Here is a 113,916-nt window from a genome sequence, read left to right on the forward strand (position 1 = left end):
GCGTTTGGGCCGCTGTCGGCGGTAGATGTGGCGGAGCTGCGGCGGGTGCTGGATGATGCGGCGAGCCGGCAGCAGCAGGTGATTGTGGAGCTGCACAACTTTGGGGCCTATTATGGGCGGAAGCTGACGGTGGCGGATGGGGCGCAGTTTGCGGATGTGTGGGCGAAGCTGGCGGGGGCGTTGGTGGGGCATCCGGGGCTGTATGGGTATGAGCTGATGAACGAGCCGGGGGACCTGCCGGGGGGAAGCGCGACGTGGAAGGTGCTGGCGCAGGCGGGGGTGGAGGGGGTGCGGCGGGTGGACCGGCAGGCGTGGGTGCTGGTGCCGGGGTATCACTGGCAGAAGGCGAACACGTGGCGGGAGTACAACGAGGAGCTGCTGGTGGAAGACCCGGTGGGGAAGGTGCTGTATGCGGCGCATGTGTATTTTGACGGGGAGGCGCCGGGGTTTCACCGGTATGGGTATGAGGCGGGGGGGGCGTATCCGGAGATAGGGGTGGAGCGGGTGCGGCCGTTTGTGGAGTGGCTGCGGGCGCATGGGGTGCTGGGGATAATCACGGAGTATGGGGTGGTGGACCGGGATGAGCGGTGGCTGACGGTGCTGGACAATTTTCTGCGGGTGGTGGATAGCGAGGAGCGGGTGGTGGGGGCGGTGGCGTGGGCGGCGGGGCCGTTGTGGGGGACGCCGCGGGAGCTGGGGCTGGACCCGCTGAATGGGCGCGACCAGCCCCAAATGCAGGTGATCGCCCGCTATGCCGGCGGCACCGTCCAGCCCGGGGTGCGCCGCTCGGCCATCTCGCCGCGGGAGGAGCCGGCTGCTGCCACGGCGGTCGGGCGAGCGATCGCGGCTGCCTGTCAGGCGATTGGCCAGCCGCATGAGCAGTGCCTAGTCCGGCGAGTGTTGCTGACCGGGTGGAGCTGGCTGAGCGATCGGGTGAAGACCTTCTCGTCCCCTTCGCGTGCGGACGGCTAGGCGGTCGGCTGGGGTGCGCTCCGCGCCTGCGTGACGGCGCGAAGGACAATCGGCGCGGTGAAAATCGCTTCGAGGGTGACCGCACTCAGCCAGCCAAGCGCTACTCCCGGCAGGCCAGCTAGGAGCGCGCCGAGGGCCGCGAGCGCGATCTCGCCGGCCCCGCCGATGACCATCACCCGCGCTGCTTCTCGCACCCGTCCTTCGACCCGGCAAATGGCGACATAGTGGTCTTTGACGATGAGCGGAAAGACCCCAAGAGCGAGAATGCGGAGGCTCGGCAGCGCGCCATCGGCATAGCCCGGACCGAAGAGGGTGAGCAGCGGCTCAGCGGCAACGAGGAGGACGAGGTTCGCTGCTCCTCCGAGCGCGGCGGCGAGGGGGATGGTAAAGCGCGTGCGCTGCCCGATCAGCTGGGGGGTCCGTGCCCCGACGGCAAAAATCCCCATTGTGAGCGCAAACGGCGGCATGCTGACGAAGTTCGCGATCATGATCGCGATGTAGAAGTACGCGGCGGCTTCCGCGGAGATGAGCGCCGTTGCGACTAAGGGAAGCAGGTAATACCACAGCTGCAGCGACAGATTGAGGGTATTGTGGTCGAATGCGCCGCTGCGGGATCGCCAAACCCAGCCGAGCGAGGGCCAGGCGAGGAGCCGCGCGGAGGGGAAGCGGCGGACGAGCACAGCCGCGACATACCCGACCGATACCAGATTGCCTGCCAGCCAGAGGGCGTAGATCGTCATGCCGTTTGCCCCGGGCAGGAGGCTGCCGGCAAGCGGAACGAAGAGCAGTTTGGCAAGGCTGAAAATGGTGTTGCGCCACACCTGCACCGAGCCGAGGAGAAGCCCAAGAAAGGCTTGATCGAGCACCAGCGTCATCGCCGTCACTGCCACGCCCAGGCTGAACAGCAGATTGAGGGGAAGGCTCGTCGCGAGCATCTGCAGGTCTGCGACGAAAACGCCGGCGGCTGCGCCGGCGAGCGACCCGAGCGCGAACGCGACAATGCCGGCAGCAACAGCGGCGCTCGCGATGAGCGCCGGTTCCCGGCCGGGCTGGCGCGGCAGTTCGGCGATCAGCATCGTTCCCAGCCCGACCATGCCGATGTTCGCGAGGAGGGTCATCGCAGAGACGGCCGTTGCGGCAATCCCGACCTCCGCCGGTAGGAACGATCGCGCCGCAACCGTCCAGAAGGCGAAGCCGAGGAGCGAGGTGATGGCGGTCGTGCCGACCATCGAGAAAGCAGTGCGGAGAACCGCGCGATTGGCAGTCGAACTGAAGGCGGCGCGCGTCCGCGCGACGACCGTTCGCGGCGCGCTGCTCATGCCGGCTCCCGGTTCCAGAGCACCGTCTGCCGATATGGCGTGGTCGCGTTGGGCGGCCGGTAGACCTGAGCAGTCACTGCCTGCCAAGCGTCGGGAAGCAGAACGCGGCCGGTCCAGCGTGCGCCGTTTTCGAGGGGTACCGGCGACCACCGTGCTGCTACTCGGCCGTCGATCAGCACGTCAACACGGTAGGTTTCGGCTGCGCCCTCGTGGTTCGCGAGACTAACGACAACCTCGCCCGCAAAAGGAGGGCGGCTCAAGGACAGCTGCGTGAAGGTTGTTTGGGGTGCAGTGAGCGCGCCCGCAACGCCGAGACCGGCTGCCAAGGTTGCCTGGATGAGCGCGATCCCCGCGATCAGCCATATCCGCGAGCTTTTTGGTCGCTGCCGTGCGACGCGAGGACCGGCTGCTGCTTGGGGTCCTGGTGGTGGCGCCTGCACAGTGGTCAGCCATATCAGCATGAGCATGAGCGCTATTAGACCGAGCCACATCAGCCCATCAAGAGGGAACCCTGCTGCCGAGAGGAGAAGCCCGCCGAGGATGAGCGCGACGAAGACGAGGGCGAGCGAGGCAGCGAAGCGCTCCCACCACTCGAACAGGGTCGGCGGGAAGGCAGCGAGACCGAGCAGGGCAGCGAGCGCAGCAAGCGCAGTGAGCGTGGCAAGGGCGGCGACGACGGGGATGCCGCGCCCGATCAGCAGGAGGAGCGCTGCGAGGATGCCGAGCGTACCCCAGAGACTAGCCACCGATCACCGACTGCAGATCGTAGATGGCAATGTTGCCGCTGTCGTAAATCTTGTCGATACCAAACAAGCCGTCGAGCTTTGCCAACGCTGCCCGACTGATCGGCTGGACATAGCCGAAGGCGCCCGGTTCGGTCGGGTCGAAATACATCCCGAGCACGGGAAGGGCGGTGCTCAGCCGGCGGTCCACGAGCAGATAGCGCACACGCCCGCGCCGGAGCAGCTCGATCTCCCGCGGGCCGAACTGCTCCGACTGGAAGACCGGCGCGAGCTCCACGCCGTCGGCAAGGCCGTGCACGATCCGCTGTTCGCCGTAGGCATTCTGGAGCAGCCGATTGATCCGGTCGGCGGCCATTCGGTTGTCCCGGCCGAGCGCCTCGCGCGTCCACTGAGCCGCGGCTCGCCCTTCGGCCTCGATCGAGCGCGTATCTGCCGAAACGAGGTAGGGGCCCGGCAGGCGGGCCCAGTACGGCCAGCCGACCACGAGGCCGCTCGCGAAAATGACCGCCACGACGCCGGTCACTAGCCACGGCCGAGCGCTGCCGGTCCAGCGGAGCCACCGGCTCCAGACCAGCCCAAGCGCGATCACAAACGCAATCCCGACGAAGAGAAAAGCGACTGCCCGGCTGGCAAGCTCCGACCCGACATTCACGAGGCGGAGGACTAACGTTGCGGGGTAGCCGAGCGCAGGTGCGGCGAGGGCGAGGATCAGCGCATCAATCGGCTCTCGGCGCCACAGGACCCACAGCCCGACCGGCAGCGTGAGGAGGACGAGAAGAACCCCGCTGTATCCCAGCGCTTGGTCGAACAGCGGCGCTGTCTCCCCGCTTGCAGCGCGGAACAGCTGGCGCGCCGGCGCTTCGCCGCTTGCGAGCCGGACAACATCCTGAATGCCGCGCGTCACCGGCGCAGCGACATAGTCGACCGTCACGGTGGCGACGAACACGGTCCAGAGGACGATCAAGCAGCCGAGCGTGAGAGTGGGGAAGATCACCAGCCGTTGCGCGCTCAGGCTCGGCAGGAGCCGACCGGCCCATCGGCGAAGCGGGGCGGGGCCTCCCTCTTTTCGGGCTGAGGCGTCGGCAGGAAGGACGATCGCGAGCGTGCTCCAGAAGACCAAGAAAATCAGCAGCACGTAGGAGGTGACGTGATGGGTAACGGTGACTGCGGCGAGCGTCGCCACTAGCACGACCCAATGCCGCCACAGGGGGAGCTGTCGGCGCGTCGCGCGCGCGATGAGGAAAAGCGCGAACACAGCGAGCGGAAGGGCGAGGGTCTCGTAGGCGAACTGCGAGCCGAAGTAGACAAAGTTTGGGTTGCCGGCATAGAGGGCGACGGCAACGCCCGCGACCCGCACTGAGCGCCCGACTGTCTCGAAGAAGAGGAAGAGTGCAAGCGCAAGCAGAACCCGCGCCGCTGCCACGACGAGAAATCCCGCGAGCAGAAGCGGGATCTCGCCGAGCGTTACTAAAGCGCTAACGATGATCTCCAAGCCGGGAAAGAGCGGGCTCGCCGGCAGAAGCGCATTCTCGTGGAACAGTTCCCCCGTCCCGATGATGTCGAGCGCGGTGCGCCAGTGGAGCAGTTCATCGAAGAACGTCAACTCCAACGGGCTATGCAGCGCCTTCACCGCGAACAGCGCAACGTAGAGCAGCCCGACGGTGAGTAGGCGGTCACGGCGGCGAGGATACGATGAGGCTAAGTAGGCGGTCGGAGGAACGATGATGGCGATGATCCCCGCCCAGTAGAGAGGGAGGGCGACCGGCGATCCCCACCGGGCGAGGCTATAGGCGGCGGCGATCAAGCAGAGCGCGCTTCCCGCAATAACAACGAGGGAGGCAACCCCGAGCCCTGCCGGAGCAGCGGGAACAGCGCGCTCTCCTGTCGCCGGCCTGACAAGCGGCGGAATGGCGGTCCAGAGGGCAGGGAAGAGGCGGGGAGACGCATGCCCAGTGCGGGAGTTCGCCGTCACGCCTCGCGGGACTACTCGGACCACTCCTCTTCCCGGCTCGCGGTGGCGCTCGACTGTCCGGTCTCTTGGCAAAGTCGGCGGTAGATTGCCTCGACCCGCGGCACCACTGTCCCCGCTTGAAAGGAACGAACGCGGCGCAATCCCGCGCGTCCGAGCTGCTCGCGCAGCGCTGGGTCGTGAAGCAGGCGGCGCAGCGCGTCGCGCAGCGCGGCAGGGTCGGCAGGAGGAACAAGGAGACCGGTCTCGCCGTCGACGACGATATCAGTCAAGCCGCCCGTTGCCGAAGCGACGACCGCTTGGCCGCAGGCCATCGCTTCAAGGGCGGTGGTGGGACAGGGGTCGGGCCAGATGGAGGGGACGACGGCGAGAAGCGCATTGCGGCGCGCTGCCATCACCGCTCCGTGCGGCCACGACTCCTCAATCACCGCCCCTGGCGGGATCGGCGCGGTCAGTGTCGGCGTCCGGCGGCCGATCAAGACGAGCGGCGGCGGGGATTCAAGCTGAGCATAGGCAGTGAGCAATCCGTTTACCCCTTTGTCGTCGCTCAGGTCGCCAACATACAGCAAATAGGGAGACGATGGTAAGCGGCTGAGATAGTCAGAATGCGGATCATCGACGCGCGCGACGTCGTCTGGGACGAAGTTGGGCACCACCTCGAACGGTAGCCGTTGTTCGGCGAGGCGGCTGCTGGCGGCCACAGCCCTGCTTACGGGCAGGAAGAGATCGACGCAGCGCGCCTCTACTGGCAGCGCGAGCCGGAGCGCGAGTGTCGTCACGGCGCCCTTGAGGGGGCCGTAATGCTCGGCGGCGCAGCCAAGGCATTTCCGCAGCGCGGGGCCGTGGCACGGCTGGCCGCGGTACATCAGCCGCTTCTTGGCGCAGATCAAGCTGTAGTCGTGCAGGCTCAGCACCAGCGGCGGGCCGTCGCGGCGCTTGAGCGGCACGTACGAATGGACCATCCAGTTATGGGCGTGAACGACCTGAGGGCGAAATTCGCCGACGAGCCGGCGCAAGGCGCGCGTCATCTCGGGGTCAGGAGCGGGAGGAGCGTGACGGCGCTCGTCTGAGAAAAGACGCGGAAGCCGATGCACCGTTCCGCGCAGCCGCTCGACCCGAACGGCTCCATCCCGCTCGGAGGCAGCGCCTTCTGTCAGCGCCGTCGTGGCGACGACCACCTCATGGCCGCGCGCCGCAAGCCCCTGCGCCAGCGCGCGGACGTGACGCTCTTCACCACCGATGACCGGAGGGTAGAACTGGGCGAGCATCAGGATACGCATCAGCGCGCTGCCAACGCCTCGAAATAGACCAGCTCAAGCTGCTGAACGCAGCGGTCCCAAGTCGGCAGCTCGTAGGGAGGAGGAGGCTTGCCGACTTGCGCAAGCAGCGTCTCCGCGATCTCCTCCGGCGAGCTGCGCCGGTCGACTGCCCCGGCCAAGCCTTCCTCGGCGATCTCGGCGAGACCCGACGTCCGCATCACCACCACGGGGCGCCGGAGCGCTAAGGCCTCCATCACGGCGACCGGATGCGCTTCATAGTCGCTCAGCAGGGCGACCACGTCGGCTCGAGCATAGACGGCACTCATTGCGGCGCGGTCGGCTGGCGGCACCGCGAAGATACGCACCCGGTCCGCCACGCCCTCCCGCTCGGCGAGCGCGCGCAGCGCCCCTTCGTAGGGTCCGGCGCCGACGACCCAGACCCGCGCATTCGGCTGGCAGCGGAGCATGGCCGGCAGGGCGGCGATTACGCGATGATGCCCCTTGTAGCGCTCAAGCCGGCCGACGGAGGCGATGATGAGCCCATCATCGTCGAAAGGAGGACGGCCTGGCGGCGGCGGCAGGAGACCGCCGTTCGGGATGACGGTGAACTGCGCGGCAGGAAGCCGCAGCAGGCGCTGAAAGAAGGTCGCCTCGAAGCGGGAGACGCCAATCAGCTTGCGCGCACCGGCAAAGAGCGGACGGAGGAGCCACCATTGCAGGGCGCGGATTCGATTGCGCCACGCTTGGGAGTGGCCGCCGGTGTGGAAGGTGACAACATACGGCAGCCCGCCTCGCTGCGCGCCGAGCATCGCGAACGGAGGAACGGCGGTGTGGCAGCCTTGGACATGAACGAGATCCCAGCCGCCAGCGGCGATCCGGCGCGCGATGTCGGGCACCACATAGAAATCGGAGTTGGCGAAAGCGCGGATGGGAAGCCGAACGATCCGCAGCCCTTCGCGCTCCTCCTCAGCCGGACCATTGCCAGGCGGAAGGGAGGTAAGGACGGTCACCTCCCAGCCGCGGCGGGCGAGGCGGGTGCCCACTTCGTGAACGTGGGTCTCGATTCCCCCCATGAGCGGAAGGTAGCGTGCTGCTGCCATCACGACCCGCCGACGGGAGGTCGTGTTAGATGAGGTGCTCAATCCTCCCCTGAAGATATCCGAGCGCCGTGACGACAAGACCGAGGCCGATCGCAGCGGCGCGCTGCACTCCCTCAGCCCGCCCGCTCACAAGCTCGCGCACGATGGCGCGCGGCACGGTGACGAGCGCGTAGCGGCGCTCCTCCGCGAGCGCAGACTGTGCGCCCACGAGCCGGGCGAGGTGCGCTTTCGCCAGTCCTTCGGTATAACAGCGCCGGAGGAAATACTGCATCGTTGTCCGCTCGGGTGGAACAGCGTGGCGAATCAGTGCTGATGGTTCGTAGAGAATCGTCGCGCGAGGAAGACGCTGCGTCAAGCGGATACAGAGCTCGGTGTCGTCGCCACGCTGCATACTGGGGCCAATCTGACCGATAGCGTGGTTGAAGCCGCCGACAGCGAGAATTGCCCAGCGCCGAAACGACATGTTCGCGCCGATGACGTTCCGAACAGGACAGCTTGCGGTTGGCAGCCCGCGGTAGCTGCAGCCGATGGTCCACAGAAATTCCGCCGGCAGCCACGAGGGCGGCTGGCCGAGCCAGCGGGGCGCGACTGCGCCGCCGACGCCGATGATGCGCGCATCGGCAGCGTAGGCAGCTGCCAAGCGCTCAAGCCACGTCGGCTCGGCGACAGCGTCATCGTCGAGAAACGCGACGAGCGGAGCGGTGGTGGCGGCAACTCCGGCGTTGCGGGCGCCAGAGAGGCCGGGAGGACCGGGATTGCGGATCACGCGGGCGCCGTCGACGATCGCTTGAAGACGCGCGAACAGTCGCTCATTGCCGTCGGCAACGACGACGATTTCATCGGGCGGCAGCGTCTGCGCTTGGACGGAGGCGAGAGCGGCGAGGAGCAGATCTCGGCGCTGTTCGGTGTAGGTGCAGATAACGACAGCGAAACCGCTCCCCTCGGCAGGGGTCAGGGCGGTCACGCGGCTGGTCGGGTGACAGGAGCAGCCGGCTTCAGCGGTGAGCTGGCCCTGCTTTCAGCGAGAGTGGTTCCCGGGTCGGCAGCGGCTTCGCACGCCTGCGCGAGCAGAGCGCGTTCCCGCTTCCCGAAGACGCGGTCGACCCGTCGGACATCTACTGTCGGGCAAAACCGCTCGCGAAGGATGGTCTTCAGCACGCGCCAGCCGTCTGGGAACGCGCGCAGCCGCCCTTCGCCATGGATGCGGGGCGCTTCGAAGCTGGGCACTTCGGCGACCTTCAGCCCTGCGCGGAGCGCGCGAATATTCATGAGGGTCTCGATCTCAAAGCCGTCTGCATCGAGGGCGAGCAGCGGCAGGACGCGCCGCCAGAACGCGTTGTAGCCGTAGCAGAGGTCGGTATACTTTCCGCCGAACAGCAGCCGGACGAGCATCGTCAGGCCCCAATTGCCCTGCTGGCGATAGAGCGGCATGTCGGCCGTGCCGCCCCCTTGGAGAAACCGCGACCCTTTGACATAGTCCGCGCCGGCCAGCAGCGCGCCGACGAACACTGGGATTTCACGCGGGTCAGTCGAGCCGTCCGCGTCGATCGCGACGACAATATCGCCAGTTGCGGCTTCGAATCCAGCGCGGAGAGCGTCACCCTTCCCCTTGCCGGGCTGCTCGATCACCCGAATATCTGGCATGATCGCTCGCGCCACCGCGACGGTATCGTCGGTGGAGTGACCGTCAACGAGGATGACTTCGTCGACCTCCTCGGTCGGAATATCGCGGAGGACGTAGGGGAGGTTCTCTGCCTCGTTGAGCGCAGGGATGATGACAGAGACGGTTGGTCGGTTCATGTTATGAACTCTCCTTCTTGCTGCGACGAGCGGCAAGAGAGTATTCCTCACCCTGCCCTCCAGCATCAGCGGCAGTCCAGCCGCACACTGCATCCAAGAACAGGTCGACGCCGGCAGGCTGGCGCTTGCGCACTTCGAGAATGCATAGGTCGTCGCGATTTAAGCTAATAAGTACAACGCGCATGCTCGGCTGCAGGTTCCCCTCGGGGCCGAGCAGGGCGGTGATCAAGTCGGTGGGCATCTGGTCGGCAACGATGACGGTCGGGCGGTGCTCGGTTAGCGCTGTCGGCTGGAATTCTCGAAGATGGCAGGTGTGCACGACCATCGCGCCGTTCGCCGAGCGGAGCAGGTGATAAGCGACGTCGCGAAGGAGCGCGTCCCGATAGACGAGCAGCACCCGCTGCTCGGTCGTTGTTCCGGCAGGAACTTTCATGGTGGCCTGGGCGACTGCTCGGTCCTTCGGCATATTGCCTCGTCACCGCCGACTATAGAGATCTGGGGCGCCGGTTTCATCCTCAGGATCGCCGTTCTTCTGTCATCTCTTACGACGAGAAGACCGTAGAACGAGGTACGACACTTTGCGTATCCTCTCCTCAATCGCTTTGCGGCGCGCTCTGCGGCACGATGCCCCCGCGTGGGGCGTCATAAGCACGCGTCGGTATCGCATCCCCCTCTCGGGAGGTATCTCTCCGGTTGTGCTGGGCCATGCTTTCAGCAAGCGGGCAACGATGGGGGCTCTCGGCGGCGCCGAGGCAAACCAGCGCTCTGCCTTCATCTGGCTTCCCAGCGTCGCGACAGCGCGTCAAAATCGCTGCCCGCTTCTGCCTTTCCACTGGCCAATCATGTCAGGAGAGCGCTGCTTGTCGCGCGAACGACAAATGCAGTAGGCGCTTCTACGAATTGACGCGACGAGAGGGAGCGAAGAAGATCGCGCCGAGGAACTGCGCGGTAACGCGTGGGCACGGCAGACGGGGCCCGCGAGGCGCGTGTTTTTCCCTAGGCCTCGGCGCGGTAGCGACCCTCGCGCGTGGCTTCCTGCGCGCGAAGAGGCTGCGCTCGCCGGCGCGGCGGGAACAGGTAGTCGGCATGATCTGGAGGGTGACAGGCATCTGCTGGCGTCGCCGAAGAACAGTCCATAGCGCTGCCCGACCCCGCGCGCGAGAGAGGCGCCTCCCGCACCGCCGGCAGTCCACGAGCCGGCGGGGGCAGCGAGCGTGGCCGATCCCTAATGGCCGCCTCGGAGCTGGCTGTGCCGTCTCGGCGGAGCGGCTGCGGGCGGCAGTTCGGAGGGAAGGGCGCAAAAAGGCGCCGGCTCGCCGTGCCGCGGTCCGTCGGCGGATCGCGGGGCTGGCCATCGCGGCCTGGCCGCTGGGCGCTCCTCTGCGTGCTCGTCACGAGCCGACGGATCTCCGCGAAGCGGAACGGCAGTCCCCGCGCCGAGGGGAAAGCGGTGCCGAGCCTCCTTCGCGCTGACAGGGCGGCGCGGCGCGCGGGGACTGACAGAGGAGGCGGCGAATCACTCCGCTGCGTGGGGCGCCCCGACGCTCGTGCCCATTCCGGCGTCCGGCCTATGGCGCAGACGATCGTCCGCGAGGAGCGCGCCGCCCTCCTCCAGCCGTCGCTGGAGACGAGAGGCCGGCAGCGGATGGGAGCGTCTCGGTTCGGCCGCACAGTGCGGCGCCGCGTGGCCGCCGTCGCTTGGGGTCTCGGAGGGGGAGGGAAGCGCACGCGGACTCGCAATCCCATGGAGGAATTCGCAATGCCTCGAGATGAGAGCGCTGCTGCTCCGCGCGCGCCGGAGGGCGATCGCGCCCGGGTTCTCATCGTTGATGATCAGCCCCGCACGCGACAGGCGCTCGCTCAGCTCTTGGAAGACCATCCGCGGCTGGCGGTGGTGGGGGGCGCTGCGACTGCAGAAGAAGCGCTCGCGCAGGTCGCTTCCCTCGAACCGGATGTCGTCCTCCTTGAGCTGTATCTCGGGGGAGCCGACGGCGTGGCGATCATCGCCGAGATCCGCCGGCTGCGGCCGACAGCCAAAGTGGTCGTCCTGACAATGTCTGAGGACGACAACGACCTCCTCCGGGCAGTCATGGCGGGTGCCAGCGGCTATGTCATCAAGAGCGCGGACATCTCCTCGCTTGTCACTTCGCTCGAATGGGTCGTTGCCGGCGAAGCAGCGCTGTCGCGGGCGCTGACGGCTCGGCTCGTGAACCGCTTGCGCGATGCGGCGTTCCAGCTGCGCGCCGAGGGAGCGCTTGAACGGAGCGTGCCGCGCGCTCGGCTCGAACGCCTCTCGCCGCGGGAACGGGAGGTGCTGGCGCTGATTACGCGCGGCGCATCCAACCGTCAGATTGCGCGAGCGCTGGGGCTGTCGGAGCATACTGTCCGTACTCACGTCACCAATATCCTTGCCAAGCTCGGGCTTGAGAATCGCGTTCAGGCGGCGGCAGCAGCAATCCGACTCGACTTCCTCAGCAGCGCTGGATCCGCCAGCTCGCCGTCGTCCTCCTCGGAGCCAGCCGCTTCACCCGAGTGACAGCGGAGCGGTGTTGCGGCAATGGCGCGGCGGGTGATCGGGGCGCGTGCGCGTCCTCGCGCCGCAAGAACCGCGGTTGACCCGGCGCGCTTCGACCAGCAGGGCAACGCCGGCGCTGCCGCACGTGCTGCTCCTCGGCGCAGAGAGGAGAGGGACGGCGCGTCGCGCTGACCACGATGAGAGAGCCGGGCGGCACCGCGCTCGTCCCCGCCGTTTAGGTGCCTCGCAGCGTCTCCGGAAGGGTGCAGTCATTTTGGACTGCGAACGCCGCCGCTTGGACCCGGTTCGTGAACCCGAGCTTGCTGAGCAGGTTCGTCACATGCGTGCGGACGGTGTGCTCGGAGATATGGAGGCTGCGGGCGATCTCCTTGTTTGCTGCCCCCTTAGCGAGATAGGCAAGGATGACGCGCTCACGCTCGCTCAGCCGCTCCAACAAGGGGTCGGGCGGGCGCGGCGGCGGGGGCGACCCGGTTTTCACGCTCTGCAGTTGCTGAAGCTTGAGCGTCAGGCGGGTTGTCAATGCCCGCGAGAGCGCGACCTCGCCGGCGGCGACGCCGTGCAGTGACTTCACCAGCGCGGCGAACTCCGTGCTCTTGGGAATGTAGCCGCTGGCGCCCGCGACGAGCACGGCGACGAGCTGATCGTCGTCGATCTCATCGCTGAGAACAACGACCCGGACAGCGGGAAACTCCCGCCGGATTTGGCGGAGCAGGTCGAGACTGTCGCAGTCCGCGAGCCGAAGATCGAGAAGGACGATATCTGGCCGGGCTTGGCGTATCTTGGCGATCGCCTCAGCGCAGTTTGACGCCTCGCCGACGACATCGAACGCCTTCTGCTCGCGGAACAGGCCAGCAAGCCCCGCGCGAACAAGCTGGTGATCGTCGACGAGGACGAGCCTCACGGAACTCCCTCAAGTAGCGTAGCGCATCCTCCCTCGTCTTGCTGAGGGATTGGCGACAAGTATAGGGCTGGCAGGCGCGAAAGGGAGCATCTCCGCCCCAAGTGCAGGCAACGTTGCCTCTGCATCGACGTCTTTCGGCACCAAGCGAGGATCTCTGCAGCCCCATCACGACGCTCGGTGCGCTGCCGAAGGGCGGCGTGTCCCCGCGGAGAGCGAGAGTTGACAGGAGAGATTAATCTTGATTAAGATGCGAGCTAAAGGTGAGCAAAGCGAGGCTGGCAATGGAACTGGCGTTGGCGCCACGCAAGATCCTCGGGTTTGAGCTTCTCGAGCGCTGGATCCGCGCGCTGCTGGCGGCGAAGCCGCTCTACGCCGGAGGCGCATTCTCGTCGCGCCGGACGTAGATCAGCGCCGCCGACCGCTGCTCGAGGCGGATCTCCCTTCCGCTTTCGGTGCGAGCGGTCACCGCGCCAGTTTTCTGGTCGACGGCGATGATATCGAGGGGGGTCCCCGGCTTCACGCCGTTCCGTTCAAGATATTCCAACAGATCGAGGTCCGCCTCGGCTTCCTCTGTGATCCGTGCCAGCCAAACGCGCTCCCCCGGCGACACTTCGCTGAGATAGAGGCCGCTGTAGTCCATCTCCGCGCCGCTGCCCGGGATTGGATTGCCGTGCGGGCAGTGCGTCGGTCGCCCGATCGACTCGAAGAGGCGGTCGAGGAGCTTCTCGTCGAACCCTGCTTCGAAGGCGTGCGCAGCTTCGTGCGCTTCAGTAGAGCTGAGGCGCAGTTCGCCCTGCAGCCAGCGTTCGATCAGCCGATGTTTGCGGGTCGCCGCTTCCCCGATCGCGCGTCCGGCCTCGGTGAGGACAATCTCTTTGCGGTCGCCACGATCGATCAGTTGGACATAGCCCGCCTTTGCGAGCCGCTGTAAGGTCTGAGTGATCGAAGGCGGAGAGACGCGCAAGTGCTCGGCGAGGCGCGCGCCGATCAACGTCTTCCGTTCCGCCGTCAGCGCATAGATGGCCTGCAGGTAGTTCTCCGTTGCCGGCGTCACCTTCACCGTGTTGGGCTTGCCCTTCTCCGCCGATGAACGGTGAGTGTGGGGCATCGTCAGCACTCCTTGCGACGCGCCGGCGGTCTCTCCGACTCGTCGTCTCAGGCGCCGGCGCTTCCCCCAATACTACCAGACTTAGTCGGCCGCTGGGGTCAGTTCGCCAACGTCGACACCGCGCAGCTTCGCAAGGATCGTCGCCCGCTCGTTCCAGACTTGGCGGAGGGTGTCGATGATGACCGGTACTTCAAGGTAGTCGATGGCGATCGCAATCCACGCTACCCAGCCGTTCCAGGTGACAATCGACTGCTCCGCAAACGCTTTCACCACCAACTCATCGGTGATCCAGAAGATGTGGATATATTGAGTATTGAGCAGCAGCAGATAAAGCAGCGGCCGCCAGTGGATCGCCGAACGGAGCTGGTTGAGATAGAGCAGCGAGACCGAGACAAGGGTCGGAATTTCCAGATAATCCGGGATGGCGTAGAACGGGCTGCTTTCCGGGATGAAGAGGATCCGCCAGCCGAACAGGTTGTCGACGATGTATCCCGTCAGCCAGTAGAGGTGGATCAGTTGGAGCAGAAAGATTCCTGTCGAAACGATCAGATTGGCAAGGTAGTGCCGGTTGTACCATTCCCAAAACGCGCGCATTGGATCGCCTCCGTCCGACAAGCGTACCGGACGGGAGCCCCAATTAGTCTAGATCCAACCGATCGTCTTTGGCATGCCTAATGAGGCCGACAGAAGGAGCGCAACCGATGAGCGACACGACGTTCGATTGGCCGGCTCTCGTCGAGGCGTTGACCCGGCTGCTGCGTCTCAAAACCCTGCCTATCGGCATGAAGCTGTTCAGTGACGAGGCCGCGTTGGCCGCGATGCCGGGAGTGCGCCGTCCGAAAGCGCGCCACACGCTCGATCAGATCGTCGGCCAAGCGGCGCGGCTCGGCTGGACAGTCGGCATCACAGCCGACGACCTCGCGCTTCAGCAGTGCGGGGCAGTGGTGGGGCTGCACCCGCAAGATGAGCAGTTTCAGGCGGGCGCGTTCCTGACCGGGGTCTGGTATGCCACTCCCGCCGACTCAGCCGCCCACCAGCGCGCGCTTACCACGGTGCCCTATGGGCGGTATCGGGCGCTCGTCGTTTCGCCTCTTGCGCGTGGGCTGCTCGACCCGCCGGATATCTGTCTCATCTACGCGACGCCCGGCCAGATGATCCTGCTGATCAACGGTCTCCAATATCGGGGCTACCGAAAGTTCGAATGGAGTGCTGTCGGCGAAACGGCCTGCGCCGACTCTTGGGGCCGCGCGCTGGCGACGGGCGAGCCAAGCCTGTCGATCCCGTGCTACGCCGAGCGGCGTTTCGGCGGCGTCGCCGATGACGAGCTCCTGCTTGCGCTGCCGCCGCGGTATCTCCCGCCTTTGATCGACGGGCTCCAGCAGCTTGCCGCAAACGGCGTGCGGTATCCCATCCCCCCGTTTGGGATCCAAGCTGATGTCCGGCCCGGCTTGCCGGCGCACTATCCTGTTCTTGGCCGGGGAGCGCGACCCGGCGAGAAGCCGGCTTAGCGCGTAAGGAGCCGGTCAACCGCCATCGCCGCAAAGAGGAGCGCCAGATAGTTGTTCGAGTAGGTGAAGAGCGCGCGCGCGCGCCGCGTCGTCTTCTCCCGGTAGAGCATGACGGCATACCAGATGAAGACGACCGTCAAGAGCACGGCGGCGGTGAGGTAAAGCCAGCCCATTGTGCCGCCGCCGAACAGCAGCATCGTCACCGGCAGGAGAAGGATCGCGTAGAGCACGATTTGGCGGCGCGTCTCGTCGTCGCCGCGCACGACGGGCAGCATCGGCACGCCCGCGGCAGCATAGTCTCGCTTCGTCATGAGGGCGAGCGCCCAGAAGTGGGGCGGGGTCCAGAAGAAGATGATGGCGAACAGATACCACGCCGGCAGGTCGACCCGTCCGGTTGCGGCCGCCCACCCGACGAGCGGCGGGATAGCGCCTGCCGCTCCGCCGATGACGATGTTATGGATGGTCGCCCGTTTCAGAAGGAGCGTATAGACCACGATGTACAGCAGCGCCCCGCTCAGCCCGAGGAGGGCAGTCAGCCAGTTGACGGCAACGCCAAGCAGGAGGACGGCGAGGGCGATCAAGGCGAGACCAAACCCGAGCGCCCGGTTCGGGGCAACAACGCCGCTGGCAGTCGGCCGGCGTCGCGTCCGCGCCATCAGCGAGTCGATGTCGCGGTCGAAGAAGCAATTGACCGCGTTTGCACCGCCGGCTGCGAACGCCCCGCCGATGATCGTCGCGAGGATGGTCGGCCAGCTCGGAAGCTCGCCGGCGGCGAAGAGCATGGTCATGACGGTCGTGCAGAGCAGGAGCAGAACGACGACCGGCTTCGTCAGCGGAAGATAGCGGCGGATCATGTCGTCGGTTGGAGCCGGGCAGGGGCGGCGCTCGGTGCGGGAGCTCCCGATGTCCGCGGCAGCGCGACGAAAGCGGTCATCAGGACAAATGTCGTCCAGACTGCGGCAGCAAGCGCGAGGTGGAGCCCCGGCCAAGGCCCGTTCAGCCGCTCGATCACCACGAAGGCGCCCACTGCGACCTGAAGAAGGAACAAGACGACGGTGGCCGCCGCGGTCCAGCCCAGCGCCGGCGCGCGGTCGCGATGGCGCCAAACGCGCCAGCAGGTCCAAAAGACGGCGACCCCAACGACGGCCGCAACCAGCCGATGGGAGTAGTTCACCCAGTCGCTCAGCCGGCTGGGAAGAATGCCGCTCTCGCAGAACGGCCAACCGCTGCAGGCAAGCGATGTGCCCGAGCCGAACACGTATGAGCCGCTGACGATCAGCAGAAACATAGCGAGCGCGGTGCCGAGCGTCAGCCGGCGCAGTCCCGCCTCAGTCGAGGGGGGGCGCCACGTCTCGGGCAGGGAGACGACTACTCCGACGAGGATCAGCGCGAGGATCACCATCGCGAAGAGGAGATGCAGGTTGACCGCAAGGCCGGGCAGCTCGGTCAGGACGACGATGGCACCGAGGAGGATCTGAAGGATGAGCAGGAAAGCGGCGGCCGACAGCCACGGCGCGGCGGGACGGCGCCGCGGCCAGTAGGCGCCGACCAGCGCCGCGAGACTGATCAGCGACATTGCGAGGGCGGTGACGCGGTGGGACACTTCGATCCAGGCGTCGACCCGCGCCGGGGGAATGACTTGGCCTTCGCAAAGCGGCCAATCGGGGCATCCCAGCCCGGACCCCGTCACGCGGACGATGCCCCCGACGACGATCAGGAGATACGTTGCGAGAGCAGATGCCACGATCAGCCAGCGGTAGGGTGTCATAGGCGGAACCCTCCTCCGATGCTGGCAGTGCGGTCGGCCAGCGCGATCTCGGCGCCCGCCGCGACGCGAAGCGTCAGGATCACCAGCAGCCCGAGCAGCAGCGGCGGCAGCACCGCCCAGATCAGCTCGAGTGCTGGATGGGACCGACCGGCGATGGCGGAGGGCGCCTGCCGGCCGCGTCGGCGAAGGTACCCAACGAGGAACGCGGTTTCGACCGCAAGAAACAGCGCGGCCGCGATCATGGTCACGACGAGCGGCGGTGTCACGCCACGATTCTAGCGGCTGGGATGGCTGCGTGCCGGGCTATCATACCGGGGGAGGAATGATGCGCGTTGTACTGATCTCCGGGGCAAGCAGCGGGATTGGCCGCGAGACTGCCGACTATCTCGCCAAGCGTGGGTATCGCGTCTTCGCCGGGGCGCGTCGGCCAGAGCGTGCCGCCGTCCTTGCCGAAACCGGCCGCCGGCTCGCGCTGCCGCTCGAAGTCGTGCCGCTCGCGGTCGACGACCCCGACTCGGTTGCCCAGGCGGTCGAACTGGTCGTTTCCCGGGCTGGCCGGCTCGACGCCGTCATCAATAACGCCGGCATCGGCTTTTTCGGGCCTGTCGAGTTGACAACCGATGAGCAGGTCCGACGCGTGCTGGAGACAAACCTGCTTGGAGCGTGGCGGCTCACGCGGGCAGCGCTCCCTCACCTCCGCCGCTCAGCTGGGGTTGTCGTGCAGGTCAGTTCGGTCCAGGGCCGGCTTGTCGCTCCCTTCGGCGGGCTGTATGCCGCAAGCAAGTGGGCGCTGGAAGCGTTCTCGGAGGCGCTCCGCGCCGAGGCGAAGCCGTTCGGCGTCCGCGTTGTCGTCATCGAGCCGGGATTTGTCCTCACCCCGTTCGTGCAGAACCGCGAATCGGCGACGATCCCGCCGGACTCGCCGTACGCCCCGGCGCTTGCTGCGCTCCGCCCCCGCCTCGAGCGCGCCGCCGAGCGGGGCGTCCCCCCCTCTAAAGTCGCGGCGGCGATCTACCGCGCGCTCACCGACCGGCGCGCGCCCTTCCGCATCCCGGTCGGTCCCGATGCGCAGCTCTTCCTGCGGCTGCGGGCGCTCCTGCCAGACGCCGTCGTTTTCGCTGCCATCGACCGGCTGCTTGCCCGCGCGGCCGTCCCCGCGCCGTCGGCGCCGCTTAGCGTCGACGCCGTTGCGCCGGGCGCGTAGAGGCTCACTCGGCCTCCATCGCGCCGGCGAGCCGCTGCCCCAGGGAACAGGCGGCGCAGTTCTTCTCCCGGCACCAGCGCCGATAGAGATAGAGCAGTCCTTGCTGCCGCCGCGCGCCGGTGACAGCGCGGCGGCCTGCCGGGGTGAAGACGAGGTCGCTCATCGCGCGGGTGATGGCGTTCTCGGGGAGCAGCGGCAGCGAGGGAAAGCGCGTGAGCGTTCCGTCAACGACGGCAAGCGGCAGCGCCACATTGACCACGATCGTCCGCGCCCGCTCGGCACCAAGCGCGCCGCCGGCGCCGGCGACGATGGCGGCGGCCGCCCTGCGCGGCGGAAGCGCGGCAAGCCGCCGCAGCCACGACGCCGGTCCCTCACCGTGGCAGGTGACTGCGAGCCGTGCCAGCGCGCGAATGCGGGCTGCCGGCTGGTTTGCCGGGCGGACGGCGGTCGTCGTCCATCGAATCGGGCTTAGGGGCGCGGGTGCGCCAAGCTCCTGCCAGCGCGCACGCTCCTTCCCGTCGCGCGCAAGCCCGGCAGCCCCAAGCAGCAGCGCCGTGACGCGCTCGATCGCCTCCTCGCCGCGTCCGATCATCCCGCTGAGATAGCCCCACGGGAGCGCCTCTGCGAGCGCAAGGAACCCGGGGCCGTTGCCGCCGTAGCCCATCGCCTCGGCGAGCGCTCTCCAGACAGCATCGTCCTCGCCGAGCAGATCGATCTGGCCCGCGAGGCGCAGCGCCCGCTCGGCGAGCCAGGCGTCGCCCGCCGCGTCGACGGCCGCTGCAGCCGCGTCACGATCGCCGCTCGGACAAACAATGCCGGACAGGCCAGCCGCGACCAGCGGGCGGGGGGAGCGCGGGCGGACAATCGCCGACGGAACCTGGGCTCCCGACGCGAGGCGCACGGGCGCTAGGGGACCGAGCGCGACGAGGTGGAGCGCGACGGTGTTGTAGGCGGCATCGCGGTCGTGCCGGTGGCGATACCAATCGGCCGCGCGGAGGTGAAGCTCAATGTCGCCGCGCAGCAGCGTCCCGTCCTCGGCAGCGAGAATGGCGTCGCGGAAGTCGGGGCCCGGCAGTCCCGACCGGCGGCCGGGGTAGACGACCTGGAGGCGCCGCCCGGCAGAGTCGAGGAGCGGCTGCTCGACCTGACTGCTCGCCCAGGCAGCGACCAGTTCCGCCTCCGTCGGCGCTGCGGAACGGTTACGAGGGGCGCTCGTAGGTTGCGGCACGCTTTTCGACGAAGGCGCGCATACCTTCCATCAGGTCGTGGGAGGCGGCGGTGTTCTTGACGCGCTCAAGCGCCTCTTGGCGGCGCTTCTCGAGGTACTCCTCAGTGAAGAGGTTCCCGCTTTCGATCTGGCGGCGGATCGACCCCTCCTTCAGGTGACGCAAGGAGTCTGGACCGCTCGTCAGTACCATCTCGGCCAGTTCAAGCGCGGCCTTCATCAGCTCGGCGCGGGGCACCACGCGGTTGACGTAGCCGAAGTGGAGGCATTCCTGGGCGGTCAGTCGGCCGTTGGCCATCGTGAGGTAGTTTGCAATTGGCCACGGCAGCTCATAGGCGAGGCAGTTCATCCCGAAGACATTCACTTTGGCGTGCAGGTCGGCGATGTAGGTGTCGTCGGCCATCACGCGCAGGTCGCACATCTGGACGATCTCGAGCCCGCCGCCGACGGCGTAGCCGTTGATGGCGGCGATGAGCGGCTTGCGGACAATGTAGTGGTTGCACAGCTTGCCGAACATCGGATGATTCGGGTCGTCGATCGGCCGGAGCTTCTCTGTCTTCCCCTCGCCGTAGAACTCGATAAACTCCTTGATATCCCGCCCGGCGCAGAAGGCGCGATCCCCGGCTCCGGTGACGATAGCGACGCGGATCTCGGGGTTGTTATTGATCTCGTCCCACGCCCAGACGACATCGCGGTGCATCCCGGTATTGAGCGCGTTTCTCGCCTCCGGACGGTTGAGCGTCACGATGGCGATGGGACCGCGCTGCTCGAAAATCGCGCACTCCATGGTGACGATCCGGTCGGTCATGGCTCCTCCGCTCGCGCGGTGATTTCGGAGCTATTGTATCCAGCGTCCTGCGCTGAAGGCGCGGCAGGAAGGCGGGGTGGCCGGCGTCCCCGTTGGGCTAGCGCCCGTCTCGGATCGCGAAGTAGATGGCGTCGGGATGATGGATGACCAGCGCGGCGGTCGACTGTTCCGGGTCGAGTTGATGGGCGGGAGTGAGGGAGACGCCGATCTCGCTGCCGGGGAGGATCCGGAACAAGATCTCCTGCTCAGCCAGGTCTGGGCAGGCGGGGTAGCCCCAGCTGTAGCGGCGGCCAGTTTCCGGACCGAGGCCGAGCTCCGCCTTGATCCGGCGGTGCGTCCACTCGGCGAGGCCTTCGGCAACTTGGACGCTCAGCCCATGGATATAGAGCATGTCGCTGTAGTTGCCCGCCTGCTGGAGGTGATTGATGTAGTCAGACGCCCGCCGGCCGGCGGTGACAATCTGAAGAGGCAGGACGTCGTAGCGGCCGCTCTCGCGCTCGGCGAGATAGTCGGCGAGGCAGAGATGGCGCTCGTCCGGCTGGCGGGGAAAGGTGAAGCGGCCGAGTTCGCGAGACCAGTCTGCGGGGTCGTAGACGATCACCTGCTGGCCGTCGGCTTGACAGGGGTAGTAGCCGTAGATGACCGCCGGCGCGAGCCAGCCCTCCGTTTCGGCGCGCTGTTGGAGGGTCGCCAGCAGCGGCTGGAACTCCTCGGCGATCAGCCGGTCCCACGCTGCGCCCTTGGCTTTCGCGCCGCCCCAGTGCAGCCGAAAGAGGGTGTTCAGGTCGAGGAGCGGCCACACCTCTGCCAGCGGCACGCTGCGCACGACGCGGTAGCCCCAGAATGGCGGTGTCGGCGGCTGGTCGAGCGGGCGCACCGACGAGCGAGGCAGATCAGGACGGAGAACGGCAGGTCCCGCGAGCCCAACTGTGCCGGCACGTCCATCGGCGAGCGCAGCCTCGCGATGGATCTGTTCGAGGAGCGCCGGCCGCCTCTCCGGGTCCATCAGCTGATCCATCACTTCGAGGCCTTCGAAGGCATCCTTGCAGTAGAAGACGCCCGCTTCGTACTTCGTCCCGTCCTCGAGCGTCAGGATCCGGCGTCCGAACGCGCGGTTGATCGACGCGCCGCCGATCAACACCGGAATTTTCAGCCCGCGGCGGTGGAGTTCGTTGACGGTGAGCGGCATCTGCTTCGAGGTGGAGACGAGGAGCGCGGAGAGCCCGATAGCGTCGGCCCCGACCTCGACGGCGCGGTCGATGATCGTGTTGACCGGCACCTGCTTGCCGAGGTTGTAGACGGTGTAGCCGTTGTTGGTCAGGATCGTATCGACGAGGTTCTTGCCGATATCGTGGACATCCCCGTAGACAGTCGCCAGAACGACCTTGCCCTTGCTCACGCCCTCTTTCTTTTCAAGGTACTGTTCGAGATGAGCGACCGCCCGCTTCATCACTTCAGCCGACTGTAGGACAAACGGCAGGATCAGTTCGCCCGCGCCGAATTTATCGCCGACGTCTTTCATTGCGGGGAGGAGAATGTCGTTCAGCACGGCGACGGGCGAGCGCCGGGTGAGGGCCTCGTCGATCAGCGCCTCAATGCCTTCCTTCTTGCGGTGCAGGATCTGCCAGTGGATCCGCTCCTCGGCGCTCATCCCGGCGGTGGGATCGCTCGTCGAGGCGGCAGCAGCGGGGACGGCGTGCTCGAAATGAGCGATAAACCGGGCGAGGGCGTCGGGCCGGCGGTCGAAGATGAGATCATCCGCTAGGTCGCGCTCCTCGGGCGGGATCTCAGCGTAGGGCGTCACCTCGGCGGGGTGAACCATCGCGAGATCGAGCCCATGCTGCACCGCGTGGTAGAGAAAGACGCTGTTCAGCACTGCCCGCGCTGCAGCCTTCAAGCCGAAGGAGACATTGGAAATGCCGAGACTGGTGTACGCCCCGGGCAGGGAGGTCTTGATAGCGCGGATCCCCTCGAGGGTCGCGATCGCGGAGCGGCGGAATTCCTCTTCGCCGGTGGCGAGCGTGAAGGTGAGCGGGTCGAAGATCAGCCACTCCGGCGGGATCTCATACTCCTCGGTCGCGATCTGATAGATGCGCCGGGCGATGGCGAGCTTGCGCTCTGCCGTCTTCGCCATTCCCTCTTCATCGATGGTGAGCGCAACGACAGCCGCGCCATACTCCCGAACGAGGGGCAGAACGGCATCGAGCCGGGCGCGCCCATTTTCGAGGTTGATCGAGTTGACGATCGCGCGCCCGGGGTAGTGCTTGAGCGCCGCTTCGACGACATTCGCTTCGGTCGTGTCGATCATGAGCGGCGCATCGACCCCCATCTGCAGCTTGCGGACGGCAGCAACCATCTGCTGCTCCTCGTCGGAGCGCTCAGTGACGGCGACGCAGAGATCGAGCGCATGGGCGCCGCCTTCGACCTGCTCGCGGGCGATCGTCAGGAGGCCGTCGTAATCCTCGGCGAGAACGAGGCGCTTGACGCGGCGCGACCCCTGGGTGTTGACGCGCTCGCCGATGAGAAGGGGGCGCGGCTCCTGGTCGAGGGGGACGGACTTGATCGCCGAGGCGATGGCCGGCACGGGGCGCGCTCGGCGCGGCTTCGGCCGGATCCCCGCCGCCAGCTCGGCGAGCAGCCGAATATGCTCTGGCGTCGTGCCGCAGCAGCCGCCGATCGCGTTAACGCCGAACTCGCGGGCGAATTCGATCAGGGTCTCTGCGAGCGGGGCCGGCTCCATCGGGTAGCAGGCGCGGCCGTTGACGTTAATCGGCAGCCCCGCATTCGGGATCACCGAGATCGGCCGGCTCGAGAACTCGGCGAGATAGCGCACTGGCTCGCGCATGTAATCCGGCCCGGTCGAGCAGTTCAGCCCGATCACATCGACCGGCAGCGCTTCAAGCGTGGTGAGCGCGGCGCCGATATCGGTGCCGAGCAGCATCCGCCCATTGGTGTCGAGGGTCACCTGCACCTGCAGCGGAACCCAGCGGCCGGAGTCCCGGAAGTAGCGTCCGATCCCGACCACCGCCGCCTTCGCTTCGAGGAGGTCCTGCACGGTCTCGACGAGCAGCAAGTCGCAGCCGCCTTCGATGAGGGCACGGGCCTGCTCGTAAAAGATGTCCGCCAGTTCGTCGAACGTGATGGCCGAGAGGCTCGGGTCGTCGGACGAGGGCAGCATCCCGGTCGGCCCAAGAGAGCCGGCGACGAAGCGGGGCCGCTCCGGCGTTGCGAATTCATCGGCGACGCGCCGCGCCAGCTGCGCCGCCCGGAAATTCACCTCGTACACCCGGTCGCCAAGCCCGTATTCGGCCAGCTTCAGCCGGTTGCCGCCGAAGGTGTTCGTTTCGATGACGTCCGCTCCCGCTGCGAGAAAGGAGCGGTGGATCGTCTCGATCACGTCAGGGCGGGTGATGACGAGGTAGTCATTCGCCCCCTCGAGCCCGCCGAAATCGGCCGCCGATAACTCGAGCGCCTGGATCGAGGTGCCCATCGCTCCGTCGAAGACAACGACCCGTTCCTTGAGCGCGTCGAGATAGGGACTTGATCGCGTAGCCGGTCGAGAGCGTTGGGCGAGCATTCCACCTTCGCGCACGAAGCGGTCTTTTTGCAATGATACCGGCCTGTTTCGGGGGGATCCACGCGCTCCGCAACACCGCCGGGGGGCGGACGCTCCCCCGGCGGCGGGCGGGGAAGCGCGCTTGACAGGGACATTTGCGCGGCGTAAATTTTGCTCTATGAGAGCAGAAATCGCGCCGGTCCTGACGAGTGACCTGACGGCGGCGATCGCAGTCGACGTGGTGGTCTTTATCTACCGCGCCGGGGGGGACGGCACGCCAGCCGAGCGCGTGAACGTCCTTCTGACGGGCGAGCCGGGCGCGTGGGCCTTGCCTGGCGCGCTCGTCCATGTCGATGAGCCGTTTGAAGCGGCCGCCCGCCGTGCGCTTGTGCGGAAAACGGGCTACGACCCGGCGGATTGGTATCTCGACCAGCTGGCGACGTTTGGCGCCGTTCACCGCGACAGCCGCGGGCGTGTCGTCTCGGTGGGGCATCTGGCCTTAGCGCGGCTGGACGACCTGGTGATCGTCAACCCGGAAGCGGCAGCGCGAGCGTGGTGGTGTCCTCTCCCTTCCATCCCGTGGGAGGAACTGCGCTGGGATCATCCCGATATCCTTCGCACCGGGATCACGCGCTTGCGCTCAAAACTGCGCTACTCCTGGGTAGCCTTTGAACTGCTGCCCAATCCGTTTGCCGTCTCCGAGCTCCGCGACCTTTACGCGGCGTTCTACGGTCCGAAGGTTGGCAAGCTGTCGACCAGCAATGTCTTGAAGGCGTTCCGTCCGCTGCTTGAGAGCAAGCAGCTGCTCCCGGTGGGAGAGGTTGCCCGGCTGCGTCGGCGCGGCCGCCCGCCAGCGCGTTACCGCTTTGTGGGCAACCCCGAAGGGGCGCGCGACCGTGAGCTTCCGTGGTAGATCGGTGAGGTTGGCATGGCAGAACGCGTAATCGTGGTCGGTGGTGGCGCTGCGGGGATGACCGCCGCCTTGGCAGTGGCGAATGCGGGCGGCAAGGTGACCTTGATCACAAATGCGATTGGTGGGGGGTCGTCTCCCTGGGCGCAAGGCGGCGTTGCCGCAGCCATCGGCGCGGACGACTCGCCCGAACAGCACCTGCGCGATACGCTCGCGTGCGGGGGCGGGCTGGTTGACGAAGAGGCGGCGCGCCTGATGGCAGAAGAGGCGGCAGCGCGCATCGCCGACCTTATCGCTGCGGGCGTCCCCTTCGACCGAGAGCCAGACGGCTCGCTCGCGCTCGGCCTCGAAGGGGGCCACCATCGCCGGCGCATCATCCATGCCGGCGGCGGCGCCACCGGCTGGCATATTGTCCGCGCCCTCGCCAACGTGGTTCTCGCTACGGCTGAGATCTCGGTGCTTGAAGGACCGACTGTCGCTGCGCTGCAGGTGAAAGCGGGGCGGGTGACCGGCGTCGAGCTCCGCTGGCCGGATGGGATCGACGGCGTGCTGGAGGGGCCGGTCGTCCTCGCGACGGGCGGCTGCGCCGGTCTCTACGGCCGGAGCACGAACCCTGAGACGGTCAACGGCCGCGGCATCGCTCTCGCGTGGCAGGCAGGCGCGGCGCTCGCCGACCTCGAGTTTGTCCAGTTCCACCCCACCGCGCTCGACTTGCCGGTCGCTGCGATGGGCCACAAAGCGCTTTTGCTGACCGAGGCGCTGCGCGGGGAGGGAGCCTATCTTCTCGACGCTCATGGGCGCCGGTTCTTGACTGCGGGGCCGCTCGCGCATCCGCTCGCCGAGCTCGCTCCCCGCGACGTCGTCGCGCGGGCGATCCATTATGCCCGCCAGGATGGTCCGGTCTTCCTCTCCCTCCGTCACCTCGACCCGGACCACGTCCGCGCTCGCTTCCCGAACCTCGTCTCTCTGCTCGCGTCGATCGGGCTGGATCTCGCGACCGACCTGCTGCCTGTCGCGCCGGCAGCGCACTATCTGATGGGAGGGGTGTGGTCGGACCGGAATGGCGCCTCCACCGTGCCGGGGCTGTACGTCGCGGGTGAGGTAGCCTGCACGGGAGTGCACGGGGCGAACCGGCTGGCGTCGAACTCGCTGCTCGAATGCCTCGTCTTCGGCCGGCGCGCCGGGCTTGCGGCCCTCGAGGGGGTTGCGCCAAGCGGGTTCGAAGAGGCGCTCAACCGCGGCTATGAATTGGACGCCCACCCGCCGGCGCCGCCGGAGCAGGGGGTCAGCGGCGAGGCGTTGGGAGCGCTGCTCGACAGCAATCTCGGCGTGATCCGTAACGAAGCGGGTCTCAGCGAAGCGCTCGCCCGGCTTGCGGAAGACGAGGCGGGCGTCGTGGCGCGGCGGATCGCGCTTGGCGCGTGGCTCCGCCGCGAGTCGCGGGGGGCGCATTACCGGAACGATTTTCCGGAGACGGTCGAGAGGTGGCGCGGCCGCATTATTCAGCAGCGCGGGCGTGCCCCCCATTTTGCCCCAGTCCGCGCTCCGGTGGCGGCGGCAGAGCGGCCATGATCGACACCGTCCTGCGCCCCTGCCGGGTGTCGCCCGACCTCCCGGGGCTTGCTGACCAAGTCGCGCGCGCGCTCGCCGAAGACGTGGGCCGAGGCGACCTGACGACGCGCCTGACCGTGCCCGCTGAGATGCGCGCCCGCGCCTCGCTCATCCAGAAATCGCCCGGCGTGCTCGCGGGTGCGCCGGTCTTCGAGGCGGTCTTTGCGCTTGTTCCAGGAGAGGTCTCGATTGCTTGGCTCGTCGAGGAGGGCAGCGTCTCACCCGGGCCGCGTACCGTCGCCGAACTCGAAGGCAGCGCGCGCGCCTTACTGACGGGGGAGCGGACAGCGCTCAACTATCTCCAGCGCTTGTCGGGGATCGCCACGCTCGCCGCCCGCGCGGCGGAGATCATCGCGCCCTATAACGTCACTCTGCTCGACACGCGCAAGACGACGCCAGGATTGCGGCTCCTTGAGAAGTACGCGACGCGGGTCGGCGGGGCGCGCAACCACCGCTTCGGCCTCGATGACGGCATCTTGATCAAGGACAACCATATCGTGGCTGCGGGCGGGATCACCGCGGCGGTGCAGGCGGCCCGCGCAGGTGCCCCGCCGGGAATGCTTATCGAAGTCGAGGTGACCACCTTCGCGGAGCTGGACGAAGCGCTCGCCGCCGGCGCCGACATCATTCTGCTCGACAATTGGGATCCCGCCGACCTCCGCCGCGCGATCGAGATCTGCGACAGCGCAGACGTCTGGACCGAGGTCTCGGGAGGAATCTCGCTGGAGACGATCGCCCGCTACGCCGCCGCACGGCCGGATTTCATCTCGATGGGGGCACTGACCCACTCGGCGACCGCGCTCGATTTTTCGCTCGACTTCGTCATGGAGAGGCCAGCATGGTCAGCTCGCTGATTCAGATCGCTCCACCGCCAGTTCAGGAGTCCGAGGAGGAGCTGATCGCCCAGATCCAGCAGCTCCGCAAAGAGCGCAACGCCGTCATCATGGCGCACAACTATCAAATCCCGCAGATTCAGGACCTCGCCGATTTTGTCGGCGACTCGCTCGCCCTTGCGCGGGAGGCAACCCGCGTCAAGGCGGATGTCATCGTCCTCTGCGGCGTCTATTTCATGGCAGAGACGGCGAAGCTGCTCAATCCGGACCGCATTGTCATCATTCCGGATCCCAACGCTGGCTGCTCGCTCGCCGACTCGATAACGGCAGAGCAGCTTCGGGAATGGAAGGCACAGCATCCCGGGGCGGTTGTTGTAAGTTATGTCAATACAACGGCAGCGGTGAAAGCCGAGACCGATATCTGCTGCACCTCTAGCAACGCCGAGAAGGTGATCCGTTCGATCCCCGAGGAGACGCCGATCCTGTTCTGTCCCGACCTGTTCCTCGGCGACTATCTGAAGCGGATCACCGGCCGCAAGAACATGGAGATTTGGCCGGGCGAGTGCCATGTTCATGCCGGTATCCGCCCCGAAGAAGTGCGGGAATTGCTGGAGAGCACTCCGGATGCCGAGCTGCTCATCCATCCCGAGTGTGGCTGCACCAGTTCGCTGGTGTGGGCCCGCGGACAGGGCATGTTGCCCAACAACACCTATATGCTGTCGACCGACGGCATGATCCGCCACGCGCGCGCCAGCGCTGCCAAGAACTTCATTGTCGCCACGGAGACTGGCCTGCTGCACCGCCTGCAGCATGAGAACCCAGCGAAGCGCTTCTTCCCCGCCGATCGCGCTGCCGTCTGTGTCTACATGAAGATGATCACCTTGCCGAAGCTCCGCAACGCCTTGCGCGACTTGCAGCCGCAGGTGACGATCCCGGAGGAGATCGCTGTCCCGGCGCGGCGCGCGATCGAGCGGATGCTGGCGGTCAGCTGATCACCGTCGGAGCGCGAGCGCGCCGTCGCCGGCGGACCGTGCCGCTCTCTGACGCCGCCGTTCGGTCGCTGGCAGCGGCGAATAGTGCGCCTCGCCGAGCGTCGACCGGATCCGCGCGGGGAGCCGGATAGCTGCTGCGACGCGCAGCGACGGAGCGGCGCGCTAGCGCGTTTCGAAGACGCGGACGGCACTTATTGCGACCGTCAGGTTCTGGCCGACAACGATACCAAAGGTACCCTCGCGCCGCGCTTCGGGCTTCGTCTCGATGACGTCAGCTACCCAGATATCGTTGATGTAGAGGGTGATGTTGTTCCCCCGCGCGACGACTTTCAGCCGGTTTTTGGCATTTCCAAGATTGATCACTCCCGGCGGGGCACGCGTCGGCTCGATCATCAGGTCGTAGCCGGCTTGATTCTGCCGCTGCAGCGCCTCAACGTAACGCCCGAGCGAATAGGTACCGTTGCCGCGTATGAGAAAGTCGTAGCCGTCGACCCCAACGAGGCGGAACCCGATCCCGTAGCCTTTGTCGTCCGGCCCGTCGAGCTTCTCTAGGTCGGCCTCGAGCACGAGCGAAGCGTAGATGGTGCGGTGATTGCGCGGCGTCGTCTGCCAATTTGTGCTTGTCGGGTAGAAGTTCTCAATGATGTATCGGCCGCCTCGGAAGTAGGCCCGCACGTTGTTATTGTCCACGACGTCCCAGCCGTTGGCGTTGGCGGCCATGTTGTCCTGAAAAAGCACGCGCCCGACTGGGATCGTGGTCGGCGTAGGGGGAACGCGGGTTGGCGTGTTCGGCGGACGCGTCGGCGACCCAGCCGCCGGCGTTGGCGTGCGCGGCGTGGCGGTGCCCGGGGGCCGCGTGGCGGTCGCGGTGGCGAGCCCGACAGGCTCCGGCTCCGAAAAAAGCGCGCCGGCCACCACGAGCGCGCCGAAGCCGCCGACGCAGCCGCAGAGGAGCAAGACGACCGCCGCGATCCCGATCAGGAGCCAATTCGGCCCGCCCCGACGCGGAGAAGCGGCGCTGGCGGGCGGCGGCGTGCTCCCCACGGCGGGCGGCGGCATGGCGCCGGGGGGCGCGCCGCCCGGCGGCGCAACGACCGTCGGCGGGGTCACGCTCGCGAGGGGGGCAGTCTGCTCAGGCGGCAGGAGCGCGCTGCTGGCCGCGACCCGGTCCAGAGCGGCTTTCAGCTCGGCGGCGGTTTGGTAGCGCTGCTCAGGGGATTTCTGGGTCGCTTTCTCGGGGATCGCCACGTGCGCGGGCGGCACGAGGGGATTGACACTGCTCGCTTTCGGCAGCGGCGTCTCGACGTGCTGCCGCACGATTGAGAACGAGTCCGGCCCGCTGAACGGCTGGCGGCCGGTGACCATCTCGAACAGCACAACGCCGAGCGAGTAAATATCCGCCCTGCCGTCGACCGGCCGACCGAGCGCCTGCTCGGGGCTCATGTATTCTGGGGTGCCGATCCCGGTGCCGATGCTCGTCAGCCCTTGCGCCTCAACGAGCCGGGCGATCCCGAAGTCGGCGAGCATTGCCCAGTCCTCGCGCGCCATCAGGATGTTGGTCGGCTTGACATCCCGGTGGACAATTCCGCGCGCATGGGCGTAGTCAAGCGCGTCCGCGATCTGGCTGGCGATCCGGCAGGCAAGCGGAAGGGACAGCCGACCGATGCGCTCGCGCAGCGTGCCGCCGAGCACGAGCATCATCGCAATGTAGAATGTCTCCCCATCTTGCCCGAAGTCGTAAATCGGCAGGATATTGGGATGCTGCAAGCTGGCGGCTGCATTCGCCTCGCGGCGGAACCGCTCGACAAAGGTCGGGTCGGCCGCCAGCGAGGGGGGCAGCACTTTCAGCGCGACGTTGCGGTTGAGCGACGCTTGGACCGCTTTGTAGACGGACGCCATGCCGCCGCGACCCAGTCGTTCGACAATCTGATAGGGGCCGATGTTGCGTCCGATAAGGTCCTGCATCTGCTGCCCTCTCGTCGTGCGATTGTAGCTCACCCCCGAGAGGGCGAACTGCAAATCGCTCCTCTCTCAGGAAGGGTGAGCGTAGGCGAGCCGGTCGAGCGTCCGAACTGCGGTGAAGCCGGCCCGGAAGAGCGCCGCTTCTGCCGCGCTTTCGCTCGCGCGGACATCGGCGCGCACTGTGCCGGTCGGCAGGAAGGCGAGCGCGCCGGCGACTAGGTCCTCCTCGACAGTGCCCCGCGCTGCGGGATGAATCGTCAGTTTGAGCCGGTGCGCCGTCCCCCTGCCTCGAATCTCGATCTCGGCGGCGCCGGCCAAGCGGCCGTTGCGCTCAGCGACGAGGATCGTGCTCTGAACGCCGGTCAGCAGGCGTCCGACGATGCCGAGACTGGCGGCAAGGGTGGTTGCCATCACTTGCTGCTCCTGGACCGGAGTAAAGCGTCGAACGAGGTCGGGCGCTGCCGCGTCGAGCAGGGCTGCCAGCGCGCGCCACTCCCGCGCGCGGAGCGGACGGATGCAGGACGGACCGGATTGCGGCGCCCGCAGTTCCGGTCGCCGAAGTTCGAGGGTCTGGTCGATGCGCATGAAGCCGAGCGACCGGTAGAGGGCGTAGGCAGCCGCATTATCAGCCCGCACATCGAGGATGGTGACGCGCCCGCCCCGGCGCTCGATTTCGGCCAGGGCGGCGGTGGTCAGTCGGCGGGCGATACCCGCGCGCCGATAGGCCGGGTCGACGGCGACATTGCCGATCATCCAGCGCGTGGCATCGCCTCCAAGCCGTCCCAGCGTGACATTCCCGACGATCTGCCCGTCCTGCTCCCAGACGAAGCCGGCGAACAGGTCGCGCGCTGCCGGAAGGAGGACCCCTGCCGCCCTGAGGAAGGGAGCCGCAAGCTGCAGGGCAAGCACCTCCTGCGGCAGCAGCCGGTCGTCGGCGTCCTCTCCGGCGAATGCGCGCTCGATCAGCCGGACCACGCCCCGCAGATCGCGCGCAAGCTGAAACGGCCGCAGCACGCCGCCGGGAGGCGTCGCGTCACTCGCTCCAGTAGCGAGCGCGCCGCTCGCCATCGCTATGTCCGCGAGGTCCGACTGATGGCGCTGGGAAGACAGCGCACGCGCGTTTTCGGCGCGATTTCCACTTCGATAATGCCCGCGTCGACCCGGTGGACCTTCCCAAGCACGCCGTTCAGGATGATGACGGGGTCGCCATGACTGAGCTCACGGATCAGCCGGCGCTGCCGCCGCGCCTGCAAATAGGGCAGCCCGACAAACAAAGCGAGCATCCAGACACCCAAGAGGATCAGAAGAACAATCGATGCTGGGTCCATACGTCGTTCCTCGCGTCAGTCGTTCGCACTGCTTGCGCTGAGTGTACTGTCTCGCGCGAGACAGGGGCTGCAACCAGCTCGCCGCCTCGCGCGTGATACTGGTGGGAGAAGGGGCAGGCATGACGGCACAGGGATCGGTACGATGCAACATCGGTCTTCAACTGGCACTGCCGGCGATGGCGGCCTGGGTGAGCGGGGTCGTGGACTATGCAGCGCTCAGCGACGAGACGCTCGCCGCGAACTTTCTCGCGGGAGACCTCGACGCCTTTGAAGCGTTGGTGGTCCGCTACAGCCGGCCGCTCTATAACTTTGCCTTCCGCTTCGTGGGCAATGCCGACGACGCCAAAGATGTCGCTCAGGCCACCTTCCTGCAGCTGTATACGCACCTTGCCAGCGCGCGGCTCGATCAAACGCTCCGGCCGTGGCTGTTTCAGATCGCGCGCAACAAGGCGATCGACCTCCTGCGCGCCCGTCGCCAGCTCCTCTTCTCCGATCTTGAGCATGCGGGGGAGGAGGACGCCCCGCTCGATTTGGTGCCGGATGAGGCGCCGCTCCCCGAGGCGATCGTCGAGCGCGCCGACCTGCAGCGCCTCCTGAGCGACGCGATCACGCGCCTGCCGCAGAAGTACCGCGAGGTCGTTGCCTTGCGCTACACCACCGACCTGACGTTCAAGGAGATGGGAGAGGCGCTGGGGATGCCGGAAAACACCGTGAAGACGCTCTTTCAGCGCGCCAAAGTGCGGCTTCGCCGGCTTCTCGGCGATGTCGCTCGAGGAGAGTGAAACTGAAACGGGAGCGGCAGCGTGACGGTAATGACCAGAGATAAGAGGATGGCAGACGAGCCGATGGACGATCTTGACCGCCTCTATGCCCGGCTCGAGCCGCTTCCTCTCCCGGCCGACTTTGTCGTCCACGTCATGACGCAGGTACGCCGACAGGAAGCGCGGGCACGCCGCCGCCGGTTTGCCGGCTGGCTGGTCGCCGATCTGGTTGCGGCGCTGGTGCTGGGGTGGGCTGCCTTCAGCGTCGGCCGAGTGCTCGCCCTCGGCGCCTTCGACCAAGGGGCGGTGGAGCTGCTTTTCGACCTTGACCTCGCTCTTGCTGCCCCGCTTCCTTGGCTGATTGCGATCGGGGAGCTCGCTCCGGTCGTCGCCTTCGTCTGCCTCATTGCTGCCGGCGCCGTTGTCGCGGTGGCGACGCGCGCGCTTCTGAGCGGCGCAGCCCGCGGCGCGAGGGTGATCTGATGGCGGGCGCTCAGCGGAGAGATATCGCCTTCTGGCTGCGCCGCTGGCTCGTCCCGGCCGTTGCGGCGGGCGGGATCGCCGGCGCCGGCATCTTCGCCGGCTACGCGTCCACCGAGCCGGTCACGACGGCGGTGCCCGCTGTCGCGGAAACGAAGGTCGCAGCGCCGTTGCCGACCCGTCAGCCCGTGCAGCAGGCGCCGCGAGTTAATGCCGTCGAAGGGACGGTGATCCGGCTCGGCCGGACCTCGGAGGCGGGCCGCGTCCTCTTCGTCCAAGACCGCGCCGGTCGTGTCTTTCAGGTGCTTGTCACGCCCGAGACAGTGGTGAAACGAGCCGGCCGCCTTGTCCGCCCGACGCAGGTCCGCCTCGGCGACCAGATTGTTGGCGTCGGGGCGCGGCAGCCAAACGGCCAGTTCAAGGCGAGCGGCGTACGCATCCTTCCTCCGCTCAACGAGCCGACGCAGTAACGCTGGCGGCGGCGTTCTCCTGCGCTTCGGCGGCTGCACCCGCCGTGCAGGAACGCTGTCGGAATGAGCTGGCGCGCTTCCCCGTCAGGCGGCGAGGGGACGTCCCAACAGGAAGTCGCGCACCGTCTTCGCCCAGACACCGTCCTTTTCTAGCGGCCCAGCTCGGTGCTCTTTCGGCACCAGCTTCCCGATCGCGTTCTTCATTCGCTCGACGATCGTCGGGTGCGCGCGCACCAAATCGCCGCCCTCATTGTGGAGAACGAGCGTCGGCGCCTCGATCAGGACGACACGGTCCCAGAAGGGGTAGCGGCACATCACCCACGGCGCTGCTCCGTCCCACCCCATGTGGCCGTATGCTTCGACCGGTTGGGGCCCGAGGTTAACTTTGTAGAGGTTGAGAAAGAAGAGGGAGACGATCTCAATCCCGATCAGGTCGAGCGCGCCGGCGTGCTTGTTCCACAGCTCGAGGAGGTGCGACCCATCGGGGCGAGGCGGAACGATCGCGTGGATTCGTTCGTGCACGGCGCGGCGGCTCTCGGTGTTCCAGTTGAAGGCCTCGGAGAGGACGAGCTTGTCGACCCGCTCAGGGAAGGCGGCGGCGACTTCCGTAGCGATCTCGGCGCCGGTCAGGTGACCGACAACGTGCGCCCGCTCGATGCCGAGCCCGTCGAGCAGCCAGGTCACCCCGCGCGCATACTGGATCATCTCGGTGTAGGGAGGATTGGGCCGGTCGGAGTCGCCGTATCCCATGGTGTCCATGGCGATGACCCGAAAGTGGGGCGCGAGGACCGGAATGGTGTTGATATAGAAATTCCAGGAGTGCGGGCTCGGATGCAGGAGCACGACCGGCGCCCCTTCGCCCGCAGTGACGTAGTGGATCTGGCCGTCGGGCGTATCGACGAAGCCACGGCGCATGAGGCCTCCATGAAAGATGCAAGCTGGGTCTCTGGCAACAGTATACATGTCGGAGGCGAGCCCTCGTGACCGGAACTCGGCGCGTCCGGGTCGATCCGGAGCGCCCGGACGACGCGGTCCTCGCCGACGCCGGGGCGGTGATCCGTCGCGGCGGGCTGGTCGCTTTCCCGACGGAGACAGTCTATGGCCTCGGCGCAAACGCCCTCGACGAAGCGGCCGTTGCGCGCATCTTTGCCGCTAAAGAGCGTGCGCTCTCTGACCCGGTGATCGTCCATCTCGCCGACCCAGCCGAGATCGCCCGGGTCGCGGCGGCAGTGCCGCCGGCAGCGCGTCTCCTCGCCGAGCGTTTCTGGCCCGGGCCGCTCACGCTTGTCCTCCCGAAGCAGAATCATGTTCCTGCGAACGTCACCGCCGGCCGGCCCACGGTTGGGGTCCGGGTGCCGCGGCATCCAGTCGCCCAGGGGCTGATCCGCGCCGCTGGCGTGCCGATTGCTGCCCCGAGCGCTAACCGCTTTACCCGCACCAGCGCAACGCTGGCGGAGCACGTGCTTGACGACCTTGAAGGGCGCGTCGACCTCATCTTAGACGCGGGGCCAGCGCCCATCGGCATCGAGTCGACGGTCGTCGCCGTTGATGCGGCGAGCGTCCGCCTGCTGCGCCCCGGCGCAGTGAGCGCGGAGGAGATCGCGGCCGTCATCGCGCCGCTTGGGGTTGAGCTGCGGCGAGGAGCGCTCGACCCCTCGGAAGCGCCGGGCTTGATGAAGCGCCACTATGCTCCGCGCGCCCGGCTGACCGTCTTTCACGGCCCGCCTGACCGCGCGGTCGCGGCGGCGCTCGCTCAGGCGGCAGCCGCGATCGCGGCGGGGAGGCGGGTCGGCGCGCTTTTCGCCGACGATGATGCGCCGGAAGTGCCGCCAGGCCTTCTTGTCGAGCGGTTGGGGCCGCGCTCCGACCTGCCGGCCATCGCCCGCCACTTGTTCGCGGCGCTGCGCCGGCTCGACCGCGCCGGCGTCGAGCTGATCGTTGCGCCGACGTTCGGCGAGACCGGCCTCGGAGCGGCGATCTTCGACCGTCTCAGTCGCGCCGCGGAAGGCCGGGTCGTCACGGTGTGATCCCCGCCTTGCGCGTCGCTTCTTCTGCCTGGTGCCGGCGCGCCGAGGCGCGCTGCCTAGCCGCGTCGCGGGGCGAAGCTGGGCGGCCGCGTTACGACATCGGTCCAAGCTGAGGCCGCATCGAGCCGCTGGAGCTGCTCCGGCGAGAGACGGACCGCGACGGCGTTGAGCGTATCCCGCACCTGCTCGACGGTGCGGGCGCCGAGGATCGGCGCGGTCACCGCAGGCTGGTGGAGCAGCCACGCGACGGCCGTTGCGGCAGGTGTCGCGCCCGCCTCGCGCGCGACCTCCAGCAATGCGTCGAGAGCGCGCCAGCTGGCCTCGTTGTAGTAGCGGCGTTGGACGCCGGCAGCGCGCTGGCTGTCGGGGAGGGAGTCGCGCTGATATTTGCCGGAGAGGAAGCCGCTGGCGAGAGGGAAGAAGGGGATAACGCCGAGGCCGTAGGTCAGGCAGACGGAGCGCAGCTCCCGCTCAAACTCCTCGCGATGCACAAGGTTGTAGTGGGGCTGCAGGCAGTCGTATCGCGCTGTTCCCAGCTTGTCCGCGGTCCAGAGCGCTTGCATCAGCTCCCAGGCGCGATGGTTCGACGCCCCGAGATAGCGCACCTTGCCCGCGCGGACGGCGTCGTCGAGGGCGCGCAGGGTCTCCTCGACCGGGGTGTCGTAGTCGTAGAAGTGGGTCTGGTAGAGGTCGATGTAGTCGACGCCAAGGCGGCGCAGCGACGCCTCAAGGGCCGCGAGGATATGGCGGCGTGATCCTCCATAGTCGTTCGGTCCCTCGCCGACCTTCATCCCGACCTTCGTCGCGAGGATGATGGCATCGCGGTTGCCGCGGGCTTTCAGCCAGCGGCCGACGATCTCTTCAGACCGCCCGCCGCCGTAGACATTGGCGGTGTCGATGAAGTTGCCTCCCGCCTCGACGTAGGCGTCGAGGATGGCGAACGCTGTCTCCTCGTCTGCCTGCCAGCCGAAGGTCATGGTGCCCATGCAGAGCGGCGCCACCTTCAGCCCCGTGCGGCCGAGCGGGCGGTAGTCCATACTCATGGTTGTGTCTCCTCCTTCGGGTAGCCGTCAGGGTGCCGGCGCGCCCACTCCCAAGCCGAGCCGATGATTGTCTCCAAGTCGGGGAAGCGGGGGCGCCAGCCGAGCTCGGCGGCGATTTTGTCGGAAGCGGCGACCAAGCGCGGCGGGTCGCCCGGCCGCCGCGGTCCCTCAACTGCCGGGATCGGATGACCGGTGACGCGCCGCGCGGCCGCAAGCACTTCGCGCACGGAAAAGCCGGCGCCGTTGCCGAGGTTGTAGATGCGGCTTCCCCGCTCCAGCGCTTCAAGCGCCAGCACATGCGCCGCCGCGAGGTCGGCGACGTGAATATAGTCGCGAATGCAGGTACCGTCCGGCGTCGGGTAGTCGGTGCCGAAGATCTCGGCGTGCTCACGCTTGCCGAGCGCCACCTGCAGCAGCAGCGGGATCAGGTGGGTTTCGGGGTCGTGGTCCTCGCCGAGCCGGGCAGTTGCCCCAGCCGCGTTGAAATAGCGGAGGGAGATGAAGCGGATGCCGAAGGCGGCTTCATACCACGGGAGTGCCTGTTCGATCGCCAGTTTGGTCGCTCCATAGGGATTGGTCGGCGTCGTCGGCTCTTCTTCCGTGATCGGGAGGCGGTCCGGGTCGCCGTAGACCGCCGCTGTCGAAGAGAAGACGAAGCGCCGGATCCCATGGCGCCGCATGACGTCAAGCAGCCCGAGGGTGACAGTCACATTGTTGTGGTAGTAGCGGTCCGGGCGTTGGACCGATTCGCCGACTAGGCTGTAGGCGGCGAAGTGGAGCACGCCGTCCGGTTCGGCGCGGCCGAAGACGCTGTCGAGTGCGGCGACATCCGCGAGGTCGACCCGTTCCAGCGTTGCCCCCTCGGGCACGGCTGCGGCGTGGCCTTTCCGCAGGTCGTCGACGACGATCACCTGATGCCCGCGCTCAACGAGGAGTTCGGCGACGACGCTCCCGATGTACCCAGCGCCGCCGGTGACAATCAGGCGCATTCCTTAGGGCGGCGGGCTAGGCGCTCGCGAGCGAGAGGTCGTCTCCCCGCAGCACGGTCGACTGGCCGATGCCGACGAGAGAGTCGCCCCGAACTTCGATCGGCCGCAGTTTCAAAGCGACATAGGCAGTGCGAGACTCCGGCGTCAAGCTGGCCTTCGTGCGCGGGTATTTGTCGCCGTAGCGCTCGCGGATCGCCCAGACGGTGTCGGGGTCGTCGATAACCTCAACGTCAGCCTTAATCTGGAGATATTTGTTCGTCGCCGGGTCGAATGCCGTGAGCAGCGCTTTGCCCGTGCGGGCGATCTGCTTCAGCTTCGTCGACCCCTTCGGCGTCGGCACCCAGCAGGTGAACCCCTCGTTGATAAACCCGACGCGCCGGCCGGTCGGGTAGCCGTGGCGGTCGATGGTGATGAGGGTGACCACGCCGCGTTCGCTCAGGTAGTCATGCACGAGCTGCCGGTCGTTCACGCTCCGCTCCTTCCGAGAGTCCGGCGCGGATGATACCTCAGTCGTGGCGGAGGGCGGCGACGGGGTCGAGGCTCGCCGCGCGGTAGGCAGGATACAGGCCGGCGGCCACGCCGACGATCACCGCAAAAACGAGCGCTCCCGCCGCCAGCCACCACGGCACATAGGAGAGGCTGCCGACGAACGTGATCTGCTGGCTTTCGAGGTAGCGGTGGGCGATCCAATCGACCAAGAGGGAGAGCAGCCAGCCGGCGACCAGGCCGGTCACCCCGGCGATCGCGCCCATCATTCCGGATTCGACAAGAAAGAGCCGCAGCACGTCGCCCCGCGAGGCCCCCGTGGCCTTCATGATCCCGATCTCGCGCGTCCGCTCGTAGACCGACATTAGCATCGTGTTGACCACTCCAAGGCTCGCGACGAATAGCGCCAACCCGCCGACCCCCGCCAGCAGCGCCTGCAGAATCGCGAACACCCGATTGACGACGTCGAGGATCGCTTGGACCGAGGTGACCGAGAAGCCGCGCGCGGTCACGGCTTCGCTGATTGCCGGCACTGCCCCGAGCGAGGCGGCGCGCAAGGTGACCGCGTCATACCCTTGCGTTGTCAGCACATCCGGCTCGTCGTTCCACCAGCTGACCACAGCGGCAGCATCGCGAAAGCCGAGCGTGATTTCCGGACGGTCGCCATCGTCAACGCCTCGGACGATGACGCGGAACGTCTCCTGGTCGCCGCGGGAAGTGCGGGCAAGAAGGGTGATCGGTTCGCCGATGAGACGCGCCCACTCGGCCCGCTCCGTAATCCCGAGCCGCTCGAGAGCGTTTCGGGAGAGAACGGCGCCTCGCTCTTCCCCATCGACCGGCGTGCCGGCGAGCAGTTTCGGCTGCAGCTGGGCGAAAGGTGGGCGGGTCGCGGTTGTCGGCGCGACGCGCGTCTCGCGGCCATCGATCTGCACGCGCAGGTCGACGGCGGTCGGGATCGCCACGACCGGGATCGCAGCGACCACCCCCGGCAGGGCCCGCAGTTCCTCGACGACGGCAGGAGTGAGCGGGGTCGTCCGCGGCGCCTGGAACAGCCCGCGCGGCAGCCCCGTCTCTTGGGTCCGCGGCGTCACCCGCACCAAGTCCAGCCCAAGCTCCTCGATATTCCGCGCAATCTCGCGCTGCACGCCCGCTGCAAGCGCCACCATCGTCACGATTGTCACGATCCCGACGAAAATGCCGAAGGTGGTCAGCGCAGTTCGGAGCTTGCGCCGCGTCAGATTGCGCACCGCGTGCCGCACGAGTTCGCCGATCATGCTGCCCGCTCTTCGATCGCCTCGATCCGGCCGTCGCGCAGGCGCACCTGGCGCTGCGCGATCGCTGCGACCTCGGGGTCGTGGGTCACGATGACAATGGTCAGGGTCCGCTCGCGGTTCAGCTCGGTCAGCAGCGCGAGGATTTCGCGGCCGGTTGCCGAGTCGAGATTGCCGGTCGGCTCATCCGCGAGGAGGAGCTCCGGATTGCCGACCAGTGCCCGCGCGATCGCTACCCGCTGCTGCTCGCCGCCGGACAGCTCGGCGGGGAGGTGATGAAGCCGGTGGCCGAGCCGCACGCGCTCGAGGAGGGCGATAGCGCGCTGGCGGCGCTCGCTCGGGCTGACGCCGCTCCACACCAGCGGCAGTTCGACATTCTCGACCGCGCGTAGCCGGGGCAGCAGGTTGAAGCTCTGAAAGACGAACCCGACGACCCGTCGCCGGTGCTGGGTCAGCTCGCGTTCGCTCGCGCGCCCAAGATCGACGCCGGCGACACGCACTGTGCCTGCAGTCGGCCGGTCCAGCCCGCCGAGCAGGTTGAGCAGCGTCGACTTGCCCGACCCTGATGGGCCGGTCAGCGCGATCAGCTCCCCGCGTCTGATCGTCAGGTCGACGCCGCGAAGCGCGCCGACGGTGCTGCCGCCAAGCAGGTAGTGCCGCTCCACGCCGTTCAACTCGACAAGAGGAGCGGCCATCGCGGCTGGTGCAGCCTTCGCTGGCTGGACGGCGGTCATGGCGCTTCTTCTGTCCGGCCGATCGTTGCCCTGCCCGCGCGCGCCGACCGAGGTCCCCGGCAGCGCGGTGGCGCGGCGCTCCTCCTCCGCTGTCGTGACGGCCGCCTACGCTCCGATGACAGCGCGCGCACTGGTGGGTGAGGGCGCAGCCGCGGGCTGGTCAGGGGCGAAGCGCGGCGGCGAGGCGGAGAGCGTCGTCGCGGCTCAGCCGCCCGCTGATGGCGTAGGCGAAGCTGTGCTCGCTCCACGTGAGCGCAATCATGCCGTCAGCTTCGCGGAGTGCGCCGCTGACGCCGCGCACCGTCACCCGCTCCACATCGCGACCGGTAAGGCGCGGTGCAGCGTCGGCTGGTCCGCTCCAGATCACGAACTCACGGTTGCCGGCCGCGTACGTCTGAACCACGCTCTGCCCGACCCGCTCGATCTTGACGAGGCTGGCGCCGCCCGGCAGCGTCTCCGGGATCAGCACTTTCGGGGAGGCCAGCGCCCGCGCTTGGTCGAGGGTGAGCGGCTGTGGGCGCAGGTCGGCGGCGCGGAGAACCTCTGCCCCGGCCGGCGGGGTGAAGCGCCACAGCGCAGCGTCAAGCTTCGGGTTCAGGTCGATATTCTTGGCGGTGATCGTGAGCGTGCCTTCGTTAGTGGTGAACACTGCCTTCACCGGGATGCTGCGCGACTGATCGATCCAGACTGTCGCAGATCCGCGCCGCTCGGTCGTCCCCGGCTTTGGCGTTGCCTCCAGCTTGTAGGTCCGGATGCCGTCGACAGTTTCGCTGCCGAGCAGCCGCACCTCGGCGCGCTTGAACAGCTCGTCCACCGCGGCGTTCAGGTCTAGGGCTTGGGCGGGCAGCTGCTCTTTCGGCGCGATCGCCTCGAGTTCGGCACGGGAGCCGACGATCACTTGGTTCTTGCTCCGGAGATAGAGAGAGGCTGTCTGGCCGTCAGCCACCGCAAGCGCCCCGTTCAGTTCGGACAAGGGCGATTGCCGCACTTCTGCCCGCGCCTTGCCGGGCTTCTCCGACCATACCTCAGCGACAATCGGACCGCCGAGGCGGCTGTCGCTGCTCGAGACAGCGATAGTGGCGCGAACGCTTGTCGTCGTCTTCGCTTGGTCGGCGACGCGACGGACGATCTGGTCGGCGCTTGGCGTTTGCCCGAAGGCGGGCAGGACTGCGATCCCCAATCCTGCGGCGGCGAGACCGCTCATCAAAGTTCCTGCGATGATGGCGCGACGATTGAACACGGTCTGCTCCTTCGTGGTCGGCATGGCATTGCGGCCCATGCGCTCTTATTGTCGTCGATCGGTTCAATCGCAGGCGAGCCGAGGTGAGCGCCCGCTCTGCCCGCTATACTCACCGCGGTGACGACCTCCCCCAACGCCCTCACTGTCGGGCGCCTCGCGGGCCGCGTGACGTGGCGCTCCCGCGCTGCCTCGCTGCTGGCGCTGACACTGCTCTATCTCGCAGCAGGGGGATGGATCATTCGCGGCATCCTCGCTGACCCGAGCGGCACGATCCCGGGTTGGCCGGGCGACAATTTTTACTTCCTCTGGCAGCTTGTCTGGGTTCGAGAAGCGATCCTCGCGGGCGTTTCGCCCCTGTGGGCACCGCACATCTTCTTTCCCGAAGGCTTCCACCTCGCTCGCGATGATATGACGCTGCTGAACACCTTGCCCGGCGCGCTTCTCGGCGGAGTGGTCGGCGACGCGCTCGCGTATAACCTGCTGCTCCTCCTCTCGAGCACGCTCTCCGGGCTGTTCATGGCGCTCTGGGTACGCCGCCTCACGGGGTCGCTCGCGGTCGGCGCGGTCTGCGGCCTCGCGTTTGTGCTGCTCCCCTTCCGGGTTATCCGCCACGCCGGTCATCTTGACCTCGTGACAACATGGCCGCTTCCGTTCACGCTGCTCTTCCTTGACCGCGCGCTTGCGGATGAGCGCAAGCGCGATTGGGCGCTTGCGGGGCTGGGGTTCGCGCTCACGGGGCTGGGCGCCTGGTATTTCGCGCCCTTCTTCGCGCTCGCTCTGCCCGGCTATGCCCTTGTCCGGGGCGGGCTTGCCGGGTGGCGGAGGCGCCGGCGCTGGGTCGGCCTCGGCCTCTTCGCGCTCGTCGCCGGCGGCTTGCTCCTGCCGGCGGCGCTGCCCTATCTCCTCCTGCCGGGCGGCCTCCGGCATCCCATCCGCGAGGCGCTGAAGGGGTCAGCCAGTCCGACAGATTATGTCGTCCCGAGCGTGCTGCATCCTCTGTGGGGCGAGGCGGCGCGCGCCTACTTCGCCTCAAGCGAATTCGGTCATGTCGACCGGGCGCTCTCGCCCGGCTTCGTCGTCCTTGCGCTTGCGACGCTTGCGCTGCTGATCCGGCGTGACCGCACCGTGGGCGCGCTGCTGACGCTTGGCGGGGTGGCGTTTCTCTTTTCGCTGGGACCGGCGCTGCAGTGGGCGGGACAGGGCATCCTCGTTCCGTGGCCGCCGGCGCTAGGCGCTTGGGTAACCAGCCTTTCACCGACGCTCAACGACTATCTCGGCCCGACAGCGGTGCGGATGGTGCGGGAAGGAACCGGCTTCATCCCTCTGCCCGCACTTGCGGTCAGCGTCATCGTCCCCTTCGGCCAAGCGATCCGGGCGTGGTCGCGCTTCGGGATCGTTGTCGATGTCGCGCTGATCGCCTTGGCCGGCCTCAGCCTCGCCTGGCTTGCGCGGCGGTGGCGTCTTGCTCTTCCTGTGGCGGCGCTGCTCGTCCTCGGCGACCTTGCAGTCGTTCCTCTCGAAACAACGTCGATCGCGCCTCGTCCTGTCGACCGCTGGCTGCGCGCGCATGATGATGGAGCGCCGATCATTGTCCTCCCGGTGACAGCAGCGAACGAGCCTCGCGAGATGTGGGCGACGCTTCATCACCGGCGGACGATCGTGCACGGCCACGCGACTCATCAGCCTCCCACCTTCCGCGCCGCGCGGTCGGACCTCGCCGAGTTTCCGAGCGCGGCGGCGATTGCTGTCCTCAAACACTGGGGGGTCCGCCAGGTGGTGCTCCTTCCCGACGCCTATGGGCCAGCCTGGCCGACGGTCGCAGAGCGGCTCGCGGCGACAGCGGAGCTGCGGCGGCTTGCGGCGCTCGACGGAGCAGAGGTCTGGGAGATCCGATGATCGAGGCGAACGTTTACGCTCCGCCACGGCTGGTGGCGGGGCCGGAGGAGTGTTACTTCTACCACACCATGGAGCTTCCCGGCGTCGGGCTGGTCGAGGGTGAATGGGACCTGCGGGAGAACGTCGCGGCCTATCTCGGCAATGTTGATCTCCGAGGGAAGCGCGTCCTCGAGATGGGCGCCGCGAGCGGCTTCCTCACGTTCGCGATGGAACGGATGGGCGCCGAGGTTGTCGCCTACGACTTGTCGGAGCAGCAGGCGTGGGATGTCGTTCCCTATGCGGACCAAGATGTCGAGGGGTTCCTCGCGGAGCGGCGCGAGCATATCCGTCGCCTGAACAATAGCTGGTGGCTGGCGCATCGGCTGCTCGGCTCCCGGGCCCGGGTCGTCTACGGCACGGCCTATGACGTCCCAGCCGCGATCGGGGCAGTTGATGTCTGCACGTTCGGCTGCATCCTGCAGCATCTGCGCGACCCCTTCCTCGCGCTCCACCAGGCATTGCGGCTGACGCGCGAGCTGGTGGTCGTCACCGACCTGCCGCCGCCCGGCTATTTCGCGGGACGACGCTACACCGCGTGGTATCACCGCCTCTGGCAGCGGCTGCCGTGGCTTCGGCCCCGGATGAGCGAGTGGCTGCGCGCCGAGAGCATCAGTTTCCGTCCTGAACCGGCGGCCGGCGCCCCGAAGGAGACATGGTGGCTGCTGGCACCGGAGACGGTGGCGCGAATGATCGGCGTCCTCGGCTTCGACCTCGTGTCGCTCACCTTTCATCTTCAGAAAAACCGCGGTCACGACATCCTGCTGTATACCGTGGTCGGCCAGCGGCGGCGCGGCAGAGCAATCGGCTGAGCCCCCATCGAACGAGTGGGCAGCCGCTCGGACGCTACCTATAATCGCCTCGCCATGGCACTCATTCAGTTCTTCGACGTTTCGAAGCGCTTTGTGCTGCATCATGAGCGCTCGCGCTCCTTCCAGGAGCTGTTTGTCAACATGTTCCGTCCCCGGAGGGCGCGCGAGGAGTTTTGGGCATTGCGCAACGTCTCGTTCGAGATCGATCAAGGGGAAAGCGTCGCGATTATCGGACCGAATGGCTCCGGCAAGAGCACGACGCTGAAACTGGTCTCCCGCATCCTCCAGCCGACAAGCGGCAAGGTCGTGGTGACCAAGCGGGTCTCAGCCCTCCTTGAGCTCGGCGCGGGCTTTCATCCTGAACTGACAGGCCGCGAAAACATCTTTCTCAACGGCTCCCTACTCGGCTTCAGCCGGGCTGACATGCGCGCTCGCTTCGATGACATCGTCGAGTTCGCGGAGCTAGAGCAGTTCATCGACACCCCGATCAAGCATTACAGCACCGGGATGGTCACCCGGCTCGGCTTCGCGATCGCTGTCTACACCGACCCCGAGATCCTGATCACCGACGAGGTGCTGGCCGTCGGCGACGAGGGCTTCCAGCGCAAATGCCTCGACCGAATCTGGCAGTTCCGGCGGGAAGGGCGGACGATCATCTTCGTCTCTCACTCGCTCAGCACCGTGCGCACGCTCTGCGCGCGGTCGATCTGGCTGAACAAGGGCCGGCTGGTCGCCGATGGCCCCTCTGCTGAGGTGGTCGACGCGTACATGATCGACGCCTACAAAACCCTCGAGTCGAAGAGCGCCGCCGAACGCCACGTCGGCACGCAGCGGTGGGGCAGCGGCGAGGCGATCATCACCGACGTCTCGTTTCTCGACGGATCGCGGCGGCGGCGCGACGTGTTCGAGACGGGGGAGACGCTGATCATCCGCGTCGAGTTTCTGGCGCGCGAGCGGATCGAGCGGCCACAGTTCGGCATCGGCATCCACCGCGCGGACGGCGTGCATGTTGCCGCGCCGAACAATGTCGCGGCGCGCTGTGAGGTCGCCGCCATTGAGGGGCGCGGCGCGTTCGAATACCGCGTCGACCGCTTGCCGCTGCTCCAAGGCGACTACGAGATCACTGCCGCGCTCTACGATCACGAGGCGATCCATCCCTACGACCATCATCACCGGATGTACACCCTGCATGTTTGGAACGGACCGGGCGCTGCGGATCGCTGGGGGCTTGTGCATATGCCGGGAACGTGGCGGGTCGAGGAGGGCGGCTCGCCATGACGGTCATCGTCTCGAGCGAGCGCGGCAGAAGCTGGCTCGCCGAGGTTGTGCACTACCGGGAGTTTCTCTTCAACCTCGTCAAGCGCGACTTGAAGGTGCGCTACCGCAACTCGATCCTCGGCTTTATCTGGTCGCTTCTCAATCCGCTCCTGATGATGGTCGTCTTTTCCGTTGTCTTCAGCGTCCTGAGCGCCGGTGCGCCGGTGCAGAACTATCCGATCTTTATCCTCGTCGCCCTTCTGCCCTGGAATTACACCGCGGCGTCGGTGACAGGCGCGGTGAATGCGATCGTCGGCAATGCCCATCTGATCAAGCGGGTCTACTTCCCGCGCGAGATCTTGCCCGCCTCGCTGGTGATCTCGAACCTGGTCAACCTGCTGCTGGCGCTGCCGGTGCTGTTTCTCCTCAAGCTTGCGCTCGGCTCTCCTTTCTCAGAGTATGTGCTGCTCCTTCCGCTCGTTCTTGCGCTGCAGACGGTTTTTCTCCTCGGCGTGGCGTTCTTTCTCTCCAGCATCAACGTCTACTTTCGTGATACCGAAGTGATTGTCGATGTCTTCATCCTCGCGTGGTTCTTCTTGTCTCCCGTGGTTTACAACATGGAGCAGCTCGCCCCCGATTTCGCCCAAGTGCTCTACTGGGTCAATCCCATGGCCTCGCTCCTTTCTTCCTATCGGCTGATCCTGTATAACAATGCGCCTCCCGACCCGCTCTTCATGCTCCGGACGACATTAACCTGCGTCGTCACGTTCCTCGTCGGGTATCTCATCTTCCGTCGGCTCGCCCCGAACTTTGGGGAGGAAGTCTGACCGCGAAGAAAGGCCGCGAGCGCGCTGATACGGCGAGCGTCGCTTCGCTGCCTTCAGTGACCGCCGCCGCCGAGACCGCTGGTCGGTCACGAAAGACGGAGGACCCCCGCGCGGCGTTGCGGAGAACGGCGCTGTCTCCCCCACGGCGCGATTCCGAACTGCTTCCGGCGGGCGGGCCGTGTCAGCGAGCCCTAGCTGCCTCCCGGAGAGGTCGGGGTTGGGGTTGGCGTCACTGTTGCGGTTGCGGTCGGGGTGGCCGTTGAGGTTCGGGTCGGGGTCGCTGTGGGGAGGGGAGTGGGCGTGTGCTGACGGATCAGGACGTTGGTTACCTCGATTGAGCGCGAAGTGATGGACGTCGCAGTCGGTTGCTGCGCCGACCCTCGCGTGGCGGTGGGCGAGGGGGTGGCGGTCGGAGTTGGAGAAGGAGTGGCGGTTGGGGTCGGAGAAGGAGTAGCGGTCGGAGTTGGAGAACCGGGGCAGGGCGCGAGAGAGCAGACCGCTTCATACACGTCGATCCGCCGCTTCGTCACGCCGTTGCGCGCGTCGAAGATCGGCTTGCCGGTGGAGGCGAGCGCACTCTGCCAGCCGTTGATGCCGGCACTGGGGTTCGCTGAGGCGAGCACGGCGATCAAGCCGGCAGCATGGGGCGCCGCTTGGGAGGTACCGGAGAACTGCCAGCCGCCGGCCGCGATCCGCGCGCCCGGCGCAAGCGCAGTCAGGTACGCGGCGGACTGGGAGAAACAGGCGATAACATCGGCGGCCGGCGACTGAGTGGGGCAGACACCGAGCGGGGGGAAGGTCGAGTCGTAGACCGCGCCGACGCTGAGCGCGCCGGGCGCGCAGGCAGGGTCTGCGAGGCCATCCGCATAACTTCCGCCGACAATGGCGCTGTTCCCGGCTGCGACAACCGGAATGACGCCCGCGGCGCGCAGTGCCGAAAAGGCGCTGCTGGCGAAGGAGGCGACGCAAGGCGTCGGGAAGTGACTAGTGTCGCCAAGCGAGAGGTTGACAGCGCGAATGTTGTAGGTCGCGCGATTGGCGATCACCCAGTCGATTGCAGCGAGAATGTCGGGGTCGCGGGCATAATCGCCGGAAAACACATCGAGCGCGACGATCTTCGCTCCCGGCGCGACCCCGACAACGATCGCGGCGACGTTCGTGCCGTGCCCATCGGCATCGCGTTGTCCATCCTCGGGCGCGAAGTCGCGGGCGTCCACCACTTTACAGGTGTCGGGCGGAGTGTTCAGCCCCGTGCAGCCGAAGGGCGAAGCGAGATAGTCGACGCCGGTGTCGATCACGGCCACACTCACGCCCGTGCCAAGGTATCCCGCGGCCGCCGCTTGCGGCTGCTTAATCAGCGGAAGGCTTTCCCCAAGGAGTGCCCGCCGCTCGCCGACGCGCACAATCGAAGCGACGCCGGGCCGGGTCAGTGCCTGCTGCGCTTCCTCGACCGAACGGAAGCGGACGAGCTGGACGCCAAGATACGGATAGTCGCGAACGACGTCGAACGGCCCGGCGCGCTGCTTGATCGCGGCAAGTTCTGCGCGCTGAAGCGCGGGCAGGTCGGCCAGGTGATGGCCGCGGCGCGCGCGTTCTGCGCTGAGCGCCGCTCGCATAGGGCGGTCGTCGAAGATGAGAAACGCCTCGACCTCCGCTTCGCCCTCCAGAGCAGCGAGCACATGAGGGTCGAGGTGCGGGGAAGGCGCCTGCGCTCTCTCCGGCGCGCCGCCGTCTTCCCGCAGCTGCGGCACCGCCGGTCCTGCAGCGAGGGGTGCAGCGGCCAGCGCGAGGAGGGTGACGGCCGCGCCGATGAGGAGAGGCCGGGAGAGCAATCGCTTCGTGATGACCCTCAGGCGTGCATCTTCATCGCAAGGCGATGGGGCACGCTTGCTGACGAATTGTATGCGTTGCCTTCCTCGAGATGCTAGGACGCCGCATGGTGGTCCATCCGCCGAGCGAGCAAACTGCCGCATGCTATACTCGCCCGAGGCGCTCGGCGATGAAAGTATTTCTGACCGCTCTTGGCTGCAAGTTGAACCAAGCCGAAGTCGATCGCTTCGCTGAGCAGTTCGTCGATGCCGGCTACGCGGTCGTCGAGGAGGCGCGCCATGCTGACTTGGCGATTGTGCACTCCTGCACGGTCACGCACGTTGCGGACAAGAAGTCGCGTCAGGCGATCCGCCAAGCGAAGCGGGCGAACCCGGCGGCGCGCGTGATCGTGAGTGGGTGCTACGCTGAGACCGCAGCGGGGGAACTTGCCGGCCTTCCGGAGGTCGATCTCGTCGTCAGTCAGCGGGAGACGCCGCGCCTGATTGAACTGGCAAGCGCCCTCGGCGTGGTGCCCGAGCCGTTGCGCGATGGGAGTGTTCCTCACCCATTCCCGCTGCCTCGTACCCGGACGCGCGCCTTCGTCAAAATCCAGGACGGCTGCAACGACTTTTGCGCGTACTGCATCATCCCCTACTCGCGTGGGCGTGTCCGCAGCGTGCCGGTGGACGCGGTCATCGCCGACATCGAGCGCAAGCTGGAGCGCGGCTATCGCGAAATTGTCCTGACGGGGGTGAGCATCGGCGCCTACGGCCACGACCAGGGGCCGAAGCGAGCCACGACCAGTCTCTCTCAGCTGATAGGCGAGATCCTCGATCGGACGAAGGTCGAACGACTGCGGATCACCTCGCTCGAGCCGCACGACTTCGACCCCCAGCTCCTGCCGTATTTTCGCGACGAACGGGTCTGCCCGCATCTCCATCTCTGTCTCCAGAGCGGCAGCGATGCGACCTTACGTCGGATGCGCCGCCGCTACGATACTGCCGAGTATGCCGCGGTTGCTGCAGCGCTGCGCGCGGCCAATCCGCGGATGCAGCTGACGACCGATGTGATCGTGGGCTTTCCCGGCGAGACGGACGAGGAGTTCGCCGAGACGCTCGCGTTCGTGGAACGTCTCGGGTTTGCGGCCCTCCATGTCTTCCGCTATTCGCCGCGGGCGGGGACGCGAGCCGCAAGCTTTCCCAATCAGGTTCCGGAACCAGTGAAGAAGGCTCGGAGCGAAACGTTGATGGCTCTCGGGGAGCGGCTCGCTGCCGCGGCGCGGGCGGCGCAGCCGGGTCAGCGCGCTCGCGTGCTGTTCGAGGAGGCGGCGCGCCTCAACGGCCAGCCGGCATGGGTCGGACTGACAGAACAGTACTTCCGCACGATCGTGCCGGCGAGGGAGCCGCTCGACGGCCAAATCCGCTCCGTTGTCATCACAGGGGCAACCTCGACACTGCTTGTCGGCTGCTTGGCTAAGGAGATCGCGTGAACGTCTTCAACCGCCTGATCGTTGTGCTCCTCGCCGTCCTCACTATCATCTGCTCAGCGTTCACGATCCTCGCGCTCGCCCTCTACCAAGGCGAGGTGATCGACATCTTCCGGCAAGTGGCCGCTGCCTACCCGCGCGGCGTTGGGCTCGAGACGGAGGTTGTCATCGGAATTGGCGTGTTCGCGGCGCTGCTGTCGGTCCTCGCTGCGATTGTGCTCTGGTTTGAGGTCGTTCCCGCCGGCGCGTCCGGGGTCCGTCTTCAGTCTGTCGGCGGGGCGATCGCTATTGTCACGAACGACGCGATCGTTCAGCGGGTCCGCTACGAGACTGAGCGGGTGCCGGGGGTCCGTCAGGCGCGCGCCTCGATGAAGACCAACGGCCGCGAGGCGATTATCCGGATCGATGCCCGACTGGCGGCCGACGTGCCCGTTGCTCCAGTTGTCGATCAAATTTCGGGGGTTGTGCGCGAGGCGGTCGAAGGGCAGATGGGCGTGCGGATTCGCCAGCTGCAGGTGTACGTCAGGAATGAGCCGGGGAGCGCGCGTCCTGCTCCAAGCGCAGCGGTGAGCCCGGCGCCTCCTCCGCTGCCGACCGGCGCCGCATCCGCTTCCGACCCCGCGTCAGGCTCGAGCGGCGGCTCGCTCCTCCATCCTGACAGCCGGCTGTAGCCGAGGGACATCTGACACTCGCGGCGATCCTCGAAGCAGTGCTCTTCGTCGCGGAGGCGCCCGTCAGCCTGCGCCGTCTCGCTGAAGTCGCCGGCTGCGATGAGGCGGCTGTCGCCGAAGCGCTGGAGGAGCTCGAACAGCAACTCGCCGGTCGCGGCATTCGCCTCCAGCGCCACCATGAACTGGTCCAGCTCGTCACCGCGCCGGAAGCGGCCGCCGCAGTCGAGCGGTTCCTCGGCCTCGATGGGACGGTTCGCCTCTCGAACGCGGCCTTGGAGACGCTCGCGGTTATCGCCTACCGCCAGCCGGTCACCCGCGCTCAGATCGAGCAGGTGCGCGGCGTCAGCGCCGACCGCGCGATCGCGACCTTGATCGCTCATGGCTTGATTGAGGAAGTAGGGCGCCTCAATGCGGTTGGGCGGCCGGCGCTCTTCGGCACGACCGTCGAGTTCTTAGAACATTTCGGTCTGCGCAGCCTCGCTGACCTGCCGCCCCTGCCTCAAGCAGAAGAGGAGAGCGCCGACCCCCTCGGCTCTTCCGGGGAGGAGCTTATGGAGTGAGGGGAACTGACGGCGCGCCGGGGGAAGCGGTCACGCCCCAGACCTGAAGCAGCGCTTCGCTGGTAGTGACGCCGCCGTCGGGGAGGTAGCGGCGGAGCGCCGCGATCGCCGCATCGTGAGCGGCGCAGTCGGTCTGGGCGACGCAGTCCTCCGGGACGACCACATAGTAATCAAGCTGGACGCCGAGGCGCGCTGTCCAATCGACGCAGGCGCTGGTCATCGTTCCGGTTGCGATCACCGTCTGAACCCCGTTTGCCCGCAGCAGCTGGTCAAGGTCGGTGCCGATCCACGGCGGCTGACGATGCTTGCGGACGACAAGGTCGCCGGGCTGGGGCGCGACCGCAGCGCAGATTTGATGTCCCCATGTTCCCTCAAGACAGAGTTCCGGGCAGTCTCCGCCGTGCAGCTTCAGCCGGTAGGCGAGGTAGGCCGGGGACTCGGTCGCGCCGTCCCGAGCAACGGTATGCTGGACGTAAACGACGCGCGTCCCCGCTCGGCGCGCTCCATCGAGCAGCCGGCGGAGCTTGGTGAGCATGGTCTGGAGCGGCGTTATGTCTTGTCCGCGCCGGTGCACGTAGCCGCCGAGCGAGCAGAAGTCGTTCTGCACGTCAACGACGACAACTGCCGAATGCGTCGGGTTCACCCACTCCTCGAGCGTCATCAGGACGTTCTTGCCGAAGTACGTGATCGCCATAGCGTTCTCCTTTCGCTTTACCGGGAGCACGGGCGCGGTCTCCAGCGCGGCCGCCAGCAGTGCCCGCGGCGCAGGATGAGAACGCAGTCTAACCTTTTGGCCGTTCGTCGATGATGCGCCGCGCTTTCATCGTGCTCCCAGGAACATAGATTGCCGCCAGATCGACGACTTCGACTGTGGGGGTAACGCGGACCGCATTGCGCACTTCGGCGATGATGGCGCGGGTTACCGCCTCAGCGTCGCCGGTGACAGCAAGCCGGAGCAGCATCTCGTCCATCGAATACGGGTCGGTAGGGTCTTCCTTCCGAAAGATCACTTGATACTCTTGAACCTCAGGGCGAGCGCTGAGCAGGTTATGGAGGACGTCGGGGTTGACGAGCATGCCCCGCACCTTCGTCAGATGGTCAGCGCGGAAGGGGGGCTGGAGGACGCGCTCCGTCGTCAGCCCGCAATCGGGGCATCGGCCGCGCGCGAGCGCGGTGATATCGCCGAGGACATACCGCAGAAGCACCGTGCCTCGACGGTTGAGGTGGGTCATGACGAGCAAGCCCTGCTCGCCGTCGGGAAGACGTTCTCCCGTCTCTGGATGAACGATCTCGAAGTAGTAAAGGTCGGGGGCAGGGTTCATAAGCGGTCCGCCTTCGCGGCACTCAACGAAAGCGGACTGGGCTTCGGTGAAGCCTAGCCGGACGTTGATCGCGGGCGAGACGGCACCGAGGCGGGTCAGTCGTGCTCGAATATCCTCGCGGAGACCGGCCGGACACGGTTCCCCGGTGAAGCACGCGAGGCGGACGCTCGAGAAATCGGCGCCAAGCTCTTCGGCGCGGATGAGCAGACGGCGGAGAAAGCTTGGTACCGAACCGAGAACGGTGGGACGCTTGCGCTCGACAAGCCGGATGACGTCGTCGAGCGACCGCTGCACGGGAAACTCCGGGTAGCGCGCGCCGGGCATGGCGTTGAGGACGAGCGCTCCAGTCCCTTGAATGGCAGTGCGCAGAAAGGCGCCGCTGGGATAGGCGGTGAGCGGAAAGAGATTGGCGACGATGTCGTCCTCGCGCACGCCGGCGATGCGAAAGAGGCGCGTCCAGCATTCGATGGTTGCATAGAAGTCGTGCGTCGTGCTGTAGACCGGCGTCGGGCGCCCGGTCGTGCCGGTGGTGTAGGCAATATCCCAAATGACCTGCTCGTGGACGGGGAGGTCCGGCGCCTGCAGCCGAAAGGCCTCCGGGTCGGCCATGAGGTCGGCCTTGCGGGTGAGCGGCAGGCGCTGCAGGTCGTCGACCGTTTGGAGATCGGCGGCGGTGAGCCCCTGTTCGCGAAACAGCCGCTGGTAGAACGGATGGGCGCGCTCGCAGAGCGCCACCATCCGCGCGAGCGCCGCGTTTTGGCGCGCGCGCAGTTCCTCCGGCGCTAAGGTGAGGACCGCGGCAACCATGCGCCCCCTCGCCAGTCGATGTGTCGGCCGATCCTACTGGCGAGGGAAGCGCGCTGGCAACGCGGCGTTACTCCCAGCGCATTTCAACGTAGTAGCGAGCGTCGGAGCCGCCGACAGGGATGAGCAGCCCTTTCTTCGTGGCGCTCGGCGTGAACGGCTGGATCAGGAAGAGCGAGACTGCCTCGGAGTGAAGCCGAGCTGCTGCCTGCTGATAGAGCCGCGCGCGCTGCTCTCGGTCGAGGGTTGTCTTTGCCTGCTGATAGAGGCGGTCAAACTCGGCGTCTTCCCAGCGTCGGCCGCGCTCCCAGGTGAAGTCGCTGCTGAACCAGCGGTAGACGCTCTGCGCCTCGAAGGTTTGATCCCAGTTCAGCACCTGCATCCAGATCGCGGCGTTCTTCTGGTCGTTATTGTTCTCGGCGGTCCACAGCGCCAGTTCGCGGATCTGGACATTGGCGGTGATGCCGACATCGCGCAGCTGCCCCTGGATCAGCTCGGCGAGGTCCTTCGGCGTCGTCCCGGTGGTCGCGTGGGTCATCGCGACGGTGAAGCCGTTGGCATAGCCCGCTTCGGCGAGCAGCTGCCGCGCCCGCGCTGGGTCATAAGGATACGGCTGCAGAGCAGGATTGAAGCCGAGCGCGGCCGGCCCGAGCAGGTGGCTGTCGATGCGGGCTGCGCCGCCGTAGATCGCTTGGACGATTGCCTCTTTGTCAATCGCATAGTTGATGGCGAGGCGCACGCGCCGGTCAGCCGTGGGACCGCTTCGCGTCTCCAGCAGGTAGCTCACAGTCGCGTTTCCGGCTCCGCGGTAGATGGTGAAGCCGGCCGCTTCCAGCTGGCGGACAGCGCTCGCAGGGATCCCGGCCGCCATGTCGACTTGACCGGTCTGCAGTGCCGCAACGCGCTGCGAAGCCTCGGGGACGAAGCGAAGCTCGAGCTCTTTCACCTTGGGGCGGCCGCGCGGCGAGCGGTGCTCGGGGCCCATCGCCTCATAGACGTTCGCGATCTGGTAGTCGGTCGAAACCACCCGGAACGGCCCGCTCCCGATCGGTTTGCGGAAGAACTCGTCGGGCCCCTGCTCGCGCAGTTCCTGCATCGGCGTGATCATGGCGAGCCCGATCACGGCCGGGAAGGTGGGATCGACGACCTTCATGGTGAAAGTTATCGTTTTGCCGGAGCCGTCGAACCGGTCGACGGTGGTAAAGAGCGCCAGCGCCGGCAGCCGCTCGTTCGGGTCGCTGTAGCGCCGGAAGGTGCCCAGCACGTCCTCGATCGTGACCGCTCGTCCGTTGTGGAATGTCCAGTCGCCGAGCGTAAACTCCCACGTCTTGTCGTCAATCGTCCGCCACGAGGTGGCGAGCGCCGGCTGCACCTGCCCCTTATCGTCGATAAACGTCAGCCCGTCGAACACCGGCCAGAGGGTCGCCAGCGACGCACTCACGGTGGCGCGCCCCGTCTCCATACTGGCGATGGTCTGAGCGCCGATGGCGATGGTGATCTTTCCGGTCGGCCCCGCTGCTTGAGGCGGCGCCGGCGCCGCGGATGGCGCGGCAGGAGTACAGGCGACAAGGGTGACGAGAGCGACGATGCCGAGGGGAGAAGAGAACCAGCGCGGACGAAGGCGAGCCATTGCACTACTCCACTGCGCACTGCGCGGATACAACATTATAAACGCGCATGCAAATGACTGCCGTGATTTCCTTCGCCCCTCGGCTAGAATCTCTGCGTGCCGACCTACGAGCGCCTTTTTCTCCCGGTCAGTCTTGCTCTCGTCGGCCTTGCGTTCTCGCTCGTCGTGCAGCCGCCATGGTTTTGGCTTGTCGCGGCGGCGGTAGTCGGGGTCGTGTGTGTGGGGACGGACTCGCTCGTGCGGTCCCATCCGAAGCACTACCTGCACGATGTCACCCAGTCGCTCTTCTTCTGGATTCTCCCGGCGCTGATTGCGCTGGGCGCTGCCCTCTTCCTGCGCCTCGTCGGCGGCGGACTGCCCGTTGTCGGCGGTCTTGCCCTCGCCGGGGTCCTCTTGACGCTGGTGATGCTCGCTGAGTATCTCTCGGTCGACCCGCGGGAAGCGACGTTTGCGGTCGCCCGCTTAGCGCTCAACTTGACCACCTACCTGGCAGCGTTCGCCCTCTTTACCGCGATCTATGCCACCAAAGAGCGAAGCCTCTACACCGCGACGACCGCAACCCTCGTTGCCGGCCTGCTGTCGATCGAGCTGTACCGCTCGGCGGAGGCGCCGCCTTGGCGCATGTGGCTTTATGCTGCGATCACCGGCCTGATGGTCGGCGAAGTGACGTGGGGCCTGAACTACTGGCCGATTGGCGGCTTGGCTGGGGGAGTGATCTTGCTCCTCGTCTTCTACGCCATCAGCGGGCTGGTGCAGCATCACCTCCTCGGGCGGCTGAGCCGAGGCGTGGTGGTCGAGTTTGGGATCGTCGGCGCCGCGGGAATGGCCATCCTCGCGAACTCGAACTTCTGGGTGCGCTGATGGGGGTGCGCACGCTCGCCGAGCTTATCCCTTGGCGCGAGGAACTGCGCCGCGCCGGCAAGACGCTCGTTCTGACAAACGGCGTCTTCGACCTGGTGCATGTCGGGCATGTCCGCTATCTTGATGCGGCGCGTCGTCTCGGCGATGCGCTCGTCGTCGCTGTCGACAGCGACGAGTCGGTGCGGGCCCTCGGCAAGGGAGCAGAGCGGCCGATCGTGCCGGCGGCCGAGCGCGCCGAAATCGTCGCCGCGCTGCGCTCCGTTGACGCCGCCGTGATCTTCGACGGCCCGACCGCCTGTGAGGTGGTCGCCGCGCTGCAACCAGATATTTATGTCAAAGGAGGCGACTACGCTGCCGGTGCCAAACCGCTCCCCGAGGCGGCAGTGGTGACACGCTATGGCGGCCGGGTCGCCTTTGTTGACCTTGTGCCCGGGCGCTCAACGACCGACCTCGTCGCCAGAATCCAGCGCCGCCTCGCCGACCAGCACCCGCAGCCGGGATGACGCCTCTTGAACGAGCCGGACCAGGGCCGCATAGCGTGCTGCGTCGCGCGAGACATTGACGAGCAGCCCGAGGTCGTTCGGCGAGGTGGTGAGACCGTCCAAGTTGGCGAGCACGCCCTCGATATCGAGGGCGTCCGCTCGGCTCGCGATCGTGTCGGCGAGCTGCTCGACCCCGCGCTGAAGCCGTTCCAGTTCGGCGCGCGCCGCCGCGCGCTGGCGTTCGGCAGCGCTCAGGAGCGCTTCGAGCCGGCCGGCGACGTCGTTCATCGCGGTCACATCGCGCTGCAAGTCGGCGACGCGCGCGGCGAGGGTCGTCAGCATCGTTCGGGCCTCGGCGACCGCGTCAGCAGCGGCCAATTCACTCGGCGCCGGCGCGGCCGCGGACGGGACGGCAGCTGCGCCGGCGCCCGCCTCTCCGCTCGCGCTTTCCGGCATCGGAGCGGCGCGCTGCGCCGGCTCAGGCGGTTGCGCGGGGAGCGGCTGCTCCCACGAGACACGTTCCTCACCTGAGAACGCGGGGCGGGAGGACCACCCGCTCGGCGCAGCGTCGACAGCCGTGAGACCGCTCTCGACGGCAGGAGGGGCACTAGCCGAAGGAGGTTCGACGAGCGTTGCGCCGAGGTCTTCGGTGAATTGCAGATGAACCTCTCCCACCTGAATGATGTCGCCGGAGCGTAAGAGCACAGGACCGCTGATTGCCCGCTGATTAACGGCGGTGCCGTTAGTGCTGCCGAGGTCTTCGATCAGAAAGTTGCCGTCGGAGAAGAAGATACGGGCGTGGCGGCTCGACACCGTCGGGTGAGGGATAACGATGTCGCAGCCAGGCTGGCGGCCAAGGACCTGCTCCGCTTGACGCAGCGCAAAGTCCGCGCTCGCCCCGCGCTGCTCGCTGAGGACAGTCAATCGCGCCTCGCGTCGGATGTTGCCGTACATGAGTCCTCTCTTCTCGTCGTTCCGCCAGAATGGGGACGCCTGCGGCCCCTCCTCGGTTCCGCGCTTCAGTCTAACGGAGTTCGGCCTTGTCGGTTCAGGCGGTATCACTTGCCCTCCCTCGGCGAGGGCGTCTCAACGGATGCCGGCAGCGGCGGCACCGGAATGAGGTGGCCGCCGGCTGCTGGAGCGGCTATCCAGCAGCGTGCTGAGAGGCTGCTGACGCGCTCGCGCCGGCGTTGGGCGGAATAGGCGTTCTGCCTGCTCGCGCGCGGGCGGGGCTGGAGCGCGCTTAGGACGAGCGCGTCGACTGGCCCAAGGGCGGTCTTCGCCGCCCCGGAAAGACTGTCCAGCGAGCATCGGCGGGCGCGCCCCTGCAGGGAGCGGGCCCTGCCGCTCGTGCTCGGAGGGGTGGTGCCGAGGGCCAGAATCGAACTGGCGACACACGGATTTTCAGTCCGTTGCTCTACCGACTGAGCTACCTCGGCGGGAGGAAGAACAATCCCCCGCTCCCGCGGGGGCGCAAGAATCGTAGCGAAGCGCTTCGCATCTCGTCAACCGCCGGATGGTGAGCCCCTCGCAGGCGAGCCGGGGTCGGTGGTCCGCGCGGTGCGGCGGCCGCGCCCACCGCGCCTAGGCCGGCCTGCGCCTCGTTCGCCCGACGAGCACCGGTTGCCCGCCCATTCTCCCGGTCAAGCCAGAGGCACTGCAGCGAAGGGCAGACGGGGAGCCCTGTCGCGCTGCCGTCTCAGCGGCTTCTTGCCGCGGAAGTCCGACGCTGCCCGCGCGGCGTTCCTCCGCCTTGGGTGCCGGAAACGCGAGGGCTTGTCCGGAAGAGCGGCATCCGGGCAGACGGCGCTTCGTCCTCGCCGTGCGCCGCAAGCTCAGCGGCCCGCTCGAGCGAGCAGCCGCCGCGCTCGCGCCACGATCGGAGCGTCGATCATCATGCCGTCCAGCCCGATGGCCCCGAGCCCGCGCCGTTCGGCCTCCTCATATGCCTCGATGATGCGCTGCGCCTGGGCAATCTCGTCTTCGGTGGGCGCATAGCCGGCATTCACGATCGCAAGCTGAGCAGGGTGGATGCAGTAGCGCCCCTCAAAGCCGAGGTCGCGCGAGACGCGGGTGTCGGCGGCGAGCCAGTCGAGATCACGGTATTCGGGGTCGGGAGTGTCCAGCGGGATTACGCCGGCTGCTTTACAGGCGAGCGCAACCCGCGCCCGTGCCGCGGCCAGCTGAGGGTTGTCGCGGGTGCGTGGGATGCCGAGGTCAGACGTAAAGTCTTCTGCGCCGAAGGAGGCAGCTAGGACGCGGGGCGATGCTGAGACGATGGCCTCGCAGTGCAGCACCGCCGCGGCTGTTTCGATCCAAGGCAGGATCGCGATCGACCGTGGCGGCAAACCCCGCAGGCGCTCCAGCAGGGTGAGATAGTGATCGACCTGCTGGACGACCGCGGGCGAGTTCGCTTTCGGAAGAGAGATGCCCGCAACGCCCGGCTGCACCACTGCGGCGAGGTCCTCCTCGAGCAGACCGGTTTCGAGACCGTTCACGCGGATGATCAGCGTCTTCACTGCCGCGGCCATTTCTGCGATCGCGCCGGCGACGAGTGTCCGCGCTTTCAGCTTGTCGTTCGACGCGACCGAGTCCTCAAGGTCGAGGCAGACCACATCGGCGGGGGCGCTCTTCGCCTTCTCGAACATCGGGGGCCGGATGCCCGGGGTGAAGAGGATGCTGACAAACCGCGCCATCGCACGTCTCCTTAAGAGAGGTTAATCTTCAATGGAGCCGAAGGGCTGATATCATTCCGCGCGTCAGACTTATACTGGATCGCGATGATCGACCTAGGCCAGCTGGAAGCGTTTCTGCAGGTCGCTGAGCACAGCAGCTTCAGTCGGGCGGCCGAGGTCCTGTTTCTGACCCAGCCGACAATCAGCGCCCGCATCCATGCGCTCGAACGCGAGCTTGGTGAGTTGCTGTTCGAGCGCTCAAGCCGCTCGGTGCGGCTGACGGAGGCAGGGCAGACCTTTCTCCCCTATGCGCGCCGCGCGCTTGAGACCTATCGCGAAGGGCGCGCCGCACTCGATGCGCTGCGGCAGGCCCAAGGGGGACGGCTGCGGATTGGCGCGTCGCGTGTCTTCGGCACTTACCTGCTGCCCGACATTCTGCAGGCTTTCAAGGCGCGCCATCCGGGCGTCAGTCTCGCGGTGCGGACGGCACGCTCGGCGCAGATGCTTGAGCTTCTGCTTAGCGGCGAGATTGAGGTCGGTCTGACGCGGTTTATCGATCACGACGAAGTGATCACGATAAAGCTCGCGGAGGACCCCGTCTACCTCGCAGTTCACCCCGACGATCCCCTCGCCTTGATGGAGGAGATGCCGCTTCGCTCCCTTGTTCGTGAGCCGCTCATTCTCTACGAACCGGACTCAAGCTACTACAGCCTCATCCTGAGCATGTGCCGCGACGCCGGCATCACCCCCGACATCTTCATGGAGCTCGACGAGATTGAGGGGGCGAAACAGATGGTGGCGCGCGGTCTGGGCGTCTCGATTCTGCCGCTCTGCGCAATGCGCGAAGAGCTGCGCGCGGGCGTGCTGAAGGCCGTGCCGCTGAAGGGCGACCCGCGCAGTACTCCTATCTGTCTGGTCTACCGCAAACGTTCGCAAGCGAGCTATCTCGTCGATGCCTTTGTCAAAGTCGCCGCCGAGCAGTTCCGCGAGCTCTCGGAGGCGGCAGTTCCCTCGTAATCGATAGAGGCCGCTCATCAAAGGAGCACAGTCGACGACATTTTTCGTATCCTTCTCCCAGCTTTGCGAGAAGGAGTGTTGCGTGGCGCGAGTCGGCTTGCTCAGTGTGTCTCACGGTCTTCCGGCAGGACCGGATGCGATGAAGCATCCCGTGAATGTGTTTCTCAAGGAATACCTCGAAGGCCTCAACTTGCCGGTGCCCTACGTCCATGACTACTGCCAGATCCCGGCTCGGCTCCAGCCGGCTATCGATCAGCTGACTGACCAAGGCGTCGATACGATCGTGGTCACCTTTCTCTACCCCACTTCAGTGAACCGCGAACTGCAGAACCCGCGCGCAGAACTGGGGTTTGCCGAGCCGCCCCAAGGCTGGAAATTCCCCTTCAATCCTGTCAAGACGAACGCGCGCATTCTCCTCGGACGGACGCTCGGCAGCCACCCCTTGCTGGCGGACATGATCGAAGATCGGCTGCGCGCGGTTTCAACGGATCCCGCGAACGAGGTGGCGCACTTCATTATTCACGGCGATCAGGCGTATCCCTCTCATTGGCTTCACGAGCAGAAGTCGGAGGAGCTCGCCATTTTGCTGCGCCGCCGGGGGATCTGGGCGGATGTGACGTGGTCAACGTTCTACCCCAAGCCGAACACAGAAGAGGTCTGCCGCGCAATCCTCGAGCGGACCGGCAAAAAGATCGTCGCCACGACCACGATGCTCGAAGACACCTATTTCAACCGCGAAAAGCTTCCTGCTGGTCTCTTCGCTCTGCCCGAGGGCACCTACGCCTTCAATCCGGAGCCGCTTTTGCCCCATCCCGCAATCCGGCCCTATCTCCTCTTCTGTCTCGCCGAGACGCTGCGCGAGCACGGGCTGGACGAACTGGTGCCCGACGAGGCTCGCGGCTGCTGGTGCACGCGCGCGGACTGCAAACTGAATGCTGACCCGCGGGTCCATCGGGAGGAGCGCCCGCTGGCGTGCCTCTCGGTCGAGTGCGGCTGGCCGCGCTGAGTGACGCGAGGAAGGCCGGCTCCGTGCGCCGGTGACCGTCAGCAGCGTGGCAGGCGCTGAGGCCGGCGTTCCTCGCGCTCGGCCCGTGGGCGGCGGGATGTCAGGATTGACATGTTTCGCCGCTTCTTCGTAGCCTTGGCGTGATCTTCCTCCGAGGAGGCAACTGTGGCAATCAAGCTGTCTGAGCTTTTTCCCCGCCTGCGCGACCTCGGGACGGTGCGTCTCGTTTCAAACAATGGGACAGCAGTGCTCGAGTTCAACACGGTTATCGAGGATGTCTCTCTCGGCCCGCGCAGCTGGAACTTCAACCGTGACGGGAAGGAGTTCCATCTCTACAAAGACAAGGTAAAAGCGGTCACGTTCTTCTACGGGGAGCATCCTCGCTTCAAGCGGATGCTTGGCGAGATCGACTTTCTCGACGAGGCGGGCAATGTCGGGATGATGCTCTTCCTTGCGGAGAATGCGGACGACCCGAATAACCCTGCCGTTCAGGCGATGCAGCGCCTTATCGCGGACTACGGTGAGCGTGCCGACGTTGAGGAGGAGAGCGCGCCGGCCGCCCCCGCCGCCGCTCACTAAAATGCGGATGTGGACCTGATCGAGCAGTGCTACGCTGAAGGCTGGACCGACGGCCTGCCCGTCGTCCCGCCGACGCGGGAGCGCGTCGATGCCATGCTTGGCGGCCGCCCGCCAGACGAGGTGGTCGCCGTCCTCCCTCCTTCCGGCGCGGAGGCGACCCTCGAGAAGATTGCCGCCAATGCCGTCATGGCGGGCTGCTTGCCGGCCTATTTTCCGGTCGTTGTTGCGGCGGTGCGGGCGGCCGCCGACCCGGCGTTCAGCCTCGAAAGCGTCCTGACGACGGTCCATTCGCAGTGGCCGCTTGTCCTCGTCAATGGGCCGGTCATCGAGCAGCTGGGCTTCACGACTGGAGCGAACGCGCTCGCCGGCGGCGCGCGGGCGAACGCGACTGTCGGCCGCGCCGTCAGCTTGGTTATGCGCAATATCGCCGGCGCCCGCGAAGGCGGCCTCAATCCGAAGACCCTTGCCCATCCGGGCAGGTACAGCTTCTGTCTTGCCGAGGCGCACAGTGCCTGGACGCCTCACCATGTCGAGCGCGGCTACGCGCCGGCGACGAGCACGGTGACGCTCTTTGCGGCCGACGCGCCGCTCTGTCTCGCGGTGCTGAATGCGACGCGGCCTGAGCAAATCCTCGGCACCATCGCCGACGCGCTGCCGATTGCCGGCACCTACAATCTCGTCTTTGGCGGCGAAGTGCTGGTCGTCTTCAGCCCGGAGCACGCCGCGATCTGCGCCGGGATGAGCAAGGCCGATATTCGCGCTTGGCTGTTTGAGCACGGACGCCGGCCGGTCCGAAGCCTCGCGGGGCTCGGTGTCCTTGAGACGGCGGAACTGCTCGGCCGGCGCGAGCGGCTTACCGACCCGGACCAGCTAGTGGGACCGGTCCGCTCCCTAGAGAGCATCCGGATCGTGGTCGCCGGTGGGGAGGTGGGCGGCTACACGGCGCTCCTCTTCTGCAGCGGCCGCAGCGTCTGTGTTCCCATTGAGGAGGAAGGATGAACAGTCCGACGCTCGTCAGCCCGCTTGCGGAGCGGTTTCAGTCCCGGCCGCCGGCCGCTCCCCGCCGGCTGGCCGGGACCGACATCGCCCTGATCGACAGTATGCTCAATCCTGCTGCGGGCTGGGGCCAAGCCCTGCTCGACGGCGCGGCACAGGCGCTCGCTGCCACCGGGGCGCGCTTTGGCCGCGAACGGCGCGCCCCGCTCGCCGGGGCCCCGGTCGACGACTGGGCTGATGCGCTTGCATCGCGCTACGCCGCCGCTGTCATCGCGGTCGGGGACTGAGCGACGTGCACTTCGCGCAGTGTGCGCGACGGCATTGCGCTGGGAAAGCGCGCCCTTCCCGTGATCGTTCTCCTGCCGCGCGGGCTCCTTGGTCTCGCGCGCGATCAAGCGGCTTTTCTCGGGGTGCCTGACTTTCCGCTTGCCGGCATCGAGCGCTCGCTCTACGGCTGTTCCCGCGAGGAGATTGTCGCCGCTGCTCTCGCCCTTGGACCGGTAATCCGGCGGGCGCTGAACGCCGAGGCATAGCGCTCCCGCAGCAGCGCCGAGGCGCTCCCTCCGCTCAGGCTGGCATCCCCCCGCGCTGGCACGTCATGCTGCCCAAGCGGCGGGCTGTCGTCTCCGCTAAGGAGAAGCTGCCTGCGGTGAGTGCGGAGGTTCTTGCCCGGCGATCGGATGATCTTTTGCTCAGCGGTGCGACCGCCGCCAACTGAGCGGGGTGACGCCGTGGATCCGGCGGAACTGCCGGATGAAGTACGTTGGGTCGGCGTAGCCGACACGCTCGCCGATCGTCGCGATGTCTTCGTCTGTTTCAACGAGCAAGCGGCGCGCTTCGATCATGCGGCGAGCGGTGATCCATTCGAGCACCGTCCGCCCGGTTGCGTTTCGGATCGTGGTCGTCAGGTAGCCGGGCGTGCGGCCAACCGCGCGGGCAACGTCGACTAGCGAAATCGGCTCGGCGAAATGATCGTTGATGTAATTGAGGACAGCCTCCACCACGGGGCGGCGCGGAGCGGCGTGGTTATCGAGAAGAGGAGAGACGAGCCGCGCTGCGTCGATCAAGATGAGCTTGAGGAGCGCGTGGGCGGCCTCCCGGTAGCCTAGGCGCGGCAGCTCGAGTTCATGGGTGAGGCTTCGGAGGCGCGCTTCCCACCGCGGACGGTCTTCCGGCGGGATGGAGAGGTAACTCAACTCAATGCCGGGCGGACGCGCGAAAGGCAGCAGAGCGGGGTTTTCGGGCCAGACGAGGGAATCAAACTCCAGCCGGCCGTCCCCAAGGGCGTCGGCAACAAAAAAGACAATCCAGCCCGCCGCCTGCTCTTCTTCGTAGCTATCGTGCACCTCGCCCGGAGCGATGAGGAAGAGGTCGCCTGCTTGGGTCTCCCGCCGGACGGCGCCTGCCCGATGCCACCCGCCTCCCTGCTGGATGTAGACGAGCACAAAAAAGTCATGGACGTGGGGACCGAAATGGTCAAGCGGCCGCCCCTGCTCGAAGCGGGCGATGCCGAGTTGGGGCCGGTCCGGAGGCGGATAGACTGAGCGCGTGCGGTACGGCTTGGCAGGAACGTTGCGCAGCATGCTGCCTCGCGCCGGTATCAGCCCTCCCCGCGCAATTCTACGCCAAATTTGCCCACCGCTTCGCAATTTCTGCGCCGAGCGCCGGCCGTGCTAGACTGCGCTCGCGGAGGAGACCCTCATGGCAGACCGCCCCCCTTTGGACGCGGAGACGAAGGCGCGCGTCCGCGACGAGGCGATCGCGCTGATCGGCAGCCGCCGGATCGGCATTCTGGTCACGTATCCTCCGGGCGAGCCGTTCCCGCGGCTGAGAGCCATGGGTTTCGTTCACGACGGCTGGGTGTTCTACGTGTCAACGAGGCGCGGATGGCGGAAAGCAGCAGAGGTTGCCGCCAATCCTCATGTTAGTCTCCTCTTCTCTGACACGGCAAAACGCGCTGACCATTTCATCCAGGTTGACTGCCGCGCCATCGAGGTGAGCGGCGGGGAGTTCGACCGCTGGCAGGAGAAGCGGTATCAGAAGGAGGGGGAGGCGCTCCGGCGTGCCACGGCGGGGATGACGCGTGACGACTGGGTCGGCTGGCGGCTCGAACCGCTCCGCGTGCGGATCAACGGACATATCAGCAGCGGACCATGGAGTGAAGCGCCCGTCGTCCTCTCCCGCCACGAACTCGGACTGCCGCCGCTCGGCAGGCCGCTCACGGGTCCAGCCGGCTCCGATGGAGAGCGGTCGGGATAACGAGGAGCCGCTCGGCGAGCCGACCGGGCGGCTCCGGCAGCGCGAAGTTGACTGGCGGCTCAAGACCGACGTCGACGGCGGGGACAGCGCGCGGCGCTGGCTTCGAGTCGTTGAACTCAACCTCCTCGCTCTGCGCGGTTGTTCCTCCTCGGCCCACCGCTAGCTGCAGGGCGTAGGTCGTGTCGGTGAACGCCTCGACCTCAACCTGATAGGTCCCGGCGATGCTGGCGACGATCCGTCCCTCCTCGACGGCGGTGCCGTTGGCGTTGCGGACGAGGACGCGCCGGCCACGAGGATCCCAGAGGTACAGGTCGGCGTCGCCACTTGCGGGGGTGAGGCGGACTGAGAGCGTCTCGCCGACTTGGAGCGGTTGGCGGAACACCCGCACCTGGCCGCTGGCGAGTGTATCGGTCGGCGGGAGGTGGTTGAACTGCACGGCGGCGGGCCGGGTGGAAACATTGCCGACCGCATCGGCGAGGAAGACTTGAATCGTCCGCGCTCCTGCGGCCGGGGTGAGCGTGAATGTCAGAGTTGGGCGGTAAGAGAGCCACGGCGTCGTCTGCACCGGGACCCATGCTCCGTTGACGACACTGAGTGTCCGCTCGACGACCATCACCCAAGCGAGACCGCTTCCGCCGGCCGGGTCGTAGCCGGTCACGTCCAGCCGAGCAGTCCGGTCGGTCGTTGCGATGGCGCCACCGTTCACCGTGACGCTGCTGGCCACCGGCGGCCGCGTATCGCCGCCGGCACCGAGGACGGTGAAGGTGCGGGTGGCGTGGTTGTTGGCTGCGGAAAGGTCGGGAACGAGCCCGTCGGGATCAAGCTCGACTGTCACCGAGATCGGGCCGGTGCTCGGCCCGACGGCCCAGGTCGTCGAGACCGTAGCGCTCTTCGCCCGCGCCTCGAAAGTCGCGATCAGGTCGGCAATGACAGCGCCGCCGGCACCCGGCGCACCGCGGGTGAACCGCACCGGCAAAGCGACCGCGCCTCCCTCGTTCGGCCGCCGAACGGTGACGCCGAGCTCAACTTCGGTATTGGCGTAGATGCGGGCCGGCGAGGTCCACAGGTCGACGGTTTCAACGAAGAAGTCGTCTTGGACGGGCGCGACGGCGACGTAGGCATTCTCAACGGTGAGTAGCGGCGCTCCCGGGGTCGAGAGAACGAGGTCGTAAAAGCCGGGCGCAATGTTCGCCGGGACCGTCCCCAGCAGCCGCGTCGTGCCCGAAACGCGGAGCGCGCTCAACGCGACCGTCGCGCCGCTTTTGGCATGGAGGAGCACGGCGGCGGTCGAGGCGGAGAAGCCGGTCCCTTCGATCACGACCTCGACCGGTTCGGTCGTCACCCCTTGCGTTGGCCGAATGCGCGTGAATGTCGGCGCAACGGGCGTCCGGGTCGGCGTTGCTGTTCGGGTCGGCGTGCCGCCGCTCGGCGACGGCGTGCTGGTCGGCGTTGCGCTCGGCGTCGGGGTCCGTGTCGCTGTGGCGCTGGTCGGGGTTGAGGACGGCGTCGCGGTGGCCGAGGGGACCGCGCTCGGTGTCGGCGTGCTGGTCGGGATGGCAGTTGGTGTTGGCGTGCTCGTCGAGGTGGCGGTTGGCGTCGGCGTTCTCGTCGGGGTGGCGGTTGGTGTCGGCGTGCTCGTCGGGGTGGCGGTCGGTGTCGGCGTTCTCGTCGGGGTAGCGGTCGGGGTCGGCGCGAGATACGTCGCCGTAATCGTGACCGGCGATGCGCCCACGAACACATCGTGGGTGGCGGCGTTGCCATTCGACCACGAACTGAAGGTGTAGGTCACTCCCCCGACGTTCGCGCTCGCCGGCGCAATGACCGAGGTGAGGGAGTTGACGATGACGGTTCGCGTAAACGGCGTCACGCTCGTCACGCCGGCGACCGACATCGCGATCCCCGGGGGCGACGACTCGATCGCCAGGGTGGTGGTGAGCGGAAAGAGCGTCACGAGTTCGGTGTGCTGCAAGCCGCCCGAGTCGGTCGCGGTCAGCCGAATGTCGAGCGAGGTTGGGTAGTCGTGGTTCGGCAACGCCACTTGGCCGCTCGCGCCGGTGAACGAGCCGAGCAGATGGGCGTGGCAGTCCTCGTGAACGGGACAATGGTTCAGCACGATGGTCCACCGAAGAGCAGATGGCGGAAGCGTGCCGTCTTGGGCATCGGTTGCGGTGCCGCTGAAGGAGATCGTGTCGCCGACCCGCCAGCGAGTAGAAGAGCTGGGGGAGACGATGGCGGCAAGCGGCGGGGTATTGCCGGCGGCGATCGCAATCGGGGCGCTGATCGCCGAGAGGCCGCTCGGGTTGGTCACCCGAAGCCGCGCCGTGTAGTTCCCCACGGCCGTATAGGTGTAGGTCGTGGTGATGCCGACGCCGTCGTCATACTGTCCGTCGTTGTCAAGGTCCCACTCATAGGTCAGCTGATTGGAGGCGTAATAGGGGTCGGTCGAGCCCGCCCCACTGAAGGTGACCGTGAGCGGCGCAGGGCCGTTCGTGGGCGTAGCGATCGCGACCGCCGAGGGTGCGCCCGGCACAAAGCGGACCCGGTGGATAGCGCCATACTGGCCGCAGCGGTCTTGGTTGCAGCCGATGTCGAGGTAGTAGAGGTAGCCGTCTGGCCCGATCTTCAGCGAGACGGGCGACGGGGCGCGGCCGACGAAGCGGGAGACCTTGGTGGGGTCGGGCAGCCCATTCGTCGCTTTCATCACCCAAATGCACTGGCGCGCGTAATCGGCAAAGAAGAGGGCGTTGGCGAAGTCGGGCGGATAGGGCGTGGTCGCGCCGGCGAAGGCGAGGCCGGTGATTGCGGAGCCCGGGCCGGGAAGCGTTGGCGGGCAGTTGTCCCCATCGACGACGTGGGCGTGGTGGTTGTAGCTGAAATACGGCGGAACGGCGATGCCGGCCGCATAGAGCGTGGAGCAGATCGTGAACCCGATCATCGACCAGCCATCGGTCGGCGCCGCGCCTTCGTAGCATGGCCAGCCGAAGTTCCAGCGCGGCGTGACGACAGGCGAGGTGAGGGCAGGCGCAGTCGGGGTGATGATCCGGTTGATCTCTTCCCAGGTGCCCCAGCCGACATCGCCGACCCACAGCTCCGATGTGCCCGGCCGGAAGGTCATGCGGAGCGGCTGCCGAAAGCCGTAGGCGATGACCCGGCTGGTATTCGCGAACGGATTGGCTGGGTCGTAGAGCGGGTTGCCGGGCACGCCGGCGCCGCTATTTGGATCGATCCGGATGACGGTCCCGCCCAACCCGAGGGGATCGCCGGGGGTCCAAGCATCTTGAGCGCGCAGCGCGCCGCCTTCGGCGGTCGGCGGGGTCATCTCGCCCCCTACGCCGCCGGGGGGGTCGCCGCAGGGATTGCGCGGCTGGCCGCTTGCGGGCGAGGCGCCGTACTGGCCGTAGTCGATGGTCAGGTAGCCTGCGCCATCGCCGCCGCTGACGTAGAGCATGCCGTCTGGACCGAAGAGCACGGTGCCGACGCTGTGCGTGCCGAACTGCGTGCACCAGTCGGTGATCAGGTCCACTTTGTTCACCAACTGCGGATAGGTCGAGAGCTGAGTGGCAGTAAAACGGGCAAGCTTGCCGAGGACAGTGCATCCCGGCTCTTCGGGCACGCCAGGGGGCCAGGGGCACGTGAAATCGGGCCAGAGGGGCACCGTCGTCGTGAACGGCGCGGAGTTGTAGGTGTAGAGCAGGTAGACGTAGGGCGTGGTGGGGAAGTTCGGATGGAGCGCAAGAGAGAGGAGGCCGCGATCCTCCTGGTCGTGCACCTCGGCGCTGATGTCGAGAGCGTAGGCGAAGCTGGACGAATTGATGGACGGAAACGCCTTGACGATCCCCCACTTCTCGGAAACCCAGACGGAGCCGTCGTTGCCGAAGGCGAAATCGGTCGGGAAGTACAGGTTGTCGATCACGATCTCATCGACAAAGCCGGGGGGGACGAGCGGCGACGCGGGAGGGGGCGCGACAGCCTGCGTGCGCAGCGGCACGCTGGGGGCGGCGACGGCGGCAGGGGGAGCGCCACGAGGAAAGAGACCAGCGACCAGCACGGCGCCGAGCGTCAGCAGCCGGAGTGCAGTATCGAGAGCGCGTCGTCGAAAACTCATCAGGATCCAATCGGCAGATGTCGCTCTCGCCGCGACGGTGCCGCGGTTCGATCCTACCGAGGTATCGTGAGGAACACATCCTCCATTTTGCTGTTGAGCGATCGTCCCTTTGGCGTAGGGAACCAAACGGCTCGTGAACAACGCCCTCTCTTCGCGCAGCGATGCTCTCGCTCGCGCAAAAGAGCACCAAAGTAAAGACAGCATCGCGTTTGCCCCGAAACCGCGAGACGGCGCAGCCGCCGCAACATCCGGCGGGACGTGAGGCGTGGCGCGTCCCGCAGCTGAGAGAAGATTGGAGCCGAAGCGGCAATGTCAGTATTGACATTTTTGGCCGAGTGTGCTTCACTATGGGGCAGGACTGGCCCGTATTCGATGTGCTGGAGGAGGAGCGATGTACGCTGTCACCAACCATCTCTTCCCGAAAGAGGAGTTCTTCGACCGGCTGATCTCGGGGTTCGCCTCTGACCGCGGCCCGGCGATCACCGACAAGTGGAACGCGACCCGCTTTGAGCTGCGCGGCCCGCTTTCGGGCAACGAGTTCATCAGCACCTCGGTGTGGGAGAGCGCGGACGCGTTCGACGCATGGCGCAACAGCCAGGACATTCAGGTCTCGCACTCCAATGTCAATTACGAGATGTACTCCCGTCGGGCGATGCTCTCCTTCCACGACGTGCTGATGAATGCCGAGCCGGGTCGGGCGCCGGTGGCAGGCAAGCCGGCGCGCTATCGCCGGATTGGGGTCGGCGCGTTTGAGTCGCTGATCTACTTCTCGCCGAAGCCGGAGCATGCCGAGGACGTTATCAAGGCGCTTGAGGCGGAGGGCGCGCCGACGGCGCCGGGCCTGCTCTGGTGGGAAGTGTGGAAGGATGTCAAGGGCAACCGCTGGTGGAATATCACCTACTGGGAGAGCCGCGAGGCCTACGAAGCGGCAAAGGCCGCGGGTGTGCCCCAGCTGTCGCTGCCGGGCGATCCCAACTGGTATGAGGGGCAGCCGGAGGAGGCGCTCTACATCATGGAACTGGAGCGGCTTCCGGGGTTCACCAAGACCGAGCGCCGTGAGGTGGTCGCGCGTGCCTAACTTTATCCCGGTGGCGAACGCTGCCGACCTGAAGGACGGTGACATCATCATCGCCACGGTCGGCAGCGCCTCGGTCGTGATCACGCGTGTCGAGGGCGAGCTCTACGCCCTCGACAACGTCTGCAGCCACGATCAGTCGCCGTTTGATGAAGCGACGGTCGAGGGGTATGAGCTATGCTGTCCGCGGCACGAAGGCCGGTTTGATGTCCGCTCCGGCAAGGCGACCCGCTTTCCTGCCGTCTGGCCGATCAGTCGCTGGCCGGTCAAGGAAGAGGCGGGGCGCATCTGGGTCGGTGACACGCCGCTGAACTCAGGAGCAGGCTGATGGCATCTCGTCAGCAGGAAGCAGAAGAGACGTTTCGCACGCACCCGAACGTCGCCGTGCGCGAAGAGGTGCTGCGCTGGTTCACCGCACCGCCTGATCAAGCGCCAGATCGCGAGCGCATCCCAGTCGAGTTGCTCGCCGAGTCGGCGACGAACGAGTCGAACTGGACATTTCGTCCCAAGATCATCCGCGCTATGGGCAGGGCGGCAATCGATAACCCGAACGACCGCGCTGCCCTTATTGCAGCGCTGGAGGGGCTCGTGAACGACCGCACCGTCCTCGAGCGTGACCGCGCGGTCGTCCTTGAGGTGCTGGACGAGGTGCGGCGGGCGGTGGGTTAACCGCACCAAATGGTGGGGCGGCCTCGTGTACACTTGGGACTATGAACAGCGGGGCTCGCCATCGCCAATTGATGATCTTAGGCATGCTTCAGTACCGCCCGATGTACGGGCATCAGATCAAGGAGGCGATCGATCAGCACATGATGGTCGTCTCGGACCTGAAGCGCGCCAACCTGTACTACCTCCTTGAGCAGCTGACCAGCCGCGGCTATCTCGAAGTGCGGACCGAAACATTGGAGGGCGCGACTGGCCCGGTCGAGCGCGAGATTTACTATCTCACGCCCGCCGGGCGCGCCTATTTCGATGAATTGCTGCGCGAGGTGCTGTCGTCGTTTGAGTCGCTGCGCCAGCCGGTCGACGTTGCGATGTTCTTTCTGCCGCACCTTCCCCGCGATCAAGCGATTGCGCTCCTCGCCGACCGGCGGGCCAAGGTCGAGGCGAGTTTCGCCGAAGTGCGCGAGCAACTCGCTACGAGCCCCCACAAGGGCGAGTGGCACGAGCTCACCGCCGACCATCTGATTTCCCTCTACCAGCTCGAGCTCGACTGGCTCGACCGCGCGATCGCGAAGCTCGAAGCGAGCAGCGAACTGCAGCCGACGACACCCTAGGGCGCAGCAATCGGGGAAGATACACGGCGGTGAGGGCGGCACATCGTCGCCGTACCGCGCGGGTCCCGTCGGCGGCTGACGGGTGATCCCGGCAGGAGGGAATGGGGCGGCCTCCTTCCGCTCGTCGGGCGTCACGGCGATACGTTCGTCGTCGGCCGGAGGAGGGTCTCTCCGAGCGTCGTTGCAGAAGGCGCTGTTCGCCTGTCCCACAGGTCCGCGAGGCGGCATTCCGTCGGCATCGAGGAGGGCGCGGAGCGGCAGGCCGTTGTCGTTGTTGTCCCCGCCCGAGGCGGCGATCGCGACCGCTCAGCACGGCGCGCCGCCGTCGAGCGCGCCGCGCCGGCTGTTTCGGCCGGGTGCTGCCGTCACTGCCGCGGACTGCTGCCGGCAACGTGGACAGGCGACGGCGCGTTGACGATTACCGTGAGCGATCCGCGGCGGCGCGGCGCGCGCGGGCGTAGAGGACGACCGCGAACAGCGCGACCGGAGCGAGCACAGCGGCCCAGAGCGGAACGCTGCCGCTCTCGCCGCGGTAGGTGCCATCGCCGGTCTTCGGCAGCCCGACGGTCGGCGTCGCCACGCCCGTCGCGACACCGGTCACCATCGGTGTCGGGGTACCGCCTGGCTCAGTTCGGAAATTGACCGTCGCCTGAATCGGCGGGGTGAACGGCGTGCCGTCGTTCTGCCGCAGCTCAACCCGCAAAGTATGGCTGCCGAACGGCACGTTGGTGAAGGTGTAGGTGCGGTCGCCGAGCCGCACCTCGGGCAGATTGTCGAGGAAAAGCGAGAAGGTGCCTTCTCCCGGTCGGTTTGGTGTGCCCGGCGGGCGGAGAATGATGTTGCTGACATCAAGCTGCACGGGCACCGAAGTGCCGATAATGGTCTGCCCCTCGGTCGGCGAGAGGATGAAGAAGGCCGGTTGGCCTGTCGGCGTGCCGGGGCCGGGAGTGACGGTCGGCGTCGTCGCGGCAGGCAGCGGGGTGAAAGTCGCCGTTGGGCTGGGGGTTGTCGCCGCCGCTTGAACGATGATGGTGCCCGTCATCCCCTGCGCCTGATGGAAGCGGCAGTAGTACTGGTAGGTTCCCGGCTGGCTGAAGACCCGCTCAAACGTAAAGCCGGGCTGAACGGTGACGTCCCAGCAGCACGGGTCGTTTGGGATCTGATTGACCGACGTCGTGGTATGGGTCACGGAGCCGACGTTCACCCAAGCGACGGCCTGGCCCACCGAGATCGTAACCGTCTGGGGCTGGAAGGCGAACTCCACCATCCGCACTTCGATCGCCCCCTGCCGGGGCGGCGCCGCGCCGGTGGGGCGCGGGGTCACCGCAAACGCGACGACGCTCAGCACGCCCAGCGCCGTCAACCAGCGAACGCCTGCCACTCTTGCCCTCTTCGCCGAACTCGTCGTTGCATCCTGCTTGCCGGTCAGTATGGCAGCAAGGAAGCTAGCGTTCAAGCAGGAAGCGGGTGAACACCTCGTCTGCGAGCAGCCGTCCGCGTGGGGTCAGCCGGAGGGCGCCGGCTGTCACCGTGGCCAACCCCGCCGCTTCCAGTTCGGCGAGCGTGGCTGCCCACCGCGTCTCGGCCCGTTCCCCGAACCGCGCTGCGAAGGCGTCCAAGTCTAGGCCGTCGGTCAGGCGCAGACCGAGGATGACCGTCTCGGCCAATTGGGTCTCGCGGGGGAGCGTCTCGACCCAGGCGATCGGCCCGTGCGCTTCGGGAATGCAGGACGCCGCGAACTGCGGCGCCTCCCAGGTGCTCATGCCGGCGAGGTAGGCATTCAGCCGGCGGTGGTTGGCAAATCGAGCAACGACCGTCGAGCTGTGCGCGCCCATCCCCACGCCGAGAAACGGCTGGTTCCGCCAGTAGCGCAGGTTGTGCTGGCAGGCGAAGCCCGGACGAGCAAAGTTGGCGATCTCATAGCGCTGATACCCTGACGCGCCGAGGATCTCGTCGCTCAGTTCATACATTGCGGCGGCGAGGTCATCGTCAGGAGGGGGGAGAAGCCCGCGGCGGCGCTGGCGTCCCAGTTCGGTGGCTGGCTCGATGGTCAGGCCGTAGACCGACAGATGCTCCGGCGCGAGAGCTGCCGCCGCAGCGAGGGTGCGCTGCCAGCTGGCGAGCTCCTGCCCGGGCAGCCCATAGATGAGGTCGAGGCTGAGGTTTGTGAAGCCGGCTGCGCGCGCTTCCTCGACGGCGCGGCGCCCATCGTCGGCGCAATGCTGGCGGCCGAGGAAGCGGAGCTCGGCATCGTCGAAGCTCTGGACGCCGAGACTGAGCCGCGTGACGCCGGCGTCTCGCAGGGCGCGAAAGGAGGCGCGGTCGGCTGTGCTCGGGTTCGCTTCGAGCGAGATCTCGGCATCTGCTGCAACAGCGAACGCCTCGCGGCAGACGTCGAGGATGGCAGCAATCTGCTCTGGCGCGAGGAGCGATGGCGTGCCGCCGCCGAAATAGATCGTGGGAACGGCGGGCCGACCGAGCGCATGTCCCCAGCCGCGCATCTCGCGGATGAGCGCCGCGACGTAATCGGCGCGTCGCCGATCGCGGCCGACGACGACCGCAAAGTCGCAGTAGGCGCATTTCGTGCGGCAGAAGGGAAGATGGATGTAGAGCCCGAACGCGCTCACGCTTCGATTGTACGCCTGCCCGAGCGCACTGCTCCGGGGAGAAGGGGCAGGCACGGGCTCGCGCTTATCCGGCCGCGCTCCGTTCGGGAAGGTCGTCGATGACGATTTCCAAGTATTCGCGCGGGTAGCTCTGATACGGCTTGAGGTGCTGCCCCATCTCGAGAATGCGCTCTTGGTAGCCGGGGAACTGGGTCAGTTCTTCGTAGGCGGCGATGGAGTCAAAATGGCGAATGTGGGTGAAATGCGTTCGGTCTTCGAGTGAGCGGAGGAGCTGGCGGCCGCGAAAACCAGGGTGCTGACGCATGAAATCAAGGAAGAGCCGCTGCAGCCGCAGATACTCGTCGGCATGAAAGCCGTCATCGAGCGTCCACGCCTGACTGACGACGAGCACTCCCATTGTGCCTCCTTGCCTCAAGATCACACGCTTATACCACTGATTGGCGATAGCCTGCTGGGCATGGCGGCGCGATTACGCAGTTCGCGCCGCGCGTGCCGGTCGAACGGGTCGCCCTTGGCAGCATTGTGGGGGACTGGGCGACGGTGATCGTCTTTCCGCCGCCGGAGGTGACGGACCCGTCGGTTGTCGTCCGCCCCCTCACCGGGACCGAGACAGCGGTCGCCGGGCTGGGAGCGGCATTCTGCCGGGCGATATCCCAGGGACCCGTCAGCGACGCTCTTCTAGTCGAACCTGTCTGGCGGCGCGGCGGGCCGACGAGGCGGTCGCGAGCATCCCCGCACGCGGCAGGAGGAAGGGCGCGCGCTCGCGCTCGAAATCCCCTGGACGCGAGGGAACCATCGCCGCGGGCGATGTCGTGACCGTGACGGGTCCTAGCAGCTTGACCCTACGCCGCCTGGAGGTACTGTCCTCGTCCCTTCGCGATACCAGTCGCCTCCTCAGGCCAGTTCGGCGCGGGCGGGGCGCAGCGCCTGCCCTTTCATGCGGTCGGCCCTGAGCAGGCGACGGCCGCGCTCGCCCGCGGGAGGGGACCCGCCGCCGGCGCGGACAGCGCAGGTTCAGCTGACGGTCAAGTAACCGGCTGCCGTCCCAAGCTCCTTGCGCGGACGAGCTCTGGGCGCGGGCGCGCCGCCGCCTAGGACGCGGTTCGCACTATGCTGAGCGGGAGATAGGTCGTCGTCGGAAAGGGGCTGTCAAGCCACGGGTTGAAGAGAACACCGTCGCCGACCGGAACACCGAGGCTGGTTGGATTGCGGGTTGGGTGATACGGCCCGCTCGGATGGTCCCAGTAGTTCTCGACGGCGCTGAACGGCGTCGCCGGCGTGGTGGTTAGAGACGCCGAAGCGGCCGATCGGAGCGCGGAACCAGTTCCCGCGCAGCACGGGCGTTGCTCCGCCTTGGACCTGCACCGCGTCGTTAGCGACCGAGCTGAATTGGCAGGAGTAGACAACCACGCCTGAACTGCCGAGAACGACCGCGGCAGGGTTGCCTGCGCCGCCGGCGTACTGGATGACGCAGTGGCGCAGGCGGCCGGTGGCGCTGGCGTTGAAGGTGATGAAGGCCCAGTCGCCGGGAGCAGGCGAGGCAGCAGCGGAGGTGAAGGTGATAGGCTGGCTGGGCGTCCCCTCAGCACTCAGAGTTCCCCCCGACATTCCCGCAATGGCGATGCCGCTCGCAAAGCGGACGGTCACGCCCGGCTCAATCGTCAGCGTTCCACCACTCGGCACATACACCGTGCCGACAACGAGATACGGGCTTTGCGCGGCTGTCCATGTCCCAGTTTGGTTGCCGCTGACGGGCGTGTCGGCGTGAGCGGAGGGGGACATTTCCCGGCGCAAACAGGAAGAGCAGCGACACGACGAAGGCCGCTGCTCCTTTTTATTCTGCTCACTTGGTGGGGTGATGAGACAGCCGGCATCGTACAGTAGTGCTTGCGCTGCCCTCAACGGAGCCTCTGCCGGCGCGTGCTGCGAGGCTGTCCGTGGTCGCGGGGAAGCGGTCGCTCCGCAGCTACGGTGTCCAGAGCAGCGATGACGCGCGGGGCGCGCTCCCGCCGGCTGAGCGGTCGCTCGCAGCGAGCAGCAGTGCCCGGGTAACGAGGCGGGCGCTGAACGGCGTTTCGCTGCTGTCGGACGTGGTGAGCGCGAGCGCCGCCGCGACAGCGCGCTTGGCGGCAAGAAGGCGGTCTGTCTGCCAGAAAATGACGGCCGTCTCCTCAAGAAGGGAGCGCAGCGCCTGGCGGACCGGCGGCGTGAGGAGGGCGCGGTGGGCGCGCTGCGCCAGCGCGACGAGCTGGCGCTCGCGCGAGACCCCGGCGACGACCATCGGCGAGCGGGCGATCCGCCGCGCTTCAGCGAGGTAGGGCTCGCTGCCCTCCTCCGGAAGGCCGATGGGGGCCAGCTCCGGCTCCTCGAGGATCGCCTCAGAATGGGCGAGCAGCGTCGGGTCGAGCGTCACCTCGATTGGGCGGACATGACGATAAATCAGCGGCTCGCGATAGGGGTCGTCGAAGGTCAGGTAGCGCTCGGCCTCGAGAAAGGCGGGCGGGATGCCGTGGCCCGTTGCGGTGTTGCGCTTCATCGCTTCTCGGAGGAGATGGGTTGCGTACTCCGGCGGGATCGTCGTCCACCGCCCGCTCACCGCAGGGTCGCCGCTCGTGACAAGTTCGGCGAGCCGCGTCTCGACCGGTTTGGCGAGCTCGCGCCAGCCGACTGCCTGAATGCCGGTTCGCGCATTGATGACAACGCTCAGCTCACGGCGCGCGCCGAGCGTACCGCGAACGTACAGCCGCACGAGGTGCGACCAGCTGCTGTCGAAGCTGCTCATGGCGCCGCCAAGCAGCAGCGAGCCCGCGGGCTGTGGGGGGGACGAAGCGGGGGTCGGCGCAATCCCCGCTGATTTCAGGCGGTGCAGAGCGGCACGGGCCGCCTTGCGGACCGCCTTCTCCGCGTCGTCGGCAAGGGGCAGCAGCCGGTCGGCGGCCTCGCGGGCGCCGGTTGCTCCGAGCGCCTCGATCGCCGCCAGCCGCCGCCCCGGGTCGTCCAGCAGTGCCGCGAGGGTCGGCACGGCGGCGGCGCCCGCCTCGCGGGCGTAGCCGACGAGATCGCCTTGGGCGAGACGCTCTTCGACGCTCATTGGAGCGTTGCCGCCCAGCGGAGCAGGTCGCGCGGCGTCGCCACCGGCTGCACCGGCACGCCGAGCGCCCGCTCAAGGTCGGCCGGCGTGGCGTCATCAAGAAAACGTACCCCCGCGCTGTCCAGCATCGCGCGCGGAATGGCGACCCCCTCGCCAAGGTCGCGGCCGGCAAGCGCGGCGAGAATGTCGCTGCTGGTCAGCAGGCCGGAGGCGGTCACGGTCGCGCCGAAGAAGCGGTTGCGGACGGCCACAAGCTGAATCACGAGATTGGAGGCCGCCTCCGCGAGGTCGGCGAGCAGCGGCTGCAGCACCGGAGCGATCAGCTCCCCGCAGACGGCGGTAATCCGGACTGGGCGCGTGAAATACGGCAGCCGCCGGCGCGCCGCTTTCGCTTGGTCGAGGAGATCGCGCACCATTCCAATCCCGTTCTGATACTGGGGGTAGCCGTCATAGCGGGCGCGCGGCGGGATGGGGGCGTCCGCGCGCAGGTAGTATTCATCGGCGAGATAGACGAGGTCGCGCCCGAACTGCCTGCGGAAGCGCTGCTGGTACGGCTGAACAAGGTCGATCACGGCGCGCGCGCCGGCGCGGTCCACGAGCGCGGGGCGGCCGCCGCGCTGCTGCAGGCGCGCTGCCAGCTCCGGCCGGATCTGCTGGCTGAACGCGCCCCGCTCCGACAGCCCCACCGGCACCACCCCGATCGACTGGACCGCCGGCGCAAGCGAGGCGAGGTCCTCGATCGAGCGGCGCAGCGCCTCGCCGTCGTTGACGCCCGGCACGATGACAAGCTGGGTGTGCGTCCGGATGCCGTGAGCCGCAAGCCACCGCAGCTGCTCCATCACGTCCGGCGCTGCCGGGTTGCCGAGCAGCTGGCGGCGGAGCGCAAGGTCGGTGGCGTGCACCGAAACGTACAGCGGGCTCAGGCGCTCCTCGACGATGCGCGCCCAATCGCGGTCGCTCAGATTGGTCAGGGTGACGAAGTTGCCGTAGAGAAAGCTGAGGCGGTAGTCGTCGTCTTTGAAATAGAGCGAGCGCCGCAGGCCGCTCGGCAGCCCCTTCAAGAAGCAGAAGGAACAGCGGTTGTTGCACTCGCGCACGCCGTCGAACAGGCCCTCGGCGAAGTGGAGGCCGAGGTCGTCATCCCGCTCTTTCGCGACGCTGAGCACCAGTTCGCGTCCCTCCCGTTCGAGCGTAAGCCGAAGGCGGCGGCGGTCCTGCCGGAAGCGAAGACCGATCTCATCGAGCAGCGGACGGCCGTCGATCGCGAGCAGCCGGTCGCCCGGCCGGACCCCCGCCCGAGCGGCAGGGCTCGCCGGCTCCACCGCTGCGATCACGCCGCCAGAGCGCTGCGCAGGGAGAGTGGGGGGAGGAACGTCCGCGTTGGTCACGCCGGAAGTATACGGCTCCTCAGGCGAAAGCAGGGCGCCAAGGCGCGCAGCGGGCCGCTGCAGCCTCGCGCTCAGGCGCGGACCAGCGGGAACGGCCGGCCCTAGCGGAACGCCAGCGGCAGGTAGACGAACACTCTCTCTACCGCTCCGATGTCGCATCGCGCGCCTTGCGGCCGCGCCACGCCGCGCTGGTCAGCCGATGGACAGCTGTCGTTGCTGCCTGCGTTTACCGCGGGTGAGTCGAGGAGCAGGTTGTGGGTCGGCGTAAAGCCGCCGTTCTCCTGCAGCGGGCCGAGCCTCGGGTCGACGCTGTTCAGGTCGCCGCTTGCGGTGAACCAACTGGCGCACGTCGCGTCGTTGCTCAGGTTGGATCCCAGCGAGGTCACAGCCCCACTCACGAAGCAGTTGGTTAAGACGCCGCTTGTTGTGTTGAAGGCGATGATGGTGTTCGTGGTGGTGAGCAACGCCTGCGCGCTCACTCCTGCTCTTCGGTTGTACGCGATGGTGCTGCTGCGGAGGGAAAGGGAGCCTGCGCTGTGCAAGATGCCGCCGGTGTTAATGGTCGCCGCGTTGCCGCTGACTGTGCTGTTCACGACGGTCAGGTCGCCGAAGTTGATGATCGCCCCTCCCGCCCGCGCGGTGTTGCTGATAATGCTGCTCGCAGTGATCGTCAGCGGCCGATTGCTGAAGATGCCGCCGCCTCGGTCCGCGGCGTTATTTCGGATGATGACGTTCTCGAGCACCCCGCTGCCTGTCCCGGGCCCGCAGCCGATGCACAACCCGCCGCCGACCGAATCGCTGGTCGATGATCCGTCGTCGCGATTGTTCTCGAGGATGACAGAGCGCAGTTCGAGCCGGCCCCAGCTCAGGATCCCCCCGCCGGCGGCATTGGTCACCTTGCCGTTGCGGATCGTCAAGTCGCGCAGGATCAGCGTGCTGTCGGAGCGGATGAGGTGGAACACCCGGTCGAGCTCGTTGCCATCGAGGATCGTTGCGCCGGCGCCGGCACCTTGGATGGTCACGACGCCGCCGGCTGAACTCTGCGGAAAGACATCGAGGTCGCCGCGCAGATTGTCGTTTTCGCTGCCGGAGATCGTCAGAGGGTACAGCCCTGCCGGAAGAACGATGGTGTCGTTGCCTGTCCCTGCCGCGCAGGAATCGACGGCCGCGCGCGTATTGACTGCTTGGATCGCTTCGCGGAGCGAGCAGTTGCCGTCGGTCTCCAGTTCATCGTTGGTCGTGGTGACGCTGATGAGTGCTGCCTGGGCTGGCCGCGGCCAGCCGAACGGTGCAAGAGCAAGCAGAGCGACAAGCACGGCGCGAAGGAATGCCTGCGCCCTCATCCGCCTCGTCCCCGCAGCCGGATCGCTTCGCCGGTCGGCACTCGCATCTTTGTCGTCCCCCCACAAGCTGGGTGATGCTCATCCCAGCTGCGCCTCCCCCGATTCGAACTGAACAGCTGCCGTCGGGGACGGAGAGTATCATAGCGAACTGGGCGGTGGCATCCAAGGGGGCGGTCTGCGCTGGACAGCCGTATCCTGACGATCGTTCCCTGCCGTCTCTCTGCTTCCGGGGAGCGCGCGCCGACGGCTCGACACCCGCTCCCCTGCGGCGGCACAATCGACAGAGCACGCCAAGGAGCCGCCGATGCTGCCCAGTTCGTCCTCCCGTCCCTTCTCGGACGCCGCAAGCTACGACGCGCGAATGAGCGTGGTCACTCGGCTTGGGGCGGGCGTTCTGGATCTCCTTGCGCCACGGCCCGGCGAGCGGATCCTCGACCTCGGCTGCGGCACTGGCCATCACGCTGCCCAGCTCGCGGCGGCGGGCTGCCTTGTCGAAGGAGTAGATGCCGCTGAGCGCATGATCGCCCGCGCCCGCGAACTGTATCCTGCCATTCCCTTCCGCCTTGCGCGTGCGGAGGAGCTGGTGGTCGAGCAGCCGGTGGATGCGGTCTTCTCCAATGCTGCGCTGCACTGGATGCCGGCGGCGGAGACGGTCGCAGCGCGCGTTTTTGCGGCCCTTCGGCCGGGAGGGCGGTTTGTCGGCGAGTTCGGGGGGAAAGGCAACGTTGCCCGGGTGATGGCGGCGCTGCGCTCCGCTCTTGCCGAAGCGGGGGCGCCGGTGGCAGCAGCGCCAACGCCATGGTACTTCCCGACGCCGGCTGAGTATGCCGCCGTGCTCGAAGCGGCCGGCTTCGTGGTTGAGGTCCTTCACTTCTTTCCGCGGCCGACCCCGCTTGAAGGGGAGGCGGCGCTTGCCGACTGGTATCGCCTCTTTGCCGGCGAGTACCTCGCTCTCGTCGCGCCAGAACAGCGCGACGCGGTGATCGCCCGGGCCTTGGAGCATGCCGCCCCGACGCAGTGGGTCGCCGGACGCTGGGTCGTCGACTACCAGCGCTTGCGGTTTCGCGCCATTCGGCCGCAGGACGCGCATTCGTTACCATACCCTGCGCCGGAGGAGGGCGATGCGCCGATTACCGCTTGAAGGGATCCGCGTTCTTGACCTGACCCGGGTGGTGGCTGGGCCGTTCCTCACGAAGCAGCTCGCCGACTTGGGAGCGGAGGTGATCAAAGTCGAGTCGATCCAAGTGCCGGACGAGACCCGCTATCAGCGCGTCCTTCCGGCGTGGCCGGACAACCGTCCCGGCGACCGGCCCTGGAACTCAACGTGGTACTTCAACAATCACAACCGGAACAAGTACGGCATCACGGTCGACATCGCCTCGGAACTGGGCCAGACCATCATCCGCCGGCTCGCTGCTATCTCCGATGTCGTCGCCGATAACTATCGCCCCGGCGTGCTCGAGAAGGTCGGGCTGGACTACGAGTCGCTCCGAAAGGTTGCGCCCGATATCATCGCGATTTCGCTCTCCGGCTTCGGCGACACCGGCCCCTGGCGGACGTTCCGCGCTTACGGGACGACGGTGGAGTTTATGTCCGGCCTTGCCTCGCTGACCGGCTATCCCGGAGGCGACGTCTCCCCCACCGGGCAGCCGTATGGGGATTGGTGCTCGGCGATGATCGGCACGACGGCCGTGCTGATGGCGCTGCACTACCGTCGGCGCACCGGCCGCGGCCAGCGGATCGACCTCTCGGAGTCGGAAGCCGTTTCGAGCTTGATCGGCGCGGAACTCCTCGGCTGCCAGCTGACGGGAGAAGTGCCGCCCCGGGTCGGAAACCGTCATCCGTCGATGGCGCCGCACGGCTACTTTCCCTGCGCCGGCCCCGACCGCTGGATCGGGATCGCGATCCGCAGCGATGAGGAGTGGCAGGCGTTCGCGCGGTTTTTCGGACATCCTGAACTGGGCGACGACCCGCGCTTCGCGACGCTGGCCGCGCGCAAAGCGAACGAGGAGGAGCTGGAGCGCCTCGTTTCCGCTTGGACGGCGGGCTGGGAAGCAGAGGCGCTCTTCCACGAACTGCAGCAGCGCGGCATCGCCGCCGCTCCCGTCAGCAGCGCCCGTCAAGTGCTGCTCGACCCCCACTTGCGAGCCCGAGACTATTTCCAGCGCGTTGAATTCCGCCCCGACCGCCAGATGCCGCCACTCTGGTTCGCCAAAAATCCAATCGTCTTCAACAACGAGCGGCCGGGCATCCGCTTTCCCGCTCCTGACCTTGGCGAGCATAATCACGTGATTTTGCGAGACCTGCTCGGGATCTCCGACGAGGAGATCGAGGTGCTGGCGCTTACCGACGTGATCGGCACCGCGCCGCTCGCGCCGTTCGACTTCTCGCCGACCGATATTGCGCTTCTCCAGCAGCAGGGAGCGGTGGCCGACGCCGACCCGGAGTACCGACGCACCCTCGGGCTCGACCCGTAGCAGCGCGATCTGGCGGCTTAGCCGCTTTTCGCCTCCTCCTTCGCCAGCGACCGGGAGAGATCGAGGGCCGGGCCGACCGCGGTCTCTTTCGTCGCCACGCGCACGACTGCCTGCAGCTGCTGGACGTGCTCCGCCGCCCGGCGCAAGTTGCGCAGCGCACCCTCGAGCAGAGGAAGGTAGCGGTCGAGGCGGTCGGGCGACTTCAGCAGCAGCTCAAGACCGCCGATGGCGCCGGTGATGTCGTTGGTGATCAGATGCGCCATCTCGCGCGCCGCCAGCTCGATCCCTGTCAGCCGTTCTGTCTCGCGCCGCACTGCCTCGGCACGCTTCCGGTCCAGCGCGCTGACAACCAGCATCGCTGCCAGCCGCGCGAACGCGAGGTCGAGGCTTGTCCACGTCGTTTCTCGGCCGAGCGTGGCCACGCTGAGAAACCCGACCGCTCCCTCGCGGGTGATCAAGGGAACGCACAGCAGCGAGCCGACATTCTGCGCCGCCAGCCGCTCCCGTTCCGGCGCGGCGCCGATCTCATCGAGACAAGCCGCGGCAACGGGCTGGAGGTCGCGCAGCTGCGCTGTCAGCCACGGGAACTCCTCGAGGGAAAACGTCCGTTCGGTGGGCGGCGAGCTGTCGGCCCGCCAGCAGGAGACGACCTCGCCGCGCGTTCCGTCGTCCGCGAACAGCGCGATGAGCGCGCCGTCGACATCGAGAAACTGGGCGACACTGCGCAGCGCCTCCTCGATAGCGGCGTCGATCCGCTCGCTTGGCAGGGCAATGAACTGGGTAGAGAGCGCGGCGAGCAGCTGCTCGAATTGAAGCCGGGCGCGCAATGTCTCCTCTGCCTGACGGTCTGCGGTCTTATCGAGCAGGACAACGCCGACTTGTGCGACCCGCTCCCCGCGGCGGATAGGATAGAGCGAGAGGGCGTAACAGCGGGGCTCGTCTCGCCCCGGCGCCTCGACTTCTAGCCCGCTCACCGCTTGGCCCGTATGAAAGACGCGCAGCGCCTGCGCCTCGATGATCGCGCCGAGTTCGCCCTGCAGCGGGCCAGCCCCCTGCCCAGCTGGCCATCCTTCTAGCGCCAGCATCTCCGCGGCGACGTCGTTCAGGTCCGCAACGGTGAGATCAGGATTGCAGCAGAGGAGCCCAACGGGGGCGGTGCGCAGGATCGCGTCAAGCTGGGCGAGGCGCTCATCGCGCGCGGCGAGGGCCTCGCGCAGCGACGCAATCAGCCGCGCTGTCTCAAGGATCCCCGTCACGCGGGCGGCGAATGTCTGCGCTAATTGCACATCGGCATCGTCGAGCGGGCGCTCAAGCGTCGCAAGCGAAAGCGCTCCCCGCGGTACGCCGCGCAGAAGAAGGGGCACGATGATCGCCGAAACGGGGTGTCCGCCTGCGCTGCTCGGCCCCTGCTGGTCCCAAAGGGCGAGCAGCTGGTCGGGGACAGGGTGATACAGCCGCGCCTTGCCGGCCCACATCGTCTCGAACACGGCGGATGATGCCGCGAGGTCGGGCGACCGCTCCTGCTGCGCGACGAGGAGGTCGGTGCCGGCGACCCGCGCCGTCACACGCCGCCGCAGCTGGCCATCAGGCGCAGAGAAGTCGAGCGCGACCCAGTCGGCGAGCAGTCTCGTGGCTAGCGCGGCGACCGCGCGGACCGTCTCCTCGTACTCTCCCGCATCAGCGAGGAGCGCATCCGTCTCGTGAAGGAGCTGACGACGGCGGCTTGCTAGGAGCGAAGCGCGTTCTTGGAGGCTGACGAGCATCAGGTCGTCGCTGAGCAGGTGAACAGCGGGCGCGACCGGGATGAGGTGGCCAGAGGCATGCCGCAGCGCGGTGAGGCGTTCCTCTCCGGGGGGTACCTTGCGGCTGTCAGGCCGCGATGCTCGCGGGGGCGCCGGAGTGAACGCGTCCCACTCCGGCAGCAACGCCGTGATCGGGCGGCCTTCAAGCTGCGCTGGGGGATGCCCGAACGTCAGCAGAAAGGCAGCGTTCGCGAGGCGGACTGTTCCGCTGCGGTCGACGATGAGCAGCGGCTGGGCGATCGCGTCGAGGATCGCGCGGGAGTGCGCTTCTCGAGCCGAAACGCGCCGTCGCGCGCGCTCGACGACGCGCCTCCACCAGCCGCTCGTCATGAGAACGCCGCTGGCGCTGGGGCGCTTGCGTGCAGGAGGCGCCGACCACTCATGCCTCCAGTCTAGCGGCCGCCGGATGGACGAATGATGCGGAGATCCCCTTAGTCCGCGGTCGTGCCGCTAGGACTTTTCACTAGGAGACTGGTCCCGGTCGTGAGCGCGGATGAGCAGCACTGGCACCTCGGCCTCGCGCAGCACCCGGTCGGCAACGCTTCCGAAGACGAGCCGCTGGAACCCGCCGCGACCGTGGGTCGCCATCACGATCAGCCCGGCCCCGCGCTCCTGGGCCGTGTCCAAGATCGCTGTTGCCGGCTCGCCGAGCGGGGTGACGGTCTCAACGGTCAGTCCCTCGGCCTCGATCGCTTTGACCACGTCGGCGAGATAGGCGTTCGCGCCCTCGACTTCTGCCTCGATCAGCTTTTCGTATCCGTAGGGGGTGCTCATGCCGTAGTCGACGTCGAGCGGCTGGACGACGGGCGGCACGACGCGGACAACGATCAGTCGCGCGCCGAACTGCTTTGCCATCGCCACCGCGTGCGGGATCGCCCGCTCGGCTAGCTCCGACCCGTCCAAGGTGAGCATGATCGGGTCGTACATTCGTCCTCCGGATGAAGATGATGGCGCCCATAATACGGGTTTGGGTCGCGGTGGCGCATCGGCTCAGAGATCGAGGTCGTCCCGTTGGGGCTGGGATAGGCTGCCGGTGAGGGGGGTGACCGTCGCCTCCTCGAGGGCGGCGAGGCGGAGCAGGTCGGCTTGGGCGTCGAAGCCCCCCGTCGGCGGGCGGTAATATCCCTCGGGCTCAAGGAAGTAGCTTCCCGCCTCATCCCGCAGATACCGCGCGAGAATGTCGTCTCGAATGAGGCGGCGCAGCTCGGGGTCCTCAATCGGAACGAGCACCTCGACGCGATGGTCAAGGTTGCGCGGCATGAGGTCGGCGCTGCCGATCAGGATCTCCTCTTCGCCGCCATTGTGGAAGTAGTAGATGCGCGAGTGCTCGAGAAAACGGCCGAGCACGCTCTGGACTCGGAGATGACGAGCAACTTCAGGACGATCGCGGCGCAGAACGTTAATGCCGCGGACGAGCAGATCGATCGCGACGCCCGCTTCGGCGGCGCGGGTAAGCGCGTCAACGCATGGCGGGTCGACGAGCTGGTTCATCTTCATGATGATCCGCCCGTTGCCGAAACGGCGGTGCGCCGCGATCTCCCGCTCGATCCGGTCGAGGATCCCGTGGCGGATGGTGTAGGGCGCGACAAGCAGCTTGCGATAGCGTGTCTGCCGTGAATAGCCGGTGAGAAAGTTGAACAGCTCGGAGACATCGGCGGCAATCTCCGGACGGCAAGTCAGCAGCCCGAGGTCGGTGTAGAGCCGCGCGGTGGAGGGGTTGTAATTGCCGGTGCCGATGTGGACGTAGCGCCGCAATCCCTCGCGGTCGCGCCGCACGATCAGCAGCAGCTTGCAGTGGGTCTTCAGCCCGACCAAGCCGTAGGTGACATGCACCCCGGCGCGCTCTAAGGCGCGTGCCCACTCAATGTTGTTCTCCTCATCGAACCGCGCTTTCAGCTCAACGAGCACGGCCACCTGCTTGCCGTGGTCGGCCGCGCGCAGGAGCGCTTCGACAACCGGCGAGTGGGCACCGACGCGGTAGAGGGTTTGCTTCACCGCCAAAACGGCGGGGTCGACCGCCGCTTGGTTCAGCAGCTCGATCACCGGGTCGAACGAGTCGAAGGGGTGATGGAGCAGCACATCATGATCGCGGATGACCGAAAAGATATCGCTTTCGCGCAGAAGGGCGGGAACCCGGGGGTGAAATGGCGGGTCTTTCAGATCCGGCCGGTTGATGCGCGTCAGCTCCATCAATGCGCCGAGCCCAAGCGGGCCATCGACGACGTAGATATCCGCAGGGTCGACCGGCAGCTTTTCGATAAGGAGCGTGCGCAGGTAGTCCGGCAGCGAGGGATTGATCTGGAGCGCCACGACCGACCCAAACCGGCGGCGCTCGAGCCCAGCCTGAACCGACTCGAGGAGGTCGCCCGCTTCAAGGTCCTGGATCTGGATATCGGCATCGCGGATGACGCGGAAGGTATGCACCTCACGGATCGTCATCCCTGGGAAGAGCTTGTTGAGATTGGCAATGATGAGGTCATCCAGCCAGATGAAGGTGGTTTCGCGTTCGCCCGGCGCCTGAATCAAGCGCGGCAGAACGGTCGGGATCTTGACGCGGGCGAAGCGGCGCGTGCCCTCGGGGTCTTCTAAGACCACGGCGAGGCTGACCGAGAGGTTGGAGATGAAAGGGAAAGGATGGCCGGGGTCAAACCCGAGCGGCGTGCAGACCGGAAAGACTTCCTGATCAAAGTAGCGGTCGAGGTCGGCGCGCGTGGCCGGGCTCAGCTGATCTAAAGTCGTCAGCCGGATCTGTTCTGCTTCGAGCGCGGGCAGCAGGATGTCGCGCAGGCAGGCGCGCTGCGCCTGCATCAGAGAGAGGATGGCCGGGCGGATAAGGGCGAGCTGCTCTTCCGGTGTCAGGCCGTCGGGCGAGCGCTCGGTAACGCCGGCGCGCACTTGCTCAAGAAGGCCCGAGACGCGCACCATCATGAACTCGTCGAGGTTGGTGTCGGAGATCGCGACGAACTTGACCCGCTCGAGCAGAGGATGGCGCTCGCGGACCGCTTCGTGGAGAACCCGCTCATCGAACTGGAGCCAGCTGAGTTCTCGATTAAAGTACCGCCCACGATCAGCGCGCGCTGAGGAGCCGTCGGACATAGCGACCTCGCAGCGGTGCTCTCGCTAAGAGTAGGCGTGGTCGCGCGCGAGAGGCAAGCTGCGCCTCAGGCGCCCGATGCCGCGAGGAGCGCGCTGAGGTGGTCGCCGGCGGCAAGTCCAGAGAGAGCGGCGCCCTCCACGCGGGGCCCGGCGAAGGCGTCGCCCGCGAAGAGGAGCGTGCCGACGGCGACAGCGCGCTCGGGGAGGACGGGCTCGGGCAGGGCGAAGGGCCAGCGGTCGAGAATGGCGTCGCGCGGTGTGCCGCGGAAGTAGGGCTGCGCCGCCGCGATCAGGCGGGCCAGCACTGCCTCGTCGTCGAGCGGCCAAAGCGCGTCGCTCCACTCAGGAGAGGCGTGGATTGTCAGCACCGGCGCCGACGCGAGCCCTTTCCGCTGGTTGTCGGCGACAAAGGCGAGCCGATCGTTGGGCCGCTGCACGGCCCCCGGAGGAGGGAGAACACTCTCCTCAACGGTGACGACGGCTGAGAGCGTGCGGCGGTAGCGCACGGCGGCGAGCTGGCGGTACGTTCCCGCGGGGAGTGCGCCCGCGACGAGCGGCAGCGCTGCCGGCAGGGGAGGGGTGAGGACGACCCCGTCTGTGACGACTGTCTCGCCGCTGTCGCTCTGAACGCGCCACCGCCCGCCCTCAGCCGCGATCGCGCGCACGCGCTGCCCGAGGCGCACCTCAAGCGACTGCGCGAGGTAAGCGGCAAGGGCGCGCATGCCGCCTCGCACGACGTAGCGGGGAAAGCCGTCTTCAGGAGGACGCGCGCCGTCGGAAAAGCCGCTCGACCATTGGCGGACAAGCCCGGCGCGCTCCCACGCCTCAACGAGCTGCTGAAAGCGCTGGTCGCGGACGGTGAAGAACTGAGCGCCGATATCGGCCGCGCCAGCCGCTGTCTGGCGGGTTGCCAGCCGCCCGCCGGGGACGGGCCCGGCCTCGAAGAGGAGGACCGAGATGCCGGCATCGCGCAGCGTGTGCCCGGCAAGGAGCCCGGCAATGCCCGCCCCGACGACGACGGCGCGCATGGCAGCGACCCTAGCGGCCGAGCACCATGACGCAGGAGATGACGCCGGGACCGCCGAGGGTGTGGGCAAGTCCCGTCCGCGCATTTTTCACTTGGCGCTTCCCTTGGCGGCCGCGGATCTGGTTGGTGATCTCGGCGATCATGCGCACGCCGGTCGCGCCGACAGGATGCCCGGTCGCTTTCAGCCCGCCGGAGACATTGACCGGGAGGCCCCCCTCGAGCGTCGTCACCCCCTCGATGATCAGGCGTCCGCCCTCGCCACGCCCGCAGAAGCCGAGGTCTTCGTAGTTGATCAGCTCGGTGATGGTGAAACAGTCGTGGCATTCGGCGACGTCGATTTGCTCGCGCGGGTTGGTGATCCCCGCTTGGCGGTAGGCCTGAGCGGCGGCAGCGCGGGTGGCAGGGAAGCCGAGAAAATCGAAGTCAGGGCGAAACTGGACAGAAAAATAGCCTCCCCACGACGCGACCCCCACTCCCTTGATCAGGACATAGTCTTTTTTCAGCCGCTGGGCAATCTCTTTCCGCGTGAGGATCACCGCCGCGGCGCCGTCGGTCGTTGGACAGCAGTCGAACAAGCCGAGAGGATCGGCGACGAGCGGCGCTTTCAGCACCTGATCTTCGGTGATCGGCTTGCGGAAGTGCGCCCCCTCATTGAGGGAGCCGTTGTAATGGTTCTTGACAGCAACTTTGGCGAGCGTCGTGCGGTCGTAGCCGTACTCCTCGAAGTAGCGGTTGGCGAGAACGGCGAACATCCCCGGCGCTGTTCGTCCTTTGGTCAGCATGGGGTGGGTTTCCGTGATATGGCGGGCGACAAGGGAGCCGCGCGGGCTGACCTCGCGCATCTTCTCGACGCCGAGCGCCAGCACCATGTTGTACTCGCCGGCGGCGACTGCGAGCGCGGCAGCGCGAACGGCCTCCATCCCGGTGGCGCAGAGATTGGCGACGCGGGTGACGGGGATATTCGGCAGGTTGAGGGGGTCGGTGAGCGAACTGCCGTCGTCGCCGAGAAGAGCGTTCAGCTGCGGGAACGCCGTTCCCAGCCAAGCCGCTTCGATCTCGCCCGGGTCGATCCCTGCATCCGCGTACGCCGCGTACGCGGCGTCGATGAGCAAGTCGGTATAGCTCTGATCGAACAGCTCGCCGAACTTGGTCACCCCAACGCCAATGATCGCCACAGTGTCTGCAATCGGCACCGGAACATCCTCCTCCCTGCTAGTGCGGCAGCGCGGCAAGAGTATACAAAGAGGAAGCAGCCGACCGCACCTGCCGGACCCCTCCAGCGCGAAGAGGCGAGCTGAGAGCGCCCTCGCGCGGCATTTCTAGCGGGAAGACGCCCGCTCCCCGGAGCGGGGACACATCGTCTTGCCACTGAACGAGGCGCAGGGGGCAGCCCTTTTCAGCGCCAGAGCGCCACTCCCGCGCTTGTTCTTCGCCGTCCTTCCCGCTGTTATTGTGCAGTGGAAACATTGTTTGAAATAAGTAAGGAAACACGTATAATACAGCAACAAAACTCCGCCCGAGGACTCTCATGCGCTCTCTCGTCGCTCTCGTGCTCGCTGTCGGCTTCTTCTTCAACGGAACTGCGCTGGCGCTCGGCGATGGCCCGAGCAAGAACTATCTGCCGCTCGTCAGCCGCAATGCGCCACTCGACTACCTCGGCTACGCCCCGCCGTCGCCACGGCCGACCAACACGCCGATAGGCGGCGGGCCCGGCGTGCCGCCCCCGCCGGCAACTCCCACGTTCTCTCCAACGGCGACGCGCACTCCTACTCCGTCGCCAACGAGCACCCCCACTCCCACGCCGACCAGTACGCCTTCTCCCACGCCGACAGCGTGCGCCCAGCGAGCCGACCTGCTGCTCAACGGCGGTTTTGAATATGAGGGCGCGTGGTCGATCGTCTTGGGGAACCCCTATCGAAGCACGCTGTGGAAATGGGCGGGCAACTATTCCATGCACTTCGGCTGGACGGTCAGTTCGACGGACTCGATCGTGCAGACAGTCGTGGTGCCGCCCTGGGCAGACACAGCGGCAGTGTATTTCTACGCTTTGATGTTTAGCAACGACTCGACTGTCACAAAGCACGACTGGCTGCGGGTCATGGTGACGACCCCCGATCTCTCTGTCATCCTCGCCGCCGGCGATGTGCCGAACAATTCCATTCGCGGCAGTTGGGAGCGGTGGCGCCTTGCCGTGCCGGGGATCACCAGCTATCGCGGCCAATCCCTGCTCCTCGCAATCGGCGGGGTGAATGACGTCTCTTTGCCGACGCGATGGTATGTCGACAACGTCGAGATGGTCTTTGGCTGCGGCATCTACGCCGCCAGCCTCGACGCCCGGGACGTGCTGCCGGCAGAGTCGTAGCCGCGCAAGCAGCGGCGCGCTCAGGGCAAGCGGGCAGAGAGCGCCGGTGACGGCAGCCTGCACCGCCTCGTGGGGGCGAGAGATGATCGCGCCGCGCGGGGCATCCGGGGGGCGAACGGCTGCTGGCGAGTGGCCATGAGCGTGCGTAGAATCGAAAGCGTCATCTCGCGCAGCAGGGAAGAGCAATGCCTCGCTACTACATCTGGACCGTCGGCTGCCAAATGAACGTCGCCGACTCCGAGCGGCTGGGCGCCGCCCTTGAGCAGCTCGGCTACGTTCCGTCAGCTCGTCCTGACGAGTCGGATGTCGTAGTGCTGAACACCTGCAGCGTTCGCCGCGCCGCTGAAGAGAAAGCGATTAATCAGCTGCATCTCCTCAAGCGCCTCAAGCAGCGTCGCCCTGAGCTGACGCTTGCGCTGGTCGGCTGCATGGTACCGAAAGACTCTTCGGCGCTGGCGAAGGAGTTCCCGTTCGTCGATGTCTTCTGTCGGCCGCAGCAGTTTGCTCCTCTCCTGAAGATCGCCGCCGACAAGATCGGCAGCGGCGACGGCTGCCTCGATCCGGGCCGCCTCCCTCTCCCCACGCCGAAGGGGCCGACCGCTTTTGTCCCGATCAGCCACGGCTGCAATAAGGTCTGTTCGTTCTGTGTCATCCCGTACCGCCGGGGGACCGAGGTGAGCCGCCCGCTCGCGGAGCTAGTGGATGAGGTGCGCGCTCTCGTTCGTCGCGGCGTCGTCGAAGTGACGCTGCTCGGCCAGAATGTCGACTCCTACGGCGGCGACCTGCCGGACCGTCCTGACCTCGCCGATCTCCTGACCGCCCTCAACGAGATCGACGGATTGGAGCGCATTCGCTTCCTCACCTCGCACCCGCGCGACATGAGCGAGAAGCTGATCCGGGCGGTCGCTGAGCTGCCGAAGGTGTGCGAGCATATCAATCTGCCGGTGCAATCGGGGGACGACGAGATCCTGCGGTCGATGCGGCGGGGCTATACCGCAGCGGAATACCGCGAGCTTGTCGCGAAGATCCGCGAGCTTGTGCCCGGCGTCTCGATGGCGACCGACGTCATCGTCGGCTACCCCGGCGAGAGCGAGCGCGCCTTCCAGAATACCTACGATCTGCTCGCCGAACTGCAGATCGACGTCGTGCACGTTGCGGCGTATTCGCCGCGTCCTGGCACTCTCGCCGCGAAGCTGCCGGATGATGTGCCGCCCGCCGAGAAGAAAGCGCGTCTCCACGCCATCGAGCGGCTGCAGGAGCGCATCAGCGCGCAGTTCAACGCGCGCTATCTCGGTCAGACGGTTGAGGTGCTTGTCGAAGGGAAGAAAAACGGGCGCTGGTTCGGGCGGACGCGGACGAATAAGCTTGTCTTCTGGGAGCAGGAAGGCGACCTGACCGGGACAATCGTTCCCGTCACCATTGAGCGAACGGGCGCGTGGTCCCTCCAAGGGCCGCAGACGCTCCGCCTCGCCGTTCTCGCCTAGCTTACGGCCGCTCCCCTGAGTGCGCGGAGGGAACGCGGGCGGCAGCGCGCTCCGCCGCACCCGCAGCCCCATCTGACGACCCCGCATCGCCTAGGAGCGGCGCGTTCTCGGGCCCATGGTGAGCGGCACGGCGTTGGCGGGGCGGAAAGAGCAGCGAGCCAACGGTCGCAACGAGGAGCACTGTCGCCACCACCGTCAGCGAAACTGCCGTCGGGATATGCAGGTCGATCTCGCGTCCGGCGATCTCGAGGTGACCGATCACCGCGCCGACAAGCTTCAGCCCAATGAACCCCAGCACAATGGCCAGCCCGTAGCGCAGCAGGTGGAACCGATCTACTACTCCCGCCAGCAGGAAGTACAAAGCGCGCAAGCCGAGGATCGCGAAGACATTTGACGTGTAGACGATAAACGGATCGGTGGTGATCGCGAAGATTGCCGGGATCGAGTCAAGAGCAAACATCAAGTCGGTCGCTTCGACGACTGCGACGACGATCAGCAGCGGGGTGGCATACACCCGGCCATCAAGCATCACAAAGAACGACTGTCCATAGTAGCGTGGAGTGACGGGAAATACCTTCCGAACAAGTCGGACAACAACGTTCTTCTCCACTTCGATCTCTTCCTCCTCCTTCGAGGTGAGCATTCGGAAGGCAGCGAAGAGGAGGAACAGTCCGAAGATGAACAGCACCCACTGGAACTGAGAGACAAGATAAGCGCCGATCCCGATCATGATGCCGCGCATGATGAGCGCGCTCAGGACGCCAATAAACAGCACGCGGTGCTGATACTCCTTCGGCACGGCGAACGCCGAAAAGAGCAGCACAAAGACGAAGATATTGTCGACGCTGAGCGACTTTTCGATCAGGTAGCCGGTGAGGAATTCGAGCCCTTTTTGGCCGCCGAGGACAGACCAGACACCGATGTTGAAAAGCAGGGCGAGCACAATCCAGAACGCGGACCACAGGCCGGCCTCGCGCAGGCTGACCGCATGCGGCTTGCGATGAAAAACGAGCAGATCGGCGAGGAGAAGAAGAACGACGAAGAAAGTGAAGATGAGGTAAAACCACGGGCTAATAGTCAAGCGCGCTCCCTGCCGGCCGGGAGAGTAGAGCGTGTGAGAGGGGTCGGCCAGCGCATCGGTTCAATTGTTCTCGCTTGCGGGGGAGGCCGTCAACGCGGCAGAAGCGGCGCCGCTCGCGATCAGCTGCGCGATCTCTCCCTCGCTATACCCTGCTTCGCGCAGGATCTCGATCGTATGCTCGCCAAGCCGTGGCGCCGGGCGGCGGTACTGGGCAGGCGTTGCGCTCATCTTGAAGGGAGGGCCAGCGTAGCGGGCGAGGCCGGCGAGCGGATGGTCGAGGTCGACGAAATACTCGCGCGCCCGATACTGCTCATCCTCGAACAGGTCGGCGAGCGTCATCACTTTTGCCACCGGCAGCCGGGCGCGCTCCTGCAGCAGGCGGAATGCCTCGGTGGCGGTGTGACGCTCCAGCCACGGAAGGAAAATGCGGTCGAACTCCTCGCGGTGCTGGTAGCGGAGCGCGTTCGTCGCGAAGCGGGGATCGTTCAGTTCGGGCAGGTTGAGCGCCACTGCCACCTCTGCGCCTGTCCGGCTGCCGAACATGAGGAACAGGTCGCCCTTGGCGGTGGCGCGCCGTCCGGCCGGGTGGAAACCGGCGACGGTCGCCCGCCGGCGCCGGTGCACCAAGCCGAGGCATTGATACAGCCCGAGCGAGAACTCAATCAGATTGACAACCGCTTCGAGGATCGACACGTCGAGATATTGGGCTTCGCCGAGCAGATCGCGCTGCCAGAGCGCTGCCAGCGCGCCGATGCAGGCGTTGATGCCCGCGTGCAGGGAGGGCTGGGCGCCGGCCGTCTTGAGCGGCGGCCGGTCGCTCTGTCCGGTGATATAGGGGATCTCCCCATGGCCCCAAAGGGTCAGTTCCGTCGCCTCATACTGCGCGTAGGGACCGGTTTGGCCGTAATTCGAGATCGATACCGTGATCACGTCGGGATTGACGGTGCGCAGTGTTTCGTGGTCGAGGCCAAGGCGCGCCATCACGCCGGGGCGAAAATTCTCGAGCACAATATCGGCCGAGGCTGCCAGCCGAAGCGCCACCTCACGGCCTGCGGGATGGGCGAGGTCGAGCACAATGCTTCGCTTGTTCGTGTTGAGATAGAGGAAGGTGGCGGAGGTTTCGAGGGAGCGGTTGCCGGGGGGGAACGGGCCGAGGTCGCGCGCTGGATCGCCGCGGCCGGGACGCTCGACTTTAATGACATCGGCGCCGAAATCAGCCAGCAGCTTCGTGGCAAACGGGCCGGCAATATGCCAGCCGAAATCGAGGACGCGGATACCTTCGAGCGCTCGATCGGGCACGGGCAGACAGTCTATCATTGAACGCTGACAACGTCAAAACTGCTGCGCCGCGCGCAGCACGCGCTATACTAATAAAGGATGCCCCGATAGCTCAGAGGATAGAGCACCGGCCTCCGGAGCCGGGAGCGGCGGTTCGAGTCCGTCTCGGGGTACCAAGGTGGGCCGAGCGTTCGCTCGGCCTTTGTGCGTACTTAAGGAGGGGTCGATGACCCGTTCTCGTCGCGCCCGGCGGGAAGCCGCACGCCGACGGGCTCACGAGCAGCCCCAACCTGCGCCAGCCGCTGCGGCGCGTCACGCGTCCGCGGCGCCTGCCGAACCGCGCCCGGTTCCGAAGAAGGTCGTCCGCTCCCGTCCCCGCCGGCCGTGGTACCGCAACCCGGTCTTTCAGCAGGTCACATTTCTCCTCGTCAGCGCCGCAGTGGTCTCGGGGCTGGTCTATCTGTTCAACCAGCAGCAGATCATCTCGACCTTGCCAACTCCAACGGTCACCCCGTGGCCGACCTCGACCCCGAACGCGACTGCCACCGCTGCCGCTATTGAGACGGCGACGGCGCGCGCCAACCCCACGCCGACGCCCGAGGCAACGGAAACGCCGGCGCTCTCTCCCACCCCCACTCCGGTGGTGCAGGCGCGTCCTACCTACACTGCTCCGCCGCCGATGACAATCGACACCTCGAAGATCTACACAGCGACCATTGAGACCGTGCGCGGCACCTTCGTCATCGAGCTGTATCCCCAAGATGCTCCGATCACCGTCAACAACTTTGTCCGCCTTGCTCGCGACGGGTTCTACAACGGGCTCACCTTCCACCGCGTCGAGTCTTGGCTGATCCAAGGCGGCGACCCGGAAGGAACAGGGCGCGGCGGGCCCGGCTATCGCTTTGAAGACGAGCCGGTGCGGGGCGAGTATCTCCGGGGAGTGGTGGCAATGGCGAACGCCGGCCCGAACACGAACGGCAGCCAGTTCTTCATTCTGAAGCGCGATTCGCCGCTGCCCAAGCAGTACAACCTGTTTGGCAAGGTGGTCAGTGGAATGGACGTCGTCGACCAAATCCAAGTGGGCGACCGGATGACCAGCGTCACGATCACCGAAGGCTGATGGAAAGGAGCGCAGTATGGCTAAGCAGTATCCGGCCCCGCCCCCGATGACGATCAATCCGGACCACACCTACCACGCCATCATCGAGACGACGCGGGGCACGATCCGCGTGGAACTGCTTCCGAAGGACGCGCCGAAGTCGGTCAACAACTTTGTCTTCTTGGCGCGCGACGGCTTTTATGATGGCCTCACCTTTCATCGCGTTGAGGATTGGGTGGTGCAGGGCGGCGACCCATTCGGACGCGGCTACGGCGGCCCTGGCTACCAGTGGGAAGATGAGCCGGTGAAAGGGGAATATCGCGCGGGGATCATGGCGATGGCGAACGCCGGGCCGAACACCAACGGCAGCCAGTTTTTCTTCCTCAAGCGCGACACCCCGCTGCCGAAGCAGTACAACCTCTTCGGACGGATCGTCAGCGGGTTCGACGTGCTGACGCAGCTCCGCCGCGGCGACACGATGCTCACGGTCCGGATTGCCGAGACAGACGCCGACGGCAGGCCGGTCGAGCCGTAGAGCGCCCGCGCTCTTGGCGCACGGTGTCGGGCAGGGAGGGTCAGGTCCTACGCCGAATGCGGGGCCGTCGTCGGCGCTAGCCTGCGGCGGTGTCTGCTCCGCTCGCATGATCCCGCGCCGGCGTTTTCCGCGGGGCTGAGCGCTCTCGCCGGCGGCTGCGGGTGTCTCCTCAGCGCTTCGGCGCCGTCCTGCGGGAGGGCTGCTCATGCGCTGATGCGCTGCGGGGCGCATCATCTCCGCGCGCGTTGGGCGCGGGCGGAGCGGTCACGTCGGCAAGCGCGAGTTCGGGCGGGAGCTGCGCGGCAGGTCGGCCGGTGGCATTGCGCGCTCCGCAAGGCATGAGGATGGCGGCTGCGGCGAGACGGCTCCGCGTGCTGTCCCCAGCGAGCGCTCGCCTCACTGCAATGACTGCCGCCTCAGCGTGGAGAGATCCTGTAGCGCGGAAGCCAAACGATCTCTGCGTCGATGGCTGCTCCAACCGTCAGGAGGGCGACGGAAGGACGGGGCTGAAGGCGGGGCACCGTGGCCGAGCCAGGATTGACGAGCAGGACATCGCGGTGCCAGTCGACCCGAGGAGCGTGGCTGTGGCCGAAGACGACCACGTCGACACTGCCCGCTTCGAACGCGCCGAGCGCGCGTTCAACGGTTGTGCGTTCGGACCCGCGGTCTCCGTGAACAAGCCCAATGCGGGTTGAGCCTGCCAGCACAATCTTCCGCCACCCGAGCCGCTCGAGGAGGGCGGGGCTGTCGATATTGCCTGCGACCGCCTCCACGGGCGCAATCGCGGCGAGCTCGGTCAAGATCTGCTCGCTGCCGAGATCGCCCGCGTGCAGGATCAGGTCAACCCCGGCGAACAGGCGCCGGACGCTCTCTGGCAGCGGATGGCCGTGGGTATCTGCAATCAGGCCGAGACGCACCGTATCGCTCCTCCCCACCACTATAATCGAGGCGAGGAGCGAAAGATGGCGGCTGATCCCTATCGTCATGGCCTCATCGCTCGGTTGCGTGCCAGCGGAGAGGATGTCGTTTGGTGCGCCGAGCTGTTTCCGCGCCCCCACGTTGATTGGGCGCCTGAAGGGGAGTGGTCAGCGCGTCAAATTGTCACCCATCTGCGCGACGTGGAGCATGGCGTCCAGATCGCCCGCATTCAGGCAGCAGTGCTGGAAGACAATCCGACCTTTCCTCGTTTCGACGCTGCGGCGTGGCGCGCCGCCCACCGCCCGGCGTCGGAGACATACGACGAGGTGGTGGACGATTTTGCTGCCGGCCGGCGCGCTCTTGCCGCCTTGCTCGATCGCCTTGACGCGGAGGACTGGAGCCGTCCGGTGCGGTCGGCCGCATTCGGGCTGAGCACTCTTGAGGCGGTCGCGGAGCGCGCTTACCTTCATACTCTCGACCATATCGGGCAGCTCCTTCGCTTGCGCCGGACGCTCCTTGCTGCCCTCGCGGGAGAGGGCGCCTCTGGACCCTGACGCGATCGCCCGGGCCCTTGAAGCAGACGCCGCGGCGCTCGGCTTCGATCTGTTCGGGATCGCTCCTGCCGACACTCTCGTCGAGGACCTTGCTGCCTACCGCCAGCGCCTCGCGGAGGGCCGGCTGCGGGGGATGGACTGGCTGAATGACGAGCGGGTGATTGCGTTCGCGCCGACCCAATTAGTGGAAGAGGCGTGCTCGGTCATTGTGCTGGGAATGAGCTACTACATCCCGGCTGCGCCGGAGCCTGCCGCAGACGACCACGGCCCCACGGGGCGGGTCGCCCGGTACGCGCGCGGGCGCGACTACCATCGCGTTATTCGCCCGAAGCTGCGGCGGCTGGCCGGCCGGCTGGCTGAGTTGGCGGGACGGCCCGTTCGCGCTCGCCTCTTCGTCGACAGCGGCCCGCTTGCAGAGCGAGCGTTTGCCCGCGCTGCCGGGATCGGCTGGATCGGGAAGAACACCTTGCTTCTCAACCGGCGGCTTGGGTCGTGGTCCTTCCTCGCCGCGATTGTGTCTGACGTGGCGCTGCCGACTGGAAAGCCCGTTCGGACGAATTGCGGCGCGTGCGACCGCTGTCTGCGCGCCTGCCCGACCGAGGCGTTCGTCGCTCCCTATGTCCTCGATGCGACGCGCTGTATCTCCTACCTGACGATTGAACATCGCGGTCCGATCCCGCCCGAGCTGCGACCCGCGATGGGAGACTGGATCTTCGGCTGCGATGTCTGTCAGGACGTCTGTCCTGTCAATCGAAAAGCGGCAGCCGCCCGGGAGCCCGACTTTGCGCCCCGCCCCGGGATTGGCGAGCGGACCGCACTGCTGCCGCTGCTGGCGCTTGACGACGCCGCTTTCGACGCCCGCTTCCGCGGAAGCGCGATCCGGCGCGCGAAGCGCGAGGGCTTTCTTCGCAATGTCGCGATTGCTCTCGGCAATAGCGGCGATCCCGCTGCTGTTCCGGCGCTTGCGGCCGCCCTCCGCAATGACCCCAGCCCCGTCGTTCGGGGCGCTGCCGCCTGGGCGCTCGGCCGCATCGGCGGAGAGGCCGCACGCCGCGCGCTCGCCGCTGCCGACGACCCTGACCCGACAGTGCAGGAAGAGATTGCGGCCGCACTCGCGAGGATCGCTCCGGCGGCGCCGGGGTCAAAGAGCGCCGCCGCTGGCCGCAGCAGCCTGCCGGTCACTCGCCCGCAGAACGGTCAAGCGAGCGAGCGAGGTCAAGCGACAGACCAGCTGGCGTCGAGCGTGTCTCTACCCGGATAACGTGCTGCAGCTGCTGGACATGCTCAGCGAGGCCGAGGACACGCTCGAGCGCCGTGCCGATCAGCGCGCGCAGCTCGGGAGGAACGGTCTCGCTCTCTTCGAGAATGGAGAGCGAACCGACAGCGAGCTGAACATCGTTGTTGATCCGGTGGGCCATCTCGCGGGCAGCGAGCAGCACTCCCTCGAGCCGCGATTGACGGAGCAGCAGCGCTTCCTGCGCGAGCTGGGCGCGCTTCCGCTCGATAGCGTAGCGGACAGCGCGGGTCAATGCGGCGCCGTTGATCCGCCCCTTCACCAGATAGTCTTGCGCGCCTGCTTGGACGGCGGCGATGGCCAGTTCTTGGTCATCGAGGCCGGAGAGAATGAGGATAGGCAGCTGCGAGGCGGTTTGGGCGAGCGCATGAAAGGTGTCGAGCCCCGTGCTGTCGGGGAGGGTGAGATCGAGCAGCACGACGTCGACCCCGCCGCCGCTGATCCGTTCACGGCCGGCGCGAAGGGTCTGCTCGACCAGCAGATGCGGTTCAATCAGCGAGGGCCCGACGTCACGGAGAATCTCGGCGAGCAAGCGCGCGTCAGCGGGGTCGTCCTCGATCAGCAGCAGCGTGACCGGTTCTGGTTCCATCTCGTCATTCCTGCCTTCATCCCGTCCGAGTGAGCTCACTCTAGCAGGCGCGGTGCCGTTCGTCGCGATTATTCTCCTCCAGTTCGGCTGGCAGGCGGAAGGCGACCACTGTCCCGCCGCTTGGTGCCGGCTCGATCCAGATGTGCCCTCCATGGCGCTCGATCACCGTTTTGCAAATCGCGAGCCCGATGCCGGTGCCGTCATAGACATCGGGCGGATGGAGGCGCTGAAAAATGCGGAAGACCCGCTCAGCGTGCTCGGGGGCGATGCCGATCCCGTTGTCGGAGACGCGGAAGACCCACGAACCATCCTCGCGTTCGGCGTCGATCGCGATCACGGGCGGCGCAGTGCTGCGATACTTGATGGAGTTGGCGATCAGGTTCTGGAACACCTGCGTCAGCTGGGAGAGATCGGCGCGGACGGTGGGCAGATTGCCGAGCCGGACTTGGGCGCCGCTCGCTTCGATCTGGCCGCGCAAGTTGGCGACGGCGTGCGCAACTGCGCGGCGCGTATCAGTTGCCTGCAGCGTGCGGGGCCCGATGGCAAGGCGGGAATAGGTCAGCAGGTCAACAATGAGGGCGTTGAGGCGGTCGACAGCGCCGATGATGTACTGCAGGAACTCATCGGCGTCAGGGTCGATCCTGCCCCGGTAGCGCCGCGCGAGCAGCTGGCTGAAGCCGGCGATCGAGCGAAGAGGAGCTTGGAGGTCGTGGGAGATCGCCGAGGCAAACTGCTCGAGGTCAGCGTTCGACCGCCGCAGCTCCGCCATTTGCGCTTGAAGCTGTCGGTCCCGCTGGGCAAGCTGGTCAGCGAGCCGGTCAAAGGCGCGCGCTAATTCGCCGACCTCGCTCGGCACGTTCTCTAAACCAGTTCGGACGGCGTAATCGCCGGCAGCGAGGCGGCGGGTCGTGCTGATCAGGCGGCGCAACGGGCGTTCGACAACGATGTTCACAGCAACCCACAGCCCGGCAAGCGTGGTAAGCAGCGCTCCGAGGAGGACCAGCAGGTTGCGGCGAAAAGCGGTTGTCACTGGCTCGTAGATGATCTCCAGCGGCACGCCGAGAAGGAGCGTCCCCGCGGGATGCAGCGGCGCCAGCGCATACATCCGGCGCACGCCGTCCAGTCCCGGCGCCACGAAGGTGCTCTCGGCGGAGGATTGAACCGCGCGCCCGAGCTCTGTCTCCCCAGTCGGACGGCCGACATACTGCGCGGCATCCGGGAAGCGGTAGACCACCTGCCCCTTCTCATCGAGCACCGTCAGCGCGGTGTTCGGAGGCAGGTCCAACCCGGCGGTCAGCTGGGCGATCAGGGCGACATCGATGCGGGCGACGAGAACGCCGACGACCGTCCCCGCGTCGTCGCGCATGGGAACGGCAAGAGGAAGGAAGGGCGGAGCGCCGACGGTAATGCCGCCGACCGTGAAGCGGCCGGTGGTCACGCTCTCGCGGAACCACGGCTGGTCGCCGACAGAGGCGGACCCGCTCTCCGGGCGGTCCCGACAGACCACCTGCCCGTCTGGGGCTGCAATCTCGAGCGCAGTAAACCCGGGAACCTCGCGCAGAACCTGAGCGAGGATCGCGCTGCAGGCGGGTGACACGGGGGTGCGGATCTCCGGGAAGAGAGCGAGCGTCGCGAGCAGGTCGGCCAAGCTGGCGATCTGCTGCTCCCCGCGGCCGGCGAGCGCCCGCGCCAGCTGCAGGAAGCTGCGCTCCGCTGCCGCCTCGCTCTCCCGCCGTTCGGCAATGACGAAGAGGAGACTGAGAATCGTGCCGACAAGCGCGGCGAGCGCCCCGAGGACCAGAAGCTGGACGCTCAGGCGAGGGGTCCACTGCGTCAGCCGGCGCATCATCGCGAGGTCGTGTCCCCCCGAGCGGGCGCTGGAGGGCAGCAGCAGAACTGTAGCATGCGCCGTGATGAAGCTCGACGAGGACGGCCGCTCGCGGCGATGGCGGGCCGCGGCCGGCGGAGGAGCGCCGTCGAAAGCACTGCCGCGCCTTGCTAGACGGTGGCGTTCAAATACTGGCTGGCGAGCGCCTCGCGCGGCAGATAGGCGTGGAGCAGGGAGCGCGGCCGCGGATCGGGGTCAGGGCTTGAGGGAACCGCCATCGTCCACAGGGCGTAGGAGAGCGGCTCGCCTCCCTCGGCGCGAGGGGGGCCCGGCTCGATGGCGGCGAGAACACGCAGGAGCGTTCGGAACGAGACCGTCTCTTCCTCCATGACATCCTCCCATCGAGGGTATCGGCGCGTCCTGCCATCTCTTGAGAGGGAACCGATTCTTCGAATATCTATCTTGACTAGAGATTTAGATTGCGCTACGATGAGGGCGGTGTGGAGGAATCAATGCGGCGCTCGCCCCTATTCATCGTCTACTTGACGGTCTTCGTCGACTTACTGGGGATCGGGATCATCCTGCCGGTGCTGCCGTTTTATGCCCAGAGCCTCGGCGCTTCCGGCTTCGCGGTTGGCGCGACCCTCGCTGTCTACTCGGCAATGCAGCTCGTCTCCTCTCCCCTGCTCGGCGCGCTCTCTGACCGGATTGGTCGCCGGCCGGTGCTGCTGGTCAGTCTTGCCGGCTCGGCGATTTCGCTCGCGGTGACTGGCCTCGCGAACTCTCTGCTCGTGCTGCTTCTCGCTCGGGCGCTGTCTGGCCTGTTCGGCGGGGCGATCGGCGCGGCTCAAGCGTATGTCGCGGATGTCACCGCTCCGAGCGAGCGCGCCAAAGCGATGGGGATGATCGGCGCGATGACCGGCCTAGGGTTTATCGTTGGGCCCGCGCTCGGCGCGAGCCTGAGCCATTTCGGCCTTGGCGCGGCCGCGTTTGCAGCGGCGGCGCTTGCTGCGGTCAACTTTGTCCTTGCGCTCTTCCTCCTGCCGGAGTCGCTCCAGCCTGGTCGTGCCCCGCGCCGCCCGGTCTTTGCGGTCCTGCGCCTTGGCGAAGCGCTCACCCACCCGACGGTCGGACGGCTGTTCGGCGCGATGTTTCTCGCGATGTTTGCCTTCGCCGGCGTGCAGGCGACAGTGCCGCTCCTTGGCGAACGCAACTTTGGCCTCACTCCCGCCTCGCTTGGCATCATTTTCGTCTCGGTCGGCGTGGTGTCGGTGCTGATGCAGGGGCTTGCAGTCGGCCGACTGGTCAGCCGGTACGGCGAGCGCGTGCTGGCGATTGCGGGCTTTGCGATCTTCGCGCTCACCCTGCTTGCGCTCCCGCTCGCGAACAGCCTCATCGTGGCGCTGGTCATCCTCGCGATCCAGACTGCGGGCAGCGCTGTTTACAATCCGTCGCTCACCAGCTTGATCTCGCAAGAGGCGCCTCCGGAGGAGAAGGGGGGGCTGCTTGGTCTCGGCCAGTCCTTTGGAGCGCTGTCGCGGGCAACGGGGCCGTTTGTTGCGGGGTTCCTCTTCGACTACGGCCCGGCGCTGCCGTTTGTCGTCGGCGCGCTCCTTGTGCTGATTGGACTGTCGTTCCTCATCCGCTTGCCTGCCCCTTCCGGAGCGCTGGCGCCCAAGCCGATCGAATAGCGTCTCTTCTTCCCTCCTTCCGCGGGCCTGGCTGTCCCGCACCTCCCCGGGACGGCCAGGCCCGCTGTTTGCTCTCAAGGGCCTGCGGAGCCGATAATCCGGGCACCGTCTCCCTGAAGGAACTCCAATGCTGAAGAGCCACTCGTGTGGGACGCTCACCGCTTCCCATGCTGGCCAGTCCGTCACACTGGCGGGCTGGGTTCACCGCCGGCGCGACCACGGCGGTCTCATCTTTGTCGACCTGCGCGACCGCTCCGGGCTCGTGCAGGTTGTCTTCAATCCGGCCGAGTCGCCCGAGGCGCACGCCGTCGCCGACCGCCTCCGCAACGAATACGTCGTCCAAATCGCCGGCGAGGTGCGCCGACGGCCAGCCGGAACCGAGAACCCGGCGCTCGCCACCGGCGAGGTCGAGGTCCATGCGCGCCAGGCGCGCGTGCTGAACGAGTCCAAGACCCCGCCGTTCTACCTCAACGAGGACGTCGATGTCGATGAGGCGCTGCGCTTGAAATACCGCTACCTCGACCTCCGCCGCCCAAAGATGATGGCGAACCTTCTCCTTCGGCATCGCATCGTCAAGCTGATCCGCGACCTGATGGATGCGGAAGGATTTATCGAGGTCGAGACACCGATCCTCACCAAAAGTACGCCCGAGGGGGCGCGCGACTTTCTCGTCCCGAGCCGTCTCCATCCCGGGTCGTTCTATGCCCTGCCGCAGTCGCCCCAGCAGATGAAGCAGCTGCTTATGGTCGCCGGGGTGGAGAAGTACTTTCAGATTGCGCGCTGCTTTCGCGACGAGGACCTGCGCGCCGACCGCCAGCTCGAGTTCACGCAGCTCGATATCGAGATGAGCTTCGTCGAGCAGGAGGATGTGATCAGTCTCGTTGAGCGCGTGATTGTGGCGGTGGCGCGCGCCGTTCGGCCGGAGAAGACAATCCCGACCCCGTTTCCTCGGCTCTCCTATGCAGAGGCGATGCGGCGCTTTGGCACCGACCGGCCGGACCTCCGCTTCGGCCTCGAATTGGAAGACCTCGCCGACCTTGCGGTCGGCAGCGAGTTCGGCGTCTTCAATACGGTGCTCGAGCAGGGCGGCCAGATCAAGGGGCTGCGCATTCCCGGCGGGGCCGCCTACTCCCGGCGGCAAGTGGAAGAACTGGCCGAGATTGCCCGCCGCTATGGCGCGAAAGGCCTTGTTACTATCGCCCGCGCAGCCGATGGCCTCCGCTCCCCCAGCGCCCGCTATCTTGGCGAGGAGCGGATGGCGGCAATCGCGGACCGGCTCCGGCTTGTCGAGGGCGATCTCGGCGCGATCGTCGCCGATACGCCCGAGATCGTCGCGACAGCGCTGGCGCACCTGCGCGAGGAGATTGGCCGTCGGCTCGGCCTGGCCGACCGCAACACCCTCGCCTTCTGCTGGGTCGTCGATTTCCCGGCGTTTGAATGGAAACCGCAAGAGAACCGATGGGACGCGGTCCATCACCCCTTCACCCAGCCGAAGCGCGAAGACCTGCCGCTCCTTGATGGAGAAGATCTTTCGCGCGTCCGCGCCGACCAGTATGACCTCATCTGCAACGGGTACGAACTGGGAGGCGGCAGCATCCGGATCACCGACCCTGCGCTCCAGCAGCGGATATTTCAAATCATGGGCAACCCTGAGGAGACAGTGCGCCGCCAGTTCGGGCACTTGCTCACCGCCTTTGAGTACGGAGCGCCGCCTCACGGCGGGATCGCGATCGGGATTGACCGGCTGACGATGCTGCTTGCCGACCAGCCGAACATTCGCGAGGTGATCGCCTTCCCGAAGACCCAGTCGGCGACCGATCTCCTCTTTGAAGCGCCGTCTCCGGTCGACCCTGCCCAGCTCGAAGAGCTGCACCTCCGCGTTGTCCTTCCCGAGGAAGCGGATGGTCGCTAACGCAGGCCGACATCGTGAATCGTGAATAAGGAAGGGGAGTGGTGACCCTCCAGCCGCTCGCTGACTTCGTCGCGCAGTTGTCGCTCGCTGAGACGCCGGAAGAGGTCGTGCTCGAGGCGCGGCGCCAGCTGCTCGACTGCATTGGCGTCATCATCGGCGGCGCGATGGCGGCGGAAGTTCAAGCGTTGGCCGCCATCGAAGGGAAGGAGGGCGGCCGCTCCACATTCCTCGGCCAAGGCGGCTATGCCTCTGCCGAAGCGGCTGCCCTTGTCAACGGCGCGGCGGGGGTCTGGCTCGACTTTGACAGCGGACAGCGCGCCTCTGGGAGCCACCCTGCGATCCATGTCGTTGCGGCGGCGCTTGCCGTCGCCGAAGAGGTGGACGCAACTTGGGAGGAGCTGCTGACGGCAGTGATCGCGGGCTGCGAAGTCGGCGCCCGGATCGGCGTTGCTGCGGGACGGCTGCGCCCGGGCATGTCGCCTCATGGGGGGTGGGCCGTGCTCGGCGCGGCGGCGGCTGTTGCTCGCTTACTCGGCTATGACGCCGCCGGCATCGCGGCGACCATCAACCTCGCCTCCTCGCTGACGGTGCTCTCCTCCGCTAGCGTGCATCAGGCGGGAGCGAATGGCCGTCATCTGCAGGCAGGTCTCGGCGCAAAGCGCGGCATTGTCGCGGCGCGGCTGCACGCCGACGGATTTACGGGCGACCCCGAGGGCGTCCAGCAGGTCTTCGGCCGCTTCGTCACGCCGTCGTTCAATCCCCGCCGCGCGACGATCGAACTTGGGCGACACTGGGAGATGCGCCGCGGCTACTTCAAGCCGTATGCGTGCGCCCGCTTCGGCCACGCGGCGATTGATGCGCTGCTCGCCATTCGGCGCGAGCGGATGGCCGAGGGGAGCGCGGCGGAGGATATCGAGTCGATCGAGGTCGTCACCTTCAATGCTGCCGCAGCGCTGGCGGACCCGCATCCTACCACCGAGCTTGGGGCGAAGTTCTCGTTGCCCTTCACCCTCGCGGCAGCCTGGGTGCGCGGGGATGCCGGCCCCGCAAGTTTCGATGCCGCCGCGCGGCGCCATGCGGCAATCCGGCAGCTCGCTGAACGGGTGCGCCTGCGCGAAGACCCGGACTATACCGCGCTTGTGCCGGACTACCGGCCTGCCTTGGTGACGGTGCGCTTTCGTGATGGGTCGGTGATGTCGGTTGAGCGGCTGAACGCCACCGGAGAAGCCGACGACCCGACGCTCTCAGTCTGGCTCATCGACAAGTTCAACTCGCTTGTTGAGCCGGTGATCGGCCCCGCGGCCGCTACCCTGCTTCGCGAGCGGCTTCTCTCGCCAGCCACCGCCTTTTCCGTGCGGGAGCTGACGGCCCTCGCGGTCCCGCCCTGAGGCCGCAGGCCGAAGCCGGAGCACGCCCTGCCCTGACCGGCTCTTAGGCGAGTCGACGCGGGAAACCCCTGCGGGCCGGCATCAGTTCGGGACGCCGCCGCGACGGTGGTTCGCTCGCGACGACGCGAGCGCGCGAGGGATCCTCGTAACGAAGAGCGGGCGCACCGTCGGCCGCGCGGCCGGAACACCCGGGAGTTGAGGTCCGTGCGGTCGGCTTGACGCCGTTTTTCGGCAGTTTCTATCATCGGCGAAGCGGCGCAGCACCGTCATCTCTCGCGAATCGGAGCCCTGTGATTCCCGCCGACGGCCCGGCGCTTGGCCGCCTCACGGTGCAACGTCCCGAAGGCGAGCGGACAGAGCACGACTTAGCCGGCGACGTTGCTCCTCTCGGCCGCGCTGAGGACAACGCCGTCGTGCTGCCCGACCTCGCCGTCTCGCGCCATCATGCCCAGATCGCTCGCCGCGACGGCGCGGTGGTCATCGTTGACCTCGGCAGCCTCAACGGCACCGTCGTGAATGGGGTCCGTCTTGCGGCGCGCCAGCCGTTTGCGCTCCGCGACGGCGATCGGATCGAGATCGGGCCGTTTTCCCTTCTCTACACCGCGGCGGGGGAAGCGGCAGCGCCCGAGGAAGAAGCGCCCTTCCGAACGACCCGCTTGCTGCCGGCCGCCTCGCCGACACCGGACGAGACCGCGGCGCTGCCTCTCCCCTCGGGTACCATGGCGCTTCCGACGGCCGCCGCGCCGCAGCTGCTAGTCTGGAGCGGCGGCCGCTCGGCTGTTTTCCCGCTCGAGGGCAGCGTCATCACAATCGGGCGCGCCGAGGACAACACCATCGTCATCGCCGACCCAACCGTCAGCCGCCGCCACGCCGAAATTCGGCGCACGCCGGCAGGATGGATGCTGGTCGATCTCGGCAGCGGCAACGGCATCTACGTCCATGGCCAGCGCATCGCTGAGAAACTGCTGCGCAACAACGACTCCGTTCGGATTGGTGAGACCGTCCAGTTGGTCTTCCTCGCGCCGCAGGAAGAGCCGCCTCCAGCACGCCGTGACGAGCTTCCAGCGGTCGAGGTCGGCAGCCGCGGAGTCATCACGATCGGCCGCGACCGCGCGAACGACCTCATTCTCAGCCATCCCCAAGTGTCGCGGTTTCACGCCAAACTGGAGCGGCGGGGCGAGCAGCTTGTGCTCATCGACCTCGGCTCGACGAACGGGACGTTCCTCAACGGCGCACCGATCACCGAGAAGGCGCTCAAAGAAGGCGACACGATCCAGATCGGACCCTACACGCTTACGCTCGCCGACGGAACACTTGCGCCCGTCACGGCTGAGCGCGGGATCCGCATCGACGCCGTCGGCCTGACGCGAACTGTGGGGCGCGGCGTGACGATCCTGCAGCCCGTCACCCTGACGATCAAGCCGCGGGAGTTTGTCGCGATTGTCGGCGCAAGCGGCACGGGCAAATCGACGCTGCTGGATGCCCTGTGCGGCTTTCGCCCCGCGACCGCAGGGAGAGTGTTCTACAACGGGATCGACCTCTACCAATCCTATGACGCCTTCCGAACGTCGATCGGGTACGTGCCGCAAGAGGACATCATCCATCGCGACTTACCGCTGCGGCGCGCCCTGCGCTATGCGGCTGAGCTCCGCCTGCCGCGGGATACGACGCCTGCGGAGCGCGAAGGGCGCATTGATGAAGTGCTCGACGACCTCGGGCTTACCGACCGGCAGACGACGCCGATCGCTCGCCTCTCCGGCGGGCAGCGTAAGCGCGTCAGCGTGGCGGTCGAGCTGCTGACGAAGCCGAGCCTTCTGTTCCTCGACGAGCCGACCTCCGGGCTCGACCCGGCGACGGAGACGCGGATGATGCGCCTCCTCCGCGAGCTCGCCGACCAAGGCCGCACGCTGGTCTTGGTCACGCACGCCACTCAGAACATCCTCTTGTGCGACAAAGTCATTTTTCTCGCCAAAGGCGGCTATCTCGCCTTCTTGGGTACTCCGCAGGAGGCGCTGGACTTCTTTGGGGTGCAGGACTTTGTCGACATCTACGACGTCCTCGAGAAGGAACCGGCGCCGGGCCAGTATGCGGAGCGGTTCCGCGCCTCCCCTTACTTCCTGCGCCATCTCGCCGAGGTGGCCGCCCTCGACCCCGAGGGCGTTACCGGGACAGCGCGCCGCCGTCCGCCACCGTCTGACCACGGCATTTCGCGGTTCCGTCAGTTCAGCATCCTCCTGCGCCGTTCGCTCGATCTGCTCTGGATGAACAAGCGGGCGCTCGCCATTCTGCTGCTGCAGGCTCCGGTCATCGCGCTCCTGATTGGGATGGTCTACGGCCGGGCGGTGTTCAGCGAGCGGCCGTTGCTGCTTCCCCCAGAGCAGCTGGTTGCCGCTCGGCTCCCCCCGCCGCTCTCGCCCGTGGACTGGCCGCGCAACTGCGGCCTGAGCGATGACGAAATTGCGGCCCTGCCGGCCGCGCTCCGGAGCGACGACCTGAAGCAGCCGTGCGGCAACGCGCACAACGGCATGAATGTGCTCTTCCTCTTGACGGTCGTCTCGATTTGGCTGGGAGTGTCGAACGCCGCGAAAGAGATTGTCAAAGAGCTGCCGGTCTATCGCCGAGAGCGGATGGTGTCGCTCAAGATCGCGCCCTATCTCGCCGCGAAGCTCGCGCTGCTTGTTCTCATCACGGTCGTGCAGGCGGCGCTTTTAGTCGGGATCGTCGCCGCGCTGATTCCGCTTCCTCTCTCTTCGCTTGAAGCGCGCGCCGGCTTCTTCGCCGCGGTGCTCCTCACCTTTTTTGCCGCGACGTGCCTCGGGCTGGGCGTCTCTGCGCTTGTCAGCACTAACGATGAGGCCGGAAACCTTGTTCCCATCCTTCTTCTCCCGCAGATCATCTTTGCCGGCGCGATCTTCCCCGTTCGCGAGATGGGTGAGCTGGCCCGCCTCATCGCGGCCGCAACGCTGAGCAAATGGAGCTGGGAGGCGTTGGGCGCGATCGTCGATATCCCGCGCATCGCGCGCGCGCAAGGGGGGCAGAGCCTCGCGATCCTCGACGAGAATAAATGGGGGCGGACATTTGACATCGCAGTGCCTCACAATCTCGCCGTCTTGGCGCTGTTTGCGCTCGTGCTCCTCCTAGCGGCGTATGTCGCTCTCAGGCGAAAGGACAGTCTCTAATCCGTGACGCTGCGCACGCCCTCGGTCCCACCGCTGTCGCCGCGGCCGTTCCTCGCGGCGCGGGTTTTGGCCGCCGAGCGGCCCGCGGCGACGCCGCTCGTCTTGGCGGTCGCGTTCGCGCTCATCTTGGCCGTCGTACTCGCGCTGCTCTGGCCGATGCTTGGCCGGCGGTATGTCTACGACGAGGTGAGCTTCGCCCAGATGGGGGAAGCGATCGCCCAAACCGGCATCCCCTACGCCAACGTCGGCTTCATGATCAATCACAAGGGGCGGATCGACCAGCAGTATGAATACGGGCTGTGGCATCCGCCGCTCTATCTCTATACGCTCGGGCTGACCTTCAAGCTGTTCGGCGTCAGCGAAACAACTGCGCGCCTGCTCGGCGTCGCGACGATGATGCTGACTGCCCTCTTCCTCTTTCTCGCGGTGCGCGCTGCGCTCAGCGCGCATCCGAACCGCGACGGCTTTGCCCTTTGGGCCGTGCTGCTCTATGTCTTCAACCCGCTGACGCTGCAGAGCGCCCTGCTGCTCGATATCGACGGCACAGTCCTGACGGTCATGGTGATGCTCCTAGTCTGGCTTTACCTCGCTCTGCGCGACGCGGGCTGGTGGAGCCGGCTGGCTGTCGGCGTCGCGTTTGCGGGCGCGCTTTGGGCAAAGATGACGACGCCGTTCTTCTTTCTCGGGGCGGTCGTCGTCTATCGGGCGCTGCAGGGCCGGCTTGACCGCGGAGTTGCCGAGGCACTCACGATCGGCAGCGTTGGGGTGGCGCTCTTTCTCCCGAGCTGGTGGCTTGTCTGCTTCATGACCGGGATGCCGTTCGAGATGCCGTTTGAGGTGCTCGCGCGTGAGTTTGAGGATGCCGCCGGCTACGGCATCCGCTCGCTGCGCACGTTCGACGCGATCGCCCAAGCCGCGCAGCCGGCGCTCCGCTGGATCGGGCCGTTCTTAGTGCTGGTGCTGGCCGGCGCGACGATCGTTCGGGGCATCGACCATCTCCGCTTCTTCATCGCGGCGCTCATCGGCCTCGCTGCGCGCGCCCGGCGGCATCTTCTCCCCGCCGCGGCGCCCCGCCGGCCGGCGCCCACCGCGCCGGTGGTGTCGGCGAGCCCGCCGGCTGATGGGGTGACGGGCGGGCAGGGCGTCGATCTCTTCATCGCCCTCGCCTGGGCCTGTCTCCTCATCTATCTCATCAAGACGGCGGGCGAATTTCCGAAATACCATATCGCCGCGATGCCGGCCCTAGCCGGCGCCGTCGCCTTGTTCTCAGCGCGGGTCTTCCGCCGGCTGCATCCGCTCGAGGTAGCGCTCCATCCCCTCACGATGGCCGCGCTTGTCGGATACTTCTTCTTCGAGGTACGCTCGGCGTACATCAACGTCTGGACTTTCGATTTCCTGCCGCCGCTTCTCTCGGTGCCGGCGCTGCTTGTCCTCCCGGCGCTCGCTGTCGGCGTGGTCGTTGCGCGCCGGATCGGCCCTCAGCTCGTGCTTCTCCCCGCAATCGCCTCGATCGCTTGGAGCCTCCCGGTTGTCTATGACCAGTCGCTCTCGCCGACCTCGACGAACTATTTCTACGGCATCAGCGGCGGACCCGAGATTGGGGCGCTTGCAGCGTCGATCCTGCGGCCGGACGAGTTCTACCTCGCTTGGAAAGATGTCGCCTACTATCTTCCCAACAAGAACTATGTCGACCAGGACTCGCTGTGGCATCTGCTGAATGTCGACAAGGGACGGTTCACCGGCGACTGGTTCGGGCGTCCGATCCGCGTCATCATCATCTTCGGCCGCGACCCGTTTCTGCGTCAGCAGTTCTATGCTGAGTTTGAGCCTCTCTATGAAGTGCGCGAGGTGATCGGCGACTTCGCCCTGCTCACGCGCAAGCCGGGGCGCTAGCGATGCTTGATGTCGCCTTGCTGGGCACGGGCGGCATGATGCCCTTACCTGGCCGTTGGCTTGCGAGCGCAATGGTGCGCGCTGAAGGGCGGGTCGTGTTGATCGACTGCGGCGAGGGCACGCAGATCGCGGCGCGGCAGCACGGCTTCAGCTTCCGAGATATCGAGGCGATCCTGATCACACACTACCACGCCGATCACACCGGCGGCATCGCCGGCGTCCTGCTGTCGATGGAGCTGGCCGATCGCCGCGAACCGGTGCTGATTGCCGGCCCCCCCGGGCTGCGCCGCCTGCTTGAGGCGGTGACCGTCTTCAGCGGGCGGCTGCCGTTCGAGGTGCACTCGCTCGAGCTGCAGGAAGGCGCCTCCTTTGATGTCGGGCCGTTGCGCATCTCCTGCCAGCTCGGTGACCATTGGGCGCCCTGTTTCGCCTATCGGCTCGACCTTCCCCGCGCGCCCCGCTTTCTCCCCGAGCGGGCGCGCGAACTGGGGATCCCAGTCGAGCAGTGGAAAGTGCTGCAGGGAGGCGAGGCGATTCAGCTCGGCAGCCGCGTCATCGCGCCCGAAGACGTGCTCGGCCCGCCTCGCCGCGGCCTGAGCGTGGCGTATGTCACCGACACCCGGCCGACCGAGCGGCTGCCGACGTTTCTGCGCGAGGTCGATCTGCTGATCTGCGAGGCGACGTTCGCAGACCCAGCGCAAGCCGACCGCGCGGTCGAACGGAAGCACATGCTCTTTCGCGAAGCAGGCGCGCTCGCCGCCGCCGCGGGCGCGCGTCGCCTCTGGCTGACCCACTTCAGCCCGGCGCTGACCGACCCCGAGCGCTGGATCGACGAAGCGCGCCGCGAGTTCGAACACGTGACGGTCGGCTACGACGGGCTGCGCACGACGCTCGCCTTCGATTGAGGCTAGGAGCGCCTCAGCGCAGAGCAGCGGGACGGCGAAGAGTGTCCCTGCTCGGCTCGTTGCTGGTCTGCCGCGCTATCTGCGGCGCTCGGCAAGCGCATCGCTGCGGAAGATCGCTCTCCCGCGAAGGGCAGTCATCGGTCCTGGGCCGGAGAGCCTCTCTGGGCGGAGAACGTCGTCGCCTCGGCCGGGCAGGACGAGGCCGCTCCTGTCGAGACGGGGGCCGCTCCCGCGCCACCCGACTGGCGCGCTCGACCCGCGCCGCAGGAGGGGGCTCTTTGCCGCACTGCCCGGCGGTCGGTGCCGCAGGAGCGGGCCCGCGCTGCTCTCCGGAGCAGCAAGCGAGGCGGTTAGCCGTCTGGCCGCTCGCCCCGCTCGTCGAACACTTCGCTGACCGGGGTGAGGATCCGCTCCTCGGCGGCGGTCAGGACGTTGGTCTCTTCCTGCGCCCGTTTGAACTCTGGGGTTTGGCTGAACGCGTGCATCTCCTCCGCGGAGCGCCACCACGTCGTGTAGTAGAAGACACGGGGGTTCTCGAGGCTGCGGCACATCGAGCGCTTGATGAAGCCAGGGGCTTTACGCTGCAGTTCCCCCTCGCGCCGCTTCCATTCGAGAAAGTCTTCCTCTCTGCCGGGCTTGATGATGAATTGGACGTGCAGGCCGTGCATCGGTCTCCTCAGCGCGTCATTCAGGGCGATTATAGGCAGTGAAAAATCTTCGAGGCGACAACGATGGCGCGTAAACTGATTGCGGTAGCATGCCAAGGAGGAGACGGTGCCGTCGTTGAACGAATATCAGCGCTACCTCCTCGAGGAATTTGCCGAGGAGTATCTCCAGGGCCGACTCGACCGTCGGGAGCTTCTGCGCCGAGCGGTGCTCGTGACAGGGAGCGTGGCGAGCGCGGCGGCGGCGCTCTCCATGCTTGGCTGCTCGCCCGCGAACGCGCCAGCAGCAGGAGCGGGCCCCTCGCTCGCGGCGACCCCAAGCCCGGTGCCGGCGCAAGCGACCCGTCCCCCGGCAGCCACCGCCACGCCTGTCGTCGGTCCAGACGCGACGGTCACCCCCACCGACCCCGCGGTGCAAGCCCGCGAAGTGACCTATCCCGGTCCGGCCGGTCCCCTCATCGGCTATCTTGCTCGCCCCACTCAGCCGGGAACATATCCCGGCGTCATCGTCATTCATGAAAACCAAGGGCTGACGGCGCATATCGAGGAGGTAACGCGCCGAATCGCAAAAGTCGGCTTCATCGCGCTCGCGCCGGACCTCGTTTCGCGAGCGGGGGGCACCAAGACGGTCGCCGACCCTGCCCGCATTGCCGCCGCCCTCAGCCAAACGCCGGCCGACGACCTGACGGCCGACTTGCTGGCGAGTCTTGCCTTTCTCAAGCAGCAGCCGGGCGTGCAGCCGGCCAAGTTTGGCGTCTTTGGGTTCTGTTTCGGCGGCGGCTATACCTACCGGCTCGCGCTCGCCTCGTCCGAGATCGCGGCAGCGACGCCATGGTACGGCCCTGCGCCGCCGCTGGATCAAGTGCCAAACCTCCGCGGCGCGATTTGGGCGGTCTACGCCGGCAACGACGCTCGGATCAACGCGAGCTTGCCCGATCTCGAAGCGGCGATGCGGGCGAGCAACAAGCGGTTCAGCTATGAGATCTACCCCAACACGGCCCATGCGTTCCATCGGACGACCGACAATCCTGTGCACATGGAGGCGGCGAAGGACGCGTGGCAGAAGATGGTTGACTTCCTGACCCGCGAACTGAAGTCGTAGCCGTTGTCTCCCCGCAAGGGCCGCTCGTTCTGCGCGCCTCGGCCGTGCGGCAGACAGGCGGACCGCCTCTGTCGTCGCGGGCGCGCGCTCGAGCGGCCTAGCGCAAGAGCGGCTGGACGTTGCGGCTGTAGCCCGTGGTATCGGGCGGACCGTCTTGCGGGAGCGAGCGGAAATACTCGATGTACGGCCGGTCGTCAGTGATGATCGGGCCGGGTCCGATCCGCGCGCGCACCTCGTCTGCCGAAGCGTTGAACCGGCTGAGGAAGTCGTTGGGACTGGCGATGCCTGCTTCGCGCAGCACAGCGGCAAGCTTCGGGTCGGCGAACCGCGCTTGGAGCCGCGCTCGCTCGATCGTGATCGGCGCGTTCGAGCCGATGATCAGGTCTCCGCTTTGCCAGAGCGTGGCGTACGGAAAAGCGGCGAGGAATGTCCGCAGGATCATCCGATACTGATAGTCTGAGAAAGGCGGGATCCACTGGGCCATGACGCCGTTCTCAGTCAGTCGGCTGGCGACGAGGCGGTAATACTCGACAGAGTAGAGGGTGGCTGACCCGGCGTCGTTTGGGCGGATGGCGTCGCCCGAGACCACATCGTAGCGCTGGGTGGTGAGGAGCAGGTAGTTGCGGGCGTCGGCTTGGCGGATGGTGACATTCGGCAGCCGGAAGAACGCGTAGTTGACATGTTCGAAGAACCGGACGGCCTCGATAACGGCGTCGGACAGTTCGACGGCATCGACCTGAACACCGGGATACTGGGCGATCGCCCCTGCTGTCGCGCCGCCGCCGAGGCCGACGATCAGCGCGCGCTTGGGATCGGGGTGGACGAGCATCGGCATATGGCCGAGCAGACGGTGAAATTCCACCAACGCCGGCTCATCACGCGCTTGGCCGCGGCTGTTCGTGTACAGCGTGACGTACTTATCGGCGGGATTGCGAACGACAGTAACGGAGTTC

General features: G+C 66.9%; 102 protein-coding genes and 2 tRNA genes (1 of these 104 cut by a window edge). 48 read left to right on the forward strand and 56 right to left on the reverse strand.

The window, feature by feature from the left end; genetic code table 11:
* Positions 1–972 (forward strand): glycoside hydrolase family 5 protein (locus NZ773_02980; GenBank protein MCS6800891.1); only part of this gene is annotated, 972 nt, incomplete at its 5' end.
* On the opposite strand, the gene NZ773_02985 is transcribed toward NZ773_02980, so the two are convergent.
* From NZ773_02985 to NZ773_03020, 8 genes are read right to left on the reverse strand one after another with little or no spacing between them, the layout of a single operon-like run.
* Positions 969–2,291: an MATE family efflux transporter gene (locus NZ773_02985; GenBank protein ID MCS6800892.1), complete on the reverse strand. Its 1,323-nt coding sequence runs from the start codon at positions 2,289–2,291 to the stop codon at positions 969–971. The two genes, NZ773_02980 and NZ773_02985, sit on opposite strands and share 4 nt — an antisense overlap.
* Positions 2,288–3,037, reverse strand: coding sequence for a DUF1616 domain-containing protein (locus tag NZ773_02990; GenBank protein MCS6800893.1), 750 nt, complete (start codon positions 3,035–3,037; stop codon positions 2,288–2,290). The genes NZ773_02985 and NZ773_02990 overlap by 4 nt, the downstream gene beginning before the upstream one ends.
* Positions 3,030–5,006, reverse strand: coding sequence for a hypothetical protein (locus NZ773_02995; GenBank protein ID MCS6800894.1), 1,977 nt, complete (start codon positions 5,004–5,006; stop codon positions 3,030–3,032). Before NZ773_02995 ends, NZ773_02990 begins: the two co-directional genes overlap by 8 nt.
* An 11-nt stretch (positions 5,007–5,017) precedes the next feature.
* Positions 5,018–6,283 (reverse strand): glycosyltransferase family 4 protein, encoded by a 1,266-nt coding sequence (locus NZ773_03000; protein MCS6800895.1) that lies wholly within the window; start codon positions 6,281–6,283, stop codon positions 5,018–5,020.
* On the reverse strand, positions 6,283–7,404 hold the full coding sequence (locus NZ773_03005) for a glycosyltransferase family 4 protein (GenBank protein MCS6800896.1): 1,122 nt from the start codon (positions 7,402–7,404) through the stop codon (positions 6,283–6,285). Before NZ773_03005 ends, NZ773_03000 begins: the two co-directional genes overlap by 1 nt.
* Entirely contained in the window at positions 7,388–8,326 is a 939-nt protein-coding gene (locus tag NZ773_03010; protein ID MCS6800897.1) for a glycosyltransferase, read from the reverse strand. Before NZ773_03010 ends, NZ773_03005 begins: the two co-directional genes overlap by 17 nt.
* Positions 8,323–9,162, reverse strand: a complete 840-nt coding sequence (locus NZ773_03015; protein MCS6800898.1) for a glycosyltransferase family 2 protein — start codon at positions 9,160–9,162, stop codon at positions 8,323–8,325. Before NZ773_03015 ends, NZ773_03010 begins: the two co-directional genes overlap by 4 nt.
* A gap of 1 nt (position 9,163) precedes the next feature.
* Entirely contained in the window at positions 9,164–9,628 is a 465-nt protein-coding gene (locus NZ773_03020; GenBank protein ID MCS6800899.1) for a hypothetical protein, read from the reverse strand.
* A 1,293-nt stretch (positions 9,629–10,921) separates the two neighbouring features.
* Here NZ773_03020 and NZ773_03025 point away from each other — a divergent pair.
* Complete coding sequence (locus tag NZ773_03025) at positions 10,922–11,698, forward strand: response regulator transcription factor (GenBank protein MCS6800900.1); 777 nt, start codon at positions 10,922–10,924, stop codon at positions 11,696–11,698.
* A gap of 214 nt (positions 11,699–11,912) precedes the next feature.
* Here the strand turns inward: NZ773_03025 and NZ773_03030 are convergent, their stop codons facing one another.
* The 3 genes from NZ773_03030 to NZ773_03040 all read right to left on the reverse strand — a co-directional run bounded on the left by NZ773_03030 (position 11,913) and on the right by NZ773_03040 (position 14,301).
* On the reverse strand, positions 11,913–12,599 hold the full coding sequence (locus NZ773_03030) for a response regulator transcription factor (GenBank protein MCS6800901.1): 687 nt from the start codon (positions 12,597–12,599) through the stop codon (positions 11,913–11,915).
* 367 nt (positions 12,600–12,966) lie between these two features.
* Positions 12,967–13,707, reverse strand: coding sequence for a metal-dependent transcriptional regulator (locus tag NZ773_03035; protein MCS6800902.1), 741 nt, complete (start codon positions 13,705–13,707; stop codon positions 12,967–12,969).
* 81 nt (positions 13,708–13,788) lie between these two features.
* Entirely contained in the window at positions 13,789–14,301 is a 513-nt protein-coding gene (locus tag NZ773_03040; GenBank protein ID MCS6800903.1) for a hypothetical protein, read from the reverse strand.
* A gap of 107 nt (positions 14,302–14,408) precedes the next feature.
* On the opposite strand from NZ773_03040, the gene NZ773_03045 reads away from it, so the two are divergent.
* On the forward strand, positions 14,409–15,215 hold the full coding sequence (locus NZ773_03045; GenBank protein MCS6800904.1) for a DUF169 domain-containing protein: 807 nt from the start codon (positions 14,409–14,411) through the stop codon (positions 15,213–15,215).
* On the opposite strand, the gene NZ773_03050 is transcribed toward NZ773_03045, so the two are convergent.
* The 3 genes from NZ773_03050 to NZ773_03060 are packed head-to-tail and all read right to left on the reverse strand — an operon-like array spanning position 15,212 to position 17,249.
* Positions 15,212–16,069, reverse strand: coding sequence for a heme o synthase (locus NZ773_03050; GenBank protein ID MCS6800905.1), 858 nt, complete (start codon positions 16,067–16,069; stop codon positions 15,212–15,214). The genes NZ773_03045 and NZ773_03050 overlap by 4 nt on opposite strands.
* Entirely contained in the window at positions 16,066–16,983 is a 918-nt protein-coding gene (locus NZ773_03055; GenBank protein MCS6800906.1) for a COX15/CtaA family protein, read from the reverse strand. The genes NZ773_03050 and NZ773_03055 overlap by 4 nt, the downstream gene beginning before the upstream one ends.
* Positions 16,980–17,249 carry a hypothetical protein gene (locus NZ773_03060; protein MCS6800907.1) on the reverse strand — a complete coding sequence of 90 codons (270 nt, stop codon included), beginning with the start codon at positions 17,247–17,249 and terminating at the stop codon, positions 16,980–16,982. The genes NZ773_03055 and NZ773_03060 overlap by 4 nt, the downstream gene beginning before the upstream one ends.
* 56 nt (positions 17,250–17,305) lie before the next feature.
* Between NZ773_03060 and NZ773_03065 the strand changes: the two genes are divergently transcribed.
* Positions 17,306–18,187: an SDR family oxidoreductase gene (locus NZ773_03065; protein MCS6800908.1), complete on the forward strand. Its 882-nt coding sequence runs from the start codon at positions 17,306–17,308 to the stop codon at positions 18,185–18,187.
* Between the two features lie 4 nt (positions 18,188–18,191).
* On the opposite strand, the gene NZ773_03070 is transcribed toward NZ773_03065, so the two are convergent.
* The 3 genes from NZ773_03070 to metH form a co-directional block, all read right to left on the reverse strand.
* The gene (locus NZ773_03070) at positions 18,192–19,415 is read right to left on the reverse strand and encodes a DUF2851 family protein (GenBank protein MCS6800909.1); all 1,224 of its coding nucleotides are present in this window, start codon (positions 19,413–19,415) and stop codon (positions 18,192–18,194) included.
* On the reverse strand, positions 19,387–20,220 hold the full coding sequence (locus tag NZ773_03075; protein MCS6800910.1) for an enoyl-CoA hydratase/isomerase family protein: 834 nt from the start codon (positions 20,218–20,220) through the stop codon (positions 19,387–19,389). The genes NZ773_03070 and NZ773_03075 overlap by 29 nt, the downstream gene beginning before the upstream one ends.
* 97 nt (positions 20,221–20,317) lie before the next feature.
* Positions 20,318–23,797, reverse strand: a complete 3,480-nt coding sequence (metH, locus tag NZ773_03080) for a methionine synthase (GenBank protein MCS6800911.1) — start codon at positions 23,795–23,797, stop codon at positions 20,318–20,320.
* A 157-nt stretch (positions 23,798–23,954) separates the two neighbouring features.
* Between metH and NZ773_03085 the strand changes: the two genes are divergently transcribed.
* From NZ773_03085 to nadA, 4 genes are read left to right on the forward strand one after another with little or no spacing between them, the layout of a single operon-like run.
* Positions 23,955–24,689: an NUDIX domain-containing protein gene (locus NZ773_03085; protein MCS6800912.1), complete on the forward strand. Its 735-nt coding sequence runs from the start codon at positions 23,955–23,957 to the stop codon at positions 24,687–24,689.
* Positions 24,690–24,704: 15 nt separating this feature from the next.
* The gene (locus tag NZ773_03090) at positions 24,705–26,258 is read left to right on the forward strand and encodes an FAD-dependent oxidoreductase (protein ID MCS6800913.1); all 1,554 of its coding nucleotides are present in this window, start codon (positions 24,705–24,707) and stop codon (positions 26,256–26,258) included.
* On the forward strand, positions 26,255–27,151 hold the full coding sequence (gene nadC, locus NZ773_03095; protein MCS6800914.1) for a carboxylating nicotinate-nucleotide diphosphorylase: 897 nt from the start codon (positions 26,255–26,257) through the stop codon (positions 27,149–27,151). Before NZ773_03090 ends, nadC begins: the two co-directional genes overlap by 4 nt.
* Positions 27,136–28,122: a quinolinate synthase NadA gene (nadA, locus tag NZ773_03100; protein ID MCS6800915.1), complete on the forward strand. Its 987-nt coding sequence runs from the start codon at positions 27,136–27,138 to the stop codon at positions 28,120–28,122. The genes nadC and nadA overlap by 16 nt, the downstream gene beginning before the upstream one ends.
* A gap of 162 nt (positions 28,123–28,284) precedes the next feature.
* Here the strand turns inward: nadA and NZ773_03105 are convergent, their stop codons facing one another.
* The 3 genes from NZ773_03105 to NZ773_03115 are packed head-to-tail and all read right to left on the reverse strand — an operon-like array spanning position 28,285 to position 31,412.
* Complete coding sequence (locus NZ773_03105) at positions 28,285–30,141, reverse strand: protein kinase (protein MCS6800916.1); 1,857 nt, start codon at positions 30,139–30,141, stop codon at positions 28,285–28,287.
* Between the two features lie 12 nt (positions 30,142–30,153).
* A complete protein-coding gene (locus NZ773_03110; GenBank protein MCS6800917.1) occupies positions 30,154–31,152 on the reverse strand; it encodes a GNAT family N-acetyltransferase in 999 nt (332 codons plus the stop codon).
* Positions 31,153–31,154: 2 nt separating this feature from the next.
* Complete coding sequence (locus NZ773_03115) at positions 31,155–31,412, reverse strand: preprotein translocase subunit YajC (GenBank protein ID MCS6800918.1); 258 nt, start codon at positions 31,410–31,412, stop codon at positions 31,155–31,157.
* 119 nt (positions 31,413–31,531) lie between these two features.
* On the opposite strand from NZ773_03115, the gene NZ773_03120 reads away from it, so the two are divergent.
* The 3 genes from NZ773_03120 to NZ773_03130 all read left to right on the forward strand — a co-directional run bounded on the left by NZ773_03120 (position 31,532) and on the right by NZ773_03130 (position 33,123).
* Positions 31,532–32,194, forward strand: a complete 663-nt coding sequence (locus NZ773_03120) for a sigma-70 family RNA polymerase sigma factor (GenBank protein ID MCS6800919.1) — start codon at positions 31,532–31,534, stop codon at positions 32,192–32,194.
* Between the two features lie 63 nt (positions 32,195–32,257).
* On the forward strand, positions 32,258–32,656 hold the full coding sequence (locus NZ773_03125; GenBank protein ID MCS6800920.1) for a hypothetical protein: 399 nt from the start codon (positions 32,258–32,260) through the stop codon (positions 32,654–32,656).
* Entirely contained in the window at positions 32,656–33,123 is a 468-nt protein-coding gene (locus NZ773_03130) for a hypothetical protein (GenBank protein MCS6800921.1), read from the forward strand. Before NZ773_03125 ends, NZ773_03130 begins: the two co-directional genes overlap by 1 nt.
* A gap of 84 nt (positions 33,124–33,207) precedes the next feature.
* Here NZ773_03130 and NZ773_03135 read toward each other — a convergent pair whose 3' ends face one another.
* Positions 33,208–34,038, reverse strand: a complete 831-nt coding sequence (locus NZ773_03135) for an alpha/beta fold hydrolase (protein ID MCS6800922.1) — start codon at positions 34,036–34,038, stop codon at positions 33,208–33,210.
* A 65-nt stretch (positions 34,039–34,103) separates the two neighbouring features.
* On the opposite strand from NZ773_03135, the gene NZ773_03140 reads away from it, so the two are divergent.
* The gene (locus NZ773_03140; protein MCS6800923.1) at positions 34,104–35,150 is read left to right on the forward strand and encodes an L-threonylcarbamoyladenylate synthase; all 1,047 of its coding nucleotides are present in this window, start codon (positions 34,104–34,106) and stop codon (positions 35,148–35,150) included.
* Positions 35,151–35,206: 56 nt separating this feature from the next.
* Here NZ773_03140 and NZ773_03145 read toward each other — a convergent pair whose 3' ends face one another.
* The 6 genes from NZ773_03145 to NZ773_03170 form a co-directional block, all read right to left on the reverse strand.
* Positions 35,207–36,187, reverse strand: a complete 981-nt coding sequence (locus NZ773_03145) for an aldo/keto reductase (GenBank protein MCS6800924.1) — start codon at positions 36,185–36,187, stop codon at positions 35,207–35,209.
* 2 nt (positions 36,188–36,189) lie between these two features.
* Positions 36,190–37,182, reverse strand: a complete 993-nt coding sequence (gene galE, locus NZ773_03150; protein ID MCS6800925.1) for a UDP-glucose 4-epimerase GalE — start codon at positions 37,180–37,182, stop codon at positions 36,190–36,192.
* A 16-nt stretch (positions 37,183–37,198) separates the two neighbouring features.
* Positions 37,199–37,651: a pyridoxamine 5'-phosphate oxidase family protein gene (locus NZ773_03155; protein ID MCS6800926.1), complete on the reverse strand. Its 453-nt coding sequence runs from the start codon at positions 37,649–37,651 to the stop codon at positions 37,199–37,201.
* A 37-nt stretch (positions 37,652–37,688) separates the two neighbouring features.
* Positions 37,689–38,942, reverse strand: coding sequence for an ABC transporter permease (locus tag NZ773_03160; protein MCS6800927.1), 1,254 nt, complete (start codon positions 38,940–38,942; stop codon positions 37,689–37,691).
* Entirely contained in the window at positions 38,939–39,634 is a 696-nt protein-coding gene (locus tag NZ773_03165) for an ABC transporter ATP-binding protein (protein ID MCS6800928.1), read from the reverse strand. The genes NZ773_03160 and NZ773_03165 overlap by 4 nt, the downstream gene beginning before the upstream one ends.
* 199 nt (positions 39,635–39,833) lie before the next feature.
* A complete protein-coding gene (locus NZ773_03170; protein ID MCS6800929.1) occupies positions 39,834–40,952 on the reverse strand; it encodes an outer membrane lipoprotein-sorting protein in 1,119 nt (372 codons plus the stop codon).
* Positions 40,953–41,030: 78 nt separating this feature from the next.
* On the opposite strand from NZ773_03170, the gene NZ773_03175 reads away from it, so the two are divergent.
* From NZ773_03175 to NZ773_03190, 4 genes are read left to right on the forward strand one after another with little or no spacing between them, the layout of a single operon-like run.
* A complete protein-coding gene (locus NZ773_03175) occupies positions 41,031–42,809 on the forward strand; it encodes a hypothetical protein (protein ID MCS6800930.1) in 1,779 nt (592 codons plus the stop codon).
* On the forward strand, positions 42,806–43,657 hold the full coding sequence (locus NZ773_03180; GenBank protein MCS6800931.1) for a hypothetical protein: 852 nt from the start codon (positions 42,806–42,808) through the stop codon (positions 43,655–43,657). The genes NZ773_03175 and NZ773_03180 overlap by 4 nt, the downstream gene beginning before the upstream one ends.
* A 54-nt stretch (positions 43,658–43,711) precedes the next feature.
* Complete coding sequence (locus NZ773_03185; protein MCS6800932.1) at positions 43,712–44,935, forward strand: ABC transporter ATP-binding protein; 1,224 nt, start codon at positions 43,712–43,714, stop codon at positions 44,933–44,935.
* A complete protein-coding gene (locus NZ773_03190) occupies positions 44,932–45,741 on the forward strand; it encodes an ABC transporter permease (GenBank protein MCS6800933.1) in 810 nt (269 codons plus the stop codon). The genes NZ773_03185 and NZ773_03190 overlap by 4 nt, the downstream gene beginning before the upstream one ends.
* 191 nt (positions 45,742–45,932) lie before the next feature.
* Here the strand turns inward: NZ773_03190 and NZ773_03195 are convergent, their stop codons facing one another.
* Complete coding sequence (locus tag NZ773_03195; GenBank protein ID MCS6800934.1) at positions 45,933–47,573, reverse strand: S8 family serine peptidase; 1,641 nt, start codon at positions 47,571–47,573, stop codon at positions 45,933–45,935.
* A gap of 167 nt (positions 47,574–47,740) precedes the next feature.
* On the opposite strand from NZ773_03195, the gene mtaB reads away from it, so the two are divergent.
* Genes mtaB through scpB form a run of 3 tightly spaced genes read left to right on the forward strand, consistent with a single transcriptional unit; the run spans position 47,741 to position 50,267 of the window.
* Complete coding sequence (gene mtaB / locus NZ773_03200; GenBank protein ID MCS6800935.1) at positions 47,741–49,039, forward strand: tRNA (N(6)-L-threonylcarbamoyladenosine(37)-C(2))-methylthiotransferase MtaB; 1,299 nt, start codon at positions 47,741–47,743, stop codon at positions 49,037–49,039.
* Positions 49,036–49,707: an alkaline shock response membrane anchor protein AmaP gene (amaP, locus tag NZ773_03205; protein ID MCS6800936.1), complete on the forward strand. Its 672-nt coding sequence runs from the start codon at positions 49,036–49,038 to the stop codon at positions 49,705–49,707. Before mtaB ends, amaP begins: the two co-directional genes overlap by 4 nt.
* 26 nt (positions 49,708–49,733) lie before the next feature.
* Positions 49,734–50,267: an SMC-Scp complex subunit ScpB gene (scpB, locus tag NZ773_03210; protein ID MCS6800937.1), complete on the forward strand. Its 534-nt coding sequence runs from the start codon at positions 49,734–49,736 to the stop codon at positions 50,265–50,267.
* On the opposite strand, the gene NZ773_03215 is transcribed toward scpB, so the two are convergent.
* The 3 genes from NZ773_03215 to NZ773_03225 all read right to left on the reverse strand — a co-directional run bounded on the left by NZ773_03215 (position 50,257) and on the right by NZ773_03225 (position 54,023).
* Positions 50,257–50,961, reverse strand: a complete 705-nt coding sequence (locus tag NZ773_03215; protein MCS6800938.1) for a cysteine hydrolase — start codon at positions 50,959–50,961, stop codon at positions 50,257–50,259. The two genes, scpB and NZ773_03215, sit on opposite strands and share 11 nt — an antisense overlap.
* A gap of 88 nt (positions 50,962–51,049) precedes the next feature.
* A complete protein-coding gene (locus NZ773_03220; protein ID MCS6800939.1) occupies positions 51,050–52,396 on the reverse strand; it encodes an AMP-binding protein in 1,347 nt (448 codons plus the stop codon).
* A 67-nt stretch (positions 52,397–52,463) separates the two neighbouring features.
* On the reverse strand, positions 52,464–54,023 hold the full coding sequence (locus NZ773_03225; protein ID MCS6800940.1) for an ABC transporter substrate-binding protein: 1,560 nt from the start codon (positions 54,021–54,023) through the stop codon (positions 52,464–52,466).
* A 96-nt stretch (positions 54,024–54,119) separates the two neighbouring features.
* Between NZ773_03225 and NZ773_03230 the strand changes: the two genes are divergently transcribed.
* Complete coding sequence (locus NZ773_03230) at positions 54,120–54,884, forward strand: hypothetical protein (GenBank protein MCS6800941.1); 765 nt, start codon at positions 54,120–54,122, stop codon at positions 54,882–54,884.
* Positions 54,884–55,387: an adenylyltransferase/cytidyltransferase family protein gene (locus NZ773_03235; GenBank protein MCS6800942.1), complete on the forward strand. Its 504-nt coding sequence runs from the start codon at positions 54,884–54,886 to the stop codon at positions 55,385–55,387. Before NZ773_03230 ends, NZ773_03235 begins: the two co-directional genes overlap by 1 nt.
* Here NZ773_03235 and NZ773_03240 read toward each other — a convergent pair.
* The 3 genes from NZ773_03240 to NZ773_03250 all read right to left on the reverse strand — a co-directional run bounded on the left by NZ773_03240 (position 55,322) and on the right by NZ773_03250 (position 58,062).
* On the reverse strand, positions 55,322–56,320 hold the full coding sequence (locus tag NZ773_03240) for an FHA domain-containing protein (GenBank protein ID MCS6800943.1): 999 nt from the start codon (positions 56,318–56,320) through the stop codon (positions 55,322–55,324). The genes NZ773_03235 and NZ773_03240 overlap by 66 nt on opposite strands.
* 409 nt (positions 56,321–56,729) lie before the next feature.
* Positions 56,730–56,805, reverse strand: a tRNA-Phe gene (locus tag NZ773_03245).
* A gap of 396 nt (positions 56,806–57,201) precedes the next feature.
* Positions 57,202–58,062, reverse strand: coding sequence for a CoA ester lyase (locus NZ773_03250; protein ID MCS6800944.1), 861 nt, complete (start codon positions 58,060–58,062; stop codon positions 57,202–57,204).
* A gap of 84 nt (positions 58,063–58,146) precedes the next feature.
* On the opposite strand from NZ773_03250, the gene NZ773_03255 reads away from it, so the two are divergent.
* The 6 genes from NZ773_03255 to NZ773_03280 all read left to right on the forward strand — a co-directional run bounded on the left by NZ773_03255 (position 58,147) and on the right by NZ773_03280 (position 62,172).
* A complete protein-coding gene (locus tag NZ773_03255; GenBank protein ID MCS6800945.1) occupies positions 58,147–59,058 on the forward strand; it encodes a LysR family transcriptional regulator in 912 nt (303 codons plus the stop codon).
* Between the two features lie 82 nt (positions 59,059–59,140).
* The gene (locus NZ773_03260) at positions 59,141–60,064 is read left to right on the forward strand and encodes a hypothetical protein (GenBank protein MCS6800946.1); all 924 of its coding nucleotides are present in this window, start codon (positions 59,141–59,143) and stop codon (positions 60,062–60,064) included.
* A 165-nt stretch (positions 60,065–60,229) separates the two neighbouring features.
* Positions 60,230–60,643, forward strand: coding sequence for a hypothetical protein (locus NZ773_03265; protein ID MCS6800947.1), 414 nt, complete (start codon positions 60,230–60,232; stop codon positions 60,641–60,643).
* A 9-nt stretch (positions 60,644–60,652) separates the two neighbouring features.
* Complete coding sequence (locus NZ773_03270) at positions 60,653–61,642, forward strand: hypothetical protein (GenBank protein MCS6800948.1); 990 nt, start codon at positions 60,653–60,655, stop codon at positions 61,640–61,642.
* A complete protein-coding gene (locus tag NZ773_03275; protein MCS6800949.1) occupies positions 61,639–61,926 on the forward strand; it encodes a hypothetical protein in 288 nt (95 codons plus the stop codon). Before NZ773_03270 ends, NZ773_03275 begins: the two co-directional genes overlap by 4 nt.
* 21 nt (positions 61,927–61,947) lie before the next feature.
* On the forward strand, positions 61,948–62,172 hold the full coding sequence (locus tag NZ773_03280) for a hypothetical protein (GenBank protein ID MCS6800950.1): 225 nt from the start codon (positions 61,948–61,950) through the stop codon (positions 62,170–62,172).
* Between the two features lie 159 nt (positions 62,173–62,331).
* On the opposite strand, the gene NZ773_03285 is transcribed toward NZ773_03280, so the two are convergent.
* Complete coding sequence (locus NZ773_03285) at positions 62,332–63,222, reverse strand: AraC family transcriptional regulator (protein MCS6800951.1); 891 nt, start codon at positions 63,220–63,222, stop codon at positions 62,332–62,334.
* A 118-nt stretch (positions 63,223–63,340) separates the two neighbouring features.
* Between NZ773_03285 and NZ773_03290 the strand changes: the two genes are divergently transcribed.
* Positions 63,341–63,898, forward strand: coding sequence for a pyridoxamine 5'-phosphate oxidase family protein (locus NZ773_03290; GenBank protein MCS6800952.1), 558 nt, complete (start codon positions 63,341–63,343; stop codon positions 63,896–63,898).
* On the opposite strand, the gene NZ773_03295 is transcribed toward NZ773_03290, so the two are convergent.
* Entirely contained in the window at positions 63,858–68,003 is a 4,146-nt protein-coding gene (locus NZ773_03295; GenBank protein MCS6800953.1) for a PQQ-dependent sugar dehydrogenase, read from the reverse strand. The two genes, NZ773_03290 and NZ773_03295, sit on opposite strands and share 41 nt — an antisense overlap.
* A 391-nt stretch (positions 68,004–68,394) precedes the next feature.
* Here NZ773_03295 and NZ773_03300 point away from each other — a divergent pair, with 391 nt between their 5' ends.
* From NZ773_03300 to NZ773_03315, 4 genes are read left to right on the forward strand one after another with little or no spacing between them, the layout of a single operon-like run.
* On the forward strand, positions 68,395–69,081 hold the full coding sequence (locus NZ773_03300) for an antibiotic biosynthesis monooxygenase (GenBank protein MCS6800954.1): 687 nt from the start codon (positions 68,395–68,397) through the stop codon (positions 69,079–69,081).
* Positions 69,074–69,406, forward strand: a complete 333-nt coding sequence (locus NZ773_03305) for a non-heme iron oxygenase ferredoxin subunit (GenBank protein MCS6800955.1) — start codon at positions 69,074–69,076, stop codon at positions 69,404–69,406. The genes NZ773_03300 and NZ773_03305 overlap by 8 nt, the downstream gene beginning before the upstream one ends.
* Positions 69,406–69,747: a hypothetical protein gene (locus NZ773_03310; GenBank protein ID MCS6800956.1), complete on the forward strand. Its 342-nt coding sequence runs from the start codon at positions 69,406–69,408 to the stop codon at positions 69,745–69,747. Before NZ773_03305 ends, NZ773_03310 begins: the two co-directional genes overlap by 1 nt.
* A 41-nt stretch (positions 69,748–69,788) precedes the next feature.
* Positions 69,789–70,355, forward strand: coding sequence for a PadR family transcriptional regulator (locus NZ773_03315; protein MCS6800957.1), 567 nt, complete (start codon positions 69,789–69,791; stop codon positions 70,353–70,355).
* A gap of 418 nt (positions 70,356–70,773) precedes the next feature.
* On the opposite strand, the gene NZ773_03320 is transcribed toward NZ773_03315, so the two are convergent.
* The 7 genes from NZ773_03320 to NZ773_03350 form a co-directional block, all read right to left on the reverse strand.
* Positions 70,774–71,736, reverse strand: coding sequence for a plastocyanin/azurin family copper-binding protein (locus NZ773_03320; GenBank protein MCS6800958.1), 963 nt, complete (start codon positions 71,734–71,736; stop codon positions 70,774–70,776).
* A gap of 64 nt (positions 71,737–71,800) precedes the next feature.
* Positions 71,801–72,982, reverse strand: coding sequence for a radical SAM family heme chaperone HemW (hemW, locus tag NZ773_03325; protein ID MCS6800959.1), 1,182 nt, complete (start codon positions 72,980–72,982; stop codon positions 71,801–71,803).
* Positions 72,983–73,046: 64 nt separating this feature from the next.
* A complete protein-coding gene (locus tag NZ773_03330) occupies positions 73,047–73,379 on the reverse strand; it encodes an antibiotic biosynthesis monooxygenase (GenBank protein MCS6800960.1) in 333 nt (110 codons plus the stop codon).
* A gap of 752 nt (positions 73,380–74,131) precedes the next feature.
* Positions 74,132–74,764, reverse strand: coding sequence for a hypothetical protein (locus NZ773_03335; GenBank protein MCS6800961.1), 633 nt, complete (start codon positions 74,762–74,764; stop codon positions 74,132–74,134).
* Between the two features lie 184 nt (positions 74,765–74,948).
* Positions 74,949–76,073: a hypothetical protein gene (locus tag NZ773_03340; protein ID MCS6800962.1), complete on the reverse strand. Its 1,125-nt coding sequence runs from the start codon at positions 76,071–76,073 to the stop codon at positions 74,949–74,951.
* Positions 76,070–77,620, reverse strand: coding sequence for a DUF512 domain-containing protein (locus NZ773_03345; GenBank protein MCS6800963.1), 1,551 nt, complete (start codon positions 77,618–77,620; stop codon positions 76,070–76,072). Before NZ773_03345 ends, NZ773_03340 begins: the two co-directional genes overlap by 4 nt.
* Complete coding sequence (locus NZ773_03350; protein ID MCS6800964.1) at positions 77,563–78,804, reverse strand: CSLREA domain-containing protein; 1,242 nt, start codon at positions 78,802–78,804, stop codon at positions 77,563–77,565. Before NZ773_03350 ends, NZ773_03345 begins: the two co-directional genes overlap by 58 nt.
* Before the next feature lie 304 nt (positions 78,805–79,108).
* On the opposite strand from NZ773_03350, the gene NZ773_03355 reads away from it, so the two are divergent.
* Positions 79,109–79,945 carry a class I SAM-dependent methyltransferase gene (locus NZ773_03355; GenBank protein ID MCS6800965.1) on the forward strand — a complete coding sequence of 279 codons (837 nt, stop codon included), beginning with the start codon at positions 79,109–79,111 and terminating at the stop codon, positions 79,943–79,945.
* On the forward strand, positions 79,926–81,281 hold the full coding sequence (locus NZ773_03360; GenBank protein MCS6800966.1) for a CoA transferase: 1,356 nt from the start codon (positions 79,926–79,928) through the stop codon (positions 81,279–81,281). Before NZ773_03355 ends, NZ773_03360 begins: the two co-directional genes overlap by 20 nt.
* A 17-nt stretch (positions 81,282–81,298) precedes the next feature.
* Here the strand turns inward: NZ773_03360 and NZ773_03365 are convergent, their stop codons facing one another.
* The 5 genes from NZ773_03365 to NZ773_03385 all read right to left on the reverse strand — a co-directional run bounded on the left by NZ773_03365 (position 81,299) and on the right by NZ773_03385 (position 88,399).
* Positions 81,299–83,413 carry a PAS domain-containing protein gene (locus NZ773_03365; GenBank protein ID MCS6800967.1) on the reverse strand — a complete coding sequence of 705 codons (2,115 nt, stop codon included), beginning with the start codon at positions 83,411–83,413 and terminating at the stop codon, positions 81,299–81,301.
* Positions 83,414–83,533: 120 nt separating this feature from the next.
* Positions 83,534–84,010, reverse strand: coding sequence for a universal stress protein (locus NZ773_03370; GenBank protein MCS6800968.1), 477 nt, complete (start codon positions 84,008–84,010; stop codon positions 83,534–83,536).
* A gap of 63 nt (positions 84,011–84,073) precedes the next feature.
* Entirely contained in the window at positions 84,074–86,179 is a 2,106-nt protein-coding gene (gene ppk1 / locus NZ773_03375) for a polyphosphate kinase 1 (protein MCS6800969.1), read from the reverse strand.
* A gap of 65 nt (positions 86,180–86,244) precedes the next feature.
* The gene (locus NZ773_03380) at positions 86,245–87,207 is read right to left on the reverse strand and encodes an FAD-dependent oxidoreductase (GenBank protein ID MCS6800970.1); all 963 of its coding nucleotides are present in this window, start codon (positions 87,205–87,207) and stop codon (positions 86,245–86,247) included.
* A gap of 10 nt (positions 87,208–87,217) precedes the next feature.
* On the reverse strand, positions 87,218–88,399 hold the full coding sequence (locus NZ773_03385) for an acetyl-CoA acetyltransferase (GenBank protein ID MCS6800971.1): 1,182 nt from the start codon (positions 88,397–88,399) through the stop codon (positions 87,218–87,220).
* Positions 88,400–88,734: 335 nt separating this feature from the next.
* Between NZ773_03385 and NZ773_03390 the strand changes: the two genes are divergently transcribed.
* Together NZ773_03390 and miaB are read left to right on the forward strand one after the other, a co-directional pair.
* On the forward strand, positions 88,735–89,568 hold the full coding sequence (locus tag NZ773_03390; GenBank protein ID MCS6800972.1) for a hypothetical protein: 834 nt from the start codon (positions 88,735–88,737) through the stop codon (positions 89,566–89,568).
* A 185-nt stretch (positions 89,569–89,753) separates the two neighbouring features.
* Positions 89,754–91,052, forward strand: a complete 1,299-nt coding sequence (miaB, locus tag NZ773_03395) for a tRNA (N6-isopentenyl adenosine(37)-C2)-methylthiotransferase MiaB (GenBank protein MCS6800973.1) — start codon at positions 89,754–89,756, stop codon at positions 91,050–91,052.
* Between the two features lies 1 nt (position 91,053).
* On the opposite strand, the gene NZ773_03400 is transcribed toward miaB, so the two are convergent.
* Both NZ773_03400 and NZ773_03405 read right to left on the reverse strand, forming a co-directional pair.
* The gene (locus NZ773_03400; GenBank protein ID MCS6800974.1) at positions 91,054–92,133 is read right to left on the reverse strand and encodes a TerC family protein; all 1,080 of its coding nucleotides are present in this window, start codon (positions 92,131–92,133) and stop codon (positions 91,054–91,056) included.
* A 60-nt stretch (positions 92,134–92,193) separates the two neighbouring features.
* Positions 92,194–93,432 carry a CoA transferase gene (locus tag NZ773_03405; protein MCS6800975.1) on the reverse strand — a complete coding sequence of 413 codons (1,239 nt, stop codon included), beginning with the start codon at positions 93,430–93,432 and terminating at the stop codon, positions 92,194–92,196.
* A gap of 80 nt (positions 93,433–93,512) precedes the next feature.
* On the opposite strand from NZ773_03405, the gene NZ773_03410 reads away from it, so the two are divergent.
* The 3 genes from NZ773_03410 to NZ773_03420 all read left to right on the forward strand — a co-directional run bounded on the left by NZ773_03410 (position 93,513) and on the right by NZ773_03420 (position 95,045).
* Positions 93,513–93,587 (forward strand) — tRNA-Arg (locus NZ773_03410).
* A 503-nt stretch (positions 93,588–94,090) separates the two neighbouring features.
* On the forward strand, positions 94,091–94,531 hold the full coding sequence (locus NZ773_03415) for a peptidylprolyl isomerase (GenBank protein ID MCS6800976.1): 441 nt from the start codon (positions 94,091–94,093) through the stop codon (positions 94,529–94,531).
* A 16-nt stretch (positions 94,532–94,547) separates the two neighbouring features.
* Entirely contained in the window at positions 94,548–95,045 is a 498-nt protein-coding gene (locus NZ773_03420; protein ID MCS6800977.1) for a peptidylprolyl isomerase, read from the forward strand.
* Positions 95,046–95,461: 416 nt separating this feature from the next.
* Here NZ773_03420 and NZ773_03425 read toward each other — a convergent pair whose 3' ends face one another.
* Positions 95,462–96,031 (reverse strand): metallophosphoesterase, encoded by a 570-nt coding sequence (locus tag NZ773_03425; GenBank protein MCS6800978.1) that lies wholly within the window; start codon positions 96,029–96,031, stop codon positions 95,462–95,464.
* Here NZ773_03425 and NZ773_03430 point away from each other — a divergent pair.
* Entirely contained in the window at positions 96,008–96,517 is a 510-nt protein-coding gene (locus NZ773_03430; protein MCS6800979.1) for a DinB family protein, read from the forward strand. The two genes, NZ773_03425 and NZ773_03430, sit on opposite strands and share 24 nt — an antisense overlap.
* Positions 96,480–97,778 carry a tRNA epoxyqueuosine(34) reductase QueG gene (gene queG / locus NZ773_03435; GenBank protein ID MCS6800980.1) on the forward strand — a complete coding sequence of 433 codons (1,299 nt, stop codon included), beginning with the start codon at positions 96,480–96,482 and terminating at the stop codon, positions 97,776–97,778. Before NZ773_03430 ends, queG begins: the two co-directional genes overlap by 38 nt.
* Here queG and NZ773_03440 read toward each other — a convergent pair.
* From NZ773_03440 to NZ773_03450, 3 genes are all read right to left on the reverse strand, one after another.
* The gene (locus tag NZ773_03440; protein ID MCS6800981.1) at positions 97,696–98,400 is read right to left on the reverse strand and encodes a response regulator; all 705 of its coding nucleotides are present in this window, start codon (positions 98,398–98,400) and stop codon (positions 97,696–97,698) included. The two genes, queG and NZ773_03440, sit on opposite strands and share 83 nt — an antisense overlap.
* Positions 98,401–98,440: 40 nt before the next feature.
* Positions 98,441–100,249, reverse strand: a complete 1,809-nt coding sequence (locus NZ773_03445) for an ATP-binding protein (protein ID MCS6800982.1) — start codon at positions 100,247–100,249, stop codon at positions 98,441–98,443.
* A 149-nt stretch (positions 100,250–100,398) separates the two neighbouring features.
* Positions 100,399–100,617 carry a hypothetical protein gene (locus NZ773_03450; protein MCS6800983.1) on the reverse strand — a complete coding sequence of 73 codons (219 nt, stop codon included), beginning with the start codon at positions 100,615–100,617 and terminating at the stop codon, positions 100,399–100,401.
* Positions 100,618–100,740: 123 nt separating this feature from the next.
* Here NZ773_03450 and NZ773_03455 point away from each other — a divergent pair, with 123 nt between their 5' ends.
* The 6 genes from NZ773_03455 to NZ773_03480 all read left to right on the forward strand — a co-directional run bounded on the left by NZ773_03455 (position 100,741) and on the right by NZ773_03480 (position 111,196).
* On the forward strand, positions 100,741–101,919 hold the full coding sequence (locus NZ773_03455; protein ID MCS6800984.1) for an MFS transporter: 1,179 nt from the start codon (positions 100,741–100,743) through the stop codon (positions 101,917–101,919).
* Positions 101,920–102,046: 127 nt separating this feature from the next.
* Positions 102,047–103,831 (forward strand): aspartate--tRNA ligase, encoded by a 1,785-nt coding sequence (aspS, locus tag NZ773_03460; GenBank protein ID MCS6800985.1) that lies wholly within the window; start codon positions 102,047–102,049, stop codon positions 103,829–103,831.
* A 41-nt stretch (positions 103,832–103,872) separates the two neighbouring features.
* Positions 103,873–105,219 (forward strand): MmgE/PrpD family protein, encoded by a 1,347-nt coding sequence (locus NZ773_03465; GenBank protein ID MCS6800986.1) that lies wholly within the window; start codon positions 103,873–103,875, stop codon positions 105,217–105,219.
* A gap of 290 nt (positions 105,220–105,509) precedes the next feature.
* Positions 105,510–108,398 (forward strand): FHA domain-containing protein, encoded by a 2,889-nt coding sequence (locus NZ773_03470; protein MCS6800987.1) that lies wholly within the window; start codon positions 105,510–105,512, stop codon positions 108,396–108,398.
* Between the two features lie 3 nt (positions 108,399–108,401).
* The gene (locus tag NZ773_03475) at positions 108,402–110,291 is read left to right on the forward strand and encodes a glycosyltransferase family 39 protein (protein ID MCS6800988.1); all 1,890 of its coding nucleotides are present in this window, start codon (positions 108,402–108,404) and stop codon (positions 110,289–110,291) included.
* 2 nt (positions 110,292–110,293) lie between these two features.
* Entirely contained in the window at positions 110,294–111,196 is a 903-nt protein-coding gene (locus NZ773_03480; protein MCS6800989.1) for a ribonuclease Z, read from the forward strand.
* A gap of 350 nt (positions 111,197–111,546) precedes the next feature.
* Here NZ773_03480 and NZ773_03485 read toward each other — a convergent pair whose 3' ends face one another.
* Positions 111,547–111,864, reverse strand: a complete 318-nt coding sequence (locus NZ773_03485) for an antibiotic biosynthesis monooxygenase (protein MCS6800990.1) — start codon at positions 111,862–111,864, stop codon at positions 111,547–111,549.
* A gap of 106 nt (positions 111,865–111,970) precedes the next feature.
* Here NZ773_03485 and NZ773_03490 point away from each other — a divergent pair, with 106 nt between their 5' ends.
* Positions 111,971–112,963, forward strand: coding sequence for a dienelactone hydrolase family protein (locus NZ773_03490; GenBank protein MCS6800991.1), 993 nt, complete (start codon positions 111,971–111,973; stop codon positions 112,961–112,963).
* A gap of 97 nt (positions 112,964–113,060) precedes the next feature.
* Here NZ773_03490 and NZ773_03495 read toward each other — a convergent pair whose 3' ends face one another.
* A protein-coding gene (locus NZ773_03495; GenBank protein ID MCS6800992.1) for a fused MFS/spermidine synthase crosses the window boundary here: on the reverse strand, positions 113,061–113,916 show its 3' portion. 1,556 nt of this gene lie beyond the right edge of the window; only the last 856 of its 2,412 coding nucleotides appear in the window; the start codon falls outside the window, past its right edge; its stop codon occupies positions 113,061–113,063.

It is taken from the genome of Dehalococcoidia bacterium, assembly GCA_025054935.1.
GTDB lineage: Bacteria > Chloroflexota > Dehalococcoidia > SpSt-223 > SpSt-223 > JANWZD01.

Excerpts from the sequence above, each read along its gene's own strand:
- NZ773_02985 (MCS6800892.1), bottom strand. The coding sequence starts at position 2,291 with ATGAGCAGCGCGCCGCGAACGGTCGTCGCGCGGACGCGCGCCGCCTTC.
- NZ773_03000 (MCS6800895.1), bottom strand. The coding sequence starts at position 6,283 with ATGCGTATCCTGATGCTCGCCCAGTTCTACCCTCCGGTCATCGGTGGT.
- NZ773_03015 (MCS6800898.1), bottom strand. The coding sequence starts at position 9,162 with ATGAACCGACCAACCGTCTCTGTCATCATCCCTGCGCTCAACGAGGCA.
- NZ773_03020 (MCS6800899.1), bottom strand. The coding sequence starts at position 9,628 with ATGCCGAAGGACCGAGCAGTCGCCCAGGCCACCATGAAAGTTCCTGCC.
- NZ773_03025 (MCS6800900.1), top strand. The coding sequence starts at position 10,922 with ATGCCTCGAGATGAGAGCGCTGCTGCTCCGCGCGCGCCGGAGGGCGAT.
- NZ773_03035 (MCS6800902.1), bottom strand. The coding sequence starts at position 13,707 with ATGCCCCACACTCACCGTTCATCGGCGGAGAAGGGCAAGCCCAACACG.
- NZ773_03040 (MCS6800903.1), bottom strand. The coding sequence starts at position 14,301 with ATGCGCGCGTTTTGGGAATGGTACAACCGGCACTACCTTGCCAATCTG.
- NZ773_03045 (MCS6800904.1), top strand. The coding sequence starts at position 14,409 with ATGAGCGACACGACGTTCGATTGGCCGGCTCTCGTCGAGGCGTTGACC.
- NZ773_03050 (MCS6800905.1), bottom strand. The coding sequence starts at position 16,069 with ATGATCCGCCGCTATCTTCCGCTGACGAAGCCGGTCGTCGTTCTGCTC.
- NZ773_03055 (MCS6800906.1), bottom strand. The coding sequence starts at position 16,983 with ATGACACCCTACCGCTGGCTGATCGTGGCATCTGCTCTCGCAACGTAT.
- NZ773_03065 (MCS6800908.1), top strand. The coding sequence starts at position 17,306 with ATGATGCGCGTTGTACTGATCTCCGGGGCAAGCAGCGGGATTGGCCGC.
- NZ773_03075 (MCS6800910.1), bottom strand. The coding sequence starts at position 20,220 with ATGACCGACCGGATCGTCACCATGGAGTGCGCGATTTTCGAGCAGCGC.
- metH (MCS6800911.1), bottom strand. The coding sequence starts at position 23,797 with ATGCTCGCCCAACGCTCTCGACCGGCTACGCGATCAAGTCCCTATCTC.
- NZ773_03085 (MCS6800912.1), top strand. The coding sequence starts at position 23,955 with ATGAGAGCAGAAATCGCGCCGGTCCTGACGAGTGACCTGACGGCGGCG.
- NZ773_03090 (MCS6800913.1), top strand. The coding sequence starts at position 24,705 with ATGGCAGAACGCGTAATCGTGGTCGGTGGTGGCGCTGCGGGGATGACC.
- nadC (MCS6800914.1), top strand. The coding sequence starts at position 26,255 with ATGATCGACACCGTCCTGCGCCCCTGCCGGGTGTCGCCCGACCTCCCG.
- nadA (MCS6800915.1), top strand. The coding sequence starts at position 27,136 with ATGGTCAGCTCGCTGATTCAGATCGCTCCACCGCCAGTTCAGGAGTCC.
- NZ773_03110 (MCS6800917.1), bottom strand. The coding sequence starts at position 31,152 with ATGGCGAGCGGCGCGCTCGCTACTGGAGCGAGTGACGCGACGCCTCCC.
- NZ773_03115 (MCS6800918.1), bottom strand. The coding sequence starts at position 31,412 with ATGGACCCAGCATCGATTGTTCTTCTGATCCTCTTGGGTGTCTGGATG.
- NZ773_03120 (MCS6800919.1), top strand. The coding sequence starts at position 31,532 with ATGACGGCACAGGGATCGGTACGATGCAACATCGGTCTTCAACTGGCA.
- NZ773_03125 (MCS6800920.1), top strand. The coding sequence starts at position 32,258 with ATGGACGATCTTGACCGCCTCTATGCCCGGCTCGAGCCGCTTCCTCTC.
- NZ773_03130 (MCS6800921.1), top strand. The coding sequence starts at position 32,656 with ATGGCGGGCGCTCAGCGGAGAGATATCGCCTTCTGGCTGCGCCGCTGG.
- NZ773_03135 (MCS6800922.1), bottom strand. The coding sequence starts at position 34,038 with ATGCGCCGTGGCTTCGTCGATACGCCCGACGGCCAGATCCACTACGTC.
- NZ773_03145 (MCS6800924.1), bottom strand. The coding sequence starts at position 36,187 with ATGGACTACCGCCCGCTCGGCCGCACGGGGCTGAAGGTGGCGCCGCTC.
- galE (MCS6800925.1), bottom strand. The coding sequence starts at position 37,182 with ATGCGCCTGATTGTCACCGGCGGCGCTGGGTACATCGGGAGCGTCGTC.
- NZ773_03160 (MCS6800927.1), bottom strand. The coding sequence starts at position 38,942 with ATGATCGGCGAACTCGTGCGGCACGCGGTGCGCAATCTGACGCGGCGC.
- NZ773_03165 (MCS6800928.1), bottom strand. The coding sequence starts at position 39,634 with ATGGCCGCTCCTCTTGTCGAGTTGAACGGCGTGGAGCGGCACTACCTG.
- NZ773_03170 (MCS6800929.1), bottom strand. The coding sequence starts at position 40,952 with ATGGGCCGCAATGCCATGCCGACCACGAAGGAGCAGACCGTGTTCAAT.
- NZ773_03180 (MCS6800931.1), top strand. The coding sequence starts at position 42,806 with ATGATCGAGGCGAACGTTTACGCTCCGCCACGGCTGGTGGCGGGGCCG.
- NZ773_03185 (MCS6800932.1), top strand. The coding sequence starts at position 43,712 with ATGGCACTCATTCAGTTCTTCGACGTTTCGAAGCGCTTTGTGCTGCAT.
- NZ773_03190 (MCS6800933.1), top strand. The coding sequence starts at position 44,932 with ATGACGGTCATCGTCTCGAGCGAGCGCGGCAGAAGCTGGCTCGCCGAG.
- mtaB (MCS6800935.1), top strand. The coding sequence starts at position 47,741 with ATGAAAGTATTTCTGACCGCTCTTGGCTGCAAGTTGAACCAAGCCGAA.
- NZ773_03215 (MCS6800938.1), bottom strand. The coding sequence starts at position 50,961 with ATGGCGATCACGTACTTCGGCAAGAACGTCCTGATGACGCTCGAGGAG.
- NZ773_03220 (MCS6800939.1), bottom strand. The coding sequence starts at position 52,396 with ATGGTTGCCGCGGTCCTCACCTTAGCGCCGGAGGAACTGCGCGCGCGC.
- NZ773_03225 (MCS6800940.1), bottom strand. The coding sequence starts at position 54,023 with ATGGCTCGCCTTCGTCCGCGCTGGTTCTCTTCTCCCCTCGGCATCGTC.
- NZ773_03235 (MCS6800942.1), top strand. The coding sequence starts at position 54,884 with ATGGGGGTGCGCACGCTCGCCGAGCTTATCCCTTGGCGCGAGGAACTG.
- NZ773_03240 (MCS6800943.1), bottom strand. The coding sequence starts at position 56,320 with ATGTACGGCAACATCCGACGCGAGGCGCGATTGACTGTCCTCAGCGAG.
- NZ773_03250 (MCS6800944.1), bottom strand. The coding sequence starts at position 58,062 with ATGGCGCGGTTTGTCAGCATCCTCTTCACCCCGGGCATCCGGCCCCCG.
- NZ773_03255 (MCS6800945.1), top strand. The coding sequence starts at position 58,147 with ATGATCGACCTAGGCCAGCTGGAAGCGTTTCTGCAGGTCGCTGAGCAC.
- NZ773_03275 (MCS6800949.1), top strand. The coding sequence starts at position 61,639 with ATGAACAGTCCGACGCTCGTCAGCCCGCTTGCGGAGCGGTTTCAGTCC.
- NZ773_03285 (MCS6800951.1), bottom strand. The coding sequence starts at position 63,222 with ATGCTGCGCAACGTTCCTGCCAAGCCGTACCGCACGCGCTCAGTCTAT.
- NZ773_03290 (MCS6800952.1), top strand. The coding sequence starts at position 63,341 with ATGGCAGACCGCCCCCCTTTGGACGCGGAGACGAAGGCGCGCGTCCGC.
- NZ773_03295 (MCS6800953.1), bottom strand. The coding sequence starts at position 68,003 with ATGAGTTTTCGACGACGCGCTCTCGATACTGCACTCCGGCTGCTGACG.
- NZ773_03300 (MCS6800954.1), top strand. The coding sequence starts at position 68,395 with ATGTACGCTGTCACCAACCATCTCTTCCCGAAAGAGGAGTTCTTCGAC.
- NZ773_03310 (MCS6800956.1), top strand. The coding sequence starts at position 69,406 with ATGGCATCTCGTCAGCAGGAAGCAGAAGAGACGTTTCGCACGCACCCG.
- NZ773_03315 (MCS6800957.1), top strand. The coding sequence starts at position 69,789 with ATGAACAGCGGGGCTCGCCATCGCCAATTGATGATCTTAGGCATGCTT.
- NZ773_03330 (MCS6800960.1), bottom strand. The coding sequence starts at position 73,379 with ATGGGAGTGCTCGTCGTCAGTCAGGCGTGGACGCTCGATGACGGCTTT.
- NZ773_03335 (MCS6800961.1), bottom strand. The coding sequence starts at position 74,764 with ATGTCCCCCTCCGCTCACGCCGACACGCCCGTCAGCGGCAACCAAACT.
- NZ773_03340 (MCS6800962.1), bottom strand. The coding sequence starts at position 76,073 with ATGAGCGTCGAAGAGCGTCTCGCCCAAGGCGATCTCGTCGGCTACGCC.
- NZ773_03345 (MCS6800963.1), bottom strand. The coding sequence starts at position 77,620 with ATGCGACATCGGAGCGGTAGAGAGAGTGTTCGTCTACCTGCCGCTGGC.
- NZ773_03350 (MCS6800964.1), bottom strand. The coding sequence starts at position 78,804 with ATGAGGGCGCAGGCATTCCTTCGCGCCGTGCTTGTCGCTCTGCTTGCT.
- NZ773_03355 (MCS6800965.1), top strand. The coding sequence starts at position 79,109 with ATGCTGCCCAGTTCGTCCTCCCGTCCCTTCTCGGACGCCGCAAGCTAC.
- NZ773_03360 (MCS6800966.1), top strand. The coding sequence starts at position 79,926 with ATGCGCCGATTACCGCTTGAAGGGATCCGCGTTCTTGACCTGACCCGG.
- NZ773_03365 (MCS6800967.1), bottom strand. The coding sequence starts at position 83,413 with ATGACGAGCGGCTGGTGGAGGCGCGTCGTCGAGCGCGCGCGACGGCGC.
- NZ773_03370 (MCS6800968.1), bottom strand. The coding sequence starts at position 84,010 with ATGTACGACCCGATCATGCTCACCTTGGACGGGTCGGAGCTAGCCGAG.
- ppk1 (MCS6800969.1), bottom strand. The coding sequence starts at position 86,179 with ATGTCCGACGGCTCCTCAGCGCGCGCTGATCGTGGGCGGTACTTTAAT.
- NZ773_03380 (MCS6800970.1), bottom strand. The coding sequence starts at position 87,207 with ATGCGCGCCGTCGTCGTCGGGGCGGGCATTGCCGGGCTCCTTGCCGGG.
- NZ773_03390 (MCS6800972.1), top strand. The coding sequence starts at position 88,735 with ATGCGCTCTCTCGTCGCTCTCGTGCTCGCTGTCGGCTTCTTCTTCAAC.
- miaB (MCS6800973.1), top strand. The coding sequence starts at position 89,754 with ATGCCTCGCTACTACATCTGGACCGTCGGCTGCCAAATGAACGTCGCC.
- NZ773_03415 (MCS6800976.1), top strand. The coding sequence starts at position 94,091 with ATGACAATCGACACCTCGAAGATCTACACAGCGACCATTGAGACCGTG.
- NZ773_03420 (MCS6800977.1), top strand. The coding sequence starts at position 94,548 with ATGGCTAAGCAGTATCCGGCCCCGCCCCCGATGACGATCAATCCGGAC.
- NZ773_03430 (MCS6800979.1), top strand. The coding sequence starts at position 96,008 with ATGGCGGCTGATCCCTATCGTCATGGCCTCATCGCTCGGTTGCGTGCC.
- NZ773_03425 (MCS6800978.1), bottom strand. The coding sequence starts at position 96,031 with ATGACGATAGGGATCAGCCGCCATCTTTCGCTCCTCGCCTCGATTATA.
- NZ773_03440 (MCS6800981.1), bottom strand. The coding sequence starts at position 98,400 with ATGGAACCAGAACCGGTCACGCTGCTGCTGATCGAGGACGACCCCGCT.
- NZ773_03445 (MCS6800982.1), bottom strand. The coding sequence starts at position 100,249 with ATGATGCGCCGGCTGACGCAGTGGACCCCTCGCCTGAGCGTCCAGCTT.
- NZ773_03450 (MCS6800983.1), bottom strand. The coding sequence starts at position 100,617 with ATGGAGGAAGAGACGGTCTCGTTCCGAACGCTCCTGCGTGTTCTCGCC.
- NZ773_03455 (MCS6800984.1), top strand. The coding sequence starts at position 100,741 with ATGCGGCGCTCGCCCCTATTCATCGTCTACTTGACGGTCTTCGTCGAC.
- aspS (MCS6800985.1), top strand. The coding sequence starts at position 102,047 with ATGCTGAAGAGCCACTCGTGTGGGACGCTCACCGCTTCCCATGCTGGC.
- NZ773_03480 (MCS6800989.1), top strand. The coding sequence starts at position 110,294 with ATGCTTGATGTCGCCTTGCTGGGCACGGGCGGCATGATGCCCTTACCT.
- NZ773_03485 (MCS6800990.1), bottom strand. The coding sequence starts at position 111,864 with ATGCACGGCCTGCACGTCCAATTCATCATCAAGCCCGGCAGAGAGGAA.